Raw genomic sequence first — 115343 nt, 5'->3', positions numbered from 1 at the left:
CTTACATCCCTCCAAAAGTTAATAGGCCAAATCTTCATTGCTATCATTTTTTATGTAATTTTTCAAGCTAATGGCTTTTCGTCAATTATTGCTATACCTTTCACTACAGTGGAAATTAATCTTGGCTTTCTTTATGTTGGATTTGTGATTTTCTGGCTCGTCGGTTTCTCAAATGCTGTTAATTTAACAGATGGGTTGGACGGGCTCGTTTCCGGAACAGCAGCTATAGCATTTGGAGCATTTGCCATTTTAGCCTATCAGCAGGAGCAATTTACACTGACGATCTTCTGTATGGCTGTTGTGGGAGCGGTATTAGGATTTTTAGTTTTTAATGCGCACCCGGCAAAGGTCTTTATGGGAGATACAGGGTCTCTTGCGTTAGGAGGCGCTATTGGAACAGTCTCACTGCTTGCTAAGCAGGAAGTGCTGCTACTTTTAATCGGTCTTGTTTTTGTAGCAGAAACTCTTTCCGTTATTATGCAGGTGACTTCCTTTAAATTAACCGGTAAACGAATCTTCAGAATGAGTCCGCTGCATCATCATTTTGAATTAGTCGGCTGGTCTGAATGGAAGGTTGTTACTGTATTTTGGTCAGTCGGCCTTGCAGTCGGCATCCTAGGTGTATTGATTGGAGTGTTTGGATAAATGAAGCATATTACAACATATCAAAATAAAAAAATACTTGTAGTCGGCTTGGCCAAAAGCGGTGTTGCTGCTTCTTTGCTTCTGCACCGCTTGGGCGCTTTCGTCACGGTAAATGACTGGAAGCCGCTTTCTGAGAATAAAGAGGCTCAGTCCCTGCTCGACGAAGGGATTAAGGTTGTGTGCGGAAGCCATCCGGTGGAATTGCTGGAGGAAGGCTTTGAATTAATCGTCAAAAATCCCGGGATTCCCTACACGAACGAGCTAATAAAAGGCGCTAGAGAAATGGGGCTTCCGGTTATTACAGAAGTTGAACTTGCTTATCTGATCAGTGAATCAACGATGATCGGAATTACAGGAACAAATGGTAAAACCACCACCACAACCCTTGTGCATCATATGATTGAAGCTGCAAAGCAGCCTGTTTATATGGCAGGAAATATTGGTACGGTGGCTTGTGAGGTAGCTCAAAAGGCAAAAGCTTCCGACACAATGGTTGTCGAGCTCTCTTCCTTTCAGCTGATGGGAATTAACGAATTTAAGCCATCTATTGCAGTGATTACAAATATTTATGATGCGCATCTTGATTATCACTCCTCGAGGGACGAGTATGTAAAGGCAAAAACGGCTGTTACAAAAAATCAAACTGAAAAAGATTTTCTCATTGTTAATGCAGATCAGCCTGAGCTAATGGATCGGGTTTCGTTTACAAAAGCGCAAATTATTCCATTTTCTACAAAGAAAATAGTTTCAGATGGCTTATATGTTTCCGAAGGAGTACTTTATTTTAAGGGTGAGGAAATCATTCATACAGAGGAGATTGTACTTCCGGGAGCTCATAATCTTGAAAATATTCTTGCAGCGGTTGCAGCAGCTAAGCTATCAGGAGCAGACAATCAGGCGATCCGTTCTGTCCTGGCTACCTTTACCGGTGTACGCCACCGTACTCAGTTTGTTAGAGAGTGGAATGATGTAAAGTTTTATAACGATTCAAAAGCCACAAATACACTAGCGACAAAAAGTGCACTGGATGCCTTTCAAAAGCCAACGATCCTTCTTTGCGGAGGATTAGATAGAGGAAACAGCTTTGATGATTTAATACCTTACCTTAAAAATGTTAAATCAATGATTGCGTTTGGCCAGACAGCCCAAAAGATGCTTGATATGGGAGAGAAGGCAGGAATTAAATCTCTTATAAAAGTACACAGCGTAAAAGAAAGTGTAGGGGCAGCTTCAGAGCTTGCTTCACCTGGTGATATTGTGCTTTTATCACCAGCATGTGCAAGCTGGGATCAGCACCCGACGTTTGAAGTAAGAGGAGACATATTTATTGATGAGGTGAATAAACTTTAACAGGGCGTTTAACTGCTCAATCTTTCACTGTGAGGCTCAATAAGTATGGACCGTTGGCTCGTTGGACTTATTTGTTCGTGTGTTGTGTTTGGCATCATTATGATCGACAGCGCAAGTTCCGTATGGGCATTGGACCGCTTTGGTGATTCACACTTTTTTTCAAAAAGACAAGCTGTTTTTGCCATTCTTGGAATCGTATCCATGCTTTTTTTAGCCAATTTCAATTATTGGAAACTAAAAAAATACGCATGGACCGTTTACCTGGGAGGCGTACTGCTTTTGATTCTCGTGTTAATACCGGGTGTGGGTCTTGTAAGAAACGGATCCCAAAGCTGGCTTGGAGTGGGACCGCTGTCCCTCCAGCCTTCTGAGTTTGCAAAAATCGGGGTATTGCTTCTTCTGGCGAAAAATCTGGAGGAAACGAGCCATCCGATTACCAACTTCCGCAAAGGAATGGCACCACAGCTGCTTTTATTAATTCTTCCATTTGGCATCGTCATGCTTCAGCCCGATTTAGGGACAGGCACTGTTATTTTAGGAACTGGTCTGGCCCTGATGTTTTTAGCGGGAGCGCCGTACCGTTTTTTTGCAGGACTTATTTTTTTGGGTATTGCAGGCTTTGCAGGATTGATTATTTCAGCACCTTACCGCCTTCAGCGTATTGTTTCGTATCTTGACCCATGGCAGGATCCTTTAGGGGCCGGATTTCAGATGATTCAATCTTTGTATGCACTTGGACCGGGAGCCATTTTTGGATTTGGACTTGGAGAAAGCAGACAAAAATATTTTTATCTTCCTGAACCGCAAAACGATTTTATTTTTGCGATCGTAGGAGAAGAGCTTGGTTTTTTCGGCGGATTGCTCCTGCTTTTGCTCTTTAGCGCGATTGTCTGGAGAGGGGTTTTAATTGCACTCGCTGCCCCAGATACTTTCGGTCAGCTGATGGCAGGCGGCATTGTCCTGATGATCGGCATTCAGGTGATGATTAATGTAGCCGTTGTAATCGGCCTGATACCGGTAACAGGGATCACATTGCCTTTTATGAGCTATGGAGGCTCTTCCCTTTTACTTGTCCTTCTCTCCTGCGGAATTTTATTGAATATAAGTAAATACAGGAAAAAAGTTTAAATCGGTTTGGGACAGTGTCTCAGACTGATTTTTTTATTACCCAGACTCAATTTATCCTTTTCTTGTTTGTAACAAGGACATGGCAGGTAAAATAAAATTTTATAAGAAAAGTTTATTTTTACATTTTAATGACGAAGGCTTTTCAGTTGTATGTTCTTTGATTAGAATAGTGTAGTATAGGGAAAAGACATACTCGCAGATGTCTGAGTTTTTTTTGCATACTGCGAATTATGATGCTTTAAGGAGAGAAAGTATGGAGAAGTTTATAATTGAACTGCAAAAAGCAGAATTAGGAAAAGTATCTTACGACGAGAAATTGGTTAATCATACAACAATGAAAGTTGGGGGACCGGCTGATGTGCTGATTGAGCCGTCTTCTGTTGAACATTTAAAACAGCTGATGACACTAATCAACCGGCATAATGTAGAATGGCGGGTTATTGGAAGAGGTTCGAACCTTTTAGTGAGTGATAAAGGCATAAAGGGGGTAGTAATCAAGCTTGGAAAGGGCATGGATGATTTGCAGATTGAGGGAACGACGATCCGGGTGGGAGGCGGTTATTCCATTATCGTTCTCGCCACTAAAATGGCGCGTGAAGGGCTTCATGGACTTCAATTTGCAAGCGGTATTCCAGGGTCTGTAGGCGGTTCTGTCTATATGAATGCAGGAGCTCATGGATCAGATATTTCCAAAATTCTCACTCGTGCCCATGTGTTGTTTCCAAACGGGGATATGGAATGGCTGACAAATGAAGAAATGAAATTTTCTTACCGTACTTCTGTCCTGCAGAAAGAACGCCCTGGGATTGTTATTGAGGCAGAATTTGCCCTGAAAGAAGACAGCTCTGAAAAAATAAAGGCTGAAATGAAGAAGTATAAAGACTACCGACGTGAAACGCAGCCGTGGAACCATCCTTGTTCAGGCAGTATTTTCAGAAACCCGCTTCCTGACTATGCGGGTCAGTTAATTCAGGAGGCTGGATTAAAAGGCTATCAGATTGGCGGTGCAAAGGTTTCAGAGCTTCACGGAAATTTCATTGTAAACGCAGGGGGAGCCACTTCAAAAGATGTGCAGGACCTGATCAGCCATATTAAACGAACGATCCTTGAGAATAAGGGAATTATCATAGAAACAGAAGTTGAGTGGGTAGGCAACGAATCAGATTTTAAATAAATCAGCCGTTTTGCTGACTTTTTCGTGTAAACGAATAAGAATAATGAAACATCATATGTTGTGCATAAGTAAAAGAGAGCTTTTTTGCTTTCTTTCGCTTTTGTCTTAAAAAGGGAGTGTTGAATCGATGGGCAGAAAGCCAGTCGTTTCACTGGAAGACAGGGTCCCGCAGCTAAAACAGCGACGCAGAAAGAAAGCAAACAGAAGACTGCTGTCTGTGGTATTGTTATTTATCTTGGTTATTCTTATTATTTTGTATTTCCAATCCCCTTACAGTAAATTTCAGTCTTTTTCTGTTGAGGGAGCCACGTGGCTGACTGATGATGAAATAATGGATGCAAGCGGTGTATCATTGGGAGATTCCTATTGGGCCACCGACCTTGACCTGGTAGAGGAAAACCTTCTAAGCAAGCCGGAAGTGAAATCTGTTGAGGCTTCCAAAGATTTTCCTACCACTCTGCAAATAAACATTCAGGAGTTTGGACAAATTGCTTATATAAAGCAGGAAAAACAGTATATTCCCATTCTTGAAAATGGAGCTACTTCCAAATCGATCGAAAGCAGCGGCCTTTCACAGGATGCCCCTATACTTGTTGGCTTTTCAATGGATCAGACATTAGAAGAGATGGCAGCTTCCCTTTCTGAACTGCCTCCGGAAGTCCGGCAGTCAATTTCGGAGATTCTTTTAACACCGACAAATACTGATAAAAATCATATATCAGTTTATATGAATGATGGTTTTGAAGTATCTGCTGTACTGGACACTTTTGCTTTAAAAATGGCTCATTACCCTGCCATTGTAAGCCAGCTGGACCCTTCGGTAAAAGGAGTGATTGATCTTGAAGTAGGCTCATATTTTAGAGCTTATCAAAGTGGGGATCAGCAGGAGCTTGACACCGACGGGTTGGAGGATGGCGACGGAGGAGAAGAAGACCTTGAAACAGAAGGGTAGGACACTTTTATTTTCAATAGTCTTTCTTGTTCTTGGTTTTTTGCTCTCCTTTTCGTACAGCATAACTAAAGAACAATTTTCAAACGATGATCAGGGCGGACAGTCCATTAACCGGTTTAATTCAAAAAAGGAGAACGCACGCCAGGAATTGCTGCAGACTCAGCAGGAAAATCTGGATTTACAGGAGGAGCTATTTCAGCTGCTTGACTCAGTCAGGGAATATGAACGGACTATTTCAGATAATGACGATGCTTCCGGCCTTGCTGTAGAAGCGGATCAATACAGGCTCATACTCGGCAAGGTCGCAGTTGAGGGCCCCGGGGTTGCTATCACTCTTGCGGATGGAGAATACGATCCTGCCATTGAAAATATTAATGATTATCTTGTCCATGAACATCATCTTTTTCATGTTATTAATGAGCTGTACATAGCAGGTGCCGAAGGGATCGCGATCAACGGACAGAGAATTGCCCGCGATACGTATATTATTTGTAATGGTCCGGTTATTACTGTAGATAATATACAGCTTCCAGCTCCTTTTACCATTACAGCAATTGGAGATTATGAAGTTATGAGCTCTGCACTTACAATTACCGGGGGAGTTCGGGATCAGCTGGTAAACGATTCGATTAACTTTACGATGGAGAAAAAAGAGTTAATCAGGATGGCCCCGGTTATTCGTGATTTATAGCGTATACTGAAAGGCGTTAAGCGAATGAATAGAAAAGCAAAATTGCATTTCACTTTAATCTCAATGGTTATCGGCTTTTTAGTTGCTGTACAGTTTCAGACCGTTAAAAAACCTGCTGAACGCGATACGCGCGATATTTGGGAAATACGACAGGAGCTTGGCGTTCAGCTTGAACAGCAATCCATTCTTCTTTCTCAAATCGACGCCCAGGAAAAAACGATTTACCAATATGAAAAAGATCAGGCTTCTAGTAAGAAAGAAACTCTTTTAGAAACAGTAGAGCAATTAAAAACAGAAGCCGGTATGACAGCAATAGAGGGGACTGGTATTACCCTTGAGCTAAAGCCAATAGCAGAGGAGGTTTTAATGGGCGGCAGTGCCGGGAAAATTAGCGCTGACCTTTTGCAAAGGCTTGTTAATCAATTATATCTATTTAATGCCCAGCATATCTCAGTCAATCAATACCGTTTAGGAGCAGTCTCTGTTATTAGAGATATTAACGGGATCACAGCAGTAAACGGGAATTCTCTTCCCGCTCTTCCAATCACCTTGACAATCCTGTCGAAAAATTCGCAGGAGGCTGAAAAGCTTTATAACCGAATGCTTGGTTCTGAGCTGCAGGAGGACTTTTTTATCGATGATATCCGGCTCGTCATTAACGAACCGCAGCAGCATCTTGAAGTGCCGGCTTACGATAAAAGAATTAATGTCCGCTCGATGATACCGCAAGCGGCTGATGAAGAGGAGTAAATTAAATGTGGCTGCCGGTCCTTGCACTAATTGTCGGTATTTTCTTAGGTCTATTTACCGAACTTTCAATACCTGAAGAATATTCAAACTATCTTTCCATTGCGGTTTTGGCTGCTCTAGATACCCTCTTTGGGGGGATTAGGGCCTACTTGCAGGGGGTTTACGATGACAGCGTGTTTATATCGGGATTCTTTTTTAATATTGTTTTAGCTATAAGTTTGGCTTTTCTAGGCGTTCATCTTGGTGTAGACTTATACTTAGCAGCCATTTTTGCTTTTGGAGTAAGGCTGTTTCAAAATATCGCCGTTATTCGACGGTTGCTGCTTGTTCAATGGAATGAAAAGAAAAAGAATGCAATTTAGCGATATTTAAAGGCTTTATGGCTTTTTTGCAGAATAATCTTCGTAGAATGTAAATCAACTATTAAATGATGAAATAAATGAAACTAACTGCTTTTGAGGGAGGTGCCACAGGATGAGTAATAATGAGTATTTTGTTAGTCTTGATATCGGAACATCGAATGTGAAAGTAATAATTGCTGAATTAGTACATGACTCTCTCAATATCATCGGGGTAGGCAACGTACAATCAGAAGGAATAAGAAAAGGATCAATTGTTGATATTGATGAAACGGTCCGTTCTATTCAAAAAGCTGTAGATCAAGCAGAAAGAATGACAGGTCTTGATATACATAATGTTATTGTAGGTATTCCTGGAAACCATGTTTCCTTACAACCGTGTCACGGAGTCGTGGCGGTCTCAACGGATGACAAGGAAATTAGGGATGAAGATGTAGCAAGGGTAATAGATGCAGCTCAGGTAATGCCTATTTCTCCTGAAAGGGAAATTATTAATATTGTGCCGAGGCAATTTATTGTTGATGGACTTGATGAGATAAAAGATCCACGGGGCATGATAGGCGTACGCCTTGAAATGGAAGGCACGGTCATTACGGGCTCTAAAACAATGCTTCATAATATTCTGCGTTGTGTCGAACGCGCTGGCCTTGAAATTGCGGATATTTTCCTTCAGCCTCTAGCTGCTGGAACCATTGCTTTATCAAAGGATGAGCAAAGCCTGGGAACAGCTATTTTAGATATTGGCGGCGGCTCAACAAGCATAGCTGTCTTTGAGCAGGGCAATCTAATAGCCACTTCAATTGTTCCTGTAGGCGGTGAACATATTACAAAGGATCTTTCCATTGGATTGAGAACAACGACAGATGATGCTGAATCAATTAAGATTAAGCATGGGCATGCATTTTATGATTACGCATCCGAAGAAGAGGTTTTCAGTGTTCCAATAATAGGAAGTGATCAGCACCAGCAGTTCAATCAGCTTGAAATTTCTGATATTATTGAAGTAAGATTAGAAGAAATGTTTGATTTGGTTATTAACGAGTTAAAGAGATTAAATATTCATAATCTGCCAGGAGGTTTTGTTTTATCCGGCGGAGTTGCAAACATGCAGGGAATTCTTGAGCTGGGTCAGGCTGTACTTCAAAATCAGGTAAGAGTCGCAATACCTGATTATATTGGTGTCAGAGAACCACAATATACAACAGCTGTCGGACTAATTAAGTATGCTCACAAACATGCCAAGCTGCAGGGAAGGCTCGACAAACAGCCTTCAGCATCCGAATACGAAGGTGCCGGTGATCATTCGTCAAAAAAACAACCGGAATCAAGGCCAAAACAGCCAAAACCAAAACAAAAGAACGAAGAGGGAAAATTCAAGAAGCTATTGGGGTATTTCTTTGAATAACCTTAAAAAAAGTAATTTGGATGAATTAGGAGGACTTATGAATGTTGGATTTTGATACGAATGTAGATTCATTGGCAACCATAAAAGTCATCGGTGTAGGAGGCGGCGGAAACAACGCAGTCAATCGTATGATCGAGCACGGAGTACAAGGTGTAGAATTTATTGCAGTTAATACAGATGCTCAGGCATTAAATCTTTCTAAAGCAGAGATTAAAATGCAAATCGGGGGGAAATTAACCCGCGGGCTCGGAGCAGGAGCTAACCCGGAAGTAGGCAAAAAAGCTGCTGAGGAAAGCAGAGAGCAGATTGAAGAAGCGATTAAGGGAGCCGACATGGTCTTCGTTACAGCCGGAATGGGCGGAGGTACAGGAACGGGTGCTGCACCGGTTATCGCACAAATTGCAAGAGAACTAGGCAGCTTAACTGTCGGTGTTGTAACACGGCCGTTCACTTTCGAAGGACGCAAACGTGCGAATCAGGCTGGCGGCGGTATCGGTGCCATGAAAGAGGCAGTCGATACACTCATCGTCATTCCAAACGATCGTCTTCTAGAGATTGTCGATAAAAGTACGCCTATGCTTGAAGCATTCCGTGAAGCGGATAATGTGCTTCGTCAGGGTGTGCAGGGCATCTCAGATTTAATTGCAGTGCCTGGTTTAATTAATCTTGACTTTGCAGATGTTAAAACGATCATGTCAAACAAAGGATCTGCCCTTATGGGTATAGGTGTAGCTTCAGGAGAAAACAGAGCTTCAGAAGCAGCAAAAAAAGCGATTTCCAGCCCTTTACTTGAGACATCCATCGACGGAGCTCAAGGGGTATTGATGAATATCACCGGCGGAAATAACTTAAGCCTTTATGAGGTTCAGGAAGCAGCTGATATTGTAGCCAGTGCTTCAGATCAGGAAGTAAATATGATTTTTGGATCCGTTATTAGAGAAGATTTAAAAGAGGAAATTTTAGTAACCGTTATTGCAACAGGTTTTAGTGAAAACTTAAACCAGCAGCAAAAACCGTCACGGCCTCAAATGGGCGGACAAATCAGACAGCAGCCTTCTTCATTGGCGCCAAAACGCGAGCGTGAAAGAGAAAGAGAACAGCCAAGAGAGCGTGAGCGCGACCGTGACCGTGACCGCGATCGAGATCGTGACAGAGAAGACGTTCATTCACATGAACAGCCTTCCCGTTCTTCACAGCAGCCGGTAGAAGATACACTGGATATTCCAACGTTTCTGCGCAACCGTAACCGTCGCCGCAACTAAATTAAATAAAATTCAAAAGACTGAATCTCATTGTGGGATTCAGTCTTTTTTTGAGGGTTTTTAAAGAAATATTTATTGAATTTCTGTATTGATTTTGACAATTTTCTCTTTTACTTTTGGATATACTTTGTTTCAAAGAAAGGGGGGACTCCACAAGATGCTTCATCTTGAAGCGCTGTGGGCGTTAAACTCTTGGGTAGATTGCTGTGTATTATGGATGGTTGGCAGATTAATTAATCAGCCGCCGAAGTGGAGACGTTTTCTGTTTCTGACTAGCACCAGCACGCTTATGCAGGCAGGTTTTATGAACTTTGATATCCCTCAGGTAATTGAAATTTTATCGTTTTTGCTTTTTAGCTTTTTTATTGTCTGGTATTCGTTTTCCATTAAAGGATTTAGAAGTCTCCTGAGAGCCTGCATTACATTTTGGGGCGCAAGCAGTCTGATTGGCGGCGGGATGTACATGATTAAACAAATGCTTAGGGATTCAAAACACGCTCTGCTTACTGAAAATTCCTTCAGCATGCTTGTCATACTTTCGCTTTTGCTGATTACAGCAATGGTTTGTATGACAAAAATTGTAGAGTCCCTGCAGATGAACCACATTGGAGAAACATTTACCTATCAGGTGGAGATTGAAGTTAATGGACAGGCTTGGCGGGGCAATGGATTTTTAGACAGTGGAAATCATGTGATTGATCCATTTACAAAATCTCCAGTAGTATTTGCCAATGCGCAGGTAGCAAAAGAATTACTTCCTGATATGATTTCGAGTTCGCTAACAGGACAACAGTTTATGGACTGGCCTACGATGTGGCAAAAGAAAGTAAGGATGATCCCATCCAGGACGGTTCATTCAACTAACCAAATGATGATTGGCATTATGTGTGACCGGGTTGCTTGTACTGTGAATGGCAAAAAATTTTTATTGAACAATGTACCGGTCGTATTTACAAATGAAACATTATTATTTGAGGAAAAATGCAATTGTTTACTAAACCCACTGCAATTATTGCCTTGTCATCAACTATAGGGAGTGATGGAAATGCTGCTTGTTCAAGCAAAGCGCACAATGCAATTATGGCTTCTTCAAACATCCAATAAGTTAGGAATTAAAGTAAAGGATATTTTCTACATCGGTGGAAGTGAAGCTCTGCCTTCCCCATTAGAGCGTGATGAAGAAGCTCTGGTCCTTCAGAGACTTGCGGATGGGGATGAGCGGGCAAGATCCACACTGATTGAACGGAACTTAAGGCTTGTTGTGTACATCGCAAGGAAGTTTGAGAATACCGGAATTAATATTGAGGATTTGATCAGCATCGGAACTATCGGCTTAATAAAAGCCATTAATACCTTTGACTTGGAAAAGAAGATCAAGCTTGCCACTTATGCTTCCCGCTGTATTGAAAATGAAATTTTAATGTATTTGCGCAGAACGAATAAATTAAGATCCGAAGTATCCTTTGATGAGCCGCTAAATACAGACTGGGACGGAAATGAATTGCTTCTTTCTGACGTACTCGGAACAGATAATGATTTAATCGTGAAGGATATTGAATCAAGAATGGATCGCGTATTGCTTAAGCAGGCGCTGACGATTTTAGACGAGAGAGAGACTTTTATCATTGAATGCAGATTCGGCCTGAACGGCCAGCAGGAGCACACACAAAAGGATGTAGCAGACTTAATGGGAATTTCGCAATCATACATTTCAAGGCTGGAAAAAAGAATTATACGGCGATTACAAAAAGAAGTAAGTAAAATGGTGTGAAAAACACCATATTCAGGTAATTCAAAAATAGAATATTTTTTCTTCCGGGGGAAATACTGAACGAGAACCCATACTCCCGACTGGAGGAAAAAAGATGGCACGCAATAAAGTAGAGATTTGTGGAGTCGACACCTCAACATTACCGATTTATAAAAATGAAGAAATGAGAAAGCTCTTTACTGATTTACAAAGCGGAAATGATGAAGCGAGAGAAACATTAGTGTATGGGAATATGCGATTAGTACTTAGTGTGATACAGCGTTTTTCACACAGGAACGAAAACCCGGATGACCTGTTTCAGGTTGGATGCATTGGTCTATTAAAGTCGATAGATAATTTTGACTTGGGACAAAATGTCCGATTCTCAACCTATGCAGTACCGATGATTATCGGTGAAATAAGAAGGTACTTAAGAGATAACAACCCGATCAGAGTGTCCAGATCATTAAGGGACATCGCTTATAAGTCTTTGCAGGCAAAGGAGCAGCTAATTAGCGAAACGTCTAAAGAGCCTACAATAGAAGAAATTGCGGCACGGGTAGGGTTGCCTAAAGAGGATATTCTCTTTGCACTTGATGCCATTCAGGATCCGGTGTCACTGTTCGAACCGATTTATCAGGATGGCGGCGACCCGATCTACGTTCTTGATCAGGTAAGCGATGACCGGACAAGCGATGAACAATGGGTGGAGGAATTATCCATCAAGGAAGGAATGCATCATTTAAGTGACAGGGAAAAAATGATTATTCAAAACCGTTTCTTTTTTGGTAAAACCCAGATGGAAGTAGCGGATGAAATCGGTATTTCTCAGGCTCAAGTTTCCAGATTGGAAAAAGGAGCAATAAAGCAAATGAATCGATATGTACATTAGAAAGGAGAGAGGTGTTCTCCTTTCTTTTTTTTGCATAAAATAGATTTATCAAGGGGGGATGGGAATGAGAATCTCTGAGTTGCAGCAAAAAGATGTGGTGTCTGTTTCGGATGGGAAGAAGCTTGGACCGATTTCTGATATTGATATTAATGTGAAAACGGGTGTTATTGAATCCATTATTATTCAGGGGAACGGAAATTGGAAGGGATGGTTCAGCAGGGGGGGAGAAATCACAATCCCATGGAAGGACTTAGTTAAAATCGGAAATGACGTCATTTTAGTTAGAGGGCAGATTCTTCATGACACATTAGAATCCTCGTAAGCACCTTTTTCAATACCGTTTATGTGCTGTAATATGGTACACTTTATAAAAATAAGAAGAGGTGAAGCAACAGGTGAAGGTAACGGACAAAAAATCAGCCAGGTTTCTTACAATTGAAGATTGGACAAAAGAAATACCTTCTCTTGTTGCCATCTTTTCTGCAAAAAACGGTGGTGTAAGCAGCGGAGCTTTCAGCAGTCTGAACCTGGGACTGCATGTAAAGGACCTTCCGGAGGACGTAATTTCAAACAGAAGGATTTTGGCAGAGGAGCTGGATGCTCCTGCAGCCAATTTTATATGGGCAGACCAGATTCATGGAGCAGACATAAGGAAGGTTACACATAATGAATGCGGTGCGGGAACCCTTCTTTTTGAAAATGCCATTCCCGAAACAGATGGTTTATGGACGGTTGAACGGAATGTTTTTCTTGCTTTATGCTTCGCTGACTGTGTCCCGCTATTTTTTGCAGAGCCGGATTCAGGCTTTGCCGGAGCAGCTCATGCAGGCTGGAAGGGCACTGTTTTGAACATTGCCGGGGCAATGGTTCATGAAGCTGAAATGGCAGGTACGGATCTATCCAAATTAAAATGCTATATTGGTCCCTCTATAGGGAGCTGCTGTTACGAAGTAGATGATTTTGTTATTAATAAGGTAAAAAACTGCCTGGGTGAGAATGAGCATAAAAGCTTTATAAAAAAGACCGACTTAACTTATTCACTGGACTTAAAAGAGGTAAATAAACAGCTCCTGATAAACGCAGGAATTTTAGAGAGCAACATTTCAATCTCTTCATTGTGCACTTCCTGTGAGGATGATTTGTTTTTTTCTCACCGGAGAGACCAGGGGAAAACAGGAAGAATGGCAGCGGTCATTGGTTGGAGGAATTAAAAATGGATGTAATAGAAAAAGGAAAACGAATCAAAATGAACATAAATGCAGCTTCAGCGAGAGCCGGGCGTTCAGCCGATGACGTAACAGTGGTCGCCGTGACGAAATACGTTACAAATGAGCGGGCGCAGGAAGCAGCTGATGCAGGATTTTTTCATTTAGGGGAAAACAGGCTTGAAGGACTACTGGAGAAAAAAGAAGTACTAACAGGACAAACGGTTTGGCATTTCATTGGATCACTTCAATCAAGAAAGGTCAAAGACGTCATCAATGATATCGATTATCTTCATTCACTGGACAGGCTGTCGCTTGCTAAGGAGATTAATAAGCGCGCTGATGGGGAAATAAAATGTTTTGTTCAGGTAAATGTGTCAGGAGAGGAACAAAAACATGGAATATCTCCTGAAAATATAATTGAATTTATCGATCAGCTGTCGAAATATGATAAAATAAAAGTGGTCGGCCTAATGACTATGGCTCCTCACACCACGGATGAAAAAATTCTGCGGAAGTGCTTCAAAGATCTCTCAAAATTAAAAGAAACGATACATACACATGGGTTTCTTCATGCACCGTGTACTGAGCTTTCCATGGGAATGTCAAATGACTATGAAATTGCGATCGAAGAAGGCGCTACTTTTGTCAGAATCGGTTCAGCGCTTGTAGGCGAATAAAGGAGGAATGCACCATGGGGATGAAATCGAAATTTAAAAACTTCTTTTTTGTTGATGAAGAAGAAGAATATGTTGAAGAATATATTGAAGAGCAAAAGGAAGAGCCGGCACAGCCACGCACGAATAAAAAACAGCCGGTTCAAAAGCAGAACGTTGTAAGCCTGCAAAGTGTTCAGAAATCCTCCAAAATGGTTTTGCTTGAACCAAGAATGTATGCGGAGGCTCAGGATATAGCTGACCACTTAAAAAGTCACCGGGCAGTAGTGGTTAACCTGCAGAGAATTAACAAGGATCAGGCGAAACGAATCGTTGATTTTCTAAGTGGAACGGTGTACGCCATCGGTGGAGATATTCAGCGCGTTGGCACAGATATATTTCTATGTACGCCTGATAACATAGAAGTAAGCGGAAATATTACTGATTTTATACAAGAAGATTAATCCGTAAAGGATAGATAGGTGGTTTTAACGAGTATGCTGAATACTATATTTGGTGTAATTGGTACACTGATTACGTTTTACAGCTATGCATTAATTATTTATATTTTAATGTCATGGTTTCCTAATGCAAGAGAAAGCAGCTTTGGCCAAACCTTAGCCAGAATCTGCGAGCCTTATCTGGAGCCGTTTAGAAAAATAATTCCTCCTCTTGGCATGATTGACATATCGCCATTAGTAGCGATTATCACCTTGAATTTAGCCAGAAGCGGCCTGGAAGTACTTTTTAACATGATTGCTTAACATTATTCATGCCTTTATCCTTCAGGATAAAGGCATTTTTCAAAGGGAGGAAAAAAAGTGTCATCTGTTTATCAGCATTTTCGCAAGGAAGAACAGGGATTTATCGATCGCGTACTCGGCTGGAAACAGGATACAGAAACGATGTATGCACCCAAATTGACAGATTTTCTGGATCCTAGACAGGTATTTATCGTTCAATCACTTATTGGCACAACCGGGGAAGTCCGGGCAGCCTTTGAGGGCGGTGAAGGAGCAGAACGCAGAAGGTGTTTAATCTATCCTGATTATTTGCAGCCTGCATTTGATGATTTTAACCTGCTGCTGATTGAAGTAAGCTACCCGGCAAAATTTATTTCAGTGGAGCATAAGGATGTCTTAGGATCTTTAATGGGACTTGGAATTAAACGGGAGAAATTCGGGGATATCATCTTTTCAGATGATAAAATCTATATTGTTGTGGCGCAGGAATTTTCCTCTTTCTTTACCATGAACCTTAATCAGATAGGCAGAAATGCGGTTTTGGTCAAAGAGGTAAGCTGGGATCACTATTCGCCGTCTGATGAAAAATGGAGAGAGAAGTTTGTAACTCTCAGCTCTTTAAGACTTGATGTCGTAATAGCAGGGGCCATGTCTATTTCAAGACAGAAGGCACAGCTTTTAATTCAGGGAGGCAAAGCCAAAGTGAATTTCAAAGCAGAAGAACATCCCTCCTTTGAATGCGGTGAAGAAGACATCCTTTCTGTAAGAGGATTTGGCAGGCTCAGAATTGGAGAGATTGAAGGAAAAACCAAAAAAGATAAATACAGACTTAAGCTCTACACGATAGGTTGATTAGAAAAATGACAAATATTTGTTGGAATTAAGCTGTTTTAATGAGACAATATGACGAAATACGAAATTTTTTACTCTTAATTTGAAGAGAATCCCCACAAATTGACGAATCATCAGTATAATAATAAGTGAAAAGCATATGAGAGGTTGGAGGTGCCAGCATGCCACTATCACCATTGGATATACATAATAAAGAATTTAATCGTGGATTCAGAGGGTATGATGAGGAAGAAGTAAATGAATTTTTAGATCAGATTATTAAAGATTATGAAATACTTCTCCGTGAAAAAAAAGAGCTGGAAGAAAAGCTCAATAACAATAGCGAACGATTAGGGCATTTTACCAATATTGAAGAAACGCTGAACAAATCGATTGTTGTCGCCCAGGAAGCAGCAGAAGAAGTCCGGCGCAACGCGATGAAAGAATCAAAGCTGATTATTAAAGAAGCGGAAAGAAATGCTGATCGGATTGTAAACGATTCTTTAGCTAAAGCCCGCAAGATTGCTATTGAAATTGAAGATCTTAAAAAGCAGTCCAAAGTGTTCCGCACAAGATTTAAAATGCTGATCGAAGCTCAGCTGGATTTAATCTCAAATGGCGACTGGGAAGACTTAATGGAGTATGATCTTGACACTACAGACCTAAAAAGCCTGCAGCCTGAGCTTGAAAACGACTAATAGTTGACGAATTTGGCTATTCTAAAATATAATAGCATGAAGATAATTTTATTCAAAAATGAACGATGACAGGAACAGTATCCAGTTAATTTTCTGCCCGGAAAGCGAGTCGGGGATGGTGAAAGCCCGATGCAGAACGATTGGAGAAAATCATCCTCGAGTTCTGCTGCCGAACTTGATAGTAGGCAGCAGCGGCTGGCGAACGTTACAGGCTCCTTGAGTGGAAAATGGTTTACTGTTTTCTATAAGGGTGGTACCGCGTGAAGCAATGCTCTCTCGTCCCTTTTTTTGGGATGAGGGGGCTTTTTTAATTAGTATGGAAATTGTAAGGAGGATTATGGATGGAATACAAAGATACGTTGCTTATGCCAAAAACGGCATTTCCGATGAGAGGAAATTTACCCAACAGAGAGCCTGAGATTCAACAAAAATGGGCTGAAATGAATATTTATGATCAGGTTCAAAAACGCACAGAAGGACGTCCTCTTTTTGTGCTGCATGACGGTCCGCCGTATGCAAATGGCGACCTTCATATGGGGCACGCATTAAATAAGGTGCTGAAAGACTTTATTGTCCGCTATAAATCAATGAGCGGATATCAGGCTCCTTATGTACCAGGTTGGGATACTCATGGCCTTCCGATTGAACAGGCGTTAACCAACAAAGGGGTTAAGCGCAAAGAAATGACCATTGCGGAGTTTAGAGAGCGCTGCGCTGAGTATGCTTACAGCCAGGTAGAATCACAGCGCGAACAATTTAAACGCATTGGTGTAAGAGGCGACTGGGATAATCCTTATATTACACTAGAGCCTCAATATGAAGCGCAGCAGATCAGGGTTTTTGGTGAAATGGCGAAAAAAGGCTATATTTATAAAGGCAAAAAACCTGTCTACTGGTCTCCATCAAGCGAATCAGCACTTGCTGAAGCTGAAATTGAGTATCATGATAAACGCTCCCCGTCGATCTACGTATCCTTTGAGGTTACTGACGGTAAAGGCGTGCTTGAAGCAGGAGTGAAATTTATTATCTGGACCACAACACCGTGGACGATTCCTGCAAACCTTGCCATTGCGCTGCATCCTGAACTTGAGTATGTAGTAGTAGAGGAAAGCGGAAGCCGGTATGTAGTAGCTAAAGAATTGCTTCAAAAAGTGACAGAAACCATGGAGTGGGCTTCCCCGCAGGTAATTAAAACCGTAAAAGGTTCAGAGCTTGAAAGGGTTGTTGCTAAACATCCATTTTATGAGCGCGAATCACTAGTTGTACTGGGTGAGCATGTAACGACTGAAGCAGGTACAGGCTGCGTTCATACTGCTCCAGGCCATGGTGAGGATGATTTTCAGGTAGGGAAAAAATATGGACTGGATGTTCTATGTCCGGTTGATGACCGCGGAGTATTTACAGACGAAGCACCAGGCTTTGAAGGCTTATTTTACGATAAAGCAAATAAACCGATCACTGAAAAGCTTGAAGAAGCAGGAGCGCTGCTGAAGCTGGAATTCTTTACTCACAGCTATCCTCATGACTGGCGCACGAAAAAGCCGATTATCTTCCGGGCAACAGCTCAGTGGTTTGCATCAATTGAGAAGTTCCGTGAAGAATTAATGCAGGCAGTCAAAGAAACAAAATGGGTTCCAGCATGGGGTGAAACGCGTCTGTTCAATATGGTTCGTGACCGCGGAGACTGGTGTATTTCACGTCAGCGGGCTTGGGGCGTTCCGATCCCGGTATTTTATGCTGAAAATGGTGAAGCAATTATTACTGAGGAAACAATTGATCATGTATCCAATTTATTTGGCGAGCATGGTTCAAATATCTGGTTTGAAAAGGAAGCGAAGGATTTGCTGCCTGAAGGCTTCACACACGAGGGTAGTCCAAACGGAACGTTCACGAAGGAACAGGATATTATGGATGTCTGGTTTGACAGTGGATCATCCCATCAATCTGTTCTTGAAGCTAGAGACGATCTTAAGAGGCCGGCAGATTTATATCTTGAAGGCTCTGACCAATACCGCGGCTGGTTTAATTCATCCCTCACTACAGGAGTTGCAGTGACGGGTAAAGCTCCTTATAAAGGTGTGCTAAGCCACGGATTTGCCCTTGATGGAAACGGACGGAAAATGAGTAAATCACTCGGTAACGTTATGCTGCCGTCAAAAGTGATGAATCAGCTTGGTGCAGATATTTTAAGATTATGGGTGGCTTCTGTTGATTATCAGGCTGATGTACGTGTATCAGATCCTATTCTAAAACAGGTAGCTGAAGTATATCGTAAAATCAGAAACACGCTTCGTTTTATGCTTGCTAATCTTGCTGATTTTGATCCAAAGAAGGATGCTGTCTCCTTTGACAATCTTCGTGAAGTAGACCAGTTCTTACTTGTCCGGTTAAATCAGGTAGTAAAAACGGTAAAAAGATCATATGAAGAGTATGAATTTGCAACGATTTATCATACGATCAATAACTTCTGCACCCTTGATTTAAGCTCGTTCTATATGGATTTTGCAAAAGATATCCTTTATATCGAAGCTCAAAACCATAAAGACCGTCGTGCCATGCAAACGGTTATGTATGAAGCATTGACTGCATTGACAAAACTGATTTCACCAATTCTGCCTCACACAGCAGACGAGGTTTGGGCTTATGTACCGGGAGCAGAAGAAGAAAGCGTTCAGCTTACCGATATGCCTGAGGAAAAAGAGTATACAGAAGAAAAGGGTCTATTGGAAAAATGGAATTCTTTCCTTGACCTGCGTGATGATGTACTAAAAGCGCTGGAGGAAGCAAGAAACAGTAAAACAATCGGGAAATCACTTGCAGCAAAAGTTACACTTTTTGCTGATGAGGTAACTTTCAAATTGCTTTCTTCCATTGATGAAGATTTAAAACAGCTCTTTATCGTTTCAGATTTTGAAGTTTCTGATTCGCTGCAGAGTGCACCTGCAGAAGCTTTAACGTTTGATGGGCATGCTGTTTTAGTTACGAAAGCTGAAGGAGAAACATGCGAAAGATGCTGGATCGTTACAGACGAGGCAGGTCAAGATCCTGATCATCCAACCCTTTGCCCTCGCTGTGCTTCAGTTGTAAAAGAAAATTATGCACATCTGACTCAAGAGTAATGAATTAGGTTGACCTGGGGATAATGAAATCTCCAGGTCTTTTTATATGAATTTTAATGATGGCGAGTCACATTAAGGATGAACCTTCTGGAGCTTTAAGAGATAGTTTTGAATAAAAGCATGGCTGCACTGCCCGGTTCATTAAAATATAACGTTAACCCGGATGCCTGAAGTTTAAAATTATGCTACAATACGTAAAGGGTTAAGACAACTATTCGGAGGTAGACGCGTGATCTATTATGTAATCGCATTGTTTATTATCATTATTGATCAAATCACAAAAATTCTTGTTGTTCGAAATATGGAGCTTGGAGAATCGGTACGGGTAGTTGACGGCTTATTTTACATAACCTCACATCGAAATACAGGTGCCGCCTGGGGAATGCTTGAGGGCCAGATGTGGCTGTTTTATATTGTGACATTAGTTGTGATAGCCGGGATCCTTTATTATTTTCATCGCCATGCAAAAGGAAACGCATTGTTTAGTTTAAGTCTTATGACTATTCTTGGCGGTGCAGTCGGGAATTTTATTGACCGTGTACTTAGACAGGAAGTAGTCGATTTTATACAATTTACTTTTTTTAACTTTATTTTCAACATTGCAGATGCCGCTCTTACTGTAGGGGTAATCCTGCTTTTGGTGCAAATGATTCTGGAAGAAGTGCAGGAAAAGAGGAAAAAGAATGGAAAACATTCATCACTTAATACAGGAAAATGAAAAAGGAAGCCGTCTTGATGTAGTTATAGCAAGCATTCAGGAGGATTGGTCAAGGTCTCAGGTCCAGCAATGGATAAAAGAAGGCAATGTTACAGTCAATGGCAATCCCTCAAAAGCAAACTACAAGTCTGTTCCGGGGGACGAGATCGTTATTGAAATTCCTGAACCCGAAGCGCTTGATGTTGAAGCTGAAGAAATGGATCTTGATATTTACTATGAGGATGAAGATGTGTTAGTCGTAAATAAGCCTAAAGGGATGGTCGTTCACCCCGCTCCAGGCCATTTAAATGGAACCCTCGTAAATGGACTAATGGCTCACTGCAAAGACCTGTCAGGCATCAATGGAGTATTGAGACCGGGGATTGTGCACCGGATCGATAAAGATACCTCAGGCCTATTAATGGTTGCTAAAAATGATCTTGCTCATGAAAAGCTGGTTCAGCAGCTTGTTGATAAATCGGTCACTCGTAAATACCAGGCTGTCGTTCATGGGCTGATTCCTCATGAGTACGGTACCATTGATGCACCGATCGGCCGCGATCAAAAAGACAGACAGAGTATGGCTGTTGTCAATAACGGAAAAAATGCAGTAACACATTTCAGAGTTCTTGATCGTTTTAAAGACTTTTCTCACGTGGAATGCGAACTCGAAACAGGCAGAACCCATCAGATAAGAGTTCATATGAAATATATCGGCTTTCCGCTTGCGGGTGATCCAAAATACGGTCCAAGAAAAACTCTTGAACTTGGCGGGCAGGCACTGCATGCAGGAATATTGGGGTTTGTTCATCCCCGAACGAATGAATATATGGAATATCAAGCTCCGCTTCCTGCCTATTTTGAGGAGCTTCTAACGGATCTTAGAAACAATCGTTGACAAAAATCGACGTCAGCATTACAATAAGAACAACTTAATGATTCGGACCCTTTAAACTAGTCCAGAGAGGCTGGGAAGGAACTTTAGCGCGTACCTTATAGGCACCGCTGTACCCTCCCGTCCTCTGGCCGGGAGGGTTTTTTTATAGGAGGCAGAGCCTGGATGGCACAGCAAACGACTGTAATGGACGAACAAATGATGAAACGCGCCTTAACAAGAATCTCCCATGAAATTATTGAGAGAAACAAGGGCGTTGAGGACTGTGTCCTCGTAGGAATTAAGACGAGAGGAATTTACCTCGCAAACCGCCTGAAGGAGCGGATTGAAGCAATAGAAGGTTTCTCGGTGCCTGTAGGCGAGCTGGATATCACCATGTACAGGGACGACCTTGAAGTAAAGCATGAACACGGAGAACCTGTTGTGAATGATGCAGATCTTTCTCTTACGATCGACGGCCGGAAAGTGATTGTCGTAGACGATGTGCTTTATACCGGGCGGACAGTCAGAGCGGCAATGGATGCGATCATGGATCAGGGAAGACCTGAAAGAATACAGCTTGCCGTCCTTATTGACCGGGGGCACCGGGAGCTTCCCATCAGGGCGGACTTTGTAGGGAAAAACATTCCTACATCCAGCACTGAACAAATAAAAGTGGAAATGGTTGAATTTGATCAAAAAGATTCTGTAACGATTCATAAATAAGCTAACCCTTTAATTGAGGTCCAGAGAGGCCGGCAAAGGGGTCTGAAGCAGAGATTAACACGTGTAGTCTGCTGCCCTGCCCTCTTTGTCTGCTAAAAGGACGAAAGAGGGTTTTTCTATAAGGAGGCACTATTCATGTCAGCAGCAGATTCACAAAAACCGGTGCTTGATGTTCAGGAAGTACCAAAAGCAAACCAATGGCTAACCCTTAGCCTGCAGCATCTATTTGCCATGTTTGGAGCAACAGTGCTTGTTCCTATGCTAGTGGGCTTAAGCCCGGGGGTAGCACTAATCTCAAGCGGACTTGGAACACTTGCCTATCTGCTTATTACAAAAGGACAGATACCTGCTTATTTAGGCTCTTCCTTTGCATTTATCGCTCCGATCATAGCAGCAACAGAAATCGGCGGTCCTCAGGCAGCTATGTTCGGGGCATTCTTTGCCGGACTTGCCTACGGCCTTGTTTCACTTCTTATTTATAAGTTTGGGGTAGGCTGGCTCACGAGAGTGCTTCCGCCAGTCGTTGTAGGTCCGGTTATTATTGTAATCGGGCTTGGACTTGCCGGAACCGCGGTTAATATGGCTATGTATGAAAACCCTCTGGCTCAGAACCCGATGGACTTTATTTACAGCGGTAAACATATAACCGTTGCCTTAATTACTCTTGCAATCACCATCATAGGCTCTATTTACTTTAAAAAATTCTTTGGACTCATTCCGATTTTAATTGGGATTGCCGGAGGGTATGTTGCAGGAGTATTTGCTGGACTTGTAGATTTTCAGCCGGTGCTTGATGCAAAATGGATTGCCATGCCGGAGTTTATCATTCCTTTTGTGAATTACACACCATCATTTTCAATTGCAGCACTCGCACTTATGGTGCCGATAGCAGTCGTTACCTTATCTGAGCATACTGGGCATCAGATGGTCGTCAGCAAAGTAGTTGGAAGGAATTTTTTAGAAAAACCTGGACTTCACCGCTCGATTTTAGGTGATGGAGCAGCAACAGTCATTGCCTCCTTCATCGGCGGCCCTCCAAACACCACTTACGGGGAAAACATTGGAGTACTGGCAATAACACGGATATACAGTGTCTTTGTTATCGGCGGGGCAGCAGTTCTTGCAATCTCTTTCGGATTTGTAGGTAAAATTTCAGCACTGATAAGCTCGATCCCAACAGCAGTAATGGGGGGAGTATCCATCCTGCTTTTTGGAATAATCGCATCAAGCGGACTTCGCATGCTGATTGAAGCAAAAGTGGATTTTTCTTATAAAAGAAATTTAATTATTGCATCTGTCATTATGATTATTGGAGTAGGAGGAGCCTTTATCCAATTTACTCCAACCTTTACTCTGCCGGGAATGGCGCTTGCTGCGATCGTTGGAATCCTATTGAACCTGGTTCTTCCCGGCCGGAAAAAAGAAGAAGAAAATCTTTTTAATCACGAAAAAGAAATTGCATAGTACACCTTTTAAATAAAGTCCAGAGAGGCTTTAAAAGGGGTTTAAGGACTGCTTCTAACATGCAGTTTCTTTCTGACACCTTTTGAGACCTCGCTCAAAAGGTGTTTTTTTATAAAAGGAGGCAGTTAAAGTGCACATTTTAACGATGGATGATTTAACAAATGAGAACATGATGCAGGTAATTGAATCTGCAGAAGCAATCAGACAGGGTCATGCGCAGCTAAAACGGCCTTACTATGCGGCAAATCTTTTTTTTGAAAACAGCACAAGAACAAAAAGCAGCTTTGAAATGGCAGAAAAAAAACTGGGCATGGATGTTATCTCCTTTGATGCACAAACTGCTTCCATTCAAAAGGGAGAAACATTGTATGACACCGTCAAAACACTTGAAGCCATCGGAGTTGATGTCGTTGTAATCCGCCATGGGGAGGACCGCTACTTCGATCAGCTTGAAGGAAGAGTTAAGCTTTCTATGATTAATGGGGGAGACGGAATGGGGCATCACCCTTCACAGTGCATGCTTGATTTACTAACGATTTATCAGGATTACCATACGTTTAAAGGACTTAAGATAACGATTGTGGGTGACATTCAGCACAGCAGAGTCGCAAGGTCAAATGCAATCGCATTAAAAAGACTTGGTGCTGCTGTACAATTTTCCGGCCCTCTTGACTGGATGGACCCGGAGCTTATGCAAATAGGGCGTTATGTTGAATTTGATGAGGCGGTTGAAAAAAGTGATGTGCTGATGATGCTGCGTGTACAGCATGAAAGGCATGCATTTGGCATGACGTTTTCAAAAGAAGAATATCACGCTCAATTCGGGTTAACCGCCGGCAGAGAAAAGAGGATGAAAGCAGGCAGTATTATCATGCATCCGGCTCCTGTAAACCGGGGAGTTGAAATCGCAGATGAATTAGTGGAATGTGATCGCTCAAGAATATTTAAGCAGATGAGCAATGGCGTTTTTGTCAGAATGGCGATGCTGCAATTTGTTTTACAACAAAGGGAGGCTTTAAAACATGAATTTGTTAATTAAAAACGTGATTGTCAGTGAAGAAGATAAGAAAGTAAAAGATATCCGGATTAAAAATGGCAGCATTGAGGAAATAGGCGCTGATCTCTCTGAAGACGGGGAAAAAGTGATTGACGGCAACGGCTATTATCTGGCGCCAGGCTTTGTGGATGTTCATGTGCATTTAAGAGAGCCGGGCGGAGAACACAAAGAGACAATCGAAACAGGTTCACTATCTGCAGCAAGAGGCGGCTTCACAACAATATGTGCTATGCCAAACACCAGACCTGTTCCTGATAATAAAGAAACAGTACAAAATTTGCTAAACAGAATTGAGGAGACAGCTAAGGTAAATGTTATGACCTATGCCTCCATTACAGAAAGGCAGGTTGGAAAAAACCTGGTAGAGATGGAGGAGCTGGCAGAGCTTGGCGTCTTTGCATTTACTGATGACGGAGTCGGCATTCAAAGCGCCGACATGATGTATCAGGCGATGAAACGTGCTGCAGCCTTAAACAAGGCAATTGTAGCCCATTGTGAGGACAACACATTAATTCATGGCGGGTGCATGCATGAAGGGGCGAGATCGGCTGAGCTTAATCTCCCGGGCATTCCATCCATTTGTGAATCCGTTCAAATCGCAAGAGATGTACTGCTTGCAGAAGCAGCGGGCTGTCACTACCATGTTTGTCATGTTTCAACAAAGGAATCCGTCCGTGTCATCAGAGATGCAAAAAAAGCAGGAATACGCGTTACAGCTGAAGTAACACCGCATCATTTATTACTGAATGAAGAGGACATAACAGAAGCGGATCCAATGTTTAAGATGAATCCACCTTTAAGGAGCATTCGGGATCAAAAAGCACTGCTTGAGGGACTTGAGGATGGAACAATTGACTTTATCGCAACAGATCACGCCCCTCATTCACATGAAGAAAAGGCTGAGGGAATGAAGCTTGCTCCTTTTGGAATTGTCGGACTGGAAACGGCATTTACTCTTTTACATACCAGGTTTGTTAAAACGGAAAGATGGAGCTTAACTCAATTAATTGATTGGCTGACGATTAAGCCGGCATCGGTTTTTGGGCTTGAGAGTGGAACGATTGAAGAAGGAAAACCAGCCGATCTCGTTCTGATCGACTTGCAAAAAGTAAAACCGATCGATGCAGAGGAATTTCTCTCTAAAGGAAAAAATACACCTTTTAATGGATTAAAAACAACCGGATGGCCGGTTATGACAATCGTAAATGGAGAAGTTGCATGGGAGGAGAGGAATTAATGGAACGCCAGCTAATTTTAGAAGATGGAACAGTGTTTATCGGAGAAGGCTTTGGAAGTGAGCTTGAGACAGTCGGAGAGGTCGTATTTAATACCGGAATGACGGGATACCAGGAGATTTTATCTGATCCTTCCTACTGCGGTCAAATGGTCACATTAACGTATCCTCTCATAGGAAACTATGGAGTCAACCGTGATGATTTTGAATCGATCCAACCCTCAATTAAAGCGTTGATTGTACGGGAAGCTGCTGATCTGCCATCAAATTTCAGAAGTGAACTGACAATTGACGAATTATTAAAGCAAAAAAATATCCCGGGATTGGCAGGAATCGACACAAGAAAGCTTACACGCCTTATTCGAAAGCACGGAACCCTTAAAGGGAAAATAACAGGAATGCAGGCTGATGTAGAGGAGGTTGCTAAATCACTGAAAGCAAAGGTTCTCCCTGTTAACCAGGTAGCACAGGTTTCAACGCCGACGCCGTATCCAAGCCCTGGCAGAGGCAAGCGTGTAGTGCTGGTTGACTTTGGAATGAAGCACGGGATCCTCCGGGAGCTTAATCGCCGTGACTGTGATGTCATTGTTGTTCCTTATAACACTTCAGCTGCTGATATTCTGTCCTTTCACCCGGACGGAGTGATGCTGTCAAACGGACCCGGGGATCCGAAAAATGTACCGGAAGCAATTGAAACGGTCAATGAATTATTAGGACAGGTTCCGATATTCGGAATTTGCCTTGGCCACCAGCTTTTTGCTCTGGCCTGTGGAGCGGATACGTTTAAATTAAAATTCGGCCATCGCGGTTCAAATCATCCTGTAAAGGAATTACAGACCGGAAACGTTCACATTACAGCACAAAATCACGGCTATACCGTTGATCCGGCATCGATTGTATCAGCACCCCTTGACATTACGCATGTCGCATTAAATGACGGGACAGTTGAAGGACTTCGTCATAAAACGGCACCTGCCTTTTCCGTGCAATATCATCCTGAAGCATCGCCGGGACCTGAGGATGCAAATGGTCTATTTGAAGAATTTATGGAAATGATGGAACAGTTTTTAAAGGAGGAGCTTGTAAATGCCTAAACGTACAGATATAAAGACGATATTAGTGATCGGATCAGGTCCGATTGTCATCGGACAGGCAGCGGAGTTTGATTACGCAGGAACACAGGCATGCCTTGCTTTAAAAGAAGAAGGCTATAGAGTAGTCCTAGTAAACTCAAATCCTGCCACCATTATGACTGACACTGAAATAGCAGATAAAGTGTATATGGAGCCGCTGACAAAGGAATTTATCAGTCAGATTATCCGTAAAGAACGTCCGGACGCTCTCCTTCCTACATTAGGCGGTCAAACAGCCTTAAACCTTGCAGTGGAACTATCTGAATCAGGCGTTCTTGCGGAATGCGGAGTTGAAATCCTTGGAACGAAGCTTTCTGCTATACAGCAGGCAGAAGACCGGGATCTATTCCGCACGTTGATGAATGAACTGAATGAACCGGTGCCTGAAAGTGATATTATTCATAATCTGGAGGAAGCAAAATCGTTTGTAGAGCGGATTGGCTTTCCTGTTATCGTTCGCCCGGCCTTTACGCTTGGCGGTACAGGCGGGGGAATTTGTCACGATGAAAATGAACTCAAGGAAATCGTTTCCTCAGGTTTAAAATATAGCCCTGTAACCCAATGTCTTTTAGAAAAAAGCATTGCCGGATTTAAGGAAATTGAATATGAAGTTATGCGTGATGCAAATGATCATGCAATTGTTGTGTGTAATATGGAAAATATAGATCCTGTTGGGATTCATACAGGCGATTCCATTGTTGTAGCGCCATCTCAAACATTAAGTGACAGAGAATATCAGATGCTTAGAAATTGTTCATTAAAAATTATCAGAGCCCTTGGAATTGAAGGAGGCTGTAACGTTCAGCTGGCTTTGGATCCTGACAGCTACCAATACTACATTATTGAAGTAAACCCAAGGGTAAGCCGCTCTTCGGCGCTTGCTTCAAAAGCAACAGGCTATCCAATCGCCAAGCTTGCAGCAAAAATTTCCGTAGGCTTAACGCTGGATGAAATGCTAAATCCAGTCACAGGCACTTCTTATGCATGCTTTGAGCCAGCTTTAGACTATGTAGTAACTAAGATCCCTAGATGGCCATTCGATAAATTTGAATCTGCAAAACGAAATCTTGGTACTCAGATGAAGGCAACTGGAGAAGTAATGGCCATTGGGAGAACGCTTGAAGAATCACTGTTAAAAGCAGTTAGATCCCTTGAAAATGATGTGTATCATCTGGAACTCGATCATGCTGATACGATTACAGACGAGTGGATTGAAAGAAGAATTCGTAAAGCTGGTGATGAGCGACTGTTTTTTGTCGGTGAAGCGTTAAGACGCAATGTGCCGATTGAAAAGATCCATGACTGGAGCAAGATTGATTACTTTTTCCTTAATAAAATGAATAATATTATTCAATTTGAAGAAACACTCAAGCTTGACCAAAGCCATTCAACAGTAAAAAAAGCAAAAAGATTAGGCTTTTCCGATAAAACCATCGCTAAACTATGGGGAACCTCTGAAAAGGAAGTGTATGACTACCGTAAAGAGCAGTCGATCATCCCGGTTTATAAAATGGTGGATACATGTGCAGCTGAATTTGAATCAGAAACGCCTTATTTCTATGGAACGTATGAAGAGGAAAATGAGTCAGTAGTCAGCAACCGCAAAAAAGTGATTGTGCTTGGCTCAGGACCGATACGCATCGGGCAGGGGGTAGAGTTTGATTATGCAACCGTGCACTCCGTTTGGGCGATAAAGGAAGCCGGCTATGAAGCAATCATTATCAATAACAATCCGGAAACGGTTTCAACCGACTTCTCGATTTCTGACAAGCTTTACTTTGAGCCTTTGACAATTGAAGATGTGATGCATATTGTCGATTTGGAACAGCCTGAAGGGGTTGTCGTTCAATTTGGCGGTCAGACAGCAATTAATTTGGCGGACAAGCTGGTTGAACGGGGAGTGAAAATTTTAGGCACGAGCCTGGAAGATCTGGACCGGGCGGAAAATCGCGATAAATTTGAACAGACACTGCATGCGCTGGATATTCCACAGCCTGAAGGAAAGACAGCTATATCACCGGAGCAGGCGTTGCTCATCGCCGAATCAATCGGGTATCCGGTTCTCGTGCGTCCTTCCTATGTGCTGGGCGGCAGAGCGATGGAAATTGTTTACCGCAAAGAGGAGCTTGAACAGTACATGACAAATGCTGTAAAAGCAAGCCCTGAGCACCCTGTTCTAATTGACCGTTATTTAACGGGAAAAGAAATTGAAGTAGATGCTATTTCTGACGGGGAAAACGTTTTGATCCCGGGAATTATGGAGCATATTGAACGCGCCGGAGTACATTCAGGAGACTCGATTGCTGTCTATCCGCCGCAATCCCTTTCCCAGGAGCATATCGACCAGCTCGCGCTTTATACAGAAAAGCTTGCAAAAGGACTGAATATAAAAGGCCTGATCAATATTCAGTATGTTATATCCAAGGGAGAAATTTTTGTGCTGGAGGTTAATCCGCGCTCAAGCAGAACGGTGCCGTTCTTAAGTAAAATCACCGGAATTCCAATGGCGAATCTTGCGACAAAAGCAATCCTTGGCGCTTCCCTTCCTTCTCTCGGGTATGGAACCGGGTTAGTTCAACCCGGTACTGGGGTTTATGTGAAGGTTCCTGTTTTCTCTTTTGCAAAATTGCGCAGAGTGGATATTACACTCGGACCTGAGATGAAATCAACAGGGGAAGTAATGGGGAAAGACGCTACACTTGAAAAAGCTCTTTTCAAAGGGTTAGTCGCTGCAGGGATGAGCATGAAAAATTATGGCTCGATCCTACTGACTGTAGCAGATAAAGATAAGCCTGAAGCTGCGAACCTCGCTAAACGATTTAACGCGCTTGGCTATACTATTCTGGCAACTGAAGGCACTTCCTCAATTCTTAAAGAGGAAGGGATTCCGTATGAAATTGTAAATAAAATTGGCCAGGGTGAAAAAACACTTCTCGATTTTATCCAAGCAGGTGAAATACAGCTTGTCATTAACACCCTGACAAAAGGCAAACAGCCAGCAAGAGACGGCTTTAGAATCCGGAGAGAATCCGTCGAAAACAGCATCCCATGCTTAACCTCTCTCGATACGGCAGAAGCGATGCTTAAGGTGTTCGAATCAATGAATTTTGCGATGGACCCGATGGCATTGCCAAAAAAGGAGAAGGTAGAGGTATGATTCAACAGGAAAACATGACCATCATCTCTCATCGTTCGATCGCTAAGGATATTTACGAACTGATTTTACAGGGATCGCTCACGAAGCAAATGACCTCCCCGGGACAGTTTGTCCATATACGGGTAACATCAGGAAGCGACCCATTGCTTAGAAGACCGATCAGCATCTGTTCGATTGATCAGGAAAATGGACAGTTTACGATGCTCTACCGCGTATCAGGCAGTGGGACAAGGGTTCTATCCGAACAGGCAGCAGGTGCCACTGTAAATGTACTGGGGCCTCTAGGAAACGGATTCCCTGTGGAGTATTTAACCAGCGGACAAAAAGCGCTCTTGATTGGAGGGGGGATTGGTGTGCCTCCCTTGTATGAGCTATCGAAGAGACTGACAGAACGGGGAATTGAAGTAACGCATGTTTTAGGGTTTCAGCAAAAGGATGCGGTATTTTATCAGGACCGGTTTGAAGAGCTTGGAAAGACCCACATCGCTACAGCTGACGGCTCACATGGAACTAAGGGGTTTGTAACAGATGTTATTGAAAAATTGAGTATAGAGGCAGACGCTTATTTTACGTGCGGACCATCACCAATGCTAAAGGCAGTAGAACAGTCTATGCCGGAGGTTGACGGATTTATCTCGATGGAGCAAAGAATGGGCTGCGGGGTAGGTGCATGCCTTGCCTGTGTCTGTCAGGTTCAGGGGGATGAAACGGGTCTTGCGTATAAAAAGGTGTGTACAGACGGCCCTGTATTTCAAAGCGGGGAGGTAGTAGTATGAGCAGACTTTCAGTAGAACTTCCGGGACTTACACTTAAAAATCCCATTATGCCAGCATCAGGCTGTTTTGGTTTTGGCAAGGAATACAGCCGGTTTTATGACCTGAGTGAGCTTGGCGCCATCATGATTAAAGCAACAACAAAAGAACCGCGGTTTGGAAATGCGACACCCAGAGTTGCAGAAACAGCTTCAGGCATGCTCAACGCCATCGGACTGCAAAATCCCGGTCTTGCTCATGTAATGGAAAATGAATTGAAGTGGCTTGAACAGTTTGATGTGCCGCTTATTGCAAATGTAGCGGGTTCAACTGTTGAGGATTATATCGAGGTCTCAGAGGTCATTTCGACTGCGCCGAATGTTAAAGCGCTTGAACTGAATATTTCCTGCCCGAATGTTAAACATGGCGGAATTGCTTTTGGCACGGATCCAGCTGTAGCAAGAGAGCTGACAAAGCGTGTTAAACAAGTATCCTCTGTTCCTGTTTACGTAAAGCTTTCGCCTAATGTGAGCAGTATTGTGGAAATGGCTAAAGCCTGTGAAGAAGGCGGGGCTGACGGGCTGACAATGATTAACACGCTTGTTGGAATGAGACTCGATCACAAAACAGGCAAGCCTGTAATCGCAAACCGGACAGGGGGATTATCAGGTCCTGCGATTAAGCCGGTTGCGCTACGCATGGTCTATGAGGTCAGCCAGGTGACATCCCTTCCGATCATCGCTATGGGCGGTATACAGGATGAATATGATGTAATTGATTTTATCTCTGCAGGAGCAAGTGCTGCAGCTGTAGGAACGGCAAATTTTGTTGATCCTCTTGTGTGTCCTTCGATTATTGAAAAACTGGATCAATTGCTTCAAAGCTGGGGTATTGATCATATCCATGATCTTAAAGGGAGGAGCTGGAATAATGCTGGAGAAGCAGCCTATCATCGCGCTTGATTTTGCTCAATTAGAGGAGGTTGAAACGTTCCTCCAACACTTTGATGAGCCCCTTTACGTAAAGGTTGGAATGGAGCTGTATCTCCAAAACGGTCCTGTTGTTATCGAAACCATCAAAAAGAGAAATCATCGGATATTCCTTGATTTAAAGCTCCATGACATTCCGACTACGGTTAGAAAAGCAATGAGAGGGCTTGCGGCTCTTGAAATTGATATGATCAACGTTCACGCTGCAGGAGGAAAAAAGATGATGGAGGAGGCTTTAGCGGGATTAACAGAAGGGGCTAAAGCTGGAAGAAGACCCAAGCTGATTGCTGTTACCCAGCTTACTTCCACTTCACAGGACATGCTTAGAAACGAGCAAAAAAGCTCACTCTCGATGGAAGAGTCTGTTTTGCATTATGCCTCTTTGGCACATCAAGCGGGGCTTGACGGTGTTGTCTGCTCCCCGCTTGAAGCAAGAGCCATAAGAGAGCTTGCAGGAGATTCATTTATGCGTGTAACACCGGGAATCCGGCCGCAAGCCAGTCAGCTTCACGATCAGGTGCGGGTCGCAACGCCTAAAGCGGCGATGGAAAGAGGCTCAAGCGCCATTGTGGTAGGACGTGCGATAACAGAAAGCGCTGATCCGGCATCGGCTTACAATAAAATTCAACAGGAGTGGGAGGGCGTTTGTTTTGAAAAAGCAAATAGCTAAAAGTCTGCTTGATATTCAGGCAGTATTTCTTCGGCCGGACGAGCCTTTTATTTGGTCCTCAGGTTTAGAATCACCTATTTATTGTGATAACCGCCTGACAATGGCTTATCCAAAAATCAGAAAAGAAATAGCGGCAGGTCTTTCAGCGATTATTAAAGAGAAATTTCATGATGCTGAGCTGATCGCAGGCACAGCTACTGCTGGAATTCCACATGCTGCATGGGTGAGTGATGCTCTTGATCTTCCAATGTGCTATGTACGTTCTTCTGCAAAAAAGCATGGCAAAGGAAATCAAATTGAAGGAATTGCAAAAGAAGGACAGAAGGTTGTTGTCATTGAGGATTTAATTTCAACCGGAGGAAGCAGTCTCGAAGCTGTTGCAGCATTGAAGACTGCAGGGTGTGAGGTGCTTGGGATTGCCTCCATTTTTACATACGGACTTAAAAAGGCTGAAATCGCATTAGAAAAAGCCGGGGTAGTTAACTATTCATTAACTGATTATGAAACATTAATTATGGAAGCGGCAGCTTTAGGGTATGTAAAAAATGAAGACTTGCAGAAATTAAGAGAATGGCAGGCCGAATTGTAAGATATAAGAAAAAACAGCATCTCCTTTATCAGCTTAGCTGGTTTTAGGAGATGCTGTTTTACTAATTATTTTTTAAGTTTTAAAATCAATTCCTCTGCAGGCGTAACAAAAACGCTTTCCTGCTGTTCATAAATCACGTAGCCGGGCTTGGCGCCATTTGGTTTTTTTACATGGCGCACCTTAGTAAAATCAACAGGCACTGAGCTTGAAGCTCTGGCTTTACTGTAATAAGCCGCAATGCTTGCTGCTTCAATAATCGTTTTATCTGAAGGGGATGAATTTCTGATAACAACATGTGAGCCTGGAATATCCTTAGTGTGAAGCCAGACATCATCTCTTGCTGCTAGCCGGTTCGTCAGGAAATCATTTTGTTTATTATTTTTTCCTACCAATATTACTGTTCCGTCAGTGGCAATATATTCTTCAATAACCGGTTTAACAGGTTTGGCTTTTTTCTTTTTTGCCCTGGCCTTAATATAGCCTTCTTCTGCCAGCTCTTCTCTAATTTCTTCTATATCAGAGGTGGAGGCAGATTCAAGTTGCTGAAGCAGCTGGTCAAAATAGATGACTTCAAGCCTGGCTTTTTCTATTTGTTCTTCTACAACCGTTAACGCATTCTTGGCTTTCTGGTATTTTGTAAAATAACGCTGCGCATTTTCTGAAGGAGATTTCCTTGGGTCCAGAGGGATGGAAGTAAGCTCATTGCTTTCCTCATAATAGTTATGAACCTGTATTTCCTTCATGCCTTTTTTTACGGCGTAAATATTAGCCGTCAGCAGCTCCCCTAAGAGCTGATACTTATCTCCTTTAGAAGCCTGGTCCAGTGTTTTTTCGAGCTTTTTAATTTTTGATTCATTTTTATCTTTTTCATTGCGGATAAACCGCTCCAGGTCATGACCCTGCTGCTTTACTCTGTCCCTTTCAGCTTTTCCGAAAAAGTAGCGGTCCAGCATTTCACTAATAGATGAATAAGCGGTCTGATTAGCAGAAGGAAATTGTTTTAGAGGCAGCAGATAAAAATAATCTTTTCCATTGTTCTGTATAAAAGAAGGCTCATACGTATGATTTTTCACTTCCTGAATAACCTCAGAAAAAGCTGAGTAAAGAGCATCCCTTGTTGATAGTCCTGCTCTCTCTGTGATCTCTTTTGCAATTAAAGGAGACAGCCCGGAAAACTGAGAGACGAGCTGACGGTCGAGCTTTCCGCTGTTCCAGTCCAGCAGCATGGTAAATCCTTCTTTATCCACAGTAAAGGGATCTGTTTTATTTTGTTCCGGCGGCCACTCATAGACGGCTCCGGGCATAATAGTTCTCGCGCGGTTAATCGCAGGAGATAGATGTTTAATACTGTCAAGGATTATCCCTCGGTCTTTATCAAGAAGCGTAATATTAGAGTGCCTTCCCATAATTTCAATAATCAGCTGCTTATAAGAAATATCACCAATTTCGTTGCGGCCTTTTACCTCTAAGATAATAATTCTTTCCATCTCTTTTTGAGAGATAGATTCAATAATCGCACCTTCTAAATGCTTCCTGAGAAGCATGCAGAACATTGGAGGCTCACTTGGATTGGCGTATTGCTCCTTCGTAAGCTGTACTCGTGAATAGGTTGGGTGTGCAGAAATCAGGAGTCTATGGTTTTTTCCCTGTGCTCTTATAACAAAAAGAAGTTCGTTTTTAAATGGCTGGTGGATTCGGCTGATCCGTCCGCCATCTAAAGTGTTCTGTAATTCATGTGTCATGGCTCTTGTGAAAAGTCCATCAAATGACATGATGCTCCCTCATTTCAAAAACAATAGTTATACATTCTTTTTCATCTTATCATTTTTTCACGTATTACGTGTAAAATGTGCTATAATGGACCGACGAATGCACGTTTGAATAAACGAATCTTTATTTCCTGGAATGTAGGTGAAGTCAATCTATGATAATCAGTATGACTGGTTTCGGGAGGGGAGCAGCTGAGAAAGGCGATTTCAGAGCAGCAGTTGAAATCAAATCAGTTAATCATCGCTTTTTAGAATGCTCCATACGCATTCCGAGACAGCATTCCCATCTTGAAGATAAGCTAAAGCGATTAATCGGCCAATACATAAAGAGAGGCAAAGCGGATGTCTTTGTTTCAATTACTGGTGAAGGCTCCACTGTCCGCTCGTTAAAAGTGGACTGGCAGCTGGTTGATTCATACTATGACTATGCAGTTGGGCTGAAAAAGAGATTTAACTTAAACGAAGAAATAAAAATAGAGCATTTTATTTCAAATCCTGATCTTTCAGTTATAGAAGAAGCGCCGGGAAGCAATGAGGAAGAAGAAGCGCTTATTTTTGCTGCGCTGCAGCAGGCGGCTGAAACATTGCATTCTATGAGGATAACAGAAGGAAAAGAACTTGAAAAAGACATTCTTTTTCAATTACAATCATTTAAGCAATGTCTGACAAATGCGAGAGAAATCAGCCCGACCGTTACAGCAAAATATCACGAACGTCTTGAAAAAAGAATAAAAGAATTCGCTGATGGACAGATTGATGAAAATAGACTTTTAACGGAAGTGGCTGTTTTTGCTGAAAAGACAGATGTTTCGGAAGAATTTACAAGACTTGACAGCCATCTTGCCCAATTTGGCCTTGCGATGGAAAAAAGCGAGCCTGTTGGAAGAAGACTTGATTTTTTAACCCAGGAAATGAATAGAGAAGTAAACACGATCGGATCAAAAGCAAATGATGCCAAGCTTGTAGCCTTGGTCGTAGACATGAAATCTATTTTAGAAAAAATCCGAGAACAAATCCAAAATATAGAATAATGACTAGGCAATGCTAAAGGGGTGTCATGGATGTCAATAAAATTAATCAATATTGGTTTTGGAAACATCGTCTCTGCAAATCGGATCATTACCATTATCAGCCCAGAATCAGCTCCGGTTAAAAGGCTGGTTCAGGATGCAAGAGAGCGCGGTACACTAATTGATGCTACTTATGGGAGACGAACGAGAGCAGTCATGATTATGGATAGTGATCATGTTATCTTGGTGGCTGTACAGCCTGAAACGGTGGCATCCCGATTTGTTGATAAAGATGAAGGGCAGGAAGAAGGGTAATAATGATAAAAGAAAAAGGCTTGTTAATTGTTCTTTCCGGCCCATCGGGGGTTGGCAAGGGAACAGTAAGAAAAGAATTATTTTCTCATCCAAACACAACCTATGAATACTCAATCTCAATGACCACCCGTAAGCCGCGCGAAGGCGAGCTCGACGGGTTTGACTACTTCTTTAAAACAAGAGAAGAATTCGAACAGCTGATTGCCCAGGATAAGCTCCTTGAGTGGGCAGAATTTGTCGGCAACTATTACGGGACTCCCGTTGATTATGTCAGGGATACGATCAATGACGGCAGGGATGTTTTTTTGGAAATTGAAGTTCAGGGCGCCCGCCAGATCAGAGAAAAATTTCCGGAAGGGCTATTTATTTTTCTTGCACCGCCAAGTTTGTCTGAGCTGCAAAGCCGTCTGGTTCATAGAGGAACGGAAAGCGATTCAGTTATCGCAAACCGGCTGGAAACAGCAAGGAAAGAGCTTGAAATGATGAATCTTTATGATTATGTGGTTGAAAATGATCATGTTGAACGTGCCTGCGAACGGATACATGCCATTGTTCTTGCAGAACATTTGCGCCGTGACCGTGTGGAAGCACGCTATAAAAAAATGCTGGAGGTAGAATAATATGTTATATCCGTCATCAGACTCACTTAGAAAAAATATTGATTCAAAATACTCATTGGTAAGCGTTGCAGCAAAGCGTGCCCGAAACATGCAGGAAAAAGGTGAAAAAGGTACACTTACTTCTTACCATTCAATTAAATTTGTCGGTCAGGCGCTTGAAGAAATTGCAGCAGGTCATTTGCTTATGAAGCAGCCTGTTGAAGGAATTGAATATGAAGATGAAAAATAACAGCCCCCGGGTTGTTATTTTTCTTTTGTGTAAAATAATAAAAGGATAGAAACTCATGTAGTGAAAATTAAACAAATTTCCTTCATAATAAAAGAAAAGACGACGAACGGGGAGATGGGTTTTAGATGAAGACTAAGAACATATTGCTTTGTGTGACTGGAGGCATTGCTGTATATAAAGCAGTGGCGTTAACGAGTAAGCTAAGCCAGGCGGGCTTTAATGTGAAGGTCGTGCTGACAGAAAGCGCAAAACAGTTTGTAACACCTCTTACATTCCAGGTGATGTCAAGAAATGATGTCTATTATGATACATTTGATGAAAAAGATTCTGCTAAAATTGCCCATATTGATCTAGCAGACTGGGCGGATCTTGTTGTCGTTGCCCCCGCTACTGCTAATGTGATCGGAAAAATGGCTAACGGCATAGCTGATGACATGGTAACGACCATACTTTTGGCTACACAGGCGCCTGTGTGGGTTGCCCCTGCCATGAATGTGCATATGTATGACCATCCTGCCGTATTAAAAAATATAGATACACTTCATTCCTTTGGCCATCAATTTATCGAGCCGTCAGAAGGATTTTTGGCGTGCGGCTATGTAGGAAAAGGACGGCTGGAGGAGCCGGAAAAAATTGTTGAGCTGATTCAGGCAAAACTAAATACAAAAACAAATGCCCCTCTTAAAAATAAAAAAGTGCTTGTTACAGCGGGACCGACACGTGAACACATTGATCCAATCCGTTTCTTTACGAACCATTCTTCAGGAAAAATGGGTTATGCGATCGCTGAAAAAGCTGCAGAGCTAGGCGCTGAGGTTACACTCGTTTCCGGCCCCGTCAGCATCCCTGCACCGGCTGGGGTTAAACTTATTTCAATTGAGACTGCAGAAGAAATGAAACAGGCGGTATTGGCGGAATTCAGCGGGACAGACGTAGTGGTTAAAAGTGCTGCAGTAGCTGATTACCGCCCGCTTGTTACCCATTCCGAGAAAATGAAGAAAAAAGACGGCCTGATGGTCATGGAATTTGAACGGACTACAGATATTTTAAAAACACTCGGAGAAGAAAAAACACATCAGATTCTTGTCGGCTTTGCTGCAGAAACAACGGATGTAGAATTTTATGCGACAAAAAAACTCCAGGCGAAAAATGCTGATATTATTGTTGCAAACAACATAAAGCAGGAAGGAGCCGGGTTTAGCGGGGATACAAATATTGTCACTCTTTTCAGCCGTGATGGCTCTATACGCGAACTGCCATTACTTTCGAAAGATAAAGTGGCTGAGGAGCTGTTAATGGAAATTGTCAAGCTGCAATCAAAAAAAGATCAGAGAGTTGAGGAGCTATGATTGCTTCTATCATTGTAGATGTTCCCGCAAAGCAGACTGACCGGCCGTTTGATTATAAGGTCCCTGATCACTTGCAGGGGGTTTTGCGTGAGGGCATGAGAGTTGTCGTTCCGTTTGGACCAAGAAAAATACAAGGCTTTGTTGTTGGATTTCAGGAGCAATCCTCCTTTAATGGCTTAAAACAAATTGAAGAAGTGCTCGATATCGTCCCGGTGTTAAATGATGAATTGCTTTCTTTGTCAAAATGGCTGTCCAATGAAACGCTTTGTTTTCAAATTTCTGCTATGCAGGCAATGCTGCCGGCAGCGATGAAATCAAAATATGAAAAAGTATTTGAAGCGCTCGGCGACCCATCCCGCCTGCCTGACCCAATAAGCGGTCTACTTAACCGGGAAGGAAGACTCACCTTTCAGGAAGCAGTGGGTAAAGGAATATTAGGAGAACTGCAGGAGCTCGTGACCAAAGGCATGATGGATCTGCGTTATCTAGTTAAAAGTAAAACGGCCCCTAAAACCGAACGGTTCCTTTCCTTAACTTTATCTATAAAAGAAACAGAAAAAGAATTAGAAAACCTTACCTCTCAAGCTGCAAAACAAAAAAGCGTGTTACGTTATGTAACTGATCGCAATACGAGGGTTCGTGCAGCTGTAATAAAACAGGACACCGGAGCATCAGATTCTACAATTAAATCGCTCGTAAAAAAAGGTCTTTTAAAGGAAACTGTCCAGGAGGTTTACCGCGATCCCTTCAAGGACCGTGAATTCAAGAAAACAGTCCCTTTTCAGTTAACGGATGAGCAGAAAACAGCGATCGAGCCCATATTGGACACAGTAGCTGACTACAATCAAAAAACCTTTCTATTACATGGTGTAACAGGAAGCGGAAAAACGGAAATTTATCTTCAAACAATTGAAAAGGTGCTCAGTCAGGATAGACAGGCAATTATGCTAGTGCCTGAAATTTCGCTTACTCCTCAAATGGTAGAAAGATTTAAAGGAAGATTTGGTGACCAGGTAGCTGTTATGCATAGTGGCCTGTCAGTGGGAGAGAAATATGATGAGTGGCGCAAAATCCACCGCAAAGAAGTTAATGTTGTGGTTGGAGCCCGTTCAGCTGTTTTTGCTCCTTTTGAGAAATTAGGTGTTATTATCATTGATGAGGAGCATGAATCAAGCTATAAGCAGGAGGACGCTCCGCGCTACCATGCAAGAGATGTGGCAATTGAGCGGGCAAAACGTCATGGCTGTCCTGTTATTTTAGGCAGTGCTACACCTTCTTTAGAAACCTATGCACGTGCACAAAAGGGAAATTATCAGCTGTTGACCTTGTCAAAGCGCATGAATGATCAGGCAATGCCTGACGTTACGATTGTTGATATGAGAGAGGAATTAAGAGACGGGAACCGTTCCATGTTTTCCCGGGAGCTTTTAACTCAGTTGAAAGAAAGATTACAAAAAAAAGAACAGGTCGTCCTGTTTTTAAACCGGAGAGGCCATTCCTCCTTTATCATGTGCCGCGATTGCGGGTATGTGATGCAGTGCCCAAATTGCGAAGTCTCTATGACGTACCACCGCAAATCTGAAAGAATGAAATGCCACTATTGCGGTGAAGAAGAGCCGGTTCCATCTCTATGCCCTGAATGCCGAAGCGAACATATACGCTACTTTGGCACCGGCACCCAAAAGGTAGAGGAAGAGCTGACGAAGCTTTTGCCTGAAGCCAGAGTAATCAGGATGGACGTTGACACCACAACAAAAAAAGGTTCACACGAAAGGCTTTTAACTGCCTTTGGTGAGGGCAAGGCCGATATATTATTGGGAACTCAAATGATTGCCAAGGGTCTGGATTTTCCCAACATAACCCTAGTCGGTGTTCTTAGTGCCGATACGATGCTCCATCTGCCGGACTTCCGGTCAGCAGAAAAAACATTTCAGCTGCTGACTCAGGTGGCTGGACGCGCAGGAAGACATGATAAAGAAGGGGAAGTCGTCATTCAAACCTATACCCCGGAGCACTTTTCCATTGACCTTGCAAAAACACAGCAGTACGAACCTTTTTACAATCACGAAATGGCCATGAGGAAACTGGGGCAGTATCCGCCGTTTTACTACATGGCATTAGTGACGATCAGTCATGAAAATGTGCTTAAGGTTGTATCGGTGAGCGAGGAAATCAGTGCTCTTTTATCTCAAAAGCTTTCGAATCAGGCAGTTGTTTTAGGGCCGGTCGCTTCTCCAATTGCCCGGATACAAAATAGATATCGCTATCAATGTCTGGTAAAATACAAAAAAGAAGAGGGACTAAAGCCGCTTCTTAAATCGATATTAAATGACTATCAATCAGGAAAAAAAGACTCAGTTTTACTTCAAATAGATGTACAGCCATACATTATGATGTGAAGCGTTATTCAGGGAGGAAAAGGATTTGGCACTATTAGAAATTGTAAAGCATCCTGATAGCCGTCTGGAACGGGAATGTGAGACGGTTACAGAGTTTTCAAATGAATTGCACGTTTTATTAGATAATATGTATGAAACAATGGTCGAAAGTGATGGTGTTGGAATTGCAGCTCCCCAGGTTGGCGTTTGCAAAAAAGCCGCTATTGTAGACCTTGATGATGATGAAGGAACAATCGAAATGATGAACCCGTCCATTACATTCAAAGAGGGAAAAGATACCGATGTAGAAGGGTGTCTAAGCTTTCCCGGTCTATACGGAGAGGTTGAGCGAACAGATTCGATCGTGTTAAAAGCGCAGGATCGGGATGGGAAATGGTATAAATTAGAGGCTGATGGCTATTTATCTCGCGCCATTCAGCATGAAGTTGACCATCTCAACGGCATTTTATTTACATCAAAGGTTACACGTTATATTACGGAAGAAGAACTTGAAGGGTATGGTGAAGAATGACAAACGTGATATTTATGGGGACGCCAGCTTTTTCAGTTCCTATTTTGCAGCAGCTTCTAAATGATGGCCTCAATGTTATTGCAGTGGTCACACAGCCTGACCGCCCTGTTGGAAGAAAAAAAGTTCTCACGCCTCCACCTGTTAAAGTAGAGGCAATACATCATTCAATACAGGTAATTCAGCCTGATAAGCTGAAAGGATCAGCAGAGCTTGAAGAAATTATTAGTCTTAAACCTGACCTTATTGTTACTGCCGCATTTGGCCAGCTGCTTCCCGCTGAATTGCTTGAAGCTCCGCCGCTTGGATGCATAAATGTTCACGCTTCCCTGCTGCCTGAGCTAAGAGGCGGTGCACCAATTCACCATGCAATTATTCAAGGAAAAAAGGAAACTGGTATAACTATTATGTATATGGCTGAAAAGCTGGATGCAGGGGATATAATCAGTCAAGAGAAAGTGGAAATCACTGATAAGGATGATGTAGAAACACTCCACTCTAAATTGAGCGAAACAGGAGCTAAGCTTTTATCCCAAACGATTCCTCTTCTTCTGGACAAGACTGCAGTACGTATTCCTCAGGATCATTCAAAAGCAACTTTTGCCTGGAATATTAAAAGGGAAGAAGAACGGATAGACTGGGAAAAGAGCGGTGAGGAAATTTATAATCAGATCCGGGGCCTGAACCCTTGGCCAGTTGCTTATACAATCTATAACGGGAAACCTTTAAAGGTTTATAAAGCGGAAAAAATAGAAAAAAGACATGATTTTCCACCGGGTGTTATAATAGAAAAAACTGATCAGGGACCGGTCATTTCCTCAGGCAGCGGACAGTCTTTATTATTGACTGTGCTGCAGCCGTTCGGAAAAAAGAAAATGGACGCCTCTGATTTTTTAAGAGGAGCCGGATCTGATATGAAAATAGGAGAAAAAGTGGGGAATCTGGATGAGTAATACGACGCCAAGAGAAGCAGCACTGTCCATTTTAGACCAGATCGATAAAAACCAATCCTACAGTAATTTGCTGCTAAATCATGCAATTAATAATTTTCATTTAAAAGGACCTGACGTTGGGCTTTTAACAGAGCTTACGTATGGGACGATCCAAAGAAAACTAACGCTTGATTTTTATCTTGCTCCTTTTATTAAAAAGAAAGTGGAAGCATGGGTCAGAAATCTTTTACGGATGAGTTTATATCAAATGATTTACCTGGATCGCGTACCGGAGCGGGCAGCTATCCATGAAGCAGTTGAAATTGCAAAGAAAAAAGGCCATAAAGGAATTGCCGGACTTGTGAACGGTGTTCTTCGTTCTATACAACGGGAAGGGCTGCCTGCACTTGATGAAATAAAAGATCCAATCGAACGGGTTTCAATTGAGACCAGCCATCCCTACTGGCTGGTCGATCGCTGGGTTAAGCAATATGGGATCGATAAAACAAGAGAAATGTGTCAAACAAACTTACTTGCACCGGTGCAGACCGCCAGAGTAAATACTCTCTTAACGACAAGGGATGAGGTTCTTTCAAAGCTTGAAAGAGAAGGGGTTGAGGCTCAGCCCAGTCATATAATTCCCGAGGGGATTTCAATAACGAGAGGAAATATTGCACATACTGAAGCCTATAAGCAAGGACTTTTAACGATCCAGGATGAGAGCTCGATGCTTGTAGCTTATGCATTAAATCCTGAACCAGGAGAACATATTCTTGATATGTGCGCAGCTCCTGGAGGGAAAACCTCCCATATTGCCCAGAAAATGAAAAATAAAGGCTCAATTATTGCGCTTGATCTCCATCCGCATAAAATTAAACTTGTAGAAGAGAATGCTGCAAGGCTTGGGATCACCACTATTAAAGGACAAGCGCTGGATGCACGAAAAGCACAGGAACATTTTGACGAAGAATCCTTTGATCGGGTTTTAGTGGATGCTCCCTGCAGCGGGCTTGGGGTTTTAAGAAGAAAGCCTGATATAAAATATGCAAAAAAAGAACAGGATTTACACTCACTTGCTGCCATTCAGATTTCCCTGCTTGAATCTGCTGCGCGTATGCTTAAACCCGGTGGGACGCTTGTGTACAGCACATGTACGGTTGATCATGCTGAGAACAATCAGACTGTTAAGCACTTCCTAAAAGAAAATAACCAAATGAAGCTTGCTCCTCTTTCCGCTTTGCCGGAACCGGTGCAGCCTCTTGCAGAAGACGTATTGCAGGTATTTCCACAGGATTTTGGCGGGGATGGCTTTTTTATTGCGTGCTTTAAAAAAGAGGATACTCGTACAACATAAACGGGGTGACATTAGTGCATTTTGCTTTTATTAGCGATCAGGGTAAGGTAAGGCAATTAAATGAAGATGCAGGCGGAGTTTATATAAATCCGTCTGGCCAGCTTCTGGCTGTCGTTGCTGATGGGATGGGCGGACATCGTGCTGGTGATGTTGCAAGCCTGATGGCTGTAGAGAAAATCGAGAAGCTATGGGCAACGGGTCCTGAAATTTCCAAACCGGTTGAAGCTGAGAAATGGCTTAAATCAAGCATTGAGGAAATAAACAAGGTTTTATACAATCATTCTATTCATCATGCTGACTGCGAAGGAATGGGGACCACCATAGTAGCAGCGATTTGCACGAGGGAGTTTGTCACCCTTGGCAACGTTGGAGACAGCAGAGGTTACATAGTATCAGAACAAAAAATCCGTCAGATTACGGAAGATCATTCATTTGTTAATGCACTTGTTCAGTCGGGGGAAATATCAAAAAGTGATGCAGAGCATCATCCAAGAAAAAATTTATTATTAAAATCGCTGGGCTCAAATGGTCTGGTTAATCCTACGATCTCCACAATTACGGTTGAAGAAGGAGATATTATTTTATTATGCTCTGATGGATTATCCAATAAAATTGATGAGCAGCTTATGGCAGCAGCCGCCTCACAAACGATGGAGCTGCAGCAACGCGCCAGCAAGCTGGTTAATCAGGCAAACCTGAATGGAGGAGAAGACAACATTACAATCGCGATCGTTGAGTACAGCTCGGTCAAGGAAAGTGAGGGAATTTAATGATCGGAAAAAGACTAAACGGTCGTTACAAGATCCTTCGGACCATTGGCGGAGGCGGGATGGCGAATGTATATCTTGCCCACGATATGATTTTAGACCGTGATGTAGCTGTGAAGGTTCTAAGACTGGATTACGTAAACGAAAAGGATTTAATGAAAAGGTTTCAAAGAGAAGCACAGTCTGCAACCAGCCTTACCCACCCGAATATTGTAGGAATGTATGATGTAGGGGATGAGGATAATCAATATTTTTTAGTAATGGAATTTGTTGAAGGACTGACCTTAAAGGAATACATTCAGGAGAATTCGCCCGTCCCATTAGAGGATGCTGTACGAATAATGACTCAGCTTACTTCAGCCATTTCACATGCTCATGACAATGGCATTATTCATCGGGATATTAAGCCTCAGAATATTCTTGTTGACCAAAATGGAGATATAAAAATCACCGATTTTGGAATCGCAATGGCGCTAAGTGCTACGTCCATTACCCAGACGAATTCTGTTATGGGAACGGTTCATTATCTCTCTCCTGAGCAGGCACGAGGTGGAATCGCCACAAAAAAATCAGATATTTATTCTCTTGGGATTGTTATGTTCGAGCTGATTACCGGCCGTTTACCATTTGAGGGGGAATCTGCTGTATCAATCGCGCTTAAACATCTTCAATCTGACATTCCTCCACCTTCAAAATGGAGTCCAAATCTGCCGCAAAGCGTAGAGAATGTAATACTAAAAGCTACGACAAAAGATGCTTTCTACCGTTATGAAACAGTTGACGAGATGCACGAGGATTTGAGTACAGTTTTAAATGAAGCCAGATTCAATGAACCTAAATTTTCAGTAGAACCGGATAACGATGCTACAAGAGCCATACCGATTATCCGTAATGAACGGAACTTCTCACAAGTGGAGGAAACGAAGGTTCATAAGGATAAGGATCTGGGGAAGACGAAAATTGAACCTCCGGTTAAGCCGCATGAAGAAATTAAAGATAAAAAGAAGAAAAGAAAAAAATGGCCGTGGATTCTTGCCCTCGTGCTTCTGTTTCTTATCGGCGGCGCTGCTACGATGGCAGCCCTTGGAATGTTTGGCCCATCAAGCGTACAGGTTCCGGACATTGTGGGTGAGACGATAGAAAATGGAGAGGTAATATTAGAAGAAAACGGACTGGAGCTTGGTGAGATCGAAACTGAATATGATGAAGAAATTGAAGAAGGGCTGATCTTAAGAACCTCGCCAAAGGCAACAAGAACTGTTCTTGAGGGAGATCGTATTAATGTTGTGGTCAGCAGCGGTAAAGAACCAATAGAATTAGAAGACTACGTCGGAGAGGCTTATGAGGATGTACAGAATGCAATCAATGATCTTTTTGAAGATGTGAGTATTGAAGAGAGATATGATGCAGAACCCGAGGGAACCATCCTTGAACAGTCGCCAAATGCAGGGGAAGAGGTTATTCCGAGTGAAACAGTTCTGAGACTGGTTATAAGCCAGGGAGAAGAGACGGTAGAAGTGGAAGACCTGATTGGACAAAGCGAGGATGAAATAGAAAGCTTTGAAAACAGAACAGGGTTAGTTGTGAATGTTACAAGAGAGGAATATTCGTCCCAACAGCCTGAAGGCTATGTGCTTTCGCAAAATCCATCCGCCGGCAGTGTATTGCCTGTAGGCAGCTCAGTAAACGTTGTGGTTTCTCTTGGCGAGGCTCCTTTGCCAGTCAATAATGTTATTGTTCCATTAACGATCGAGTACCAGGCACCTGAGGAGGAACCGGAAGAGGAAACAGATCCGCCGGATGAATCAGAACCGCCGGATGAAACTGAACCGCCTGAAGATGGCGATCCGCCGGAGGTGCCTGGTGAGCCTGTTCCGCAGACAATCAGGATATTTATTAATGACCGCGACAGAAATATGGACGAGCCAGTTGAAGAATTTACAATTACAGAAAATGTAGAGCGGAGCATCCGTCTGGTCATTGCACCGGGAGAAACGGGATCCTACCGCGTAGAAAGAGACGAAGAAACAATTATTGAACAGGAAATACCCTACGATGAAAATCAATAATAAATCGTACAAGGAGCGATCGAATGCCTGAAGGTAAAATTATGAAAGCCTTAAGCGGCTTTTATTATGTGAAAGATCATGACCAAATCATTCAATGCAGGGGAAGGGGGATATTTAGAAAACAAAAAATTACTCCTCTTGTAGGTGATTACGTGGTCTACCAAGCAGAAAACGACCTGGAAGGCTATGTAACAGAGATAAAGGAAAGAAAAAATGAGCTGATGCGTCCTCCGGTAGCGAATGTTGATCAGGCTGTTTTAGTTTTTTCAGCAATTGAACCGGCATTTAGCACTTCACTGTTAGACCGGTTCCTGGTGCTGGTTGAAAGCCATCACATTTCACCGGTAATCTGTATTTCTAAAATGGACCTTTTATCTCAGGAGGAAACGGAAAAAATTGAAAAATTTGCCGTTCAATATGAGGGAATTGGCTATACTGTAATTCGGTCATCGGCAAAGTGGGAGGATGGATTAACATCATTACTTCCTTATTTAGAAGGGAAAATATCTGTCTTTGCCGGACAATCAGGCGTAGGGAAATCATCCATTCTAAATGCCCTGCGTCCTGACTTAGAGCTGAAGACAGACCAAATTTCCTCATCTCTTGGAAGGGGTAAACACACCACTCGCCATGTAGAGCTATGGTCTATCGGGTCAGGCCTTGTAGCAGACACCCCGGGTTTTAGCGCATTGGAGTTTTCTGAGCTTGAACTGGAGGAACTGCCGGGTTGCTTCCCGGAAATAGCTGATTACGGAGAGCGCTGCAAATTCAGGGGCTGCCTTCACATTAATGAACCGAAATGTGCGGTTAAAAAGGCAGTGGAGGAAAATGAAATTCCAGCCTACCGCTACCACCACTATCAGCAGTTTTACGATGAAATTAAAACAAGGAAGCCGAGGTATTAGTATGGTAAAGATTGCTCCATCAATATTATCAGCAGATTTTTCAAAGCTGGGCGATGAAATCAGAGATGTAGAAAAAGCAGGTGCAGATTGGATTCATATTGATGTAATGGATGGTCAATTTGTTCCTAACATTACAATGGGTTCACTGGTGGTGGATGCCGTTCGTCCTATTACTTCATTAGTGCTTGATGTGCATCTGATGATTGAAGCTCCAGAACGTTATATCGAACAATTCGCCAATGCAGGTGCAGATTACATTTCAGTGCATGTGGAAGCGACTAAACATTTGCACAGAGTAATTCAGCTGATTAAAAGCTGCGGCGTAAAAGCGGGTGTTGTCATTAACCCGCATACACCGGTTGAAGCCATCAGACATGTTTTAGAGGATGCAGATCTTGTTCTGGTTATGACTGTAAATCCGGGATTTGGCGGTCAAACGTTTATTTCTTCTGCGATAGAAAAAATAGAAAAACTGCATTCTTTAAAAGAAGAAAATCGCTATTCTTATCTGATTGAAGTAGATGGAGGCGTTAATGAAGAAACAATTGCTCAATGCGTACAGGCGGGTACAGATGTAGCGGTTGCGGGATCTGCTGTATTTGGAAAGCAGGATCGAAAAGCTGCCATTAAGATGCTTCGTTCAAAAGCTGAATAAAAAACAAAATCCTCACTTGGTTAACAGGTGAGGATTTTGTTTACATAATAAAATTTATGTAAACTTAAACGTAAAGGGGGAAGAAAAATGATATACATCGTAGGCGGAGCTCCTGTAAGAACTGAATGGTTAAAATCTCTGCAGCAAACTGAAAAGGCAACATGGATAGGAGTGGATAATGGCGCCTTGTCCATCATTAAGGCAGAGCTCACTTTAGACCGTGCATTTGGTGATTTCGATTCCGTTAGTGAAAAAGAATTTGAGCTTATTTCTGAAAAAGCTCAATATATTGAGAAGGTGAAGGCTGAAAAAAATGAGACTGATTTAGAGCTGGCGCTTTTTTGGGCGCTTAAACAACGTGAGCCTATACGTCTAGTTGGCGCGACTGGCGGAAGACTGGATCATTTTCTGGGAAACATTCAGCTCCTTACATCCGAAGAAACAGGAAACCACCCTTATGAGGTGGAATTGCAGGATGAGCAAAACCTTCTCCGGATTCTAAAAGCAGGTGAATGGGAAATAGCTGATGATCCCTTCTACACTTACCTCTCAGTTCTTCCTTTTACGCCTGTTGTAGAGGGACTTACGCTAAAAGGAGTAAAGTATCCTCTTACTGATCACTACTTAAAAATCGGCACAACCTTAACAATCAGCAATGAAATTATTGAACCATTTGCGTCTATTTCATTTCGCTTCGGCATAATTATGATGGTAAGAAGTAAGGACAAGGAATGATCCTTAGTCGGAATGGAGGCGATCCACTTGCGATTTTATACCATAAAACTCCCCAGGGTGCTTGGCGGGATTGTAAAGGCAATGCTGGGTGCATTCAAAAAACAGGCATAAAATAAAATAAGAAGGGGAGCTGATTATTCAGCTCCCCTTCTTATTATGTTAAATTCATTATTATACGCGTTCAACTTTACCAGATTTCAATGCTCGTGCAGAAACCCATACGCGTTTAGGCTTACCGTCAACAAGAATACGAACTTTTTGAAGGTTAGCGCCCCATGTACGCTTGTTAGCGTTCATAGCGTGGGAGCGAGCGTTGCCTGAACGAGTCTTACGACCAGTAACAACACACTGTTTCGCCATTTAATTCCCCTCCTCACAAATGAAGCTGAAAACAATCTGTTTCAATCTTTCACTTAGTCAATCACACCTTAACTAATTTATCACACCTAAATCCAATATGCAATAAAAATTACGCCCGCTATCAAGTTATTTTGCTTTACATAGAAAAACCTTTTAAAGGCCTGGAACAGCTGAAGAAATAAAAGAAGGTACATGATTTGCCTTCTGCAAACAGGAATCCCCAGTTGAACAACGGTTCAGCAGGAGTTTAAAAAAGAAATCTGATCACGGTGTTTTGACAACAAAGAACAGAGAAAAGCAGGCTAAAGCCTATGTTTGCCGGTTTAGCTTTCAAAACAAGGCATTGTATAGTAAAATGTCTTTAGCCAAGACAGTATCTAAAGGGGGAGCAAGGTATGTCTATTGAATTAACAACCAAGTTTGGACAAATTGATATCTCAAACGAAGTTATTGCAATGGTTGCCGGTGGAGCAGCGATTGAATGTTTTGGGATTGTCGGAATGGCGTCCAAGCATCAAATACGAGACGGATTAACCGATATCTTGCGTCGTGAGAATTTCACACGTGGTGTGATCGTTCGGCAGGAAAACGATAAGGTTTATATTGATATGTACATTGTAGTCAGCTATGGCACGAAGATTTCCGAAGTAGCTCATAATGTACAATCTACCGTTAAATATACATTAGACAAAACTGTCGGGCTATCAGTAGAGTCCGTCAATATATATGTCCAGGGAGTTCGTGTTACGAACCCTTGATGAGGAGGAAAGATTTGTGGTTATTAAAGAATTGGATGGCAGGAAATTTGCCGACATGGTAATTCAGGGGGCAATCAATTTGTCCAATAATGCGGATACAGTTGATGCTTTAAATGTTTTTCCTGTGCCGGATGGAGATACAGGAACCAATATGAATCTGTCTATGACTTCTGGATCCAAAGAAGTGAAAGCGTATAATTCAGAGCATATTGGAAAGGTAGCATCGGCTTTATCGAAGGGCCTTTTGATGGGAGCGCGCGGAAATTCAGGCGTAATCCTTTCTCAGCTTTTCAGGGGATTTGGAAAAGCGATCGAAAATAAAAGTGTCCTTACCACATCAGATTTTGCACAGGCTCTTGATGATGGGGTCAGCTCTGCTTATAAAGCGGTAATGAAACCGGTGGAAGGAACAATTTTAACTGTTGCAAAGGATGCGGCTAAGAAAGCACTCGAGCTTGCAAAATCCGAGGAGGATTTTGTAATGTTGATGGAAAAAATTGTTACTGAAGCTAAGGCTTCTTTAAAACGCACACCTGATCTGCTTCCTGTACTAAAAGAGGTTGGCGTTGTTGATAGCGGCGGGCAGGGTCTTGTACATGTTTATGAAGGCTTTTTAGCTGAACTCAAAGGAGAAAAAATAGAAGATTCTCCAGTCTCTTTATCAATGGACGAAATGGTAAACGCAGAGCATCATATCGGTGTACAGGGTTTTATGAACACAGCAGATATTGAGTTTGGCTATTGCACGGAATTCATGGTGAAATTTGAGCGGGAAAAAACCGACGAGTCCCCCTATGATGAAACCCGCTTTCGAAATGAATTAAGTGAATTAGGAGATTCTTTGCTTGTTATATCTGATGAGGAAGTGGCTAAAGTCCACATTCATACTGAACAACCGGGCGATGCTTTAGCGCATGGCCAGCGTTATGGAAGCTTAATTAAAATTAAAATTGAAAATATGCGTGAGCAGCACACTGAAATTGTAGGCTCAGAACATAGGGTGCCTGATAAGGTACAGACACCGGCAGAAAAGAAGCCGTACGCTATTATTACAGTTTCAATGGGCGATGGCATTGCTGAGCTTTTCAAAAGCATAGGAGCCACCAATGTGATTGAAGGCGGCCAGACGATGAACCCGAGCACGGAGGACATTGTAAAAGCAATAGAAGAAGCGAACGCTGAAAAAGTGATTATTTTGCCAAACAATAAAAATATTATCATGGCTGCTGAGCAGGCCGCTGAAGTTGTGGATCTCGAAGCGATTGTTGTTCCTTCAAAAACTGTTCCCCAGGGAATGTCAGCAATACTGGCTTTTAACCCGACCACTGATCTTGCAGACAATTTTGATGGCATGAAGAATGCTTTAGAGCATGTAAAAACCGGCCAGATCACTTTTGCAGTCAGAGATACTTCAATAGATGGCATCACAATTGAAAAAGATGACCATATGGGCATTTCAGAGGGTAAAATAGTTGTCAGTGATAAAAACCGTCTGCATGCTGCTAAAAAACTGTTAAGTGAAATGCTGGATGATGAAGCGGAGATTCTTACAATTTTGTTTGGGGAAGATGCACCTGAAGCAGAAGTTAGCGAGATTAGAGAGTTCATAGAAGCCGAATTCTCTGATATTGAAGTAGAAGTGCACAATGGCAAACAACCGCTTTATTCTTATATTTTTGCAATAGAATAGGATTTTGGAGAAAATAGAAGGGTGCAGGCCCTTCTATTTTCTGTATTCTATTCAGAGTAATGAAGTGCCTAGTTCTTAAGAAGGTGGGAGAAACGGTGAAATATAAAAGCGTCTTTGATATTATTGGTCCTGTCATGATCGGACCATCTTCCTCTCATACCGCCGGCGCTGCGCGGATTGGCAAGATGGCAAGGGAGTTATTTGGCAGAGAGCCAAAATGGGCTACGATCTCTTTTTATGGATCTTTTGCTAAAACCTATAAAGGGCACGGTACAGATGTGGCGATGATCGGCGGTATCATGAATTTTGAAACAGACGATGAAAGAATTATAAATGCTTTTGATTATGCTAAGAAAAACAAAATCCGTGTAAAAATCAGAGAAGAGGAAGCTGTAACAGATCATCCGAATACAGCAAGAATTATGCTTGGAGACGATGAAGGCGAGCTTGAGCTTGTTGGAATATCGATTGGCGGAGGTAAAATAGAAATCATAGAACTCAATGGCTTTGAACTTAAACTATCAGGTCATCATCCAGCGATTCTTGTCGTTCACGACGATCGTTTCGGCGCTATTGCAGCTGTTTCCAATTTGCTTGCAAGCCATCAGATTAACATAGGCCATATGGACGTTTCCAGAAAGGAAGTTGGCGAGGTGGCATTAATGACCATTGAGGTTGATCAAAATATTGATGAAAGTGTCATTGAAGCTCTCAAAAAACTCCCTGAAGTAACCCAGGTAACAAGAATAAATGATTAACAAGTTAAAATGTGAGTGTATGATAGCGCTTACATTTACTCATAAGAGGTGGGATAATCATGTTTCGTAATGTAGCAGAATTAGTAGAGCTCGCAGAGTCTAGCGGAAAAAAGATTTCACAGGTGATGATCGAACAGGAAATGCACGTAACAAACCGGTCGCGTGAAGAGGTACTCGCTCAGATGGAACGTAATCTGAAAGTAATGGAAGAAGCCGTGGAAAAAGGACTGAAAGGAGTTAAATCTCATTCCGGTTTGACCGGCGGGGACGCAGTTTTACTTCAAAACTATATTGCATCAGGTCGTTCGCTAAGCGGGAATTTACTGCTTGATGCTGTAAGTAAAGCAGTAGCGACAAATGAAGTCAATGCAGCTATGGGGACCATTTGCGCGACTCCAACAGCAGGCTCGGCAGGCGTGGTTCCGGGAACCCTTTTTGCGGTACAGGAGAAACTGAATCCGACACGGGATGAAAAAATCAGTTTCTTATTTACTTCAGGCGCATTTGGTTTTGTTGTTGCGAATAATGCTTCCATTTCAGGAGCAGCAGGAGGCTGTCAGGCAGAGGTGGGATCCGCCTCCGGAATGGCTGCTGCGGCCATTGTTGAAATGGCTGGCGGAACTCCATCACAGTGTGCTGAAGCGATGGCGATTACATTGAAAAATATGCTTGGTCTTGTCTGTGATCCTGTAGCGGGACTTGTTGAAGTTCCTTGTGTAAAACGAAATGCCATGGGTGCTGCAAATGCGATGGTGGCAGCTGATATGGCGTTAGCTGGTATTACCTCAAGAATCCCTTGCGATGAAGTCATTGATGCCATGTATAAAATTGGGCAGACAATGCCTGTTGCACTAAGAGAAACGGCTCAAGGCGGTCTGGCAGCTACTCCTACCGGACGAGAGCTGGAGGCGAAGATCTTTGGATTCGCACTTGATAAAAAAGAATAAAGAAAATTTAAATGAAGCTGTAAGTGCGTTAAAAGGAGTAGGAGAGGAAACAGCACAACAGTTAAATGATATGGGAATATGGACAGCTGGTGACTTACTTAATTATCTTCCTTACCGTTATGATGATTATCGAATGAAGGATTTAGCTGAGGCTGCCCATGAAGAGAGGGTAACGGTAGAAGGAAAGGTTCATAGCGAGCCTGCCCTGCAGTTTTTTGGAAAAAACAAATCCAGACTGACCGTCAGACTTCTAGCAGGTCCTCACAGCATAAAAGTTACGTTCTTTAATCAGGCGTATCTTAAGAAGAAGCTGTCGTTAAATGACATTATTACTGTGACAGGGAAATGGGACCGTCACCGGCAAATCATCACAGCCCAAACCTACAGGCTTGGACCTCAGCAAAGCGAGGAGGAGTTTTCCCCCGTTTACCCTTTAAAGGGGTCCATGACGAGCAGGACGTTAAAAAAATTGATAAAGCAAGCTTATGACCGGTACGGAGCTTTAATTGAGGATCCGATTCCACATGAGCTCCTCAGTAAATATAAGCTGATTGGCAAACAGGAAGCACTGTCGGGAATGCATTTTCCTACGGGTACTGATCATATGAAGCAGGCAAGAAGACGATTCGTATACGAGGAATTTTTTCTTTTCCAACTGAAAATGCAGGCGTTACGAAAAGTTGAGCGCGAACAGTCTAAAGGGATTGCCATATCCTATAACGCTGATGATCTAACCGCTTTTATAAAAAGACTGCCTTTCCCTCTTACTAATGCTCAAAGTAGGGTTCTGCAGGAAATATTAGGGGATATGAAATCTCCTCACCGCATGAATCGGCTGCTGCAGGGAGATGTGGGCTCCGGGAAAACGGTCGTTGCTGCTATCTCGATGCTCGGCGCTATTTCAGATGGCTATCAGGGGGCGTTAATGGTACCGACTGAAATACTGGCTGAACAGCATGCTGAATCATTAAATGAATTATTTCAGCCGGTTGGGGTAAACGTTGCGCTGTTAACAAGCTCAGTAAAAGGAAAAAGACGTTCCCTTCTGCTCGAAAAGCTCGCAGAGGGTGAAATTGACATTCTTATCGGAACGCATGCCCTGATTCAGGATGAAGTGAATTTTAAAAATTTGGGGCTGGTCATAACAGATGAACAGCATCGATTTGGTGTAAATCAGCGAAGAGTTTTGCGGGAAAAAGGGGAAAGCCCGGATGTTCTTTTTATGACTGCAACCCCCATTCCAAGAACGCTTGCTATTACGGTTTTTGGCGAAATGGATGTTTCCATTATCGATGAGATGCCTGCCGGCAGAAAACCGATAGAAACGTATTGGGCAAAAGAAAATATGCTTGAGCGCATTCTTGTTTTCATGGAAAAAGAATTATCAAAGGGACGCCAGGTCTACGTGATTTGCCCGCTCATTGAAGAATCTGAGAAGCTAGATGTGCAAAATGCCATAGATGTACACACCCAGCTTGAGCAATATTTCTACGGACGGTTTCATGTCGGGCTGATGCACGGCCGTCTGCCGGGCGAGGAAAAAGAGCGGGTGATGAAGGCCTTTAGTGAAAATCAGTTTCATATTCTCGTTTCTACCACTGTAGTAGAGGTTGGTGTGAACGTACCAAATGCGTCTTTGATGGTTATTTATGATGCTGAGCGGTTCGGCTTATCACAGCTCCATCAATTAAGAGGCAGGGTTGGCCGCGGCAGTGATCAGTCCTACTGTATTCTGCTTGCTGATCCTAAAAATGAAGTGGGCAAAGAACGAATGAAGATTATGACTGAAACGAATGACGGCTTTGTGCTTAGCGAAAAAGATCTTGAGCTTCGAGGTCCAGGTGATTTCTTTGGAAGAAAGCAAAGCGGTCTTCCTGAGTTCAAGGTTGCGGATATGGTACACGACTACCGGGCACTCGAAATTGCACGTGATGATGCTCATCAATTGGTCGAAAGCAGCGCTTTTTGGAGCGAGAAACGCTTTGAACCATTGAAGCAGATCCTTATTGATGAAGGCATCCTTAGCGGAAGTAAACTTGATTAGACAGAATGCAGTTGCATTCTGTCTATTTTATTTATATACTCCTATTAGTACCTAGTGCTAGTAGCGGGCGGTGAAAAGATGAAACTTAGTAAAAAAGACCGGCAGACGGCATTGCAGAAAACGATTGAGGATAATCCTTTTGTGACAGACGATGATCTGGCAAAAAGATTTAATGTTAGTGTACAAACAATCCGGCTTGATCGTATGGAGCTTTCAATACCTGAACTAAGGGAGCGTATTAAAAGTGTAGCGGAACAAACATTTGAGGATGAAGTCCGCTCACTGCCTATTGATGAAGTAATTGGTGAAATCATAGATATTGAGCTTGATAATAGCGCCATTTCCATATTTGATGTTAAACAGGAGCATGTATTCCAGCGAAACCGGATCATGCGCGGACATCATTTATTTGCTCAGGCGAATTCCCTTGCGGTTGCTGTTATTAATGATGAGCTTGCTCTGACAGCAAGCGCTTCTATCACTTTCAGCAAGCCTGTACAATTAGGGGAGCGGGTGATCGCCAAGGCGAAGGTCAGTAATCGGGACGATTATAGAACGACTGTTGAAGTGAATTCGTATGTGGACCAGGCGCTAGTATTTAAAGGTTCCTTTGATATGTACCGGTCTACTGAGCAATTAAAGGAGGAGAATATATGAAGATAGCTGTAGATGCAATGGGCGGTGACCATGCACCGAAGGAGGTTGTACTGGGAGCGATGAAGGCAGTTAAGGAACTTCCTTCAGTAACCATTCAGTTATTTGGTGATCAGCAAAAAATCAAAGAACATTTAACCGATGACCATAATATCGAGATTATACATACAGAAGAAACTATTTTAAGCACAGATGAGCCTGTAAGAGCCGTCAGAAGAAAGAAGGATGCATCAATGGTCCTAATGGCTCAATCAGTTAAAGACGGCGTTTCAAGCGCCTGTGTTTCTGCGGGAAATACAGGGGCTCTAATGGCAGCTGGTCTGTTCGTTGTGGGGCGGATTAAAGGCATTGAAAGACCTGCTCTTGCACCAACACTCCCAACAACAGACGGCAAAGGATTTGTCATGCTTGACCTGGGGGCAAATGCTGATGCGAAGCCTGAGCACTTGCTGCAGTATGCACTGATGGGAAATATCTACGCAGAAAAAGTGCGGGGGATTAATCGGCCGTCAGTAGGACTATTAAATATCGGAACTGAAGAAGGCAAAGGCAATGAATTATCAAAAGCTGCCTTTTTACTGTTAAAGTCAGCCGATTTTAATTTTATTGGAAATGTCGAAGCCCGCGATCTTCTTGAAGGTGCAGCTGATGTCGTTATAACTGATGGCTTTACCGGAAACATGGTTTTAAAATCCATCGAAGGAACCGCTCAAGCACTATTTAGTATGCTCAAGCAGACCTTTACCTCATCTTTAAAATCAAAGGTAGCGGCGGGGCTTGTGAAAAATGATTTGCGCGCATTAAAAAACCAGATGGATTACACAGAGTACGGAGGAGCTGCTTTGTTTGGCCTGAACGCTCCAGTTATAAAAGCGCATGGCTCGTCTAATGCCAATGCAATCTATAATGCTATTAAACAGGCGAATAGTATGGCAGAACAAGATGTTGCGGAATTAATATCAACCGTACTAAACGATAAAAAATAAAGGAGTCTTTACTATGGCGAAAATCGCATTTTTATTTCCGGGCCAAGGCTCACAGTCAGTAGGAATGGGCATGGAGCTGGCTGAAAAATTTGAAACAGCTAAAACAATTTTTCAGACTGCTGATGCTGCGCTCGGGGAAAACCTGTCTGGTCTCATGTTCGACGGGCCTCAGGAAACGTTAACAAAAACCGTTAATGCTCAACCGGCACTTTTAACCTCAAGTACTGCCATCCTCTCCATTCTTCTTGAAAAAGGGGTGCACGCTGATTATGTGGCAGGCCATAGTCTTGGAGAATACTCAGCACTAGTGGCAGCCGGCTCCATCAGCTTTGAAGATGCTATTAAGACCGTTCGTAAAAGAGGAGAGCTTATGGAAGAGGCTGTACCTGACGGACAAGGGAAAATGGCGGCAGTTCTTGGCATGGAACGGAACAAGCTGAAACAAATTACTGATGAAATAACAGATCAGGGCTATCCTGTACAGCTTGCGAATTTAAACTGCCCTGGTCAAATTGTCATTTCCGGTTCTGCAGAAGGAGTAGAAAAAGCTTCTTTAGCTGCGAAGGAAGAAGGAGCAAAACGCTGTCTGCCATTAAATGTCAGTGGTCCTTTTCATTCAAGCCTGATGAAACCTGCAGCCGAAAAGTTTAAAGATGTAATTTCATCCATCACGATTAAAGACGCTTCGATTCCGGTAATAGCAAACGTCACTGCTGATGCAGTCTTCGATTCACATAGAATACAAAAGTTGTTAGTGGCACAGCTTTATTCACCTGTTCTTTGGGAAGATACAATTTCACAGCTGCTCGATTTAGGAGTAGATACATTTATAGAAGTTGGTCCTGGAAAGGTACTTTCCGGTTTAGTGAAAAAAGTTAACAGACAAGCAGTTACGCTGCCTGTTTTTGACGAAGCATCACTTCTGGCGGCAATAGAGGCACTGAGAGGGGAGCAGTAAAAATGAGATTAGAAGGAAAAGTGGCTCTTGTTACAGGAGCATCAAGAGGAATCGGCAGAGAAATAGCGTTAGAACTGGCGAAAAATGGAGCGGATGTAGCCGTTAATTATAGCGGAAGCAAAGAAAAGGCTGAGCAAACGGCTCAGGAAGTAGAGAATTTAGGAAGAAAAGCATTTGTTATTCAGGCAAATGTAGGTGATGCAGATCAGGTGCAAAACATGATCAAGGAAACGCTGGGCCATTTTGGCAAAATTGATATATTAATCAATAATGCAGGCGTTACCAGAGACAATCTTCTTATGAGAATGAAGGAAGAAGAGTGGGATGATGTCATGGACATCAACCTTAAAGGCGTATTTCTTACAACTAAAGCGGTAAGCAGAAGCATGATGAAACAAAGAAGCGGCCGTATTATTAATATTTCTTCTATTGTCGGTGTTATGGGAAATCCGGGCCAGGCGAATTATGTCGCTTCAAAAGCGGGTGTGATCGGGCTTACTAAAACAGCAGCAAAAGAATTATCCTCAAGAGGCATTACGGTCAATGCTGTTGCACCGGGATTTATCGAAACGGATATGACAGATAAACTGACAGATGATATTCAGACAGAAATGAAAAAACAAATTCCTCTTGCACGTTTTGGCCAGCCTGATGACATTGCAAAAGTAGTCGTATTTCTCAGCAGTGATGATGCTTCTTATATGACAGGTCAGACCCTGCATGTTGATGGAGGAATGGTTATGTAATTTTTAGAAGGCGGGAGTTTATTTCAGTCCCGATTTCTACTATAATAATTGAAGGGAGGTGAAAGAACGTGGCAGAAGTTATGGATCGTGTAACAAAAATTATCGTTGACCGCTTAGGCGTTGATGAATCTGAAGTTAAGCTTGAAGCTTCATTTAAAGAAGATCTTGGTGCTGATTCACTTGATGTAGTAGAATTAGTAATGGAGCTTGAAGATGAATTTGATATGGTAATCTCAGACGAAGATGCAGAGAAAATTGGTACAGTTGGTGATGCAGTTAATTACATACAGGAAAAAATGTAACTATAGCGTTATCATCCGGCCAAGATGATTGTGGTCTTATTGCCTGAGCAAAACTTGGCATGCTTTCATGTCAAGTTTTGTTTTATCTAACAGCTAGGAAATTACGAGAACAGAAATGGCAAGGTGAAGTCACATGGGTAAACTTAGAAAAGATCAAGCAGCATCAAAAAAACTGGAAGAACGGTTTGCTTTATTTCAGCAGCAGCATGACATTGAATTCAATGACTTTAAACTTTTAATGAAAGCATTTACACATTCATCCTATGTGAATGAGCATCGAAGAAAGCCTTACGAAGATAATGAGCGCCTTGAATTTTTAGGAGACGCCGTCTTAGAGCTGACGGTTTCACACTATTTGTTTGAGCGGTTTCCTGCTATGAGCGAAGGGGAAATGACAAAACTCAGAGCAGCTATTGTTTGTGAGCCTTCTCTCGTTATTTTTGCGAATGAGCTTAAATTTGGCGATCTTATTCTGCTTGGAAAAGGCGAGGAGCAAACAGGCGGGCGAATGAGACCGGCTTTGCTTGCTGATGTTTTTGAAGCATTTATCGGTGCTTTGTATCTCGATCAGGGCATAGAGCCGGTGAGGGCTATTTTAGAGAAAGTAGTATTTCCTAAAGTAAATACTGGTGCTTTTTCGCATGTGATGGATTTTAAAAGTCAGCTGCAGGAATTTATTCAACGCCATCACTCAGGTGTTCTCAGCTATGAGATTTTAAAAGAAAAAGGTCCGGCTCATAACCGTGAGTTTATCTCCAGGGTTCTGCTTGGAGGAGAGGAGCTTGGGACTGGTGCCGGCCGTTCGAAAAAAGAAGCAGAACAGCATGCAGCCCAAAAAGCACTTGAATTCTTGAAAAAAAAGCCAGATGAGCAGCAGGTGAATTTATAATGTTTTTAAAAAGAGTTGAAATACTGGGGTTTAAATCCTTTGCAGAGAAAATTGGCATTGATTTTGTTCCGGGTGTAACAGCCGTAGTCGGTCCTAATGGAAGCGGGAAAAGCAATATAACCGATGCTATTCGCTGGGTATTAGGCGAGCAGTCAGCAAAATCACTGCGCGGTGGTAAAATGGAGGATATTATTTTTGCCGGAAGCGATTCCAGAAAACCGGTAAATCTTGCTGAGGTGACGCTGATTCTTGATAACGAGGACCAGGCGTTGCCTCTTGATTATGTAGAAGTAAGCGTCACAAGAAGGGTTTACCGATCAGGGGACAGTGAATATTTGTTAAATAATCAACCATGTCGATTAAAGGACATCGTTGATTTATTTATTGATTCCGGACTTGGAAAAGAAGCCTTTTCCATTATCGGGCAGGGAAGGGTTGAACAGATCCTGAATAGCAAGCCTGAAGAGAGACGGGTAATTCTTGAAGAGGCAGCCGGAGTTTTAAAATATAAAAGCCGCCGTAAAAAAGCAGATATGCGGCTAGTTGAGACGCAGGAAAATTTATACAGAGTTCAAGATATACTACATGAACTCGAAGGCCAGGTTGAACCATTAAAAATCCAGGCTTCTCTTGCAAAAGAATACCTGGAAAAAATGGATGAGCTTAAGAAAACAGAAGCTGCACTTTTAGTTCATGATGTTGAGCAAATGAATCAGCAGCTTTTAACAAGTAATGAAAATTATGAAAACCTAACGGCACAGGAAGAAAAAAAATCAGCAGATATTAAAAAGAACGAACAGGACCTTGCTGCAAAAAAAGAACAGCTTGACCGCTTTGACCGGGAGCTTGAAAAACTGCAGGCTGATCTGCTTTCAGCAACTAAAGAAGCTGAGCAGCTCGAAGGCCGGCGGCAGGTTCTGCTGGAACGCAAGAAAAATGCCAGTCAAAACGAAGAGCAAATGAAAAAAACGCTTGAGGATCTGGTAAGGCAAATCACAGCGACCGAGCAATTAATCCATAATAATCTATTTTTAATAAATAAAAATGCTGATAAAGTAAAGGGTCTTCAGGCAGAAGTCAGGAATTATCAAAAAGAAGTTGATAGTCTTGAAATTGATATTGAAGAGCAGCTGGAACAAGTAAAAAATGATTATTTTGATGCTGTTAATGAAAAGACTACGATTAAAAATGAACTGAGCTATGCTGATCAGCAATTAGAACAGCATATTAAACGGGCAAGCAGGCTTCAGGGCCAAAACGCTCATTATATCAATGAGCGGACTGAGCGATTGAATAAGCAGGAGTTCCTTTCAGCTGACCTTGAAAAAACAACTGCAGAAATTAAAGAAGCTGCCGGCCGTTACACGGAAATTCAAAACAGCAAAAAACAGCTTTCAGATGAGTTCGAGCAGCTGGAGAAAAAGCTTTATAAAGCCTATCAATACCTAAGTGAGTCAAAATCCCGAAAAAACATGCTTGAAACGATGGAAGATGATTTTTCAGGCTTTTTCCAGGGAGTTAAAGAAATCTTAAAGGCCAGGACTTCAAAGCTTAAGGGCATTGAAGGAGCGGTTGCAGAGCTCTTATCAGTAGATAAAAAATATGAAACGGCAATCGAAACAGCTTTAGGGGGATCGATGCAGAGCGTTGTGACAGCGACTGAAAAGGACGCCCGTCAGGCAATCAGCTATTTAAAACAGAACCGGTTTGGACGGGCGACATTTTTGCCGATGTCAGTCATTAAACCTAAATCCCTTCAGCAGCATCAGCTTGAAGCAGCAGAGCACCATGACTCTTTTATCGGGGTGGCTTCATCCTTAACAGAGTTTGACACCCGCTACGCAATGATTATTCAAAATCTGCTCGGAAATGTTTTAATTGTAAAGGATTTAAAAGGAGCTAATGACTTAGCTGCGAGGCTGCAGCACCGTTTCCGTTTTGTTACAGTGGATGGCGATATCGTTAATCCCGGAGGTTCAATGACAGGGGGAGCGCAGACGAAAAAAGGAGCGTCTCTTTTATCTCGGAAAAATGAACTCGATCAGCTGACTGATCAAATTCCGAAAATGGAAGAAACAGCTTTGTTACTTGAGAAAAAAATAAAAGAAATGAAGCTTCTGATTACTAATACGGAAGTGCAGCTTGATGAAATGCGTTCGAAGGGTGAGGCTCTCAGAATTAAAGAATCGGAGATTAAATCTCTGCTGCGTGAAACAGAGCTTTCGCTAAAACGAACAGATGATCAGCTGTCGATGTATGATCTTGAAATGGGCGAATTTGAAGACTTTTCAAAAGAGATTAATGAAAAGAAAAACCAGCTTACAGTTCGTTTAAACAGCATGGATGAGCTTATTGGAAAGCTGAATGACTCTATGAAAATCTTAACGGAGAAAAAAGACGTTCAAAGAAGCTCCAAGGATGAGCTGTTAACAAAGCTCTCTGCTTCAAAATCCAGCCTGGCTGTTGCAAAGGAACAACAGCAGCAGCTTGGCCGTGAAAAAGAAAGTCTTTCCATTACGCAAAAGCAGCTGATTGAGCGGAAAAACTCTTTAGCTGAAGATATTGAGTGGATAGCGAAAGAAAAAATCAGCGGCGAAGATCAAACGGAAGTGCTGAAGAAAACAATCAGCCATAAGCAGCAGGACAGATCTGAAGCTTTGAATTCGATTGAAAAATTGAAGGAGATCCGTTTGGCTGTTTTGCAGGAAAGTGAGCAGCTGACTCAAATTATCCGTGAGCTGACGAGACTTCATAAAGGTCTTTTAGATGGTTTGCATGATGAAAAAATTAAATTAAACCGTCTTGAGGTCGAGATTGATACAAGATTAAAGCGTTTACTTGAGGAGTACGAGCTCAGCTTCCACGCAGCAAAGGAAGCCTTTCACCTTCAAGAGCCGCCTGAAGATGCCCGCAGAAATGTAAAGCTGATCAAAATGGCAATTGAAGAGCTTGGCAGAGTCAATCTCGGGGCAATTGAAGAGTACGAGCGAGTTTCAGAACGTTATGAATTTCTTCTTGAACAGCAAAATGACCTGCTTGAAGCAAAGCAGAATCTTCAAGAGGTTATTGAAGAGATGGATGGAGAAATGTCACGCAGATTCGGCAATACATTTAACCGTGTCAAAGCCCACTTTACAGATGTGTTTAAAGAATTATTCGGAGGGGGGCGTGCGGAATTGAAGCTGACCGACCCGGATGATCTATTAAATTCCGGAGTGGAGATTGTCGCACAGCCGCCTGGTAAAAAACTTCAGCATCTTGGTTTAATGTCAGGCGGTGAGCGCGCTTTGACAGCCATTGCGCTTCTTTTCTCTATTTTAAAAGTCCGCCCGGTTCCATTTTGTATTCTTGATGAAGTGGAAGCGGCGCTAGATGAAGCAAATGTCCACCGCTTCAGTCAATATCTGCACCGCTTCAGCCAGCAATCACAATTTATTGTAATCACGCACCGTAAAGGAACAATGGAAGGTGCAGATGTTTTATATGGTATTACCATGCAGGAATCAGGGGTTTCCAAATTAGTTTCTGTTCGGCTTGAAGAGCAGGATCCGGTGGAATCCTTAACATAGAAAGGAAGTAGGAAGATGAGTTTCTTTAAAAAGTTAAAAGATAAACTTACTCTGCAGCAGGACACAATGTCTGATAAATTCCGGGAAGGGTTGACGAAAACCCGGGATAATTTCACAACGAAGATGAATGATCTGATCGCAAATTACCGGACAGTCGATGAAGAATTTTTTGAGGAATTAGAAGAAATTCTTTTTCAGGCTGATGTCGGATTTGATACGGTTATGAAGCTGGTTGAGGAATTAAAGATGGAGGTTAAGCGGCAGAATATTAAAGATACAAAGGATATTCGCAGTGTGATTTCCCAAAAATTAGTGGAGATTTATCAGGGAGATGAAAAATTCAATAATGACATCACCCTTCAGGAAGAAGGACTGACTGTTATTTTGTTTGTCGGGGTAAACGGAGTAGGGAAAACCACCACGATCGGTAAGCTTGCACACAGCTACAAGCAGGATAACAAAAAGGTTATGCTTGCAGCAGGAGACACCTTTCGTGCCGGTGCAATCGAACAGCTTGAAGTTTGGGGGGACCGTGTTGGTGTTGATGTAATTAAGCATGCTGAAGGTTCTGACCCGGCTGCCGTCATGTTTGATGCGGTGCAATCAGCTAAGGCAAGAAAAGCGGATATCTTAATTTGTGATACAGCCGGTCGTCTGCAAAATAAGGTCAACCTCATGAAAGAACTGGAAAAGGTTAAAAAGGTGATTGAACGCGAAATTCCAGGTGCACCACATGAAGTATTGCTGGCATTGGATGCTACTACCGGACAAAACGCGATGACGCAGGCAAAAATTTTTAAAGAAGCTACTAATGTAACAGGCATTGTTCTTACTAAATTAGATGGAACGGCAAAAGGCGGCATTGTTCTTGCTATCAAACAGGAGCTTGGAATCCCGGTTAAGCTTGTTGGTCTTGGAGAAAAGATGGATGATCTGCAGCCGTTTGATGCTGAGAAATATGTTTATGGGCTTTTTGCTGATCTTGTTGATGAAGTACCGGATGAAGATTGATCTGCTCCTTAACACTTGACACATAAAGCCTTAGCCGGTATGATTTCATGTGTAAAGGTTTTTCACTTAACAAAGGGGGTCATGGCATGCTTGCTAAAACAACCCGAATTAATTTTTTGTTTGATTTTTATCAAATGCTTTTAACGGCTAAGCAGCGCAGTTACATGTCCCTTTATTACCTCGATGATTATTCTCTGGGTGAAATTGCGGATGAATACGATGTCAGCAGACAAGCTGTCTATGATAATATCCGAAGAACGGAAGCAATGCTTGAAGAGTACGAATCAAAGCTGTTGCTTTTTGAAAAATTTCAAAAGCGTGCTAAAATGATCGATCAACTAAGGGAAGCAGCTGAGGCTAATCCACCGGATTCTTCCCGGCTGCTGTCAATTATTGATTCACTTGAGAAATTGGAATAGGAGGCGGCAATAATATGGCATTTGAAGGATTAGCCGACCGACTGCAGGGCTCCATCCAAAAAATCCGCGGAAAAGGGAAAGTGAACGAAGCGGATGTAAAAGAAATGATGCGTGAGGTTCGTCTGGCACTGCTTGAAGCCGACGTTAACTTTAAAGTCGTAAAAAGCTTTGTGAAAAAAGTAAGCGAGCGCGCAGTAGGTCAAGAAGTAATGCAGAGCCTTACACCAGGGCAGCAGGTCATAAAAGTGGTTAAAGAAGAGCTTACCGAATTAATGGGAGGACAGCAGAGTCAGATTGCGACAGCTAAAAAGCCCCCTACAGTCATTATGATGGTAGGTCTCCAGGGTGCTGGTAAAACGACCACCACCGGTAAATTAGCAAGCCTTCTTCGGAAAAAGCATAATCGTAAGCCATTGCTTGTGGCAGCGGATATCTATCGTCCTGCTGCAATTAAACAGCTTGAGACGTTAGGCAAGCAATTAAGTCTCCCGGTCTTTTCAATGGGCGATCAAATCAGTCCGGTTGAAATTGCAAAGGCCGGTATACAAAAGGCCAAAGATGATCACCAGGACTATGTTATCATCGATACAGCCGGTCGTCTGCATGTTGATGAGGCATTAATGGATGAATTAAAACAGATCAAAGAATTGTCTTCTCCTGATGAGATCTTCCTCGTAGTAGATGCTATGACGGGTCAGGATGCTGTCAATGTGGCACAAAACTTCGATGACGCTCTTGGCATTACCGGAGTAGTTCTGACAAAGCTCGACGGAGATACCCGGGGCGGAGCCGCATTATCCATTCGTTCCGTTACTGAAAAACCGATAAAGTTTGTCGGGATGGGCGAAAAGATGGATGCACTGGAGGCATTTCATCCTGAAAGAATGGCTTCCCGTATACTTGGAATGGGCGACATGCTCTCGCTGATTGAGAAAGCGCAGACGAATGTAGATGAGGAAAAAGCCAAGGAAATGGAGCAAAAGCTTCGTACAGCTTCCTTTACTCTGGACGACTTCCTTGAACAGCTTGGTCAGGTTAAGCAGATGGGGCCGCTTGATGAAATTATCAAAATGCTCCCTGGCGCAAACAAAATGAAAGGGCTCGATAATCTTCAGGTTGATGAAAAACAGCTTGGACACGTCGAAGCCATCATTAAATCCATGACCATGAAAGAAAAGGAACAACCTGAAGTAATTAATGCAAGCCGCAGAAAACGGATTGCAAGAGGAAGCGGCAGAACCATCCAGGAGGTTAACCGCCTTTTGAAACAGTTTGAAGAAATGAAAAAGATGATGAAACAGATGACTACTGCCCAGCTAAAAGGCAAGAAACGCGGCGGATTCAACTTACCTTTCATGAAATAAAGAGAAATTTAATAAAAATTTTGGTGTGTTAAGAAAAAACACTTTACAAAGAAACAAACCCTTGATATTATACTATCTTGTGTGAAACTATTCGGAGGTGCAATTAAAATGGCAGTAAAAATTCGTTTAAAGCGTATGGGTGCTAACAAAAACCCATTCTATCGTATCGTAGTAGCAGATTCTCGTTCACCACGTGATGGACGTTTCATTGAAACAGTTGGAACGTACAACCCGGTTGCTAACCCGGCAATTGTTGATCTTAAGGAAGACCTAATTCTTAAATGGATGAACAACGGTGCTAAGCCATCTGATACAGTACGTAACCTATTATCAAACGAAGGCATTATGGAAAAATTCCATAACGCTAAACACGGCAAGTAAGAGACTCAGTACATGAGAGAGCTTATCGAAACGATTGTCCGGCCTCTTGTAGATTACCCGGAGTCAGTGCGTGTAGAAACGTCGCAAACCGACAAAACGATCACGTACCGGCTTTTCGTCCATAAGGATGATATGGGGAAAGTCATTGGCAAACAAGGCAGAGTTGCGAAAGCTATACGTACAGTCACTTTTGCTGGCGTGTCAACAAATCAGCAGAAGCGAACCGTAGTTGAAATAGTGGATCAATAAAGGGAGGCGCTGTCCTCCCTTTTTCCATAGTAGGATTTTTCTAGGGGGGCACATTTTATGCAGGTGAAACAAAAAGTGATCATTAAAGAAATCATGACCAATTCATCAAAATCCCGTTTAAAACAATCATTGAATGAAAAGATAAATCGTGCAGAAAAAGAAAGCGAACAGCTCCTTTTTCAACAAAAAAAATTAGAAAAGCAATTTGAGCAATCCTCTGAATCAGTTAAACAAAAAATTCAGCAGGAATTGACAAAGCGAAGACAATTTATCAGATCCGTTAACAACCAGTTGAAGTCAATTGAAGAAACGGCCATGGGTACTGAATATACACTTATGGAAACCGAAACCTATCTTGACTTGCACGAAGGAAGCATCTGGCATCCTGAACAGAAGCCGGTTATTGTCCTTGAAGACGGAATGGTAAAAGAGATACGACAGAGGTGGTAAAATGACTGAATGGTTTAATGTGGGCAAGATTGTGAATACTCATGGCATACGCGGCGAAGTGCGTGTCATCTCAAGAACGGACTTCCCTGATGAGCGCTATGCCCCTGGAAACGTTCTTTTTTTGTTTAAAGATTCAGCCCAGGCTCCAGTTGAGCTGACAATACAAACCCACCGTAAGCACAAGAATTTCGATCTGCTGACCTTTGAAGGTTATGATAATGTAAATCTGGTTGAGACCTTTAAAGAAGGAATGCTGAAAATTTCAGAGAACCAGCTGACCGATCTTGAAGACAATGAATTTTATTATCACGAGATCATCGGCTGCAGCGTTTCAACAGATGAGGGCAAGACCCTTGGAGAAGTAAATGAAATTCTTTCACCAGGTGCAAACGATGTATGGGTAGTGAAAACTCCGGAAGGAAAAGAGCTGCTGATTCCTTATATCGAATCTGTAGTAAAAAAAGTTGATCCTTCCTCAAAGCAAATCATCATTACAGTTATTGAGGGCTTGCTTGAATGAAAATAGATGTGCTGTCTTTATTTCCGTCAATGTTCCAGGGAGTATTTGGAGAATCTATTTTAAAGAAAGCTCAGGAAAAAAAAGCAGTTGAGCTTGATGTAATTGATTTTAGGGAGTTTTCGCCGCATAAACAAAAATCGGTCGATGACTATCCTTATGGCGGAGGAGCAGGCATGGTGTTAAAGCCTGAACCGATCTTCGAAGCAATTGACCATGTAACCTCTTCTGGGGAAAAAAAGCCAAGGGTAATTTTACTTTGTCCACAAGGAGAAACATACACTCAAAAAAAAGCAGAAGAGCTTTCAAATGAAAATCATCTTGTTTTTATTTGTGGACACTATGAAGGATACGATGAAAGAATCCGTGAGAATCTTGTTACTGATGAGATTTCCATTGGTGACTTTGTTCTTACGGGAGGAGAGCTTGGAGCGATGGTCATAATAGACAGCGTCGTCAGGCTCCTTCCTGAAGTTCTCGGCAATGCAGAGTCAGCCGAGAAGGATTCTTTTTCAAGCGGACTGCTTGAGCATCCGCACTATACTCGTCCTGCTGTTTACCGCGGTCTTGAAGTGCCTGGTGTGTTAACATCCGGCAACCACGCTCATATTGAGGAGTGGAGGATGAAGGAATCTCTCAAAAGAACCTGGGAAAGGCGTCCAGACCTTTTAGAATCGTATCCCTTATCCCAGCAGCAAAAAGATTGGATTATCCAGCTTGAAAAAGAGAAAAAGAGAGTTGAATAGTCCATATCAGTATGGTATTATAAATCTTGTGCCAAGTTTACAAATGTAAACAGGCCATTGAAAACGGTGTTCCGCTGCACAAGCTTTAGGAGGCAAGAGCATCTGTTGGAAGGAGTTGAAATCGATGCATAACTTAATTCAAGAAATTACTCAAGAGCAGCTACGTACGGACCTTCCGTCTTTTAAGCCTGGTGATACTGTTAAAGTACACGTTAAGGTTGTTGAGGGAACCCGTGAGCGTATCCAGGTGTATGAAGGTGTTGTAATTAAACGCCGTGGTGGCGGTGTAAGCGAAACATTTACTGTACGTAAGATCTCTTACGGCGTAGGTGTTGAACGTACATTCCCTGTCCACACACCAAAGATTGCTCAGCTTGATGTTGTGCGTCGCGGTAAAGTTCGCCGTGCGAAACTTTACTACCTACGCAATCTGCGTGGTAAAGCGGCCCGCATTAAAGAAATTCGATAAGAAACTAAAAGGAGCTTGCTCACAGCAGGCTTCTTTTTTTTAGCCTTGTTCCCCTGTTATAACCTTATCTGCTTGAATATTTTTTATGCTACAATATCAAGGAAGGCAATACATTCTAGCATTTATTGGCGGAGGTTGAACCACTTGAAGAAAAAGAATGAATGGTGGGAATGGACAAAGGCTTTGCTCATTGCTGTATCAATTGCCGCAGTAATACGATTCTTTTTGTTCACCCCAATCGTAGTCGATGGTTTATCGATGATGCCTACGCTTCATGATGGAAACAGAATGATTGTAAATAAGCTGAATTATAAAATCTCAGAGCCTGCACGTTTTGACGTAGTCGTCTTTCATGCCCCTGAAAACCGGGATTATATTAAACGGGTCATCGGTCTGCCCGGAGATAAAATAAGTTATGAAAATGATCAGCTTTTTGTAAACGGTAAACCCTTTGCAGAACCTTATCTTGATCGTTATAAAGATGAGTTAAACAGTGGAATACTAACAGGAGACTTTACACTCGAAGAGCTTACAGGTGAAGAAATGGTGCCTGAAGGGGAGCTGTTTGTCATGGGTGATAACCGGCGCTACAGCAAGGACAGCAGACATATCGGGACCATTAGTATTGATGAAGTAATCGGTGATACAAGATTAGTTTTCTGGCCGTTTGAAGAAATACAAGTTTTAAGTAAATAACAAATAGGAGTGATCAGCTTGACCATCCAATGGTTTCCAGGCCATATGGCAAAAGCAAGGCGTCAGGTTACGGAAAAGCTGAAGCTGGTTGATATTATTTTTGAACTGGTGGATGCACGTATACCTATGTCGTCTAGAAATCCAATGATTGATGACATCATTAATCAGAAGCCAAGATTGATTCTGATAAATAAAGCTGATATGGCAGATCCAAACCGTACCAAACAATGGATCAGCTATTTTGAAAATAAAGGCATAAAAGCGCTTGCCATCAATTCAGAAAAAGGGACAGGGCTGCAGCAAATTCAAAAAGCAACGATGGAGATACTTCATGATAAATGGGAGCGGATGCGATCCCGTGGAATGAGGCCAAGAGCTGTGCGGGCAATGATTGTTGGAATTCCCAATGTAGGGAAATCAACACTTATAAACCGGCTCGTTAAAAAAAATATAGCACAGACGGGTAACCGCCCGGGAGTAACGAAAGCTCAGCAGTGGATTAAAGTTGGCAAGGAAATGGAACTTCTCGATACACCTGGTATTCTCTGGCCAAAATTTGAGGATCCTGAGGTAGGGTACAGACTTGCTTTAACCGGTGCAATTAAGGATACCCTTCTTAACCTTCAGGATATTTCTATCTATTCGTTAAACTTTCTTACGCGGTATTACCCTGAGCGCTTAAAAAACCGTTATGAAATGGAAGAAATTCCAGAAGAAATAGAGCAACTTTTTGAAGTGATCGGAAAGAGAAGAGGCTGTCTTATGGCCGGTGGAATAGTGGACTATGATAAAACAGCAGAAGTCATTATACGTGACGTGCGGAATGTACAGCTTGGTCCCATAACCTTTGACCTTGAAGTGCTTGAGGAAGTTAAGGAGTCTGCTGATTGACCCTGTCTTTAACAGGGTCTTTTCTTATTTTTAAGTTATGGAGGTAACTGATGTGACAATCCCGATAAAGGAAATTGAACAGCAGCTGAAGACAATAACTTCTCCTGATGATCCAACGATTGCCCTATGGAGAAAGGACGCAAGAAAAGGAGTAATCAGGCTGCTTGAATCTTTTGATAAAAAAATAAAGAAACAGGAAAGTTTACATAATAAATTTATGAAAATGTCTCTCTTTGAAAAAGAGGCAAGAGACAAAAACATAACCTTGATTGCAGGAGTAGATGAGGTGGGCAGAGGCCCGCTCGCAGGTCCGGTAGTATCGGCAGCTGTTATTTTACCCCAGGATTTTTATTTACCCGGTCTTGATGATTCTAAAAAGCTTTCTGACGCCAATAAGACGAAGCTTTATGAAGAAATTCTCTATAATGCTGTTTCAGTGGGCATTGGATTTTCAGGAGCTGAAGAAATCGACAGAGTAAATATATATCAGGCCGCAAAGCTTTCCATGACCAGAGCAGTAGAAGACCTATCTGTGAAACCTGAAATGCTTTTGATTGATGCCATGGCACTTGAGCTTCCTATTTCCCAGCAATCGATCATTAAAGGGGATGAAAAAAGTATTTCAATAGCAGCTGCATCGGTTATTGCTAAAGTAACAAGAGATCGTTATATGAAAGAGCTGTCCATAATATACCCTGATTATAAATTCGAAAAAAATGCAGGATACGGAACAAGAGAGCATTTAGATGGGTTAGCGTCCTTTGGTCCATGCAAGGAGCACCGAAAAACATTTGCACCAGTCCGCTTATCTGTAAATGAGTAAAAATAAATTCGATTCTGGCATTGAAAGGACCGGGCTGACGGAATTATCCTTTGACGCCTATTTAAAGGCGTTTGAACAAATCGCAGTCCAATTCCCCTAAAAACTTTTTTGACACGCTTAAAGAGCTTAATAGTGGCGCTGCTGTCTGCTTTGAGGAAATTAAAAGAAAAACTTATGCTATTCGATATCGTTTTTAACCAAGCGATTGAAATAAAACTTTGTCGCTTTTTTCACAAGTTCGTCATAAACGGTAGACACAGGACCTGTCATTTAATACAATGAAAGCGCAGTCTATTTTCAAAAGAGTTTGATAGGAGGATGGAACATGAATATCCATGAGTACCAAGGAAAGGAACTCCTCAGAAAATATGGGGTATCCGTCCCGCGCGGGTTTGTTGCATTTACACCGAAAGATGCGGTGGAAGCAGCAAAAGAACTTAACTCTGCAGTTACAGTAGTAAAGGCACAGATCCATGCTGGAGGGCGAGGCAAGGCTGGCGGTGTCAAAATTGCTAAAAATTTAGACGATGTGCGTACATATTCTAAAGAACTTCTTGGCAAGACGCTGGTTACACACCAAACAGGCCCGGAAGGAAAAGAGATCAAACGGATTCTTATTGAAGAAGGTTGCGATATTAAAAGCGAGTATTATATCGGCCTTGTACTTGACCGTGCAACTTCACGCATTACTTTAATGGCTTCAGAAGAAGGTGGAACGGAAATTGAGGAAGTAGCAGAAGCAACTCCTGAAAAAATCTTCCGTGAAACAATTGATCCTGTAGTTGGATTAACAGCATTCCAGGCAAGACGTGTAGCGTTTAATATTAATATCCCTAAAGAGCTGGTTAATAAGACAGTGAAGTTTATGCTGGGACTTTATAAAATGTTTGTTGAAAAAGACTGTTCGATTGCTGAAATTAATCCTTTAGTAACGACCGGCGACGGCAATGTAATGGCACTTGATGCAAAATTAAATTTTGATGCAAATGCCTTATACCGTCAGAAGGATGTTATGGAATTCCGTGATCTGGATGAGGAAGATGCAAAAGAAATCGAAGCATCAAAATACGACCTCAGCTATATTGCCCTTGATGGCGATATCGGCTGTATGGTAAATGGTGCAGGACTTGCGATGGCCACGATGGATATTATCAAGCATTACGGCGGAGATCCCGCTAACTTCCTTGATGTTGGGGGCGGCGCAACAGCTGAAAAAGTAACAGAAGCTTTTAAAATTATTTTATCTGATGCAGCTGTTAAAGGAATCTTTGTCAACATCTTCGGAGGCATCATGAAGTGTGACATTATCGCTGAAGGCGTTGTTGAGGCTGCTAAACAGGTAGAACTTAACGTGCCGTTAGTTGTTCGTTTAGAAGGAACAAATGTTGAATTAGGCAAGAAAATCCTGAATGAATCAGGTCTTGATATCGTTGCAGCTGAAACGATGGCTGATGGCGCTCAAAAAATTGTGGAATTAGTAGGCTAAGAAAGGCAGGGAGCATAGATGAGTGTTTTTATTGATAAGAATACAAAAGTATTAGTTCAAGGAATCACGGGTGCAACTGCCCTGTTCCATACTAAGCAGATGCTTGAGTACGGCACTAAAATTGTTGCAGGTGTAACGCCGGGTAAAGGCGGAACTGAAGCAGAAGGCGTTCCTGTTTTTAACACGGTAGAAGATGCAGTAAAAGAAACAGGCGCGAATGTTTCTGTCATTTATGTACCAGCTCCTTTTGCTGCCGACGCAATCTTAGAAGCAGTTGATGCCGGGCTTGATATGGCGATTTGTATCACGGAGCATATTCCGGTAATCGACATGATTAAAGTGAAACGATACATGGAAGGTAAAAAGACCCGTCTTGTTGGTCCTAACTGCCCTGGGGTCATTACTCCTGATGAATGTAAAATCGGCATCATGCCGGGCTACATTCATACAAAAGGCCATGTAGGAGTTGTTTCACGCTCAGGTACACTGACCTATGAAGCGGTTCATCAGCTTTCTCAGGAAGGAATCGGTCAGTCAACAGCAGTTGGAATCGGCGGAGATCCTGTAAACGGAACCAATTTTATCGATGCTTTAGAAGCTTTTAATAACGACGAAGACACTTATGCGGTTATTATGATTGGTGAAATCGGCGGAACAGCTGAAGAAGAAGCGGCAGAGTGGGTAAAGGCTAACATGAAGAAACCGGTAGTCGGCTTTATTGGCGGTGCTACTGCACCTCCTGGTAAGCGTATGGGCCATGCAGGCGCCATCATCTCAGGTGGTAAAGGTACAGCCGAGGAAAAAATCAGAGTGATGAACGAATGTGGAATTAAAGTAGCGGACACACCTTCTGTAATGGGTGAAACGTTAATTAAAGTATTAAAAGAAAAAGGTATCTACGACAAATGTAAAACACATTAATAAATTCGGAGAATAGCCCCTGTAATAAGGGGCTTTTTCTCTATTTCAAAAAGGAGAGCAATATGACATTAAACAAAAGAGAAAGCTTAATACGACTCCATTATTATCATACTCTGTCAAACCATCAAACATTAAAACTCCTCCAGCTTGACCCCTTTCTGACAAGCCTGAAATATTCAAAAGCTAACCCATCCCTTTTATCATTATTAAATCTATCTCCTAAAAAATCCCTCAATCTTCAACAAAATTACCTCAATTTCTCTTATTCTTTTATTGAAGAGCGCCTTATTCGACAGCAAATTCATGTTATGACAATCTTTGACGAAGAATATCCTTCTGTGCTGAAGGAAATCCACGATCCGCCACTGGTCCTTTATATTAAAGGGGACAAAAGCAAGCTGCAGGCTGCTGACTTTTTAGGCATTATCGGGGCAAGAAAAGCAACAGCTTATACTGCCCAGTGTCTTAAGTTAATAATCCCCCCTCTGCTAGAACGAAATATCTGCATTGTAAGCGGGATGGCGCTTGGTGCAGATGGAATTGCCCACACACTTTCATTAAAAGGCTGTACCATTGGAGTGCTCGGAAGCGGTTTTGATCATCTTTACCCGTCTGCTCATAAAAACCTTTATCACCTTATGGAATCTTCACAGCTGCTAATAAGTGAGTACCCCCCGTATTTAAAGCCGTCGAAGCATTTCTTTCCAATGAGAAATCGAATTATTGCAGGTTTGACAAGAGGGATTCTTGTCACGCAAGCCGCAATAAAAAGCGGGTCGATGATAACGGTAGACCGGGCTTTAGAAGAAGGAAGAGATGTTTTTTCCATACCGGGACCAATAACCGATGAGCTGTCAGCCGGAACAAACCATTTAATCAAACAAGGGGCAGTTTCGGTTACTTCTGCAAAAGATATCCTTGTAGAGTGGGGAATAAGCTAATTTTGTGAATATATATTAAAATAGTTGCTTTTTAAAAAAATATGGTTTACATTGTGCTTCAGATGCTTTCTTTCACATAAGAAGGAATTTGCATTATTTTTCAAGCAGAAAACGTTCTCATTCACTTGATGACAGGCTTGAAACGACTTATCAAAAAACACATATAAAATTGAAACTTATTGACAGAATTAATTGAATGCAACTATAGTTACACTTAATAATTATGAAAAGTTTACCTCTAGGGAGGATTTTGAATGGCAGATTTTTTAGTGATCGTTGAATCACCCGCTAAAGCAAAAACAATAGAGCGGTATTTAGGAAAAAAGTATAAAGTACGCGCATCCATGGGGCATGTTAGAGATTTACCAAAAAGCCAAATGGGTGTTGATGTAAAAGAAAAATTTGAACCGAGATATATAACAATCCGGGGAAAAGGTCCGGTTCTGAAAGAATTAAAATCAGCTGCAAAGAAAGCCAAAAAAGTATATCTCGCGGCCGATCCGGATCGTGAGGGTGAGGCAATTGCATGGCACCTGGCTCATAGTCTTGATCTGGATTTAGACTCGGATTGCCGGGTTGTCTTTAATGAAATTACAAAGGATGCGATAAAGGAATCATTTAAGCATCCAAGAAAAATAGATATGGATCGTGTTGATGCCCAGCAGGCAAGAAGAATACTTGACCGCCTGGTAGGCTATAATATCAGCCCTATTTTATGGAAGAAAGTTAAAAAAGGATTAAGTGCGGGAAGAGTTCAATCAGTTGCTGTCCGTTTAATCCTGGATCGTGAAAATGAAATTAAAAATTTCCAGCCAGAGGAATACTGGACAATAGACGGAACGTTCAAAAAAGGAAAAGATACTTTTAACGCGAGCTTTTACGGGGTTAATGGCAAGAAAAAGAAGCTTGAGAATGAAGAAGATGTTAAGGCTGTCCTAAGCCAGGTAAAGGGTAAGGACTTCTCAATTTCTAACGTTACGAAAAAAGAACGAAAACGAAATCCTTCGCCATCCTTTATCACCTCCTCGCTTCAGCAGGAAGCTGCAAGAAAGCTTAACTTCAGAGCGAGAAAGACCATGATGCTTGCACAACAGCTGTACGAAGGAATTGAGCTTGGCAAAAAAGAAGGAACAGTCGGGTTAATCACATACATGCGTACAGATTCCGTACGTATTTCAGATGTTGCAAAGCAGGAAGCGGGTCAAATTATCCGTTCAGAGTATGGTGAACAGTTTATTCAGCAGGAGCCGCAAAAAGATAAATCAAAATCAGCAAAAACCCAGGACGCTCACGAAGCGATACGTCCAACAAGCGCTTTAAGAACTCCAGCTTCGGTTAAAGCGTTTTTAAGCCGTGATCAGCATCGTCTCTACAAGCTGATCTGGGAAAGATTTATCGCAAGTCAAATGGCGCCTGCAGTGATGGATACGATGAGCGTTGATCTTTTAAATGGAGAAGTTCAGTTCCGGGCAACGGGATCAAAAGTGAAATTTCCAGGGTTTATGAAGGTATATATTGAAGGAAATGATGATCAGTCTGATGAAAAAGAAAACTTCCTTCCCGATTTAAAAGAAGGAGAAACAGCGAAATCCGAAGAGATCGATCCAAAGCAGCATTTTACTCAGCCTCCTCCAAGGTATACAGAAGCACGTTTAGTAAAAACGCTTGAAGAATTGGGTATCGGAAGACCGTCAACTTATGCTCCTACGCTTGATACCATTCAAAAAAGAGGGTACGTTTCACTCGACAATAAGCGGTTTATTCCTACTGAACTTGGAGAAATTGTTCTTGAACTTATCGTAGAATTTTTCCCTGAAATAATTGATGTGGAATTTACAGCAAAAATGGAAAAAGATCTGGATAGTGTTGAAGATGGCCAAATTCACTGGGTAAACATAATTGATGAATTCTATAAGGATTTTGAAGTGCATCTTGAAAAAGCAGAAAAAGAAATGGAAAAAATAGAAATAAAAGATGAATACGCAGGTGAAGATTGTGACATTTGCGGGAACCCGATGGTCATCAAAATGGGGCGCTACGGAAAATTCATGGCATGCAGCAACTTCCCGGACTGCCGCAACACAAAACCGATCGTAAAAGAAATCGGTGTGAAATGTCCAACCTGTAAGGAAGGCAATGTCATCGAAAGAAAAAGTAAAAAGAAAAGAATTTTCTATGGCTGTGACCGTTTTCCTGAGTGTGAATTCCTCTCATGGGATAAGCCGATTGACCGTCCATGCCCTAAATGTAATGAAATGCTCGTTGAGAAAAAGCTTAAAAAAGGAAATCAAATCCAATGCTCGAGCTGTGATTATAAAGAAGAGCATCAGCAATAAACCAAAAAAAGAGTCCTGGCGGTTTAGTCTGCCGGGCTCTTTAAATGCTTAATATAGGAAACTGCATCATTTTATAAAGCGCAACAGGGAGGAAGTAAGGAATGACAAAACCGGTAGTAAATGTAGTAGGAGCAGGACTGGCAGGCAGTGAGGCTGCTTGGCAGCTTGCGGAGCGGGGAATACAGGTAAATCTTTACGAAATGAGACCAGTGCGGCAGACTGCAGCGCATCATACAGATAAATTCGCAGAATTAGTTTGCAGTAACTCGCTAAGAGCTAATAACCTGACAAACGCTGTTGGCGTACTTAAAGAGGAAATGCGGACACTTAATTCTGTGATTATTTCAGCAGCGGATGCTTGTGCGGTACCGGCGGGAGGGGCTCTGGCTGTTGATCGTCATGAGTTTGCCGGACATGTTACGTCAAAAGTTAAAGGACACCCTAATGTAACCGTATTTTCAGAAGAGATTACAAAGATCCCTGAAGGAATTACGATTATTTCAACCGGTCCTCTAACGACTGAAGGACTGGCAGCAGAGCTGAAGGCTCTTACAGGAGAAGAATATTTATATTTTTACGATGCAGCAGCTCCTATTTTGGAAAAAGACAGCATCGATATGAATAAAGTTTATTTAAAATCACGTTATGATAAAGGTGAAGCTGCCTATTTGAACTGTCCGATGACAGAAGAAGAATTCAATACCTTTTATGACGCACTAATTGAAGCAGAGGTTGTACCGCTGAAAGAGTTTGAAAAAGAAATTTATTTTGAAGGCTGTATGCCGGTGGAAGTAATGGCTGAAAGAGGCCGCAAAACACTTCTTTTTGGACCTATGAAGCCGGTAGGCCTTGAGGATCCAAAGACAGGTAAAAGACCTTTTGCCGTTGTTCAGCTTAGACAGGATGATGCAGCAGGCACGCTGTATAACATTGTTGGTTTTCAGACACATTTGAAATGGGGTCCTCAAAAAGAAGTGATCCGTTTAATACCGGGTCTTGAAAACGCAGAAATTGTCCGCTACGGGGTCATGCACAGAAATACGTTTATTAATTCACCCAAGGTACTTAAGTCAACCTACCAATTTAAAGATAGAGAAAACTTGTTTTTTGCAGGCCAAATGACTGGAGTTGAGGGTTACGTTGAATCAGCAGCAAGCGGTCTGGCTGCCGGTATTAATGCGGCTAAGCTTGCATTGGGTGAGGAGCCTGTCCTGTTTCCGGCAGAAACTGCTATTGGGAGCATGGCCCGCTATATTACTCAGGCTAACACAAAAAATTTCCAGCCGATGAATGCAAACTTTGGGCTATTCCCTGATCTTGGAGAGAAGATCAAAGGAAAGAAAGAACGGGCAGAAAAGCATGCTGAACGAGCGATAGAAACAATTCAGAACTTTGTGAAAAAAGTGTAAAATTTATTGCAAAGGCCTCTAATTCGTGTTAGAATTTAGAGGCTTTTGTGAGGTGATTAAATGCAGAGTGCATTTGTAGAAGCGAAGCAGCAGTTTGTTCAATATTTACAGACAGAAAAAAACTTTTCGTCTTTAACGATTGAACATTATATCCATGATTTAGATTATTTCTTTACTTTTTTAAATAAAGAAGGAGTCAGGGATTTAAAGGATGCAGATGAAATCCACGCAAAGCTGTATTTAGTGCAGCTTCACCAGGAGAAATATTCCAGGGCCTCTGTTTCAAGAAAGATTTCGAGCCTGCGAAGCTTTTTTTCTTATTTACAGCGTGAAGAAGCAGTCTCATCTAATCCTTTGGCGTATATCCTTCATCCTAAAAAAGAGGGCAGGTTGCCTCATTTTTTTTATGAGAATGAAATGGAGCAGCTTTTTTTAGTATGCAATGGAACCAAACCGCTTGATTTAAGAAATAAGGCAATACTTGAACTGTTATATGCAACAGGAATCCGGGTGAGTGAATGCACATCCATTCAGCTGAAGGATATTGATCTTGTGATGTCCACCCTTCTTGTTAAAGGAAAAGGAAAGAAAGAACGGTATGTTCCATTTGGTGATTTTGCAGGGGAAGCTATAAGAGTCTATCTGGAAAAAGGAAGGCTGCAGCTTTTAAAGAACGGTCAATCCCAAGCGCTGTTTATTAATAACAGAGGCGAGGCGATAACGCCTAGAGGGATCAGGCATATGCTGACATCTTTAGTTAAGAAGACTTCCATGACTTCATCCATTCATCCCCATATGCTCAGGCATACATTTGCCACTCACTTGTTAAATAATGGGGCTGATTTACGAACTGTTCAGGAGCTGCTTGGGCATGCTCATCTTTCGTCCACTCAGTTATATACTCATGTCACGAAAGAACATTTGAAGAAAACGTACAATTCATTTCATCCAAGGGCTTAATACATAAGCACCCTGAAATAAGGAGGCGTTTTAAATGGACCAGTTTCATGCAACAACGATATTCGCTGTGCAGCATAAAGGGAATTCAGCGATGGCAGGAGACGGGCAGGTTACGTTTGGGAATGCCATGGTTATGAAGCATACAGCACGAAAAGTAAGAAAGCTGTTTAACGGCCAGGTGGTCGCGGGTTTTGCAGGAACAGTTGCAGACGCATTCACACTTTTTGAGATGTTTGAAGGAAAGCTTCAGGAGTATAATGGAAATCTTCAGCGTTCAGCTGTTGAAGTGGCAAAGCAATGGCGCAGTGATAAGGTTTTAAGACGTCTTGAAGCGATGCTGATTGTGATGGACAGTGAGAATTTACTGCTGGTGTCAGGTACTGGAGAAGTGATTGAACCTGATGATGGCATTTTAGCGATCGGCTCTGGAGGCAATTTTGCCCTTTCTGCAGGACGTGCCTTAAAAATACATGCCGGCGATCATATGACGGCAAAAGAAATTGCTGATGCAGCGCTGCATGTAGCAGCTGATATTTGTGTATATACGAATTCAAACATTGTGGTTGAAGAGTTATAAAGGAGTGATACGATGAAAAAAACAACTGAATTAACTCCAAAGCAAATTGTTGAACGTCTGGATCAGTATATAGTTGGGCAAAAGGATGCTAAAAGAGCAGTGGCAGTAGCGCTTAGAAACCGCTACCGAAGAAACCTTCTGGAGGATGCGCTGCGCGAGGAAATTATTCCGAAAAACATTTTAATGATGGGACCCACGGGCGTAGGGAAAACAGAAATTGCCCGCCGCATTGCAAAGCTTGTAGGAGCACCCTTCATTAAGGTTGAAGCGACCAAATTTACTGAAGTAGGCTATGTGGGCCGGGATGTTGAGTCGATGGTTCGCGATTTAATGGAAACTTCAGTACGGATTGTTAAACAAGAAAAAATGATTTCGGTGCAGGGCAAAGCGGAAGAATTAGCTAATAAGCGTCTTGTAAAACTTCTTGTTCCTTCTGCAAAAAAAGCCCAGTCCTTTAAAAACCCTTTTGAAATGATGTTTGGGGGAAATGGAGATGGAGGCAATGATGCTCCTGAAGATCAGAAGGAAGAGGAAGCAACAATAAAGGATCGCCGCAAAGAAGTGGAAAGCCGGCTTGCAGCCGGTGAACTTGAAGAGTGGAATGTTACTGTTGAGGTAGATGAACAGCAAATGTCTTCAATGTTTGATATGCTACAGGGATCAGGCATGGAGCAAATGGGCATGAATATGCAGGACGCCTTAAGTAATCTAATGCCGAAGAAAAAGAAGAAGCGCAAGCTGAAGGTAAAAGATGCAAGGAAGGTTCTTATTCATGATGAGGCTTCAAAATTAATTGATATGGATGAAGTTTCCCAAGATGCCTTATACAGGGCCGAACAAATGGGAATAATATTTATAGATGAAATTGACAAGATCGCCTCTAAATCTTCCGGAACCTCTTCGGCTGATGTCTCAAGAGAAGGTGTTCAGCGGGACATCCTGCCAATTGTTGAAGGCTCAACGGTTACAACGAAATACGGACCGGTTAAAACGGATCATGTGCTATTCATCGCTGCAGGGGCTTTCCATACAGCGAAACCGTCAGATTTAATTCCTGAATTACAAGGGCGTTTTCCGATCCGTGTTGAGCTGCAAAAGCTTTCGGTCGATGATTTTATGCGCATTTTGGTGGAACCCGATCACGCATTAATAAAACAATACGTAGCTCTATTGGCGACTGAAGGCATCGAAGTTGAATTCACTAAGGATGCTACTCTGCGAATAGCGGAAATTGCCTATCAGGTAAATCAGGATACCGATAATATAGGAGCAAGACGCCTCCATACCATTATGGAAAAGCTTTTAGAGGATTTATCCTTCGAAGCGTCGGACATATCCTTAGGGACAGTTACCATTACCCCGGGGTATGTAGACGATAAGCTTAATACAATAGCGAAAAACAAGGACCTGAGCCAGTTTATCCTATAGGGTTTGAATTAGTTTGGTTAGGGAAAGATGAGTATTGGATATAAATCGATTTTTTAAGAATGTAGGAGGACTTGATGAAAATGAATTTATTAGGTAAAACAAGACAAATTAACTCGATGCTGCAACAATCAGCAGGAAAGCCAGTAAACTTTAAGGAAATGGCAGAAACTCTTTCTGATGTCATTGAAGCAAATGTTTTTATTGTAAGCAGAAAGGGAAAGCTCCTTGGATTTGCTGTAAATCAGCAAATTGAAAATGAGCGTATGAAACAAATGCTTGAAGACCGTCAATTTCCTGAAGAATACACAAAGAATCTATTTAATATCACTGAGACATCTACTAACCTTGATGTTGAAAGTGAGTACACTGCATTTCCTGTTGAGAATAAAGACTTATTTAAAAACGGCTTAACAACAGTTGTTCCGATCATTGGCGGTGGAGACAGACTGGGTACGTTAATTCTTGCCCGCGTTGAACAGGCTTTTGAAGATGACGATCTTATTCTTGGCGAGTATGGTGCTACTGTAGTTGGAATGGAGATTCTTCGTGAAAAAGCAGATGAAATTGAAGTGGAAGCAAGAAGTAAAGCGGTTGTTCAAATGGCAATCAGCTCTTTATCATACAGTGAGCTCGAAGCAATTGAGCATATTTTTGAAGAGCTTGACGGGAATGAAGGACTTCTTGTTGCTTCTAAGATTGCAGATCGTGTAGGCATAACCAGATCAGTTATCGTTAATGCACTTAGAAAGCTTGAAAGTGCAGGAGTTATAGAATCACGCTCTCTTGGAATGAAAGGAACTTACATTAAAGTATTAAATAATAAATTCCTTTTCGAATTAGAAAATATTAAAAACAGCTAAATTTATCAGAAGGTCCGGCACTATTGCCGGGCTTTTTTTGTGCATTTTTTTAGGAGAGGAAGAAAGAAATACGACAAAGGATATTTATGGAATTATTATTACGAAAATGTTTCTTAAATAACAACGTACATATAAAATTTTAAAAAAACATTTAAAATACAAGAGGAAATTGAGGAATCCTGTCGAATTACTCTATAAACTGGGTTTAAAGAATCTTTTTTATAAATTGGTTCTTTTAGGCTATAATTACTTTCTGTCTAGCTATAGACTAAGATTAAGCATGAAAGTAAAATGATGTATAAGTGTTTATTTATCTTGTTTGAAGAGGGAATGAGGTGTGGATTTGAATTTATTTACTGGAACAATAAGTAAAATAGAAAGTGGTCTCGCTTACTCATCTGTTAAGCAAAAAGTCATTGCTAATAATATCGCTAATGCAGATACTCCTGGATATAAGTCGAAAGAAGTAAGTTTCAAGGGAATATTACAAAATGAAATGAAATTGCAATCTTCAAACGGATCAGGAAAAAATCCCTCTCCATTTGGAATGAATACAGATCCGGGTGAACCTCGAATTGCGGAAAGAAATTACAGTATTCGTCAAAATGGAAATGGAGTAGATATGGACAGGGAAATGGCGAATATGGCAACGAATCAAATTTACTACGATGCGCTTATTGAAAGAATCAGCGGAAAGTTCAGCACTTTAAATACTGTTATAAAAGGAGGTAAATAAAAAGTTATGTTTCATTCCATGAACACAACTGCCACCGCTTTGACTGCCCAGCGCTTAAGAATGGATGTTATATCTTCGAATATTGCAAACGCTGATACGACAAGGGCTACATATGAAAATGGAGAATGGCAGCCATATAAAAGAAAATCAGTTGCTCTGCAGCAAAGCGGGGACACTTTTTCCTCCTTACTATCAAAAGCAAAAAGCTCGAATGCTTCTCCAGGGAGCGGCGTCACTGTATCTGCCATACGAAAGGATACCGAAACTCCAGGGGAATTACTTTATGACCCGGCGCATCAGGATGCTAACGAGGAAGGCTATGTAGAATTATCGAATGTGGATCCTTTAAGGGAAATGGTGGACCTGATGTCAGCGACGCGATCATATGAAGCGAATGTAACTGTATTTAATGCAAATAAGTCGATGATGATGAGGGCGCTGCAAATTGGAAAATCTTAAGAAAGAGGTGAAGTAAATGCCGATACAATCAGTCACTTCATTTGGGATGGAGTCATTAACTCAGCTGAATTCTTCTGATAAACAAAAGCTTTCGCCATCTGAAGCACAGCAAAATTTCGCAGCTATGCTCAAAAACTCAATTAATGAATTGAATACGGCGCAGGTGCAAAGCGATGCTATGACTAAGAAGCTTGTTAATGGAGAGCAGGTTGAATTACATGATGTAATGATTGCGTCCCAAAAAGCATCGGTATCACTGGCACTAACGATGGAAATGAGAAATAAAGCGGTAGAAGCTTATCAAGAAATTATGAGAATGCCTGTTTAATGGAAGCTCAATTCTTATGGCTTTGCATTTAACCGAAAGACCGGAGGATTGTGATGAACGAGAGATTTCAGCAATTACCCGCACAAGTTAAAACGTTTTTTGCTGAACGGCCTAAAAAGCAATTAATTTATGGAGGAGGAGGGGTGCTGCTCTTAGCAGCGCTTATTATCACTATTGCTCTCCTTGCCAACCAAAGCACCCTTGTGCCCTTATATAGTAATCTGTCGCCTTCAGAAACTGGAAGGATTAAAGAAAACCTCGACGGCAGGGGTATTCCATCTGAAATAACTCAGGGAGGAACGGCCATTTTAGTTCCTGAACAGCAGGTTGAGTCCCTAATGGTTGAACTTGCAGCAGAAGGCATACCGCAAAGTGGAAACATTGATTATTCGTTTTTTAGTGAAAATGCGGGGTTTGGCATGACGGACAATGAATTTAACGTGCTTAAGCTTGATGCTATGCAAACAGAATTAGGCGAATTAATAAAAAGCATTGATGGCGTGCAGGATGCAAGGGTTATGATCACCCTTCCAGAGCAGGGTGTGTTTTTAAAGGACAGTACAGAGGAAGGGTCCGCTTCGATTGTTTTAAACACCCAGCCTGGCTATCAATTTTCAGAAAATCAGATTCAATCGCTTTACCATCTGGTTTCCAAAAGTGTTCCAAACCTTCCTACTGATAATATCGTCATAATGAACCAATTATTTGAGTACTTTGACTATAAAAATGAAAATTCTTCTTTTTCAGGTGTAAATGTGACAGAGCAAATGTCTATTAAGCAAACAATTGAGAGAGATTTGCAAAGACAGGTGCAGACGATGCTTGCAACTTTGATGGGTCAAAATAAAGTAGTAGTTTCCATTTCTACTGATATTGACTTTGATCAGGAACAAAGAGAAGAAAACCTTGTGACTCCAGTTGATGAGGACAATATGGAGGGAATTGAAACAAGTGCTCAGCGGATTTCTGAAACCTTTGAAGGAACCGGGAATGCAGGCGGGGTAACTGAAGGCGGTGACCCGACGGATAATTTAACAGGATTCGTTGAAGCTCAGGGCGGCGATGGAGAATATGAACGGGTAGAGGAATCGATTAATCGGGAGGTTAACCGGATTCATCGGAATATTGTAGAAAGTCCATATCGTATTCGCGACATAGGGTTTCAAGTAATGGTTGAGCCGCCAGACCCTGAAAATGAGGCTTCTTTACCACAGGAGCGGATTAACGATATTGAAAATATGCTGCAAACCATTATAAAGACCTCAATAGATAATGAATATTCAGCAGACCTGACAGTAGATGACTTAGAAGAAAAAGTAGCGGTATTTGTCCAGCCGTTTAATGGGAAAGTCGACTTCGAGGATAATGAACCGGGTTCTGCTATCCCATGGTGGGGTTATTTAGCAGGTGGAGTTTTACTGCTGGTGATAGGTGTTCTTGTCTTCTTCGTAATGAGGAAAAGAAATCAGGCTGAACCTGAAGAGGAAATTATCCTTGAACAGGAGGAGGTTGCTGCTGCACTGGCGGATGTTAATGAAGTGAAAGAAACAGATGAAGTTATTCGCAGAAAGCAAATTGAAAAAATGGCCAGGGAAAAACCTGAAGATTTCGCAAAGCTTTTAAGATCCTGGATTGCAGAAGAGTAGGAGTGAGTTGACATCATTAAGAAAGATAAACGCTTATCCGGAAAACAAAAGGCAGCTATTCTGCTGATTTCTTTAGGACCCGATGCGGCTTCCGGAATTTATAAGCACCTTACTGAAGACGAAATTGAACATCTTACACTAGAAATTGCAGGGGTCAAGAAGGTTGAACCGGAAGCGAAGGAAGAGGTTCTTGAGGAATTTCATAATATTGCCCTTGCGCAGGACTACATCTCACAAGGCGGGATTGGCTATGCAAAGTCCATTCTTGAAAGAGCTGTGGGAATGGACCAGGCAAACGCCGTGATAAACAGATTGACTTCATCATTGCAGGTTCGTCCATTTGATTTTGCAAAACGTGCAGATCCGATGCAAATATTTAATTTTATACAGAATGAACATCCTCAAACGATCGCGTTGATTTTATCTTACTTAAACCCTCAGCAGTCCGGTAAGATTCTTTCTGCTTTGCCGCAGGAGGTTCAGACAGATATCGCAAAAAGGATTGCTCTGATGGACACCACCAGTCCTGAAGTGATAAGCGAAATTGAGTCAGTGCTTGAAAGAAAGCTTTCTTCCGCCGTTTCGCAGGATCAGACAGAAACCGGAGGCATCGAATCGGTCGTTGAGGTTCTCAACGGGGTTGACCGTGCAACAGAGAAATTAATACTTGATTCGCTTGAAATACAGGACCCTGAGCTGGCAGAAGAGATTAAAAAGAGAATGTTTGTTTTTGAAGACATCGTCACACTTGATAACCGCTCGATTCAGCGGGTGATAAGAGAGTGCGAAAATGAAGATCTTTTACTCTCTATGAAAGTGTCAACGGATGATGTAAAAGAAGTTATCTTCAAAAATATGTCTCAGAGAATGGCAGAAAATTTCAAAGAGGAAATGGAATTTATGGGACCAGTCAGATTGCGTGAAGTTGAGGAAGCGCAATCGAGGATCGTCAGCAGTATCAGGCTATTGGAAGATGCCGGTGAGATCATTGTGGCCCGTGGCGGAGGAGAGGATGTAATTGTCTAGAATAATTAAAGCTGATTTTGTTCAATCTCCTTCTCTTCATGCCAAATCAATTCCTTTTCAGCCTTTCAGTATTGCGGGGACGGATGTTCATGAATTTGAGCATCAGACGCTCAATCAGACTCAGGAAGAATCATCAAGAATCCTTGCTGAAGCAAACATGCAGGCCCTGTCGGCAATAGATGAAGCTGAAGCAAAAGCTGCACAGGTTTTCAAGCAGATCGACAACGAGAAATTAAAGTGGGAAAACGAGCGTGTGAATCTGCAAAGGGAAGCCTATGAAAAAGCCTTTGCCCAAGGGTATGAAGAAGGCCGGGAAAAGGGCTTTGCTGAACTGCATCATTCAGTAGAAGAGGCCAGAAATATTGTCTCCTCCACAAAAGAAGCGCTACAGGAGCACTTAGACCGAAATGAAAAAGTGATTCTGCAGCTTGCCATGGCTTCAGCAGAAAAAATTATGGGGCAGGCACTTAAAGAGGATCCTTCAAGCTATCTTTCTATCGTGAAAAAAGGGTTAAAAGAAGTGAGAGAGATGAAGGAAATAAAGCTTTTTATTGCGGTAGAGCAATTTGCTCTTATAAATGAAAAACGCAGCGAGCTTTTCGGATTGTTTCCTCCTGAGATACAGCTCTATCTCTATCCGGAAGAAGAACTGGAGCCATATCAGGGATTCATTGAAACGAAAAATGGACGAATCGATATCAGCCTGGATACTCAGCTGGATGAAATGAAGCAAAAGCTAAAAGCAGTGCTGGAGAGCTCACGATGAAGGCTGCTGATTTACTGCCCTATGTTGAAAAGGTTGCTACCATGCGCCATTACGGGAAGGTGAAGCAGGTAATCGGATTAATGATTGAGTCCCAGGGTCCAAAAAGCTCAATCGGTGAGCTTTGTTATATTCATGTCCATTCTTCATTTAAGAAAAAGAGCATGGTCATTAAAGCAGAAGTAGTGGGCTTTAAGGAAGAAATCGTTGTCCTGATGCCCTATACCCATATTCAGGACATTTCCCCCGGCAGTATCGTTGAAGCAACCGGGGGACCGCTTGAAATAAAAGTGGGCGAGTCTTTAATCGGGCAAGTAGTAGATCCGCTTGGGATCCCGATCGATGAAACGCCTTTGCCGGATGGGATGGAGACGGTTATCACAGAACAGGAACCGCCCAATCCATTAACCAGACCCCCCATCCATGAAGTAATGGAGGTAGGCGTGAGAAGTATTGACGCTATGCTGGCAGTTGGAAAAGGGCAGCGAATTGGCATCTTTGCCGGAAGCGGAGTAGGAAAAAGTACACTTCTTGGCATGGTTGCCCGAAATACAGAAGCAGATCTAAATGTCATCGCACTCGTTGGGGAGCGGGGAAGAGAAGTCAGGGAATTTATTGAAAGAGATTTAGGACCTGAAGGGGTTAAGAGAAGCATCATTGTAGCTGCTACAAGTGATCAGCCGGCTCTGATGAGAATTAAAGGGGCCTATACCGCTACTGCGATAGCAGAGTATTTTCGAGACAAAGGGTTAAATGTAATGCTGATGATGGATTCAGTTACAAGGGTTGCAATGGCTCAGCGTGAAATTGGGCTGGCTATTGGAGAACCCCCTGCTACTAAAGGCTACACACCTTCCGTCTTTGGCATCCTGCCTAAGCTTTTAGAACGGACAGGAACCAATCAATTCGGAAGCATCACAGCTTTTTATACTGTGCTCGTGGACGGGGACGATATGAATGAGCCGATTGCTGATACAGTCAGAGGAATTTTAGACGGGCATATTGTCCTTGATCGTACGATTGCAAACAGGGGTCAGTATCCTGCTATAAATGTCTTAAAAAGTGTAAGCAGACTAATGAATCACTTAGCAGAACCAAAACACCTCAAGGCCGCAGAAAAGGTCAGGCAGCTTCTAAGCACTCACTCTGAATCCGAAGATCTTATTAATATTGGGGCGTATAAAAAAGGTTCCTCTCAGGAAATAGATGACTCAATTAACGCAGCCCCCCATATGAAAAGATTTTTTAAGCAGGCATTTGATGAAAAAATAGAATTTTCAACGAGTGTTCACCAGCTAATCGATCTTGCGGATAAAGGAGAGTGGTAAAAGTGCAACAACAGTTTAGATTTGAACGGGTTCTGACAGTCAGAGAAAGAGAAGAAAAAGAGGCAGAGGAACATTTTAAAGATTCGATTGAATCCTTTGAACAAACTGCCAGGAAGCTTTATCACCTCCTAAAGAAAAAAGAGACCATGGAGGAGTCGCAATCAGCGTACATTCAAAATGGAGTTGCTGTTCAAACGCTCAGACATAGCCAGCAGTTCCTGGTAAACATCGAAAAAAGCATTGCATATCAGCAAAAGCTTGTAATGGAGGCAAGGTCTGCTATGCAGTGGCATGAACAAAAGCTGAAGGAACGGCAGATTGAAGTGAAAAAGTACAAAAAAATTAAGGAAAAAGATCAGGTAAAGTATTTAGACCTGCAAAAAAAACTTGACGGAAAAATAATGGATGAACTGTCTGTTATTCAATTCATGAGCAAAAGAAGCAGGTGAAAATATGAATAAACCAGCTGCAAAGGAAGAAGTAAACGAAGCAAAATCCGCAGGTAAATTACAGGTGTTTTTAATGATCGTCTTTATCCCGGCAATTTTTCTTCTTTTTGCGGGGCTAGCCGTTTTTTATCTTCTGGATATCAATGTTTTGGAGGAGGCACAGGAAGCGGGAATTCCGGTTCCCTTTCTCTCTGGCGCGAATGAAACACTGCCGGAAGGCCATTCTGTTACTTCAGCAGAACAGATAGAAGCATTGCAGATGCAATTAAAAGAAAAAGACAGCAAAATCGCAGAATTAGAAAACACGATCAAAACCCGGGAAGAGGAAAACACCAGGGCGCTCGCTGATCAGGAACGACTAAATGAAGAAATAAGCAAGCTGCAAGAGGAAGAGGAAGAAACGTCTAAAAGAAACAATGAAATGGCATCTGTGTTCAAGGAAATGTCAGGTAAAACAGCAGCACCTGTACTGCTGAGTATGAATGATAACGAAGCAGCAGACATCCTGAGAGCACTTCCGACAGATACCGTTGCTAAAATATTTGAGAAAATGCCCCCTGCAGACGCAGCCAAATATGCACAGCTGCTTGCAGATCAGGCACCTTAAAAAATACGCTTATGAGCGAGGTGAATGATGAAATTGATGGTAAATAATCTGCTTCCTCTGACTTCAAAAGACCAGACTAAGTCAATGGCAAATGAATTAGGAAGTCCACGTGATAAAGACCATTTTGGATTTACGCTCGAGCAGCTTCTTATGACTCGTTCCTCTGAAAAAAATGACAAGCTTCCCCTGTTGGCTGATGAGGAAGAAAGTGCAGAAGCAATGTTAACTGAAACTCTTTCACTTCTGCAGGCAAATAATACGCAATTTGCTGACAAGCACTCAGAGCAAAATACTGAAGAAAGCCTGAACACCATGATAAAAGCAGCTGCTGAAGAAGTTGCTTTAACAAGCTTTGCAGCACAGGTAATAGTCCAAGATGAGTTAGAAGAACGACCTGATCAAAAGCTGCTTCCTTTTCTTGTAGATACGGCAGAGAAATTAGCCGATAAACCTGCAGCTGCTATTCTATCAAGAGAAATGGCTTCTCTTTTAAAGCAGCTAAAAGGAATCGTTGAGGCTGCTAAGAGCAGTGACGGACCTTCTTCGTCTTCTCCTTTAATAAAAGAATTGAGCGAGACTTTAGGAAAAATTGAAGCGAAGCTTTTAGCCGTGCAGCATGAATTAACGAAAGAAAGAAGCGAAACGCAAAACCTTTTACCTAAGCAGCGGTATTTTCTCTCAGTGCAGGAGCTTTCAACCACTATTACGCTTAAAGGAAGTTCCACTCAGAGCGCTGCAGGTAAAAATGAACCGGTCGCTTCACAGGAACCTGCTTTGCTGCAGCTGACCAATTTTACAAGAGGATCAGAGCTGCTTTCATCAGCTCCTAAGTCATCTCAATCCCTGATTGATCAATTCAGCCAGATTATGAATCAATCAAAATTCGGCAGGAAAAACGGAGCGGAAAAGCTGCTAATAAAGCTTCAGCCTGAGCACTTAGGCGCTTTGCGAATCGAACTGCTTCAAAAGGACGGAATATTAACTGCCAGAGTCATGACGACAACGGCAGCTGCTAAAGAAATGCTGGAAGGACATCTTCAGCAATTAAGAAGTTCACTGGCTGCGCAAAATCTGGAGGTTGAAAAAATAGATATCCGGCATGAACAGCAGGAGTCAGGCCATTTTGAAAAGCAAAAGGAGCAATTCTCTGAGAATTCTTCAGAGCATAATCAGGGAAAACAGCCTGAAATTGAAAACGAGGAAACTGATGATGCGCCTGATTTTTATCAGATTTTCTTAAACATTGAGGTGTAAAGAATGTCGATCAATTCATTATCAGGTGATCTTTTATTGTCATCACTCGATCAAAAAAAACTGGAGCCTAAAGACCAAACAATGGGTAAAGACCAGTTTTTAAAGCTGCTAATCGCCCAGCTTTCAAATCAGGACCCGACTCAGCCGATGGAAGATAAAGAATTTATCGCACAAATGGCGAGCTTCTCTACTCTTGAGCAAATGACGAATATGAGCAACTCTTTTGAAAAATTTGCTTCCATGCAGGAGCAGACTCAATTAATTCAATATAACGAATTTGTGGGAAAAGAGATTAAGTGGGACAAGCTTGAATTAGCTGGTGGAGAAAATGTAGCAAGCTCCGGTACAGGCAAAGTGGAAGCTGTGCGGTTTAAAGGAAGCACGGTTGAATTTGAATTAGCGGACGGTACTCTCCTTAATCCCGGCAATATTTCTGAAGTGTATTCAGGAGAAAATCACTCATCTCTTCAGCAGGCTAGTATGCTGATAGGAAAAAAGGTCAGCTGGATGACTGAAAAGGATGAGCAGCTTGAGAGCAAAGTACTCTCAGTGTCAAAAAAAGAAGGCGTTATCTGGGCTCATACTGAAAATGATAAAAAGATCGCAGTTGAAGATCTTTTGCAGATTACTCAGTAAGAAAAGGCCTGTGAAAATAAACGATTTTTAAAATTAAAAGGAGGAATAAAAATGATCCGTTCAATGTATTCAGGAATCGCAGGGCTTAAAAATTTCCAGACAAAATTAGACGTTATTGGTAACAATATTGCCAATGTAAACACGTTTGGCTTTAAAAAAGGCCGGGTTACGTTTCAGGAAGCCATGAACCAAACTGTTCAGGGAGCATCTGGTGCAACAGAGGGGCGCGGAGGAAAAAACTCGCTTCAGGTCGGACTCGGAGCAGTAACAGCCACGATCGACAGCGTTCAAACGCAAGCCTCACTTCAAACCACAGGCAGGTCTTTGGATCTTGCTGTTAATGGCGAAGGATTCTTCGTCGTAAAAGGTCCTGGCGGACAAAATCTTTTCACCCGCGGCGGAAATTTTTATCTTGATCAGGCTGGAACGCTTGTAACTGGCGAAGGGTATAAAGTGCAGCAGTCTAACCAGGGTGTGTTGAGTGATATTACGATAAATAGTTCTGCGGTATTGCCGCCTCAAGCGACTAGCGAAATCAAATTAATAGGGAACCTTCCTGGGAATATTGGAGACCCCAATTTTTCTTACACGAAACAGATGAGAGTAATAGGTGAGGACGGTTCGGCAAAAACATTCGACTTAGAAATGAAGCCGGAAGATGGTGGTTGGAGAGTTACTTTTAAGGACATAGATGCCCCTGGAAATCAAGATCCTTTTGGATTCGTAGATTTTAATGAGGCAGGAGAACCTAGTTGGAGGAATGATCCTGGTCAAGTAGTTCTAGACGGCTTCCCAGCACCATCTATTGAAGGTTTGACTAATAACGGTACTGAAGTCACAGCCCAGGTAAGCGCCAATGGAAACCTGAGCGGTACGCTCGAAAGCTTCAATGTAAGCAATAATGGTGAAATCAGCGGACTTTACTCAAATGGAGTCGTCAGCTCAATCGGAACGTTAAGCTTAGCGAGCTTTAACAACCCTTCAGGTCTTGTAAAAGCCGGCAACAATCTGTATCAGGAATCGGCTAACTCAGGCATTGCTAATATCGGAACAGCCGAGACAGCTGGAGGATCGATCTCATCAGGCGTTCTTGAAATGTCCAACGTTGATATTTCTGAGGAATTCACAGAAATGATTACAGCACAAAGAGGCTTTCAGGCAAATACAAGAATCATCACAACTTCTGATCAGATTCTTGAAGAGCTTGTCAACCTGAAAAGGTAAGTAAATTCCAGGAGGTGACGGGACTTTAGCGCATTCGCTTGAGTCCTATAAACTTGATAAATGTTACTCGACTGAACGGGAAACCATTTATGATCAATGCCATTTATATTGAAACAATCGAAGCGTTTCCTGATACCACTATTACATTGACGAATGGAAAAAAATATATCGTAAAAGATTCGATCGAACAAGTTCGGGAGGAAATCCGCTCCTTTTATCAATCCATTCATGTATTAAATATGAGTCACCTTAAAGAGGAGGAAGACCGGTGAAAAAAAAGAAAGTTCTCCTGTTAATGGCATCCTTTATCGTGACTATTTCTCTTGGAGGCGTTATTTTCCTCCTTGTGACCAATCACTTTTCAGGAGACGCATTGGCTGAAGAAAAGCTTCCTTCGATTGAAGAAGTAGTAGAAGCTTCTGTTGATATTCCGGAAATTGTTACAAGCATATCCAATAATAACTTTGCCCGCGTTTCTATGACCATTCAGACAGACAGCGCTAAAGCCGGTAAAGAGCTTAGCTTAAGGGAGTTTCAGGTGAAAGATATTATTATTGAAGAGCTTTCTGAAATATCCCGTGCAGAACTGCAGGGCCGCGAAGGCAAAGAGGCATTCGAAGAGATTGTAAAATCCAGAGTGAATGAGCTTATGCAGGAAGGCGAAGTAATTAAGATTTACACGACATCCTTTGTCGTTCAATAAAGTACCTGCCCTATGCATGGAGGTGAACGTATGGCTGGGGATATACTCACTCAAAACGAAATAGATGCCTTATTATCTGCCATTTCAACTGGAGAAATGTCTGCAGAGGAAATCAAAAAGGATGAACAGGAAAAGAAGATAAAGGTTTATGACTTTAAACGTGCATTGCGTTTTTCAAAAGACCAGATTAGAAGTCTAACAAGAATTCATGAAAATTTCGCCAGACTTCTCACAACCTTTTTTTCTGCTCAGCTTAGAACATTTGTTCAGATTAATGTGGCAACAGTCGATCAGATTCCGTATGAGGAATTTATCCGTTCTGTGCCGAAAATGACCATTTTAAATGTTTACGAAGTATCGTCTTTAAATGGAAAGGTATTGATGGAGATTAATCCGAATGTTGCCTACGCCATGATGGACCGTGTTATGGGAGGCAGAGGGTCTAGCTTAAGCAAGATTGAAAATTTAACAGAAATTGAAACGAAAGTAATGTCCCGGCTATTTGAAAAAGGTTTTGAAAATCTTCGTGAAGCATGGGGGACAATTGCGGATATTGATCCCGTGTTAATAGACTTTGAAGTGAATCCGAAATTCTTGCAGGTGATATCGCCTAATGAGACAGTCGTAGTTATTTCATTAAATACAGTTGTCGGGGAAACGAGCGGGATGATTAATATTTGTCTTCCTCATGTACTGCTTGAACCTATCATGCCATCTCTATCCGTTAAATATTGGATGCAGACTAATAAATCAGAAGGGAATACAGAAGATCGCATTCAGCTGAAAAAACAGGTGAAAACTGCAGACCTTCCTGTTTCAGCCTCAATAGGCTCCTCAATGATCGCGATAGAAGAATTTTTGAAGCTTGAAATCGGTGATGTCCTTGAATTGAATCACCGCTATGATCACCCGGTGACGATCAAAATCGGCGATGTACCCAAATTCACCGGGCAGCCTGGAATTTTAGGCAACAGACTGGCCGTCCAGATTATAGGAGAAACGAAAGGAGGAGAGGAAGACGATGAAGGATGACATGTTATCTCAGGAAGAAATTGATGCTTTATTAAACGGAACCGCTGATGAAGAAGATAGCCCGGTTCAGCCTGAAAAGCTAACTATTTTTTCTTATTTAAGTGAGATGGAGATTGATGCGCTTGGTGAAATAGGAAATATTTCCTTTGGAAGCTCAGCTACAGCGCTCTCCTCATTATTGAACCAGGTAGTAGAAATTACTACACCAGAGGTCACACTAGTTAGGACAGAAGAGGTTGCCCAGTCACTGCCTCACTCTTCTGTAGCCATTAATGTTCAATATACTGAGGGATTAGCCGGGGATAACCTGCTTGTCATATTACAAAAGGATGCTGCAGTTATAGCGGATTTAATGCTCGGCGGCGATGGGGTGAATCCGCCTGAATATTTGGATGGCATTCAATTAAGCGCGTTGCAGGAAGCGATGAACCAAATGATGGGTTCAGCCGCAACCTCCATGTCAGCCATATTCAACAACAGGGTTGACATCTCTCCTCCTGCACTTGAACTAATGGATTTAACAACACAAAATGGCAGGGGATATTTGCCGGAAGCTGATTTGCTTATTAAAATTTCATTCCATCTGGCCATCGGTTCATTAATAGACTCCTATTTTATGCAGCTGGTTCCGTTAGAGTTTGGTCAGGAAATGGTAGCGCGTCTGGTTAATGAATCACAAGTGCCTGAAGCTGCAGCTGCAGTAGCTGCACAAACAGAAAAAATCACTCAGCAGGTTAAACAGGAGGAAGCTTTTTCAATGACTCAGCAGAATCAATCTTCTTCCCATAATAATTCAATAAGCCAGGCCCGGCAGGCAACCGCTCCGGTTAACATACAGCCTGCTCAATTTTCAGCCTTTGAAAACCCCGGACTCAGCTCCGGAGAATCAAGAAATCTAAATTTACTGCTTGATATTCCCCTGCAGGTGACAGTAGAACTCGGACGGACAAAGCGGTCAGTAAAAGAAATTCTTGAGCTTAGCGCAGGATCGATTATTGAACTTGAAAAACTGGCAGGTGAGCCTGTGGACATTCTGGTTAATGATCGGCTTATCGCCCAGGGTGAGGTGGTCGTTATTGAGGAAAACTTCGGCGTCAGACTTACCGATATCTTAAGTCAATCGGATCGCTTAACTAATTTACGATAAATGTTGGAGGCAAAGCCCAATGGCAAAAAGAGTACTAATCGTTGATGATGCGGCTTTTATGAGAATGATGATTAAGGATATTTTAATTAAAAATGGTTTTATTATAGCCGGTGAAGCCTCGGATGGTGCACAGGCCGTTGAAAGATATAAAGAAACATCGCCCGATTTAGTCATGATGGATATTACGATGCCGGAAATGGATGGCATTACTGCTTTAAGAGAAATAAAAAAAATTGACGCGTCCTCAAAAATCATTATGTGTTCTGCTATGGGCCAGCAATCGATGGTAATCGATTCCATCCAGGCCGGTGCGAAGGATTTTATCGTTAAGCCCTTTCAGGCTGACAGAGTAATCGAGGCCATTCAAAAAGTGTTAGGTTGATGAAAATGGACAAAAAGTGGAGACTGATGCTGGTTTTTTGCCTGTGCATTAATCTTTTTATGACGATAGAGACTACTGTTCTGGCGGATAACGGCAAAATGGTAAATGACTGCTTAGGAAAAGAGGACGCTGAAGGCTGCGCTGAATCTTCCATCCTGCCTAAGGAAGATTCAGAAGCCCAGGGCGGAAATCCTATTACTTGGGTGTCCTATGTGAAGCTCGTTGCCGCACTGGCTTTTGTATTAATTTTACTTTACGCAATTCTTAAGTTTGTAAACGCGAGAAGCAGAAATTTCCAGCAAAATAACCTTATTCAAAATATGGGCGGAACAACATTAGGCGGGAACCGTTCAATTCAGGTAGTAAAAATAGCCCATAGCTTTTATTACCTTGGAGTAGGGGAGGATGTAAACCTGATAAAGGAAGTAACAGATCCTGATGAGATTAACCAGCTTAATGAATACTACGGAGAAAGACAAGAGCAGCAATCTCTAAAAAATCCGTTATTTCAAATACTGAATAAACGGGCAGAGAATCGGAAGAATCCATACAATCAGGACTCCCAAACCTTTCAGTCCCTTTTGGCAAACCAGCTGAATCAGGTTAAGGACGAAAGAAAAAGGATGTTTAACCGGGAGAATAGCAAGGAGCAAAAAGATGAATGAATTTATGCAATTTTTTAATGATAGTCCCGCTGATGAGGTAGCAACATCCGTCCGCTTATTGCTGCTTTTAACAGTTTTATCACTGGCTCCCGGCATTCTCATTCTAATGACGGCCTTCACCCGTATTGTCATTGTTCTTTCCTTTGTCCGGACAGCTTTAGCCACTCAGCAAATGCCGCCTAACCAGGTAATCATCGGCTTGGCTTTATTTTTAACATTTTTTATTATGGCACCGGTTTTAAGTGAGGTAAACGAAAGAGCACTTACTCCTTTATTTAATGAAGAAATCGACCTTGAAACAGCATATGAAGAAGCGTCCATACCATTTAAGGATTTTATGAGCAAGCATACGAGGCAAAAGGATCTTGAACTTTTTTTAAGTTACTCGCAGGCTGAGCGCCCTGAAACGATTCAGGATATTCCCCTCACTGTGCTTGTGCCGGCTTTTGCTTTAAGTGAAATTAAAACTGCTTTTCAAATGGGCTTTATGATTTTTATTCCCTTTTTAGTAATTGATATGGTTGTTGCCTCGGTTCTCATGTCCATGGGGATGATGATGCTGCCGCCTGTCATGATTTCATTACCTTTTAAAATATTGTTATTTATCTTAGTCGATGGCTGGTACTTAGTCATGCAGTCATTGCTGCAGAGCTTTTAAGGCGGGTGTTTATACGTGAGTGGAGAAATGGTTATTTCTATAGCTGAAAGAGGTGTATACATCACCCTGATGATAAGTCTGCCGCTAATGCTGGTGGCGCTGGTTGTTGGTTTATTAGTCAGTATCTTTCAGGCTACAACACAAATACAGGAGCAGACCTTAGCTTTTATTCCTAAAATAATTGCTGTAATGGTCGCGCTAATCTTTTTTGGTCCCTGGATGCTGACGCAGATTATAGCGTATGCAGAAGATATATTTACCAATCTTACGAGATACATAGGGTAGATGGATGGAAGAATTATACCCCGCATTAACTGTATTTCTGCTGATTGCCGTAAGGGTATCCGCCTTTTTTGTCACGATCCCTTTGTTATCGCATCGGACCATCCCTCCTATGCATCGGATAGGCTTTGCTCTTTTATTGTCATGGATGATGTATTACACGATGGACGTTGAGCCGCTTGAAGTTGATGGGGAGTACATTTTACTTATTGTAAAAGAAGCTTGTGTTGGTCTTTTTATCGGATTGATCGCTTATATTGTTCTTTCTGCTATTCAGATCGCCGGTAATTTTATTGACTTTCAAATGGGTTTTGCCATTGCGAATGTGATTGATCCTCAAACCGGTGCTCAAACTCCCTTGATGGGACAATATTTATACACATTATCTCTCTTATTGCTTCTAACCTTTAATGGCCATCATTTAATTTTGGACGGGATTTTTTACAGTTATCAATTTATTCCAATTGACAAGATCGGTCTAGGCTTTAATGAGCCGATGGCTGCAGAGATCGTAATTAAAACATTTGCCGCAACATTTTTAATTGCTTTTCAAATTGCCTCTCCTGTAGTCGCGACCCTGTTTCTGGTCGATATAGCGCTTGGGATAGTAGCAAGAACATCACCGCAGTTTAATATTTTTGTTATCGGCTTTCCTATTAAAATCACTGTTGCATTTATTATTCTCGTTATATTAATGGGGGTAACATTTCAAGTGATTCAACGATTATTTGATTTGATGTTTCTAGTAATGCGCGACATGATGACTGTGCTTGGAGGGGGAGCTTTATGAGATATATCCCTTTAAATCTTCAATTTTTTGCAGGAGAAAAGACAGAAAAGGCAACGCCTAAAAAAAGGCAGGATTCTAGAAAAAAAGGACAGCTTGCAAAAAGTCAGGATGTTAATACAGCTATCATATTGTTTGCGGTATTTTTATTTTTGTTCTTCGCAGGGGGAATGTTTGAAGACCGTATTAAAAAGATCGTAGCAGCACCGCTGAAAGATTATATACACCGCCCGGTTACCATCGATACCTTCATGATTGTTTTTACCGAAATACTGGGTCAGGCTGCATGGATTGTCCTTCCCATAATGGGGGTCGCCGCAGCAGGGGGCATTATTGGGAACTATGTACAGGTCGGTTTTCTCGTAAGCTCAGACCCGTTAAAACCCCAGCTGTCAAAAATAGATCCGATTAAAGGATTTAAACGGATTTTCTCAGCCAGAGCACTGGTCGAGCTTATAAAATCTATTTTAAAGATTTCATTAATCGGGCTGACAACCTTTGCAGTTTTATGGTTCAGCATTGAACACGTTCTGGCATTGTCGTTAAAGACAGCCGAAACGGCCATGCTGACAATAGGAAAACTAACTGTTCAAATGGGTTTGTATGCCTCTGCACTTCTATTATTATTATCCGTTTTAGATTACTTCTATCAAAAATATGACTTCGAAAAAAACATACGAATGTCTAAGCAGGATCTTAAGGATGAATATAAAAACACGGAGGGTGACCCGCTGATTAAATCGAAAATTAAGCAGCGGCAACGGGAAATGGCGATGAAACGCATGATGTCAGAAATTCCGAATGCAGATGTTGTCATCACTAATCCCACTCACTACGCCATTGTTTTAACATATAAAGATGGAGAATCGGATGCACCAATTGTGGTAGCAAAAGGTGTGGATTTTATTGCCCAGAAGATTAAGCTGATCGCAAAAGAAAACGATGTAATAGCAGTTGAGAACAGGCCGCTTGCACGCGCCCTTTTCAGTCAGGCAGAAATTGGAGATCCGATTCCCGAAGATTTTTTTAAAGCAGTAGCAGAAATTCTTGCGTATGTTTATCGAATAAAAAATAAAGTGTAAAAAACACAGTTAGGGGCCCGGCATGTCAGGAAAAGATATTACCGTATTAACCAGTGTGATCATGATTATTGCCATGCTGGTGATCCCTTTGCCATCATGGATGCTGAGTGTACTTATCATCATAAATATCACTCTCGGGCTGATTGTTTTATTAACATCCATGAATATGAAAGAACCGCTTGAGTTCTCAATTTTCCCATCCCTCATCTTACTTCTTACCTTGTTTCGCCTGGGGCTGAATATTTCAACCACCCGTGCAATTCTAAGCAGAGGAGAAGCTGGCGGAGTGGTTGAAACGTTTGGAACCTTCGTAACGGGGGGCAATATTCTCGTTGGGCTTGTGGTATTTATGATTCTTATTATTATCCAGTTTATTGTGATCACAAAAGGAGCCGAGCGCGTATCAGAGGTTGCCGCCCGCTTTACCCTCGATGCGATGCCCGGTAAACAGATGAGCATAGACGCTGATCTGAATGCCGGCATGATATCTGAAATAGACGCCAGGGAAAGACGTGAAAAGGTAGGAAGAGAAGCTGATTTCTACGGCGCGATGGATGGTGCGACGAAATTCGTAAAAGGGGACGCAATTGCCGGAATTATTATTGTTATGATCAATATCCTTTTCGGGATGATTATAGGAATCATGCAAATGGGAATGTCTCTTGGTGATTCAGCCAGTCAATTTACTTTACTGACAGTAGGCGATGGGATCGTAAGTCAGATTCCAGCACTGCTAATTTCAACAGCGACAGGAATTGTCGTAACGCGTGCAGCTTCAGATGGAAATCTCGGTCAGGATATTACAAACCAGCTTTTTTCCTTTGGACCCATAATGTATGTGGCAGGTGCTGCTATAGGGCTGCTTGGAGTAACTACACCTATAAGCAATTTTCTTACATTACCGATTGCGATGTTTTTAGTAACGGGGGGCTATATGGTTTCGCAGGGGTCAAAAGCAAAAGCCGAAGAAGAATTTATACCTGAAGAATCAGCGGGTGATGAACTGAAGAGTCCGGAAAGTGTGGTTAATCTGCTGACTGTTGATCAAATAGAATTTGAATTTGGCTACGGACTCATTCCGCTTGCTGATACGAACCAGGGGGGCGACCTGCTTGACCGTATTGTGATGATCAGACGTCAGCTTGCTTTAGAACTCGGTCTTGTTATCCCTGTAGTGCGGATTCGGGATAATATTCAGCTTCAGCCAAATGAATACAGACTGAAAATCAAAGGAAATGAAGCAGCGAAGGGTGAGCTGCTGCTCGATCACTACCTGGCAATGAGTCCAGGGAATGATGATTTAATAGAAGGAATTGACACCATTGAACCTTCATTCGGCCTTCCAGCCAAGTGGATTGATGAATCATTAAAAGACCAGGCAGAAATGCTGGGCTACACTGTGGTAGACCCTCCTTCAGTGGTGTCCACTCATTTAACCGAGGTAATCAAAAACAATGCCCATGATCTGCTTGGACGCCAGGAAACGAAGCAGTTAATCGAACATCTAAAAGAAAGCTATCCAATTGTCGTAGAAGAAGTTACTCCTTCACCCCTTTCTATTGGAGAGGTTCAAAAGGTGCTTGCTAAGCTTTTAAAAGAAAATGTTTCGATCCGCAATTTGCCTATTATTTTTGAAGCACTGGCCGATTATGCAAAACATACAACTGACATTGACATTTTGACTGAGTACACAAGGCAGGCATTAGCAAGGCAGATTACGAGCCAGTTCAGCTCGGAAGGGGAAAATCTAAAGGTGATAACCTTATCAGGGAGAGTCGAGAAGCTGATTGCCGATGGGATTCAGCAAACTGAGCACGGAAGTTTTTTATCATTGGATCCGAATGATTCTCAGCGTGTACTGGAATCAATGGCTCAGCAGATTGAGCAGTCCTCATTAACACAGCAGACGCCTATCATCTTATCTTCACCTGCTGTCAGACTATATATCAGACAATTAACAGAAAGATACTTTCCTCAGATTCCTATTTTGTCCTATAACGAACTGGAAGCAAATGTAGAGGTGCAAAGTATAGGGGTGGTGAATATCGAATGAAAATGAAGAAAATTACAGCACCGACTTTACCTGCTGCGATGAATCTTATCCGCGCTGAATTCGGCAGTGATGCGGTGGTATTAAGTTCAAAGACCGTGCATACGGGGGGCTTTTTAGGTTTATTTAAAAAAAAGCAGATTCAAGTAATTGCAGGACTTGATGAAACGCATGCTATACCTGCCGCTGCTAAAGAAGTGGTAAAGGAACAAAAGAGAGAAGAAGGACCGGAAAAAGCAGGAGACTCGTTCAAGCATCTTGAGGAGTTAAAGGAACTAAAAAAAATGGTAAGTACGCTGACAAATCAATCGGACAGTAAACTAAAGCAGTTTCCATTGGCGATTAAAAAAGAGCTCCATTTTTACCAGGAGCAGGATTTTGACGAAAGCTGGCTTTTTAGACTCGGATCCTATTTATATGGTCTGTGGGAAAAGGATCCTTTGAATATAGATTTAGCAAAAAAAGCTGAAGAATATTTAAAGGAGCAGCTCACGGAACTTTCCTGGGGCAGTTCATTTGAAAAATATATTGCTGTATTGGGACCGACTGGAGTAGGTAAGACCACAACCCTGGCTAAAATGGCAGCAAATCTGGTTATTCATCATAATAAAAGAGTAGCGTTTATTACAACAGACACATACAGAATTGGCGCAATTGAACAGCTTAAGACTTATGCAAAGCTGCTTGATGTTCCGTTGGAGGTAGTGTATGGCAAAGAAGATTTTGAACGTGCAATAGAGAAATTCCAGGATTACGATCATATCTTTATCGATACAGCAGGCAGGAATTACCGTCATTCAAAATACGTAGATGATTTAAAAGATGTATTCGTTTTTCCGCCGGATATGCAGTGCTTTCTTGTTCTCTCGATAACAGCAAAGAAAAGCGATATGCAGCAGATTATTGACCGTTTTAAAGAGGTTGAGATCGAGCAATTTATTTTTACAAAATGGGACGAGAGTCAAAGTGCCGGACCTGTTTTTCATGTAATGCTCGATAACCAGAAAGGCGCAGCCTATTTTACTTCAGGGCAGGAAGTGCCTGAGGATATTATAAAAGCGTCTGCCGACTCCTTTGTTGAATTAACGAAGAAAAGCGGGTTAACATGATGGATCAAGCTCAAGCCTTACGAAATCATATGCTTTCAAAGCAAAAAACAGCAAAAGTAATTACAGTTGTCAGCGGAAAAGGCGGTGTAGGGAAATCCAACTTTTCCTTAAACTGGGCAGTTGCGCTTTCCTCAAAAGGCTATCGTACTTTATTGATTGACATGGATATTGGAATGGGAAATGTGCATATTCTGCTAGGTGAAAATCCTAAACAATCCATTTTTCATTATCTCAAGGGACAGGCTGCCATTGAAGACATCATTCATAAGGGACCGGCTGATCTAGATTTTATTTCAGGCGGTTCAGGGCTTAATAATCTTATGGAATGGCAGAGTGAGGAAATGAAGCAGATGCTAAAGGGATTTGAAAAACTTCAAAAAATTTATGATTATATAATTTTTGATATGGGAGCTGGTGCTACTGCAGGCGGAATTGAGCTGACGATCGCTGCAGATGAGGTATTTGTCGTAGCTACTTCTGAGCCTACATCTATTATGGATGCCTATTCCATGATGAAATTTATCCATTTAAAAGATCCTGATAAGACAATGCTCTTATTATGTAACCGAGTACGTAATGATTCAGAAGGCACCGCAGTTATGCAGCGTCTTAAAACAGCGATGCAACGGTTTTTAAATAAAGAAATTTATTACCTTGGGAATCTGCCTGAGGATCAAAATGTCAGAAAAGCTGTTTCAGCTCAATATCCTTTCATACTTCAGTTTCCTGCTGCAGCAGGTTCAAAAAAGTTGAAATCAATGGTTGAAGCCTATTTGGATAACCGGCCGGGAGAAACACTAAAAGCATCAAACCGATTTCTAAAGCGCCTGACCTCTATTTTTTACAGCAAATGAGTACTGTTTCTTGACCGCTAAGCCCTTTGAGAATTCTGATCGAATGCTTTAATGAGGTGAGTGAAGCTTGGAAGAAGATTACTACGAAAAAATTTTTATGAAGGAAAGTATTTCTTACCTTCAGCAGTGTTCAAAGCAATTGTCATTGCTTAAGAATAATCCTGATGATCAAAATGTAATTGAGGAGCTTTTCCGCTCTTTTCATTCATTAAAAGGGATGTCAGCCGCTATGAGCTACGACGAAATGACAAAAACAGCTCACAGCGCAGAAGATATTTTAGAATTAATCCGCAGTGAAAAAGTCCTTGTAACCAAAGAAGTTATTAAAAAACTAACGCAAAGTGCCGGCCATCTTGAACACTTAGTTGCTGCAATGGCTAATGAGAAAAGAAAATTAATTTCCGGTCAGAAGATAGAAGCTGAATCCAACCTGTTTTCACAATTGATCCGGCAATTAAGCATCAATGCCGATAAAAAAATAACGGTGCAAATAACAGGTCTGGAAACGGAACTGGATGCTATTCATCTCGAGCTGATTAGTGAACCGCTGATTCATTTAATTAAAAATGCGGTTGATCACGGGATTGAAAAACCTGAAAACCGCATTAAAAGAGGGAAAAGCGAAAAAGGAAAAATAGAGCTTAGAGCTTATAGAACTAATCAGCATGTTTTTGTGGAAATTAAGGATGATGGAGCAGGAATTAATAAAAAGAAGGTCGTTAACAATGCTATATCACTTGGAATCCTCTCTGGAAAGCAATTAAAAACTGTTGATGAGCAGTTTATCTTCAATCTGACAATGAAGCCAGGGGTTTCTACTGCGAATGAAATTTCAGCCATTTCCGGCAGAGGGGTAGGTCTGGATGCGGTAAAAACAAAAATCGAGTCATTTGGAGGCTCCATTAGCATTCAGTCCGAAGCCGGTAAAGGAACTGTTATTTCAATTAAACTGCCTATAATGATCAGTCAACAAAAATTGAAAAATACCTGAAGCTTTACTCCGGAGAGTTAAAAATCTTTTCAGCAAAAGAGGGGTGTCATGAATCAATCGACTGCAAGTCAGGAAAAACACTATTGGAAGCTATGGACAGATACAAGAGATCCTTATGCAGGAGATATGCTCGTAAAACGGTATATGTCCCTGGTTCATTACCATGTACAGAGAATTAGCAGCGGTCTGCCGAAGAATATAGTAAAAGATGATTTAAAAAGCCTGGGGCTAATGGGTCTGCTTGATGCTCTTCAAAAATTTGATACCGCACGAGATCTTAAATTTGATACGTATGCCTCTTTCAGAATAAGAGGAGCCATTATTGATGGGCTGCGAAAAGAAGACTGGCTGCCCCGTTCCACTAGAGAGAAAGCGAAAAAGATTGAAGCAAAAGCAGAAGAACTTGAACAAAACCATTTTAGAAAAGCAAGACCAGAAGAGGTGGCAGATGCACTTGGCATTGAAGTAACAGAGGTATATCAGGTTACCCAGGAACATCTTTATGCGAATATTCTTTCGATAGAGGAACAGTCTTCAGATCAAACCGACCCGGATACGCCTGCTTACAGTTTGAAAGATACAAAAAGCATGCTCCCTGAACAGCAGCTCATTAAAAACGAATTAATTGGTGATCTATCAGCTCAAATCAGTCAGTTAAATGAGAAAGAACAACTGGTTTTAAGTTTATTTTATAGTGAAGAGCTTACGCTTACTGAAATTGGAGAGGTTTTAGGGCTGTCGACATCAAGAATTAGTCAGATTCATTCAAAATGCTTATTTAAGCTGAGAAAACTGCTATCCTCGGAATATTATCAATCTTAAGAGGGATCAAGTGTTAAATGAAGAGGGGATATTATGTTAATTTTTCTATTTGTGCTATCGATCGTCGTAAATCTCATTGCCATCTTATCCATCTTATTATTATATCTGAGACAAAATAAGCTGATATATAAGGAAGAAAAACATCAGCAGGCATTAGAAGAAATGGAACAAACCTTATCAAGCTATCTCTACGAAATCAAGGAAGATAATAAGGCATTCTTAAAAAAATTCCAGCTGATCAAACAGGAGAAGCTGCCGGCGGCAAATGAACCTGATGTGGTGGATTCTTCTGTGTCCCAGGAAGAAGCAGCTTCCGCTCCGCTAATTAAAGCTACCCGCTTTATCGCAGCCAGCCGCTATAAGACAGCCGGACCTGCTACAAGTAAACCGCCTGAATCCCCATCCGATCAGGCGGTAAGATTATTCAGTGAAGGTAAATCTGTTGCTGAAATTGCAAAGAAACTTAATAAAGGTATGACTGAAATAGAATTAATGGTGAAATTCCATAATAAAACCGAATAAATTCTTGAAGCATGGTAATGATTGTGGTATAGTAATTAACGGTGTTAATACACACGCTTCGTGATTTAGCGAAATGGTGCTATCAATTTATGATAGTTTTCGTACTAAAAAGGATCGTGGCGGAGGAGAACAAACCATAAGGAGGAAATAACACAATGTCAGTAATCTCAATGAAGCAATTGCTTGAAGCAGGTGTTCACTTCGGTCACCAGACACGCAGATGGAACCCAAAAATGAAAAAGTATATTTTCACAGAGCGTAACGGAATCTACATCATTGACCTTCAAAAAACGGTTAAAAAAGTAGAGGAAGCTTACAAATTCGTCAAAGAAGTATCAGCTAATGGCGGTACAGTTCTTTTTGTCGGAACAAAAAAACAGGCGCAGGAATCTGTTCGTGACGAAGCAGGCCGTGCTGGAATGCACTACATTAACCAACGCTGGTTAGGTGGTACACTTACTAACTTCGGAACTATTCAACTTCGTATCAATCGTCTTAAAAAGATTGAAAAAATGGAAGAGGACGGAACATTTGACGTTCTTCCTAAGAAAGAAGTTGTACAGCTTAAGAAAGAATATGAGCGCCTTGTTAAATTCCTTGGCGGAATCAGAGACATGCAAAAGCTTCCTGATGCGCTATTCATCATTGACCCGCGCAAAGAACGTATTGCAGTTGCTGAAGCTCGTAAATTGAACATTCCTATCGTAGGAATCGTTGACACTAACTGTGATCCGGATGAAATTGATTATGTTATACCAGCTAATGACGATGCAATTCGTGCTGTTAAGCTTTTAACTTCTAAAATGGCTGATGCGATTCTTGAATCAAAACAGGTTGAAGAAGAAGAGGAAGAAGCAGTAGCTGCTGAGTAATTGATAAAACAAAGGTGATAAGCGGGATCGTCCCTTATCACCTTTTTTAAAGCAACTAATAAAATAGCGATGAATCAATAAGGAGGAATTTCCGTGGCAATTACAGCTCAAATGGTAAAAGAACTACGTGAAAAAACTGGTGCAGGTATGATGGACTGCAAAAAAGCGTTAACTGAAACAAATGGCGACATGGACCAGGCAATTGACTTCCTTCGTGAAAAAGGAATTGCAAAAGCAGCTAAAAAAGCTGACCGTATCGCAGCTGAAGGGTCTACATTTATTTTAAGCGAAGGAAACGAAGCAGTAATTCTTGAAGTAAATGCAGAAACAGACTTCGTAGCTAAAAATGAAGGGTTCCAAACTCTTGTAAAAGAGATTGCATCTCATCTGCTTGCTACGAAACCGGCATCACTGGAAGAAGCTCTTGAGTCTAAAATGGATAATGGTTCTTCTGTAAATGACCATATTACTGGCGCTATGGGCAAAATCGGAGAGAAAATCACTCTTCGCCGCTTTGCAATCCGCACAAAAGACGATAACGCTTCTTTTGGCGAGTATCTTCATATGGGTGGAAGAATCGGTGTTCTTGCGGTTCTTGAAGGAACTACAGACGGTCAGGCTGCTAAAGATGTAGCAATGCATGCAGCTGCACTTAACCCTAAATACGTTTCCCGCGATCAGGTTTCTCAGGAAGAAGCAGACAGAGAGCGTGAAGTATTAACAAAGCAGGCTCTTGAAGAAGGCAAGCCTGAAAATATCGTTGCTAAAATGGTTGAAGGCCGTCTAGGCAAATACTTTGAAGAAATCTGTATTCTTGACCAGGCGTTTGTAAAAGACCCTGATCAAAAAGTTCGTCAGTTCCTTGAAACTAAAAATGCTACTTTAACTGATTTTGTACGCTATGAAGTTGGAGAAGGTATTGAAAAGCGTCAGGACAATTTTGCTGATGAAGTTATGAGCCAGGTTAAAAAATAATAAAACTGCACCATACAGGTGTTAAATGAGGGGACACTTTGTGTTCCCTTCTTTTTGGAAAAAATGGACCATAAGGGAGGATACTATGAGTAAATCTAGATACAATCGAGTGGTATTAAAATTAAGCGGCGAAGCATTAGCCGGTGATACAGGCTTTGGTATTCACCCGCCAATCATTAAATCAGTAGCTGAACAAGTAAAAGAGCTTGCGGATCTTGGCGTTGAGGTTGCTGTAGTAGTCGGCGGCGGAAACATCTGGAGAGGTAAAATCGGCAGTGAAATGGGAATGGACCGTGCTTCTGCTGATTATATGGGAATGCTTGCAACCGTCATGAATTCCCTCGCTCTTCAGGACAGCCTTGAAAACCTGGGTGTACAGACCCGCGTTCAATCTTCTATTGAAATGCGTCAGGTAGCTGAGCCTTATATCCGCAGAAAAGCAATCCGTCATCTGGAGAAAAAACGTGTAGTGATTTTCGCTGCAGGTACAGGGAATCCTTATTTCTCTACTGATACAACGGCTGCACTAAGAGCCGCTGAAATTGAGGCTGAGGTCATCTTGATGGCTAAAAATAATGTTGACGGCGTTTATTCAGCTGATCCAAAATTAGATTCAACAGCAGTGAAATATAATGAGCTGAGTTTCCTTGATGTGTTAAAAGACGGATTGGCCGTGATGGATTCAACTGCATCATCCTTATGTATGGACAACGATATCCCACTCATAGTATTCTCAATTATGGAGAATGGAAATATTAAACGGGCTGCATTGGGTGAACCAATCGGTACGATTGTCAGGGGGAAAAACTAATGAGTACACAAACGATTTCGCAAACGAAAGAAAAAATGGAGAAAGCCGTTCAGGCTTTTTCCCGCGAGCTTGCTTCAATTCGAGCAGGCCGTGCCAGTGCCTCTTTGCTTGATAAAATAACTGTGGACTATTATGGTGCACCTACACCGGTGAATCAGCTTGCTTCAATCACTGTACCAGAGGCCAGGTTATTGCAAATTACTCCTTATGATAAGACGTCACTTGGTGAGATTGAAAAAGCAATCCAAAAATCTGATCTTGGCCTTAACCCTTCAAATGATGGATCATTAATCCGCATTACGATTCCTGCATTAACTGAGGAACGCCGTAAAGATCTGGCTAAACAGGTGAAAAGAGAAGCTGAAGATGCTAAGGTTGCAATTCGAAACATTCGAAGAGAAGCAAACGATGAATTAAAGAAGAGTGAAAAAAGCAGCGAGATTACAGAGGATGATCTTCGCGGCTACAATGAAGATGTCCAGGAAATGACCAATGATCATATCGAAAAAATCGATAGCCTTGCAAAAGCAAAAGAAAAAGAAATTATGGATGTGTAAGCTGTTTTTTAAAAAGCCCTCTACTTGCTAGGGGGTTTTCTTCTTTTTTTCCGAACAATCGATTATGATGGAGGTAATGAAGGATTCTATCATACGATTTTCCCCTTAGTGGACATTTATTACAGAAAATTTGATATGATAAGAAAAGCATGTATTCATGCAATTACTGTGTGGGGGATGTACAATGCTCGATAAAATGAAATTATGGAAGTCCACGAAAGAGCCGGACACCCTTGATGAACGAATCGATGAATGCTTAAAGTATCAGATTCCGAATCATATTGCCATTATAATGGACGGGAACGGCAGATGGGCCAATAAACGTGCCATGCCTAGAATTGCAGGTCACCATGAAGGGATGAAAGCGGTTCGTCCTATCACCCGGCTTGCTAGCCGTTTAGGTGTTAAAGCACTCACTCTTTATGCTTTTTCAACGGAGAATTGGATCCGTCCAAAAATGGAAGTCGATTATCTGATGAAGCTGCCGGAAGAGTTTTTAGGTTCCTTCCTTCCTGAGCTGATAGAAGAAAATGTTCAAGTTCAAATGATGGGAGATAAATCCCAGGTGCCTGCCCATACACTTAGGGCAGTTGAAAAGGCTGTGAGCGAAACAGCTCACAATGATGGATTAATATTGAATTTTGCTCTTAATTACGGCAGCCGTTCTGAAATTATGTCAGCGGTAAGGTCCTTAGCTGAAGAAGTTGAAAAGGGAAGCCTTAGTGCCAATGAAATTGATGATACCATGTTTTCTTCCCGGTTAATGACAGGGCATCTGCAAGACCCTGATTTGTTAATCCGTACGAGCGGTGAGATTCGCTTAAGCAACTTTATGCTTTGGCAGCTGGCTTATGCAGAGTTCTGGTTTACAGAAGTATTATGGCCGGATTTTTCAGAAATGCATCTGGTGGAAGCAATTGAGGCTTATCAAAAACGGTCACGAAGATTTGGTGGATTACAAAGCGAGGAATCATAATGAAACAAAGGCTGATCACAGGTATTATTGCAGCAGCATTATTTGTGCCCGTTGTATGGGTGGGCGGAATTGTCTTCATCATCGGTACATACGTGATTGCATCTGTAGCTCTTTACGAAGTGCTGAAGATGCGTTCGATTAATGTGTTTTCTATTCCGGGAGCCATTTCTATCTTAACTCTTTGGACTTTTTTGCTGCCAAATGAATATTACGAAATTTTAAACCAGCTGAATTATTCAAAAATCGAAACAGCGCTGCTGTCTGTACTTCTCCTGTTGGTGTATACGGTTATGAAGAAAAACCGTTTCACTTTCGATGACGCTGCATTCGCAGTATTTGCGATGCTCTATGTCGGCATCGGCTTTTATTACTTTATTGAAACCAGAGATGCAAGCATCCTCTGGGTTGTCTATGCACTGTTAATTATATGGACAACTGACTCGGGAGCTTATTTTATAGGTAAATCTATGGGTAAAAGAAAATTATGGCCTGATATCAGTCCGAATAAAACGGTGGAAGGCTTTGTCGGCGGCATACTTTCTGCTATTGTAGTCGTCATTATTTTTATACAGCTTGTACCGCTTGAAACAAATTTTTGGTATTTACTATTTGCAACTGTAATCTTATCAGCATTTGGTCAAATAGGAGATCTGGTCGAATCTGCTTTAAAGCGTCATTACGGAGTAAAAGATTCCGGCAGAATCCTGCCTGGCCACGGGGGCCTGTTAGATCGTTTTGACAGCTTGTTATTTGTTCTCCCGCTTATGCATATCCTACAGTTGATTTAGGTTAGGGGGATCATATTGAAAAAGATTAGCTTAATGGGAGCATCAGGCTCTATTGGACTGCAGACTCTCGATATACTTAGAGAGCATAAGGAATCATTTGAGCTTACAGCATTTTCTGTAGGGAAAAACCTGAATCTTGCCCGAAAGGCAATTATAGAATTTCAGCCAAAGCTTGTTTCGGTTCAATTAAAGGAAGATGCGGAAACGTTAAAGTCTGAAGGGTTTTCCCACACAAAAATCGTTTACGGACAGGCAGGTTTAGTGGAAGTTGCAGTTTGTCCTGACAGCGATACAGTGGTAAATGCTGTGCTCGGCAGTGTCGGACTTGAACCGACCATGAGGGCAATTGAAGCGAAAAAGAACATCGCTATCGCCAACAAGGAAACGCTAGTGACGGCTGGCCACCTTGTTATGGAAGCAGCAAAAAAGCATAACGTTTCCATGCTTCCTGTGGATAGTGAGCATTCAGCCATTTTTCAGGCCCTGCAGGGGGAAAATAAAAAAAATATTGAACGGCTTATCATTACAGCTTCCGGAGGCAGCTTTAGAGATCGTACACGTGATCAGTTAAGTGATGTAACGTTAAAAGATGCGTTACATCATCCTAACTGGTCCATGGGGGCTAAAATCACGATAGATTCAGCCAGTATGATGAATAAAGGCCTTGAGGTTATTGAAGCGCACTGGCTTTTTGATCTTCCATATGAAAAAATTGATGTCCTTCTTCATAAAGAAAGTATTATTCATTCAATGGTAGAATTTCATGACAGCTCTGTCATAGCCCAGCTCGGCTCACCGGATATGCGGGTGCCGATTCAGTATGCACTGACCTACCCTGACCGTTTTACGCTGAAGCAGGCAGATAGATTAAGACTTGAAGACATTGGAAAGCTGCATTTTAAGAAGATGGATTTCGACCGCTTTCGCTGTCTCGGCTTTGCTTATGAAGCCGGGCGAACCGGAGGCACAATGCCCGCAGTTTTAAATGCCGCAAATGAAGCAGCTGTGCAGTTGTTTTTAGAGGAAAAAATACTCTTCCTTCAAATCGAAGAGATAATTGAAAAAGCCATGCATGAGCATACCAGCCAGCAGCAGCCTGACCTGAAAACCATTCAGGAAGTAGACTCGGAAACACGTTCACAAATTCTTTCCTTCTATAAGTAGGAAAACTACCTCACTTTTTTTAGAACGTGCTACAATGAGTTAAGAATTGCGAAGGTAATTATAAAAAAAGGTGGTTGTGACGATGAATACGGTCATCGCATTTATTATTATTTTTGGAGCCCTGGTCTTTTTTCACGAGCTTGGACACTTTGTTTTTGCAAAGCGTGCCGGTATTTTATGCCGGGAATTTGCGATTGGTATGGGCCCGAAAATCCTTGCTTTTAAACGAAATGAAACACAATATACTATTCGCCTGCTTCCGATCGGCGGCTATGTAAGGATGGCTGGGGAAGATCCTGAAATGGTCGACCTTAAGCCGGGATTCCGAGTTGGACTGCTTTTAAATCAGGATGAGACTGTTCAAAAGATGGTTGTGAACAACAAGGACCGTTACCCAAATCTTCGGGTAGTGGAGGTAGCCGAAGCTGATATAGAAAAAGAGCTATATATCAAAGGCTATGAAGAAGGGGAAGATCAGCTTCAAACCTATAAAATTGCAAGAGATGCAGTGTTTGTGGAAGATGGAGTAGAATCTCAAATTGCCCCATGGGACAGACAATTTAATTCTAAGAAATTAAGTCAGCGAGCGATGGCGATCTTTGCCGGGCCTATGATGAATTTTGTTCTTGCCTTTATTGTATTTGCTGTAATTGGGCTATTGCAGGGAGTGCCTACACAGGAGCCTGAACTCGGCGAATTGCTTGATAATGGACCTGCAGCACAAGCCGGCCTTTTAGAAGGAGACCGTGTTCAGCAGATTGACGGTCAGGAAATCGATGCATGGAATGATCTTACTTCCGTTATTCAGCAGCACCCAAATGAAGAAATTACGATGACGGTGGTGCGCGGAGAAGAAACACTTTCTATTAATGTGACACCTGAAGTTCAGGATATTGAAGGTGCTGAGATCGGAATTATCGGCGTTTACAGCCCAATCGAAAAATCTCCTTTAAAAGCATTATCGTTCGGAGCCGAGCAAACCTATTTCTGGACGGTGACAATTTTTGATCTGCTTGGTCAGCTGGTTACCGGCCAATTCACTATCGATGCACTGTCAGGTCCGGTTGGGATTTACAAGTCAACTGAGGTTGTAGCCCAATCAGGTATATATTATTTAATGCGCTGGGGAGCGATTCTGAGCATAAATCTCGGTATTATGAACCTGTTGCCCCTTCCCGCCCTTGATGGTGGCAGACTGTTATTTTTCGGTGTTGAAGCCTTGCGAGGCAAGCCGATTGACCGTCAAAAAGAAGGCATGGTGCATTTTGTGGGATTCGCATTATTAATGCTTTTAATGATCGTCGTTACATGGAACGATATACAACGATTTTTTCTACAGTAGATGAAGCAGAGGTGTAAAGTATGAAACAAAGTCAAACATTAATTCCAACACTCCGTGAAGTACCGGCGGATGCGGATATAAAAAGCCATCAGCTGCTTTTACGCGCGGGATTTATCCGGCAGAATGCGAGCGGTATATACTCTTTTCTGCCATTAGGGAAAAAAGTATTGCAAAAGGTGGAAGCGATTATTAGGGAAGAAATGGATGAAGCAGGAGGCGTTGAAGTATTAATGCCTGCACTTCAGCCTGCAGAGCTTTGGGAGACAACAGGACGATGGGGCACATATGGACCTGAACTTATGCGTTTAACTGATCGGCATAACCGCTCTTTCGCATTAGGAGCTACGCACGAGGAAATTATCACAAGCCTGCTTCGTGATGAAGTAAATTCTTATAAAAAGCTTCCGTTGACACTTTATCAGATCCAATCTAAATTCAGGGATGAGAAACGTCCGAGATTTGGATTGCTTCGCGGACGCGAATTTCTGATGAAAGATGCTTATTCATTCCATAGCAATAAAGAAAGTCTTGATGAGGCTTATGAAAAGCTGATGCAGGCCTATTCAAATATTTTCAGACGCTGTGGACTTGATTTCAGAGCAGTTCAGGCAGATTCAGGAGCAATCGGTGGCAAAGATAATCATGAATTTATGGTGCTCTCCGAAATAGGAGAGGATACCATTGCTTTTTCAGATGCTTCAGATTATGCTGCAAATCTTGAAATGGCCGCTGTAACTACCAGCTACCCTGAACAGGCTCATAGTGGTAAAGATATGACGGCAGTTGATACCCCGGATCAAAAGACCATTACCGAGGTGGCAGCATTTTTAAATGTAGCAGCCTCAGACGTGGTTAAATCTATGCTGTTCATTGCGGATGAAAAACCCGTGCTTGTGCTGATAAGAGGGGATCACGAAGTAAATGAAATAAAAGTAAAACGTGCGTTAAATGCCAAAGTAGTTGAGCTAGCAACACACGAAGAGACGTCAACTTATTTAGCTGCCGCTGCTGGCTCAATTGGTCCAGTGGGGGTTTCTGAAGATATCACAATAATCGCTGACCATGCCGTTAAAAGCATGGGAGACCTAATAATTGGCGCCAATAAGGAAGGCGTACATTATAAACACGCGAAGCTTAATCGGGATTTTTCAATCAGTCAATTTGAGGATCTGCGCTTTGTTGTTGAGGGAGACCCTTCTCCGGATGGCAACGGTACTATTCAGTTTGCAAAAGGCATTGAAGTGGGCCATGTCTTTAAACTCGGAACCGTATACAGTGAGCCGTTAAATGCTACTGTTCTCGATGAAAATGGGCGTGCTACACCGATGATCATGGGCTGCTATGGTATTGGGGTTTCAAGAACCGTTGCAGCGATTGCTGAGCAGTTTAATGATGATAAAGGATTAACATGGCCAGTTAATATTGCGCCATATGACCTGCACGTTATTGCTGTTAATATGAAAGATGAACTTCAATCACAAGTAGCAGAAGAGCTTTACAAACTGCTTAAGGATTACAGATACCAGGTATTACTTGATAACCGCCCGGAAAGAGCAGGCGTTAAATTTGCAGATTCAGATTTAATAGGCCTGCCTGTTCGCATTACTGTAGGAAAAAGAGCTTCTGAGGGAATTGTTGAAGTGAAAATCCGCAAAACGGGTGAAGTCCATGAGGTCCAAAAAGAAGAGCTGACAGATAAATTACAGGATATTTTCCGGCAGCTGTCGAATATATAAGCAAATGACAGACGACATTAGGCTGGCGCAACGGTGCCGGCCTTTCTGTCTGGTTAGGGGGAAAAATGAACCAATCAACCGATCTATCCAAAAAAGAAAAGTTTAGATTACTGCTCCAGCAGCTGGAGCTGACAGATGATGAATTCGTCCGTTTTTTTGAAGAGGCTGAAATTGACCGCTTATCTGTACATAAAGGAACAAAGAAATGGCATTTCTATTTTAAATTTTACAACGTTATTCCTTGTTCGGTTATGAAAGAATTTACAAAGAGGATTTCACAGTCTTTTCAGCATATTGCTCAGGTGGATTTTTCTATCTCTATTTCAGGTGAACAGTTTACAGAAGATCACATCGTGGATTACTGGTCTGTCTGTTTAGAAGAACTTCAAGGCATCGCTCCTCCATTGCTTAAGCTTC

Annotated in this window: 121 protein-coding genes and 1 other annotated feature (2 of these 122 running past the window's edge); of the genes, 119 read left to right on the top strand and 2 right to left on the bottom strand. The window is 42.0% G+C overall.

The genetic code is table 11. The features are described from left to right. From mraY to pyrE, 33 genes are all read left to right on the top strand, one after another. A protein-coding gene (gene mraY, locus C4B60_RS01805; RefSeq protein WP_104056127.1) for a phospho-N-acetylmuramoyl-pentapeptide-transferase crosses the window boundary here: on the top strand, positions 1 to 645 show its 3' portion. 330 nt of this gene lie to the left of the window's left edge; the window shows 645 of its 975 coding nt (coding positions 331–975); its start codon lies off the left edge, out of view; the stop codon is at positions 643 to 645. Further along, complete coding sequence (gene murD / locus C4B60_RS01800) at positions 646 to 1995, top strand: UDP-N-acetylmuramoyl-L-alanine--D-glutamate ligase (RefSeq protein ID WP_104056125.1); 1350 nt, start codon at positions 646 to 648, stop codon at positions 1993 to 1995. A gap of 45 nt (positions 1996 to 2040) precedes the next feature. Next, positions 2041 to 3123: a stage V sporulation protein E gene (spoVE, locus tag C4B60_RS01795; protein WP_104056123.1), complete on the top strand. Its 1083-nt coding sequence runs from the start codon at positions 2041 to 2043 to the stop codon at positions 3121 to 3123. A gap of 253 nt (positions 3124 to 3376) precedes the next feature. After that, entirely contained in the window at positions 3377 to 4297 is a 921-nt protein-coding gene (gene murB / locus C4B60_RS01790; RefSeq protein WP_104056121.1) for a UDP-N-acetylmuramate dehydrogenase, read from the top strand. Positions 4298 to 4424: 127 nt separating this feature from the next. Further along, complete coding sequence (locus C4B60_RS01785; RefSeq protein ID WP_104056119.1) at positions 4425 to 5249, top strand: cell division protein FtsQ/DivIB; 825 nt, start codon at positions 4425 to 4427, stop codon at positions 5247 to 5249. Continuing rightward, positions 5233 to 5940, top strand: a complete 708-nt coding sequence (locus C4B60_RS01780) for a DUF881 domain-containing protein (RefSeq protein WP_245153843.1) — start codon at positions 5233 to 5235, stop codon at positions 5938 to 5940. Before C4B60_RS01785 ends, C4B60_RS01780 begins: the two co-directional genes overlap by 17 nt. A gap of 24 nt (positions 5941 to 5964) precedes the next feature. Further along, entirely contained in the window at positions 5965 to 6690 is a 726-nt protein-coding gene (locus C4B60_RS01775) for a DUF881 domain-containing protein (protein WP_104056115.1), read from the top strand. 5 nt (positions 6691 to 6695) lie between these two features. After that, a complete protein-coding gene (locus tag C4B60_RS01770; protein WP_104056113.1) occupies positions 6696 to 7052 on the top strand; it encodes a small basic family protein in 357 nt (118 codons plus the stop codon). A 112-nt stretch (positions 7053 to 7164) separates the two neighbouring features. Beyond that, complete coding sequence (gene ftsA / locus C4B60_RS01765; protein ID WP_104056112.1) at positions 7165 to 8454, top strand: cell division protein FtsA; 1290 nt, start codon at positions 7165 to 7167, stop codon at positions 8452 to 8454. Between the two features lie 41 nt (positions 8455 to 8495). Next, a complete protein-coding gene (ftsZ, locus tag C4B60_RS01760) occupies positions 8496 to 9716 on the top strand; it encodes a cell division protein FtsZ (protein WP_104056110.1) in 1221 nt (406 codons plus the stop codon). Positions 9717 to 9873: 157 nt separating this feature from the next. Continuing rightward, entirely contained in the window at positions 9874 to 10749 is an 876-nt protein-coding gene (locus C4B60_RS01755; protein ID WP_104056108.1) for a sigma-E processing peptidase SpoIIGA, read from the top strand. Between the two features lie 12 nt (positions 10750 to 10761). After that, complete coding sequence (gene sigE, locus C4B60_RS01750) at positions 10762 to 11487, top strand: RNA polymerase sporulation sigma factor SigE (protein ID WP_104056106.1); 726 nt, start codon at positions 10762 to 10764, stop codon at positions 11485 to 11487. Between the two features lie 94 nt (positions 11488 to 11581). Next, entirely contained in the window at positions 11582 to 12358 is a 777-nt protein-coding gene (gene sigG, locus C4B60_RS01745; protein WP_104056104.1) for an RNA polymerase sporulation sigma factor SigG, read from the top strand. A 64-nt stretch (positions 12359 to 12422) separates the two neighbouring features. Next, a complete protein-coding gene (locus C4B60_RS01740) occupies positions 12423 to 12680 on the top strand; it encodes a YlmC/YmxH family sporulation protein (RefSeq protein WP_104056102.1) in 258 nt (85 codons plus the stop codon). Between the two features lie 73 nt (positions 12681 to 12753). Beyond that, on the top strand, positions 12754 to 13569 hold the full coding sequence (gene pgeF, locus C4B60_RS01735; protein WP_104056100.1) for a peptidoglycan editing factor PgeF: 816 nt from the start codon (positions 12754 to 12756) through the stop codon (positions 13567 to 13569). A gap of 2 nt (positions 13570 to 13571) precedes the next feature. Next, entirely contained in the window at positions 13572 to 14243 is a 672-nt protein-coding gene (locus C4B60_RS01730) for a YggS family pyridoxal phosphate-dependent enzyme (RefSeq protein ID WP_104056098.1), read from the top strand. Positions 14244 to 14257: 14 nt separating this feature from the next. Continuing rightward, positions 14258 to 14683, top strand: coding sequence for a cell division protein SepF (locus tag C4B60_RS01725; RefSeq protein ID WP_104056096.1), 426 nt, complete (start codon positions 14258 to 14260; stop codon positions 14681 to 14683). Positions 14684 to 14716: 33 nt separating this feature from the next. Further along, complete coding sequence (locus C4B60_RS01720; RefSeq protein WP_104056094.1) at positions 14717 to 14983, top strand: YggT family protein; 267 nt, start codon at positions 14717 to 14719, stop codon at positions 14981 to 14983. A 57-nt stretch (positions 14984 to 15040) separates the two neighbouring features. Next, the gene (locus C4B60_RS01715; RefSeq protein WP_104056092.1) at positions 15041 to 15814 is read left to right on the top strand and encodes a YlmH family RNA-binding protein; all 774 of its coding nucleotides are present in this window, start codon (positions 15041 to 15043) and stop codon (positions 15812 to 15814) included. Between the two features lie 161 nt (positions 15815 to 15975). Further along, positions 15976 to 16491, top strand: coding sequence for a DivIVA domain-containing protein (locus C4B60_RS01710; protein ID WP_104056090.1), 516 nt, complete (start codon positions 15976 to 15978; stop codon positions 16489 to 16491). A gap of 56 nt (positions 16492 to 16547) precedes the next feature. Next, positions 16548 to 16778, top strand: a binding site (T-box leader). A gap of 54 nt (positions 16779 to 16832) precedes the next feature. After that, positions 16833 to 19610 carry an isoleucine--tRNA ligase gene (gene ileS / locus C4B60_RS01705; RefSeq protein ID WP_104056088.1) on the top strand — a complete coding sequence of 926 codons (2778 nt, stop codon included), beginning with the start codon at positions 16833 to 16835 and terminating at the stop codon, positions 19608 to 19610. 229 nt (positions 19611 to 19839) lie between these two features. After that, a complete protein-coding gene (gene lspA / locus C4B60_RS01700; protein ID WP_104056086.1) occupies positions 19840 to 20328 on the top strand; it encodes a signal peptidase II in 489 nt (162 codons plus the stop codon). Next, positions 20294 to 21205, top strand: a complete 912-nt coding sequence (locus C4B60_RS01695; RefSeq protein WP_104056084.1) for an RluA family pseudouridine synthase — start codon at positions 20294 to 20296, stop codon at positions 21203 to 21205. The genes lspA and C4B60_RS01695 overlap by 35 nt, the downstream gene beginning before the upstream one ends. A gap of 162 nt (positions 21206 to 21367) precedes the next feature. Beyond that, positions 21368 to 21907 (top strand): bifunctional pyr operon transcriptional regulator/uracil phosphoribosyltransferase PyrR, encoded by a 540-nt coding sequence (pyrR, locus tag C4B60_RS01690; RefSeq protein ID WP_104056082.1) that lies wholly within the window; start codon positions 21368 to 21370, stop codon positions 21905 to 21907. A gap of 135 nt (positions 21908 to 22042) precedes the next feature. After that, positions 22043 to 23371 carry a solute carrier family 23 protein gene (locus C4B60_RS01685; RefSeq protein ID WP_104056080.1) on the top strand — a complete coding sequence of 443 codons (1329 nt, stop codon included), beginning with the start codon at positions 22043 to 22045 and terminating at the stop codon, positions 23369 to 23371. 145 nt (positions 23372 to 23516) lie between these two features. Beyond that, positions 23517 to 24410, top strand: a complete 894-nt coding sequence (locus C4B60_RS01680; protein WP_104056636.1) for an aspartate carbamoyltransferase catalytic subunit — start codon at positions 23517 to 23519, stop codon at positions 24408 to 24410. After that, positions 24394 to 25665, top strand: a complete 1272-nt coding sequence (locus tag C4B60_RS01675) for a dihydroorotase (protein ID WP_104056078.1) — start codon at positions 24394 to 24396, stop codon at positions 25663 to 25665. Before C4B60_RS01680 ends, C4B60_RS01675 begins: the two co-directional genes overlap by 17 nt. Continuing rightward, a complete protein-coding gene (locus tag C4B60_RS01670; protein WP_104056635.1) occupies positions 25665 to 26756 on the top strand; it encodes a carbamoyl phosphate synthase small subunit in 1092 nt (363 codons plus the stop codon). Before C4B60_RS01675 ends, C4B60_RS01670 begins: the two co-directional genes overlap by 1 nt. Next, complete coding sequence (gene carB / locus C4B60_RS01665) at positions 26749 to 29952, top strand: carbamoyl-phosphate synthase large subunit (protein WP_104056076.1); 3204 nt, start codon at positions 26749 to 26751, stop codon at positions 29950 to 29952. The genes C4B60_RS01670 and carB overlap by 8 nt, the downstream gene beginning before the upstream one ends. Then, entirely contained in the window at positions 29949 to 30728 is a 780-nt protein-coding gene (locus C4B60_RS01660; RefSeq protein WP_104056074.1) for a dihydroorotate dehydrogenase electron transfer subunit, read from the top strand. The genes carB and C4B60_RS01660 overlap by 4 nt, the downstream gene beginning before the upstream one ends. Next, the gene (locus tag C4B60_RS01655) at positions 30725 to 31666 is read left to right on the top strand and encodes a dihydroorotate dehydrogenase (protein ID WP_104056072.1); all 942 of its coding nucleotides are present in this window, start codon (positions 30725 to 30727) and stop codon (positions 31664 to 31666) included. Before C4B60_RS01660 ends, C4B60_RS01655 begins: the two co-directional genes overlap by 4 nt. Continuing rightward, complete coding sequence (pyrF, locus tag C4B60_RS01650; protein WP_425331139.1) at positions 31635 to 32363, top strand: orotidine-5'-phosphate decarboxylase; 729 nt, start codon at positions 31635 to 31637, stop codon at positions 32361 to 32363. The genes C4B60_RS01655 and pyrF overlap by 32 nt, the downstream gene beginning before the upstream one ends. Beyond that, a complete protein-coding gene (gene pyrE / locus C4B60_RS01645) occupies positions 32344 to 32952 on the top strand; it encodes an orotate phosphoribosyltransferase (RefSeq protein ID WP_104056070.1) in 609 nt (202 codons plus the stop codon). The genes pyrF and pyrE overlap by 20 nt, the downstream gene beginning before the upstream one ends. Positions 32953 to 33017: 65 nt before the next feature. Here pyrE and C4B60_RS01640 read toward each other — a convergent pair whose 3' ends face one another. Beyond that, the gene (locus C4B60_RS01640; protein ID WP_104056068.1) at positions 33018 to 34724 is read right to left on the bottom strand and encodes an Rqc2 family fibronectin-binding protein; all 1707 of its coding nucleotides are present in this window, start codon (positions 34722 to 34724) and stop codon (positions 33018 to 33020) included. 152 nt (positions 34725 to 34876) lie between these two features. Here C4B60_RS01640 and C4B60_RS01635 point away from each other — a divergent pair, with 152 nt between their 5' ends. The 15 genes from C4B60_RS01635 to spoVM all read left to right on the top strand — a co-directional run bounded on the left by C4B60_RS01635 (position 34877) and on the right by spoVM (position 48679). Beyond that, positions 34877 to 35752, top strand: coding sequence for a YicC/YloC family endoribonuclease (locus C4B60_RS01635; protein WP_104056066.1), 876 nt, complete (start codon positions 34877 to 34879; stop codon positions 35750 to 35752). A 30-nt stretch (positions 35753 to 35782) separates the two neighbouring features. Beyond that, on the top strand, positions 35783 to 36046 hold the full coding sequence (remA, locus tag C4B60_RS01630) for an extracellular matrix/biofilm regulator RemA (protein WP_104056063.1): 264 nt from the start codon (positions 35783 to 35785) through the stop codon (positions 36044 to 36046). Positions 36047 to 36051: 5 nt separating this feature from the next. Then, positions 36052 to 36666: a guanylate kinase gene (gene gmk / locus C4B60_RS01625; RefSeq protein ID WP_104056633.1), complete on the top strand. Its 615-nt coding sequence runs from the start codon at positions 36052 to 36054 to the stop codon at positions 36664 to 36666. Position 36667: 1 nt separating this feature from the next. Continuing rightward, positions 36668 to 36895 carry a DNA-directed RNA polymerase subunit omega gene (rpoZ, locus tag C4B60_RS01620; RefSeq protein WP_104056061.1) on the top strand — a complete coding sequence of 76 codons (228 nt, stop codon included), beginning with the start codon at positions 36668 to 36670 and terminating at the stop codon, positions 36893 to 36895. A gap of 125 nt (positions 36896 to 37020) precedes the next feature. Then, positions 37021 to 38244 (top strand): bifunctional phosphopantothenoylcysteine decarboxylase/phosphopantothenate--cysteine ligase CoaBC, encoded by a 1224-nt coding sequence (gene coaBC / locus C4B60_RS01615; RefSeq protein WP_104056059.1) that lies wholly within the window; start codon positions 37021 to 37023, stop codon positions 38242 to 38244. Next, positions 38241 to 40643 carry a primosomal protein N' gene (priA, locus tag C4B60_RS01610; RefSeq protein WP_104056057.1) on the top strand — a complete coding sequence of 801 codons (2403 nt, stop codon included), beginning with the start codon at positions 38241 to 38243 and terminating at the stop codon, positions 40641 to 40643. The genes coaBC and priA overlap by 4 nt, the downstream gene beginning before the upstream one ends. A gap of 25 nt (positions 40644 to 40668) precedes the next feature. After that, positions 40669 to 41154, top strand: coding sequence for a peptide deformylase (def, locus tag C4B60_RS01605; protein WP_104056054.1), 486 nt, complete (start codon positions 40669 to 40671; stop codon positions 41152 to 41154). Further along, positions 41151 to 42104, top strand: coding sequence for a methionyl-tRNA formyltransferase (gene fmt, locus C4B60_RS01600; protein WP_104056051.1), 954 nt, complete (start codon positions 41151 to 41153; stop codon positions 42102 to 42104). Before def ends, fmt begins: the two co-directional genes overlap by 4 nt. Continuing rightward, on the top strand, positions 42097 to 43437 hold the full coding sequence (rsmB, locus tag C4B60_RS01595) for a 16S rRNA (cytosine(967)-C(5))-methyltransferase RsmB (RefSeq protein WP_104056049.1): 1341 nt from the start codon (positions 42097 to 42099) through the stop codon (positions 43435 to 43437). Before fmt ends, rsmB begins: the two co-directional genes overlap by 8 nt. Positions 43438 to 43442: 5 nt before the next feature. Then, positions 43443 to 44207 carry a Stp1/IreP family PP2C-type Ser/Thr phosphatase gene (locus C4B60_RS01590; RefSeq protein ID WP_342365024.1) on the top strand — a complete coding sequence of 255 codons (765 nt, stop codon included), beginning with the start codon at positions 43443 to 43445 and terminating at the stop codon, positions 44205 to 44207. Beyond that, the gene (gene pknB, locus C4B60_RS01585) at positions 44207 to 46273 is read left to right on the top strand and encodes a Stk1 family PASTA domain-containing Ser/Thr kinase (RefSeq protein ID WP_104056045.1); all 2067 of its coding nucleotides are present in this window, start codon (positions 44207 to 44209) and stop codon (positions 46271 to 46273) included. Before C4B60_RS01590 ends, pknB begins: the two co-directional genes overlap by 1 nt. A gap of 23 nt (positions 46274 to 46296) precedes the next feature. Further along, positions 46297 to 47178, top strand: coding sequence for a ribosome small subunit-dependent GTPase A (gene rsgA / locus C4B60_RS01580; protein WP_104056043.1), 882 nt, complete (start codon positions 46297 to 46299; stop codon positions 47176 to 47178). A 1-nt stretch (position 47179) separates the two neighbouring features. Beyond that, entirely contained in the window at positions 47180 to 47833 is a 654-nt protein-coding gene (gene rpe / locus C4B60_RS01575; protein WP_104056041.1) for a ribulose-phosphate 3-epimerase, read from the top strand. 87 nt (positions 47834 to 47920) lie between these two features. Next, the gene (locus tag C4B60_RS01570; RefSeq protein WP_104056039.1) at positions 47921 to 48568 is read left to right on the top strand and encodes a thiamine diphosphokinase; all 648 of its coding nucleotides are present in this window, start codon (positions 47921 to 47923) and stop codon (positions 48566 to 48568) included. Positions 48569 to 48595: 27 nt separating this feature from the next. Next, positions 48596 to 48679: a stage V sporulation protein SpoVM gene (gene spoVM, locus C4B60_RS01565; protein WP_104056037.1), complete on the top strand. Its 84-nt coding sequence runs from the start codon at positions 48596 to 48598 to the stop codon at positions 48677 to 48679. Between the two features lie 60 nt (positions 48680 to 48739). Here the strand turns inward: spoVM and rpmB are convergent, their stop codons facing one another. Next, complete coding sequence (gene rpmB / locus C4B60_RS01560; protein WP_039808810.1) at positions 48740 to 48928, bottom strand: 50S ribosomal protein L28; 189 nt, start codon at positions 48926 to 48928, stop codon at positions 48740 to 48742. Between the two features lie 395 nt (positions 48929 to 49323). Between rpmB and C4B60_RS01555 the strand changes: the two genes are divergently transcribed. From C4B60_RS01555 to C4B60_RS01205, 71 genes are all read left to right on the top strand, one after another. Then, positions 49324 to 49686, top strand: coding sequence for an Asp23/Gls24 family envelope stress response protein (locus C4B60_RS01555; RefSeq protein ID WP_041057405.1), 363 nt, complete (start codon positions 49324 to 49326; stop codon positions 49684 to 49686). Between the two features lie 16 nt (positions 49687 to 49702). After that, the gene (locus tag C4B60_RS01550) at positions 49703 to 51376 is read left to right on the top strand and encodes a DAK2 domain-containing protein (RefSeq protein ID WP_104056035.1); all 1674 of its coding nucleotides are present in this window, start codon (positions 49703 to 49705) and stop codon (positions 51374 to 51376) included. Positions 51377 to 51471: 95 nt separating this feature from the next. Next, a complete protein-coding gene (gene sdaAB, locus C4B60_RS01545; RefSeq protein WP_104056033.1) occupies positions 51472 to 52134 on the top strand; it encodes an L-serine ammonia-lyase, iron-sulfur-dependent subunit beta in 663 nt (220 codons plus the stop codon). Positions 52135 to 52193: 59 nt separating this feature from the next. Further along, complete coding sequence (gene sdaAA / locus C4B60_RS01540; RefSeq protein ID WP_104056031.1) at positions 52194 to 53081, top strand: L-serine ammonia-lyase, iron-sulfur-dependent, subunit alpha; 888 nt, start codon at positions 52194 to 52196, stop codon at positions 53079 to 53081. Continuing rightward, the gene (gene recG, locus C4B60_RS01535; protein WP_245153842.1) at positions 53053 to 55125 is read left to right on the top strand and encodes an ATP-dependent DNA helicase RecG; all 2073 of its coding nucleotides are present in this window, start codon (positions 53053 to 53055) and stop codon (positions 55123 to 55125) included. Before sdaAA ends, recG begins: the two co-directional genes overlap by 29 nt. Positions 55126 to 55203: 78 nt before the next feature. After that, positions 55204 to 55782 (top strand): transcription factor FapR, encoded by a 579-nt coding sequence (gene fapR / locus C4B60_RS01530; RefSeq protein WP_104056029.1) that lies wholly within the window; start codon positions 55204 to 55206, stop codon positions 55780 to 55782. After that, a complete protein-coding gene (plsX, locus tag C4B60_RS01525; protein WP_104056027.1) occupies positions 55779 to 56765 on the top strand; it encodes a phosphate acyltransferase PlsX in 987 nt (328 codons plus the stop codon). Before fapR ends, plsX begins: the two co-directional genes overlap by 4 nt. Before the next feature lie 13 nt (positions 56766 to 56778). After that, on the top strand, positions 56779 to 57723 hold the full coding sequence (gene fabD, locus C4B60_RS01520; RefSeq protein ID WP_104056026.1) for an ACP S-malonyltransferase: 945 nt from the start codon (positions 56779 to 56781) through the stop codon (positions 57721 to 57723). Positions 57724 to 57725: 2 nt separating this feature from the next. After that, positions 57726 to 58469 (top strand): 3-oxoacyl-[acyl-carrier-protein] reductase, encoded by a 744-nt coding sequence (gene fabG, locus C4B60_RS01515; RefSeq protein ID WP_104056024.1) that lies wholly within the window; start codon positions 57726 to 57728, stop codon positions 58467 to 58469. Between the two features lie 80 nt (positions 58470 to 58549). After that, positions 58550 to 58771 carry an acyl carrier protein gene (gene acpP, locus C4B60_RS01510; RefSeq protein ID WP_425331146.1) on the top strand — a complete coding sequence of 74 codons (222 nt, stop codon included), beginning with the start codon at positions 58550 to 58552 and terminating at the stop codon, positions 58769 to 58771. A 133-nt stretch (positions 58772 to 58904) separates the two neighbouring features. Then, complete coding sequence (gene rnc, locus C4B60_RS01505) at positions 58905 to 59660, top strand: ribonuclease III (protein WP_104056020.1); 756 nt, start codon at positions 58905 to 58907, stop codon at positions 59658 to 59660. Beyond that, entirely contained in the window at positions 59660 to 63229 is a 3570-nt protein-coding gene (gene smc / locus C4B60_RS01500; RefSeq protein WP_104056018.1) for a chromosome segregation protein SMC, read from the top strand. Before rnc ends, smc begins: the two co-directional genes overlap by 1 nt. A gap of 15 nt (positions 63230 to 63244) precedes the next feature. Then, on the top strand, positions 63245 to 64240 hold the full coding sequence (gene ftsY / locus C4B60_RS01495; RefSeq protein WP_104056016.1) for a signal recognition particle-docking protein FtsY: 996 nt from the start codon (positions 63245 to 63247) through the stop codon (positions 64238 to 64240). An 86-nt stretch (positions 64241 to 64326) separates the two neighbouring features. Further along, positions 64327 to 64659, top strand: a complete 333-nt coding sequence (locus tag C4B60_RS01490) for a putative DNA-binding protein (RefSeq protein WP_104056014.1) — start codon at positions 64327 to 64329, stop codon at positions 64657 to 64659. A 14-nt stretch (positions 64660 to 64673) separates the two neighbouring features. After that, complete coding sequence (gene ffh, locus C4B60_RS01485; protein ID WP_104056012.1) at positions 64674 to 66023, top strand: signal recognition particle protein; 1350 nt, start codon at positions 64674 to 64676, stop codon at positions 66021 to 66023. A gap of 108 nt (positions 66024 to 66131) precedes the next feature. Next, on the top strand, positions 66132 to 66404 hold the full coding sequence (gene rpsP / locus C4B60_RS01480; RefSeq protein WP_104056010.1) for a 30S ribosomal protein S16: 273 nt from the start codon (positions 66132 to 66134) through the stop codon (positions 66402 to 66404). A gap of 12 nt (positions 66405 to 66416) precedes the next feature. Further along, on the top strand, positions 66417 to 66653 hold the full coding sequence (locus C4B60_RS01475; protein ID WP_104056007.1) for a KH domain-containing protein: 237 nt from the start codon (positions 66417 to 66419) through the stop codon (positions 66651 to 66653). Positions 66654 to 66710: 57 nt separating this feature from the next. Then, complete coding sequence (locus C4B60_RS01470; protein ID WP_104056005.1) at positions 66711 to 67103, top strand: YlqD family protein; 393 nt, start codon at positions 66711 to 66713, stop codon at positions 67101 to 67103. Between the two features lies 1 nt (position 67104). Beyond that, on the top strand, positions 67105 to 67623 hold the full coding sequence (rimM, locus tag C4B60_RS01465) for a ribosome maturation factor RimM (RefSeq protein ID WP_104056003.1): 519 nt from the start codon (positions 67105 to 67107) through the stop codon (positions 67621 to 67623). Further along, entirely contained in the window at positions 67620 to 68366 is a 747-nt protein-coding gene (gene trmD / locus C4B60_RS01460) for a tRNA (guanosine(37)-N1)-methyltransferase TrmD (RefSeq protein WP_104056001.1), read from the top strand. Before rimM ends, trmD begins: the two co-directional genes overlap by 4 nt. A 124-nt stretch (positions 68367 to 68490) precedes the next feature. After that, entirely contained in the window at positions 68491 to 68835 is a 345-nt protein-coding gene (gene rplS, locus C4B60_RS01455; RefSeq protein ID WP_104055999.1) for a 50S ribosomal protein L19, read from the top strand. Positions 68836 to 68979: 144 nt separating this feature from the next. Then, the gene (lepB, locus tag C4B60_RS01450; RefSeq protein ID WP_135122087.1) at positions 68980 to 69531 is read left to right on the top strand and encodes a signal peptidase I; all 552 of its coding nucleotides are present in this window, start codon (positions 68980 to 68982) and stop codon (positions 69529 to 69531) included. Positions 69532 to 69549: 18 nt separating this feature from the next. Next, the gene (gene ylqF, locus C4B60_RS01445) at positions 69550 to 70422 is read left to right on the top strand and encodes a ribosome biogenesis GTPase YlqF (RefSeq protein ID WP_104055995.1); all 873 of its coding nucleotides are present in this window, start codon (positions 69550 to 69552) and stop codon (positions 70420 to 70422) included. A 58-nt stretch (positions 70423 to 70480) separates the two neighbouring features. Continuing rightward, on the top strand, positions 70481 to 71245 hold the full coding sequence (locus C4B60_RS01440) for a ribonuclease HII (RefSeq protein WP_425331145.1): 765 nt from the start codon (positions 70481 to 70483) through the stop codon (positions 71243 to 71245). A 325-nt stretch (positions 71246 to 71570) separates the two neighbouring features. Next, positions 71571 to 72731: an ADP-forming succinate--CoA ligase subunit beta gene (gene sucC / locus C4B60_RS01435; RefSeq protein ID WP_104055990.1), complete on the top strand. Its 1161-nt coding sequence runs from the start codon at positions 71571 to 71573 to the stop codon at positions 72729 to 72731. 18 nt (positions 72732 to 72749) lie between these two features. Further along, positions 72750 to 73652, top strand: coding sequence for a succinate--CoA ligase subunit alpha (gene sucD, locus C4B60_RS01430; RefSeq protein ID WP_104055988.1), 903 nt, complete (start codon positions 72750 to 72752; stop codon positions 73650 to 73652). Between the two features lie 62 nt (positions 73653 to 73714). Beyond that, a complete protein-coding gene (gene dprA / locus C4B60_RS01425; protein WP_104055986.1) occupies positions 73715 to 74593 on the top strand; it encodes a DNA-processing protein DprA in 879 nt (292 codons plus the stop codon). Between the two features lie 254 nt (positions 74594 to 74847). After that, complete coding sequence (gene topA / locus C4B60_RS01420; protein WP_104055984.1) at positions 74848 to 76929, top strand: type I DNA topoisomerase; 2082 nt, start codon at positions 74848 to 74850, stop codon at positions 76927 to 76929. A gap of 101 nt (positions 76930 to 77030) precedes the next feature. Then, positions 77031 to 78338, top strand: a complete 1308-nt coding sequence (trmFO, locus tag C4B60_RS01415) for an FADH(2)-oxidizing methylenetetrahydrofolate--tRNA-(uracil(54)-C(5))-methyltransferase TrmFO (protein WP_104055982.1) — start codon at positions 77031 to 77033, stop codon at positions 78336 to 78338. A 60-nt stretch (positions 78339 to 78398) separates the two neighbouring features. Then, positions 78399 to 79298, top strand: coding sequence for a tyrosine recombinase XerC (gene xerC, locus C4B60_RS01410; RefSeq protein WP_104055980.1), 900 nt, complete (start codon positions 78399 to 78401; stop codon positions 79296 to 79298). A 34-nt stretch (positions 79299 to 79332) separates the two neighbouring features. After that, positions 79333 to 79875, top strand: a complete 543-nt coding sequence (gene hslV, locus C4B60_RS01405) for an ATP-dependent protease subunit HslV (RefSeq protein ID WP_104055978.1) — start codon at positions 79333 to 79335, stop codon at positions 79873 to 79875. A gap of 12 nt (positions 79876 to 79887) precedes the next feature. Next, positions 79888 to 81303 carry an ATP-dependent protease ATPase subunit HslU gene (gene hslU, locus C4B60_RS01400; RefSeq protein WP_104055976.1) on the top strand — a complete coding sequence of 472 codons (1416 nt, stop codon included), beginning with the start codon at positions 79888 to 79890 and terminating at the stop codon, positions 81301 to 81303. Between the two features lie 80 nt (positions 81304 to 81383). Further along, positions 81384 to 82163 (top strand): GTP-sensing pleiotropic transcriptional regulator CodY, encoded by a 780-nt coding sequence (gene codY, locus C4B60_RS01395; RefSeq protein WP_104056631.1) that lies wholly within the window; start codon positions 81384 to 81386, stop codon positions 82161 to 82163. Between the two features lie 343 nt (positions 82164 to 82506). Continuing rightward, the gene (flgB, locus tag C4B60_RS01390) at positions 82507 to 82899 is read left to right on the top strand and encodes a flagellar basal body rod protein FlgB (RefSeq protein ID WP_104056630.1); all 393 of its coding nucleotides are present in this window, start codon (positions 82507 to 82509) and stop codon (positions 82897 to 82899) included. Between the two features lie 6 nt (positions 82900 to 82905). Continuing rightward, positions 82906 to 83358, top strand: coding sequence for a flagellar basal body rod protein FlgC (flgC, locus tag C4B60_RS01385; protein WP_104055974.1), 453 nt, complete (start codon positions 82906 to 82908; stop codon positions 83356 to 83358). 46 nt (positions 83359 to 83404) lie between these two features. After that, positions 83405 to 83686 carry a flagellar hook-basal body complex protein FliE gene (gene fliE, locus C4B60_RS01380; protein WP_245153857.1) on the top strand — a complete coding sequence of 94 codons (282 nt, stop codon included), beginning with the start codon at positions 83405 to 83407 and terminating at the stop codon, positions 83684 to 83686. 53 nt (positions 83687 to 83739) lie between these two features. Continuing rightward, the gene (fliF, locus tag C4B60_RS01375) at positions 83740 to 85332 is read left to right on the top strand and encodes a flagellar basal-body MS-ring/collar protein FliF (protein ID WP_104055971.1); all 1593 of its coding nucleotides are present in this window, start codon (positions 83740 to 83742) and stop codon (positions 85330 to 85332) included. 12 nt (positions 85333 to 85344) lie between these two features. After that, complete coding sequence (gene fliG / locus C4B60_RS01370) at positions 85345 to 86358, top strand: flagellar motor switch protein FliG (protein ID WP_104055969.1); 1014 nt, start codon at positions 85345 to 85347, stop codon at positions 86356 to 86358. Further along, positions 86351 to 87124 carry a flagellar assembly protein FliH gene (gene fliH / locus C4B60_RS01365; protein ID WP_104055968.1) on the top strand — a complete coding sequence of 258 codons (774 nt, stop codon included), beginning with the start codon at positions 86351 to 86353 and terminating at the stop codon, positions 87122 to 87124. The genes fliG and fliH overlap by 8 nt, the downstream gene beginning before the upstream one ends. Continuing rightward, positions 87121 to 88449: a flagellar protein export ATPase FliI gene (gene fliI / locus C4B60_RS01360; protein WP_104055966.1), complete on the top strand. Its 1329-nt coding sequence runs from the start codon at positions 87121 to 87123 to the stop codon at positions 88447 to 88449. The genes fliH and fliI overlap by 4 nt, the downstream gene beginning before the upstream one ends. A 2-nt stretch (positions 88450 to 88451) precedes the next feature. Then, complete coding sequence (gene fliJ / locus C4B60_RS01355; RefSeq protein ID WP_104055964.1) at positions 88452 to 88898, top strand: flagellar export protein FliJ; 447 nt, start codon at positions 88452 to 88454, stop codon at positions 88896 to 88898. A gap of 4 nt (positions 88899 to 88902) precedes the next feature. After that, positions 88903 to 89505 carry a MotE family protein gene (locus tag C4B60_RS01350; RefSeq protein ID WP_104055962.1) on the top strand — a complete coding sequence of 201 codons (603 nt, stop codon included), beginning with the start codon at positions 88903 to 88905 and terminating at the stop codon, positions 89503 to 89505. Positions 89506 to 89532: 27 nt separating this feature from the next. Then, positions 89533 to 90759: a flagellar hook-length control protein FliK gene (locus tag C4B60_RS01345; RefSeq protein ID WP_209020049.1), complete on the top strand. Its 1227-nt coding sequence runs from the start codon at positions 89533 to 89535 to the stop codon at positions 90757 to 90759. Positions 90760 to 90762: 3 nt separating this feature from the next. Next, positions 90763 to 91395, top strand: a complete 633-nt coding sequence (gene flgD, locus C4B60_RS01340) for a flagellar hook assembly protein FlgD (protein WP_104055958.1) — start codon at positions 90763 to 90765, stop codon at positions 91393 to 91395. A 51-nt stretch (positions 91396 to 91446) separates the two neighbouring features. Continuing rightward, a complete protein-coding gene (flgF, locus tag C4B60_RS01335) occupies positions 91447 to 92619 on the top strand; it encodes a flagellar basal-body rod protein FlgF (RefSeq protein WP_104055956.1) in 1173 nt (390 codons plus the stop codon). Positions 92620 to 92672: 53 nt separating this feature from the next. Continuing rightward, positions 92673 to 92891 carry a flagellar FlbD family protein gene (locus C4B60_RS01330; RefSeq protein ID WP_104056629.1) on the top strand — a complete coding sequence of 73 codons (219 nt, stop codon included), beginning with the start codon at positions 92673 to 92675 and terminating at the stop codon, positions 92889 to 92891. After that, positions 92888 to 93322, top strand: a complete 435-nt coding sequence (gene fliL, locus C4B60_RS01325; protein WP_245153841.1) for a flagellar basal body-associated protein FliL — start codon at positions 92888 to 92890, stop codon at positions 93320 to 93322. The genes C4B60_RS01330 and fliL overlap by 4 nt, the downstream gene beginning before the upstream one ends. Before the next feature lie 30 nt (positions 93323 to 93352). After that, the gene (gene fliM, locus C4B60_RS01320; protein WP_104055954.1) at positions 93353 to 94354 is read left to right on the top strand and encodes a flagellar motor switch protein FliM; all 1002 of its coding nucleotides are present in this window, start codon (positions 93353 to 93355) and stop codon (positions 94352 to 94354) included. Then, on the top strand, positions 94344 to 95501 hold the full coding sequence (gene fliY / locus C4B60_RS01315) for a flagellar motor switch phosphatase FliY (protein ID WP_104055952.1): 1158 nt from the start codon (positions 94344 to 94346) through the stop codon (positions 95499 to 95501). Before fliM ends, fliY begins: the two co-directional genes overlap by 11 nt. Positions 95502 to 95520: 19 nt before the next feature. Beyond that, positions 95521 to 95883, top strand: a complete 363-nt coding sequence (locus tag C4B60_RS01310) for a response regulator (RefSeq protein ID WP_104055950.1) — start codon at positions 95521 to 95523, stop codon at positions 95881 to 95883. After that, positions 95883 to 96548: a flagellar biosynthetic protein FliO gene (locus C4B60_RS01305; protein WP_104055947.1), complete on the top strand. Its 666-nt coding sequence runs from the start codon at positions 95883 to 95885 to the stop codon at positions 96546 to 96548. The genes C4B60_RS01310 and C4B60_RS01305 overlap by 1 nt, the downstream gene beginning before the upstream one ends. Continuing rightward, positions 96541 to 97206, top strand: coding sequence for a flagellar type III secretion system pore protein FliP (gene fliP, locus C4B60_RS01300; protein WP_104055945.1), 666 nt, complete (start codon positions 96541 to 96543; stop codon positions 97204 to 97206). Before C4B60_RS01305 ends, fliP begins: the two co-directional genes overlap by 8 nt. Positions 97207 to 97221: 15 nt before the next feature. Next, positions 97222 to 97491, top strand: a complete 270-nt coding sequence (fliQ, locus tag C4B60_RS01295) for a flagellar biosynthesis protein FliQ (RefSeq protein ID WP_104055943.1) — start codon at positions 97222 to 97224, stop codon at positions 97489 to 97491. Between the two features lie 4 nt (positions 97492 to 97495). After that, entirely contained in the window at positions 97496 to 98278 is a 783-nt protein-coding gene (fliR, locus tag C4B60_RS01290; protein ID WP_104055941.1) for a flagellar biosynthetic protein FliR, read from the top strand. After that, positions 98275 to 99357: a flagellar biosynthesis protein FlhB gene (gene flhB / locus C4B60_RS01285; RefSeq protein ID WP_104055939.1), complete on the top strand. Its 1083-nt coding sequence runs from the start codon at positions 98275 to 98277 to the stop codon at positions 99355 to 99357. The genes fliR and flhB overlap by 4 nt, the downstream gene beginning before the upstream one ends. Positions 99358 to 99379: 22 nt before the next feature. Continuing rightward, positions 99380 to 101410, top strand: a complete 2031-nt coding sequence (gene flhA, locus C4B60_RS01280) for a flagellar biosynthesis protein FlhA (protein WP_104055937.1) — start codon at positions 99380 to 99382, stop codon at positions 101408 to 101410. Continuing rightward, entirely contained in the window at positions 101407 to 102516 is a 1110-nt protein-coding gene (gene flhF, locus C4B60_RS01275) for a flagellar biosynthesis GTPase FlhF (RefSeq protein ID WP_104055935.1), read from the top strand. The genes flhA and flhF overlap by 4 nt, the downstream gene beginning before the upstream one ends. After that, positions 102516 to 103370 (top strand): MinD/ParA family protein, encoded by an 855-nt coding sequence (locus C4B60_RS01270; protein ID WP_245153840.1) that lies wholly within the window; start codon positions 102516 to 102518, stop codon positions 103368 to 103370. The genes flhF and C4B60_RS01270 overlap by 1 nt, the downstream gene beginning before the upstream one ends. A gap of 97 nt (positions 103371 to 103467) precedes the next feature. Further along, positions 103468 to 104361, top strand: a complete 894-nt coding sequence (locus C4B60_RS01265) for a chemotaxis protein CheA (protein WP_135122085.1) — start codon at positions 103468 to 103470, stop codon at positions 104359 to 104361. Between the two features lie 48 nt (positions 104362 to 104409). Beyond that, on the top strand, positions 104410 to 105183 hold the full coding sequence (locus tag C4B60_RS01260; protein ID WP_104055929.1) for a FliA/WhiG family RNA polymerase sigma factor: 774 nt from the start codon (positions 104410 to 104412) through the stop codon (positions 105181 to 105183). A gap of 33 nt (positions 105184 to 105216) precedes the next feature. After that, entirely contained in the window at positions 105217 to 105705 is a 489-nt protein-coding gene (locus C4B60_RS01255; protein ID WP_104055927.1) for a DUF6115 domain-containing protein, read from the top strand. A 155-nt stretch (positions 105706 to 105860) separates the two neighbouring features. Then, positions 105861 to 106577, top strand: coding sequence for a 30S ribosomal protein S2 (gene rpsB / locus C4B60_RS01250; protein WP_104055925.1), 717 nt, complete (start codon positions 105861 to 105863; stop codon positions 106575 to 106577). A gap of 93 nt (positions 106578 to 106670) precedes the next feature. After that, a complete protein-coding gene (gene tsf / locus C4B60_RS01245) occupies positions 106671 to 107552 on the top strand; it encodes a translation elongation factor Ts (protein WP_104055923.1) in 882 nt (293 codons plus the stop codon). Positions 107553 to 107637: 85 nt separating this feature from the next. After that, positions 107638 to 108363, top strand: coding sequence for a UMP kinase (gene pyrH / locus C4B60_RS01240; protein WP_104055921.1), 726 nt, complete (start codon positions 107638 to 107640; stop codon positions 108361 to 108363). Beyond that, positions 108363 to 108920, top strand: coding sequence for a ribosome recycling factor (frr, locus tag C4B60_RS01235; RefSeq protein WP_104055919.1), 558 nt, complete (start codon positions 108363 to 108365; stop codon positions 108918 to 108920). The genes pyrH and frr overlap by 1 nt, the downstream gene beginning before the upstream one ends. Before the next feature lie 184 nt (positions 108921 to 109104). Beyond that, entirely contained in the window at positions 109105 to 109896 is a 792-nt protein-coding gene (locus tag C4B60_RS01230) for an undecaprenyl pyrophosphate synthase (RefSeq protein WP_104055917.1), read from the top strand. Continuing rightward, entirely contained in the window at positions 109896 to 110684 is a 789-nt protein-coding gene (locus C4B60_RS01225; RefSeq protein ID WP_104055915.1) for a phosphatidate cytidylyltransferase, read from the top strand. The genes C4B60_RS01230 and C4B60_RS01225 overlap by 1 nt, the downstream gene beginning before the upstream one ends. A gap of 15 nt (positions 110685 to 110699) precedes the next feature. After that, the gene (gene dxr, locus C4B60_RS01220) at positions 110700 to 111848 is read left to right on the top strand and encodes a 1-deoxy-D-xylulose-5-phosphate reductoisomerase (protein ID WP_104055913.1); all 1149 of its coding nucleotides are present in this window, start codon (positions 110700 to 110702) and stop codon (positions 111846 to 111848) included. Between the two features lie 82 nt (positions 111849 to 111930). Further along, a complete protein-coding gene (rseP, locus tag C4B60_RS01215; protein WP_104055911.1) occupies positions 111931 to 113190 on the top strand; it encodes an RIP metalloprotease RseP in 1260 nt (419 codons plus the stop codon). A gap of 20 nt (positions 113191 to 113210) precedes the next feature. Next, a complete protein-coding gene (locus tag C4B60_RS01210; RefSeq protein WP_104055909.1) occupies positions 113211 to 114926 on the top strand; it encodes a proline--tRNA ligase in 1716 nt (571 codons plus the stop codon). A 65-nt stretch (positions 114927 to 114991) separates the two neighbouring features. Next, positions 114992 to 115343, top strand: the 5' portion of a protein-coding gene (locus C4B60_RS01205; protein WP_104055907.1) for a PolC-type DNA polymerase III. The gene runs 3968 nt beyond the window's last position; the window shows 352 of its 4320 coding nt (coding positions 1–352); its start codon is at positions 114992 to 114994; the stop codon falls past the right edge of the window.

The sequence above is a fragment of the Jeotgalibacillus proteolyticus genome, assembly GCF_002926065.1.
Lineage (GTDB): Bacteria > Bacillota > Bacilli > Bacillales > Jeotgalibacillaceae > Jeotgalibacillus > Jeotgalibacillus proteolyticus.
Note: the sequence above shows the minus strand (reverse complement) of the source record. Positions and strands in the feature narration are given on the sequence as shown.

What these genes read in the sequence shown, in the direction of transcription:
- fliI (WP_104055966.1), top strand. Translation starts at nt 87,121, where the DNA reads ATGAAGGCTGCTGATTTACTGCCCTATGTTGAAAAGGTTGCTACCATG.
- sucD (WP_104055988.1), top strand. Translation starts at nt 72,750, where the DNA reads ATGAGTGTTTTTATTGATAAGAATACAAAAGTATTAGTTCAAGGAATC.
- flgF (WP_104055956.1), top strand. Translation starts at nt 91,447, where the DNA reads ATGATCCGTTCAATGTATTCAGGAATCGCAGGGCTTAAAAATTTCCAG.
- C4B60_RS01225 (WP_104055915.1), top strand. Translation starts at nt 109,896, where the DNA reads ATGAAACAAAGGCTGATCACAGGTATTATTGCAGCAGCATTATTTGTG.
- rpmB (WP_039808810.1), bottom strand. Translation starts at nt 48,928, where the DNA reads ATGGCGAAACAGTGTGTTGTTACTGGTCGTAAGACTCGTTCAGGCAAC.
- fliF (WP_104055971.1), top strand. Translation starts at nt 83,740, where the DNA reads ATGAACGAGAGATTTCAGCAATTACCCGCACAAGTTAAAACGTTTTTT.
- C4B60_RS01755 (WP_104056108.1), top strand. Translation starts at nt 9,874, where the DNA reads ATGCTTCATCTTGAAGCGCTGTGGGCGTTAAACTCTTGGGTAGATTGC.
- fliP (WP_104055945.1), top strand. Translation starts at nt 96,541, where the DNA reads ATGAATGAATTTATGCAATTTTTTAATGATAGTCCCGCTGATGAGGTA.
- coaBC (WP_104056059.1), top strand. Translation starts at nt 37,021, where the DNA reads ATGAAGACTAAGAACATATTGCTTTGTGTGACTGGAGGCATTGCTGTA.
- C4B60_RS01730 (WP_104056098.1), top strand. Translation starts at nt 13,572, where the DNA reads ATGGATGTAATAGAAAAAGGAAAACGAATCAAAATGAACATAAATGCA.
- plsX (WP_104056027.1), top strand. Translation starts at nt 55,779, where the DNA reads ATGAAGATAGCTGTAGATGCAATGGGCGGTGACCATGCACCGAAGGAG.
- rpsP (WP_104056010.1), top strand. Translation starts at nt 66,132, where the DNA reads ATGGCAGTAAAAATTCGTTTAAAGCGTATGGGTGCTAACAAAAACCCA.
- C4B60_RS01350 (WP_104055962.1), top strand. Translation starts at nt 88,903, where the DNA reads ATGAATAAACCAGCTGCAAAGGAAGAAGTAAACGAAGCAAAATCCGCA.
- C4B60_RS01770 (WP_104056113.1), top strand. Translation starts at nt 6,696, where the DNA reads ATGTGGCTGCCGGTCCTTGCACTAATTGTCGGTATTTTCTTAGGTCTA.
- C4B60_RS01310 (WP_104055950.1), top strand. Translation starts at nt 95,521, where the DNA reads ATGGCAAAAAGAGTACTAATCGTTGATGATGCGGCTTTTATGAGAATG.
- C4B60_RS01265 (WP_135122085.1), top strand. Translation starts at nt 103,468, where the DNA reads ATGAAGGAAAGTATTTCTTACCTTCAGCAGTGTTCAAAGCAATTGTCA.
- hslV (WP_104055978.1), top strand. Translation starts at nt 79,333, where the DNA reads ATGGACCAGTTTCATGCAACAACGATATTCGCTGTGCAGCATAAAGGG.
- pyrH (WP_104055921.1), top strand. Translation starts at nt 107,638, where the DNA reads ATGAGTAAATCTAGATACAATCGAGTGGTATTAAAATTAAGCGGCGAA.
- remA (WP_104056063.1), top strand. Translation starts at nt 35,783, where the DNA reads ATGTCAATAAAATTAATCAATATTGGTTTTGGAAACATCGTCTCTGCA.
- hslU (WP_104055976.1), top strand. Translation starts at nt 79,888, where the DNA reads ATGAAAAAAACAACTGAATTAACTCCAAAGCAAATTGTTGAACGTCTG.
- C4B60_RS01255 (WP_104055927.1), top strand. Translation starts at nt 105,217, where the DNA reads ATGTTAATTTTTCTATTTGTGCTATCGATCGTCGTAAATCTCATTGCC.
- C4B60_RS01475 (WP_104056007.1), top strand. Translation starts at nt 66,417, where the DNA reads ATGAGAGAGCTTATCGAAACGATTGTCCGGCCTCTTGTAGATTACCCG.
- C4B60_RS01270 (WP_245153840.1), top strand. Translation starts at nt 102,516, where the DNA reads ATGGATCAAGCTCAAGCCTTACGAAATCATATGCTTTCAAAGCAAAAA.
- fliE (WP_245153857.1), top strand. Translation starts at nt 83,405, where the DNA reads ATGGAGTCATTAACTCAGCTGAATTCTTCTGATAAACAAAAGCTTTCG.
- ftsY (WP_104056016.1), top strand. Translation starts at nt 63,245, where the DNA reads ATGAGTTTCTTTAAAAAGTTAAAAGATAAACTTACTCTGCAGCAGGAC.
- pyrR (WP_104056082.1), top strand. Translation starts at nt 21,368, where the DNA reads ATGGCACAGCAAACGACTGTAATGGACGAACAAATGATGAAACGCGCC.
- flhA (WP_104055937.1), top strand. Translation starts at nt 99,380, where the DNA reads ATGTCAGGAAAAGATATTACCGTATTAACCAGTGTGATCATGATTATT.
- fliR (WP_104055941.1), top strand. Translation starts at nt 97,496, where the DNA reads ATGGAAGAATTATACCCCGCATTAACTGTATTTCTGCTGATTGCCGTA.
- rseP (WP_104055911.1), top strand. Translation starts at nt 111,931, where the DNA reads ATGAATACGGTCATCGCATTTATTATTATTTTTGGAGCCCTGGTCTTT.
- C4B60_RS01635 (WP_104056066.1), top strand. Translation starts at nt 34,877, where the DNA reads ATGATAATCAGTATGACTGGTTTCGGGAGGGGAGCAGCTGAGAAAGGC.
- fapR (WP_104056029.1), top strand. Translation starts at nt 55,204, where the DNA reads ATGAAACTTAGTAAAAAAGACCGGCAGACGGCATTGCAGAAAACGATT.
- sucC (WP_104055990.1), top strand. Translation starts at nt 71,571, where the DNA reads ATGAATATCCATGAGTACCAAGGAAAGGAACTCCTCAGAAAATATGGG.
- topA (WP_104055984.1), top strand. Translation starts at nt 74,848, where the DNA reads ATGGCAGATTTTTTAGTGATCGTTGAATCACCCGCTAAAGCAAAAACA.
- pknB (WP_104056045.1), top strand. Translation starts at nt 44,207, where the DNA reads ATGATCGGAAAAAGACTAAACGGTCGTTACAAGATCCTTCGGACCATT.
- C4B60_RS01680 (WP_104056636.1), top strand. Translation starts at nt 23,517, where the DNA reads ATGGATGATTTAACAAATGAGAACATGATGCAGGTAATTGAATCTGCA.
- C4B60_RS01640 (WP_104056068.1), bottom strand. Translation starts at nt 34,724, where the DNA reads ATGTCATTTGATGGACTTTTCACAAGAGCCATGACACATGAATTACAG.
- flgC (WP_104055974.1), top strand. Translation starts at nt 82,906, where the DNA reads ATGTTTCATTCCATGAACACAACTGCCACCGCTTTGACTGCCCAGCGC.
- frr (WP_104055919.1), top strand. Translation starts at nt 108,363, where the DNA reads ATGAGTACACAAACGATTTCGCAAACGAAAGAAAAAATGGAGAAAGCC.
- fabG (WP_104056024.1), top strand. Translation starts at nt 57,726, where the DNA reads ATGAGATTAGAAGGAAAAGTGGCTCTTGTTACAGGAGCATCAAGAGGA.
- carB (WP_104056076.1), top strand. Translation starts at nt 26,749, where the DNA reads ATGCCTAAACGTACAGATATAAAGACGATATTAGTGATCGGATCAGGT.
- C4B60_RS01470 (WP_104056005.1), top strand. Translation starts at nt 66,711, where the DNA reads ATGCAGGTGAAACAAAAAGTGATCATTAAAGAAATCATGACCAATTCA.
- smc (WP_104056018.1), top strand. Translation starts at nt 59,660, where the DNA reads ATGTTTTTAAAAAGAGTTGAAATACTGGGGTTTAAATCCTTTGCAGAG.
- rsmB (WP_104056049.1), top strand. Translation starts at nt 42,097, where the DNA reads ATGAGTAATACGACGCCAAGAGAAGCAGCACTGTCCATTTTAGACCAG.
- rnc (WP_104056020.1), top strand. Translation starts at nt 58,905, where the DNA reads ATGGGTAAACTTAGAAAAGATCAAGCAGCATCAAAAAAACTGGAAGAA.
- sigE (WP_104056106.1), top strand. Translation starts at nt 10,762, where the DNA reads ATGCTGCTTGTTCAAGCAAAGCGCACAATGCAATTATGGCTTCTTCAA.
- C4B60_RS01740 (WP_104056102.1), top strand. Translation starts at nt 12,423, where the DNA reads ATGAGAATCTCTGAGTTGCAGCAAAAAGATGTGGTGTCTGTTTCGGAT.
- C4B60_RS01490 (WP_104056014.1), top strand. Translation starts at nt 64,327, where the DNA reads ATGCTTGCTAAAACAACCCGAATTAATTTTTTGTTTGATTTTTATCAA.
- xerC (WP_104055980.1), top strand. Translation starts at nt 78,399, where the DNA reads ATGCAGAGTGCATTTGTAGAAGCGAAGCAGCAGTTTGTTCAATATTTA.
- murB (WP_104056121.1), top strand. Translation starts at nt 3,377, where the DNA reads ATGGAGAAGTTTATAATTGAACTGCAAAAAGCAGAATTAGGAAAAGTA.
- ffh (WP_104056012.1), top strand. Translation starts at nt 64,674, where the DNA reads ATGGCATTTGAAGGATTAGCCGACCGACTGCAGGGCTCCATCCAAAAA.
- sigG (WP_104056104.1), top strand. Translation starts at nt 11,582, where the DNA reads ATGGCACGCAATAAAGTAGAGATTTGTGGAGTCGACACCTCAACATTA.
- C4B60_RS01305 (WP_104055947.1), top strand. Translation starts at nt 95,883, where the DNA reads ATGAAAATGGACAAAAAGTGGAGACTGATGCTGGTTTTTTGCCTGTGC.
- C4B60_RS01230 (WP_104055917.1), top strand. Translation starts at nt 109,105, where the DNA reads ATGCTCGATAAAATGAAATTATGGAAGTCCACGAAAGAGCCGGACACC.
- C4B60_RS01670 (WP_104056635.1), top strand. Translation starts at nt 25,665, where the DNA reads ATGGAACGCCAGCTAATTTTAGAAGATGGAACAGTGTTTATCGGAGAA.
- priA (WP_104056057.1), top strand. Translation starts at nt 38,241, where the DNA reads ATGATTGCTTCTATCATTGTAGATGTTCCCGCAAAGCAGACTGACCGG.
- C4B60_RS01555 (WP_041057405.1), top strand. Translation starts at nt 49,324, where the DNA reads ATGTCTATTGAATTAACAACCAAGTTTGGACAAATTGATATCTCAAAC.
- flhB (WP_104055939.1), top strand. Translation starts at nt 98,275, where the DNA reads ATGAGATATATCCCTTTAAATCTTCAATTTTTTGCAGGAGAAAAGACA.
- pyrF (WP_425331139.1), top strand. Translation starts at nt 31,635, where the DNA reads ATGCTGGAGAAGCAGCCTATCATCGCGCTTGATTTTGCTCAATTAGAG.
- ftsZ (WP_104056110.1), top strand. Translation starts at nt 8,496, where the DNA reads ATGTTGGATTTTGATACGAATGTAGATTCATTGGCAACCATAAAAGTC.
- sdaAA (WP_104056031.1), top strand. Translation starts at nt 52,194, where the DNA reads ATGTTTCGTAATGTAGCAGAATTAGTAGAGCTCGCAGAGTCTAGCGGA.
- fmt (WP_104056051.1), top strand. Translation starts at nt 41,151, where the DNA reads ATGACAAACGTGATATTTATGGGGACGCCAGCTTTTTCAGTTCCTATT.
- rpoZ (WP_104056061.1), top strand. Translation starts at nt 36,668, where the DNA reads ATGTTATATCCGTCATCAGACTCACTTAGAAAAAATATTGATTCAAAA.
- trmD (WP_104056001.1), top strand. Translation starts at nt 67,620, where the DNA reads ATGAAAATAGATGTGCTGTCTTTATTTCCGTCAATGTTCCAGGGAGTA.
- C4B60_RS01785 (WP_104056119.1), top strand. Translation starts at nt 4,425, where the DNA reads ATGGGCAGAAAGCCAGTCGTTTCACTGGAAGACAGGGTCCCGCAGCTA.
- flhF (WP_104055935.1), top strand. Translation starts at nt 101,407, where the DNA reads ATGAAAATGAAGAAAATTACAGCACCGACTTTACCTGCTGCGATGAAT.
- ftsA (WP_104056112.1), top strand. Translation starts at nt 7,165, where the DNA reads ATGAGTAATAATGAGTATTTTGTTAGTCTTGATATCGGAACATCGAAT.
- fabD (WP_104056026.1), top strand. Translation starts at nt 56,779, where the DNA reads ATGGCGAAAATCGCATTTTTATTTCCGGGCCAAGGCTCACAGTCAGTA.
- C4B60_RS01675 (WP_104056078.1), top strand. Translation starts at nt 24,394, where the DNA reads ATGAATTTGTTAATTAAAAACGTGATTGTCAGTGAAGAAGATAAGAAA.
- fliM (WP_104055954.1), top strand. Translation starts at nt 93,353, where the DNA reads ATGGCTGGGGATATACTCACTCAAAACGAAATAGATGCCTTATTATCT.
- C4B60_RS01210 (WP_104055909.1), top strand. Translation starts at nt 113,211, where the DNA reads ATGAAACAAAGTCAAACATTAATTCCAACACTCCGTGAAGTACCGGCG.
- rimM (WP_104056003.1), top strand. Translation starts at nt 67,105, where the DNA reads ATGACTGAATGGTTTAATGTGGGCAAGATTGTGAATACTCATGGCATA.
- C4B60_RS01725 (WP_104056096.1), top strand. Translation starts at nt 14,258, where the DNA reads ATGGGGATGAAATCGAAATTTAAAAACTTCTTTTTTGTTGATGAAGAA.
- spoVE (WP_104056123.1), top strand. Translation starts at nt 2,041, where the DNA reads ATGGACCGTTGGCTCGTTGGACTTATTTGTTCGTGTGTTGTGTTTGGC.
- flgD (WP_104055958.1), top strand. Translation starts at nt 90,763, where the DNA reads ATGTCGATCAATTCATTATCAGGTGATCTTTTATTGTCATCACTCGAT.
- rpsB (WP_104055925.1), top strand. Translation starts at nt 105,861, where the DNA reads ATGTCAGTAATCTCAATGAAGCAATTGCTTGAAGCAGGTGTTCACTTC.
- acpP (WP_425331146.1), top strand. Translation starts at nt 58,550, where the DNA reads ATGGATCGTGTAACAAAAATTATCGTTGACCGCTTAGGCGTTGATGAA.
- C4B60_RS01570 (WP_104056039.1), top strand. Translation starts at nt 47,921, where the DNA reads ATGATATACATCGTAGGCGGAGCTCCTGTAAGAACTGAATGGTTAAAA.
- C4B60_RS01710 (WP_104056090.1), top strand. Translation starts at nt 15,976, where the DNA reads ATGCCACTATCACCATTGGATATACATAATAAAGAATTTAATCGTGGA.
- murD (WP_104056125.1), top strand. Translation starts at nt 646, where the DNA reads ATGAAGCATATTACAACATATCAAAATAAAAAAATACTTGTAGTCGGC.
- codY (WP_104056631.1), top strand. Translation starts at nt 81,384, where the DNA reads ATGAATTTATTAGGTAAAACAAGACAAATTAACTCGATGCTGCAACAA.
- rpe (WP_104056041.1), top strand. Translation starts at nt 47,180, where the DNA reads ATGGTAAAGATTGCTCCATCAATATTATCAGCAGATTTTTCAAAGCTG.
- fliY (WP_104055952.1), top strand. Translation starts at nt 94,344, where the DNA reads ATGAAGGATGACATGTTATCTCAGGAAGAAATTGATGCTTTATTAAAC.
- rsgA (WP_104056043.1), top strand. Translation starts at nt 46,297, where the DNA reads ATGCCTGAAGGTAAAATTATGAAAGCCTTAAGCGGCTTTTATTATGTG.
- C4B60_RS01685 (WP_104056080.1), top strand. Translation starts at nt 22,043, where the DNA reads ATGTCAGCAGCAGATTCACAAAAACCGGTGCTTGATGTTCAGGAAGTA.
- ileS (WP_104056088.1), top strand. Translation starts at nt 16,833, where the DNA reads ATGGAATACAAAGATACGTTGCTTATGCCAAAAACGGCATTTCCGATG.
- C4B60_RS01720 (WP_104056094.1), top strand. Translation starts at nt 14,717, where the DNA reads ATGCTGAATACTATATTTGGTGTAATTGGTACACTGATTACGTTTTAC.
- dprA (WP_104055986.1), top strand. Translation starts at nt 73,715, where the DNA reads ATGACATTAAACAAAAGAGAAAGCTTAATACGACTCCATTATTATCAT.
- C4B60_RS01695 (WP_104056084.1), top strand. Translation starts at nt 20,294, where the DNA reads ATGGAAAACATTCATCACTTAATACAGGAAAATGAAAAAGGAAGCCGT.
- C4B60_RS01345 (WP_209020049.1), top strand. Translation starts at nt 89,533, where the DNA reads ATGAAATTGATGGTAAATAATCTGCTTCCTCTGACTTCAAAAGACCAG.
- C4B60_RS01660 (WP_104056074.1), top strand. Translation starts at nt 29,949, where the DNA reads ATGATTCAACAGGAAAACATGACCATCATCTCTCATCGTTCGATCGCT.
- C4B60_RS01655 (WP_104056072.1), top strand. Translation starts at nt 30,725, where the DNA reads ATGAGCAGACTTTCAGTAGAACTTCCGGGACTTACACTTAAAAATCCC.
- C4B60_RS01260 (WP_104055929.1), top strand. Translation starts at nt 104,410, where the DNA reads ATGAATCAATCGACTGCAAGTCAGGAAAAACACTATTGGAAGCTATGG.
- trmFO (WP_104055982.1), top strand. Translation starts at nt 77,031, where the DNA reads ATGACAAAACCGGTAGTAAATGTAGTAGGAGCAGGACTGGCAGGCAGT.
- C4B60_RS01775 (WP_104056115.1), top strand. Translation starts at nt 5,965, where the DNA reads ATGAATAGAAAAGCAAAATTGCATTTCACTTTAATCTCAATGGTTATC.
- rplS (WP_104055999.1), top strand. Translation starts at nt 68,491, where the DNA reads ATGCATAACTTAATTCAAGAAATTACTCAAGAGCAGCTACGTACGGAC.